The organism is Mesorhizobium sp. WSM4822, from assembly GCF_055811155.1.
On sequence record NZ_JBVVQM010000008.1, the window covers coordinates 224,452 to 313,345 of the forward strand.

At 61.3% G+C, this 88,894-nt stretch carries 108 protein-coding genes, 1 tRNA gene and 1 pseudogene (1 of these 110 cut by a window edge); 64 read left to right on the top strand and 46 right to left on the bottom strand.

Annotation, left to right across the window (positions count from 1 at the left end; all coding sequences use genetic code 11):
- On the top strand, window positions 1–377 hold the 3' portion of the coding sequence (locus AC0L3E_RS20000; protein ID WP_164898616.1) for an alpha/beta fold hydrolase. Its footprint begins 391 nt before the window's first position; only the last 377 of its 768 coding nucleotides appear in the window; the start codon falls outside the window, past its left edge; its stop codon occupies window positions 375–377.
- A gap of 38 nt (window positions 378–415) precedes the next feature.
- Here AC0L3E_RS20000 and speB read toward each other — a convergent pair whose 3' ends face one another.
- The 7 genes from speB to AC0L3E_RS20035 all read right to left on the bottom strand — a co-directional run bounded on the left by speB (window position 416) and on the right by AC0L3E_RS20035 (window position 6,289).
- Window positions 416–1,381 carry an agmatinase gene (speB, locus tag AC0L3E_RS20005; protein WP_473605429.1) on the bottom strand — a complete coding sequence of 322 codons (966 nt, stop codon included), beginning with the start codon at window positions 1,379–1,381 and terminating at the stop codon, window positions 416–418.
- Between the two features lie 12 nt (window positions 1,382–1,393).
- Complete coding sequence (locus AC0L3E_RS20010) at window positions 1,394–2,164, bottom strand: creatininase (protein ID WP_127291462.1); 771 nt, start codon at window positions 2,162–2,164, stop codon at window positions 1,394–1,396.
- Window positions 2,165–2,176: 12 nt separating this feature from the next.
- On the bottom strand, window positions 2,177–2,884 hold the full coding sequence (locus tag AC0L3E_RS20015; RefSeq protein ID WP_473605430.1) for an SDR family NAD(P)-dependent oxidoreductase: 708 nt from the start codon (window positions 2,882–2,884) through the stop codon (window positions 2,177–2,179).
- On the bottom strand, window positions 2,878–3,633 hold the full coding sequence (locus AC0L3E_RS20020; RefSeq protein ID WP_128308271.1) for an SDR family NAD(P)-dependent oxidoreductase: 756 nt from the start codon (window positions 3,631–3,633) through the stop codon (window positions 2,878–2,880). Before AC0L3E_RS20020 ends, AC0L3E_RS20015 begins: the two co-directional genes overlap by 7 nt.
- The gene (locus AC0L3E_RS20025) at window positions 3,630–4,400 is read right to left on the bottom strand and encodes an ABC transporter ATP-binding protein (RefSeq protein ID WP_128308272.1); all 771 of its coding nucleotides are present in this window, start codon (window positions 4,398–4,400) and stop codon (window positions 3,630–3,632) included. Before AC0L3E_RS20025 ends, AC0L3E_RS20020 begins: the two co-directional genes overlap by 4 nt.
- A 10-nt stretch (window positions 4,401–4,410) precedes the next feature.
- On the bottom strand, window positions 4,411–5,193 hold the full coding sequence (locus tag AC0L3E_RS20030; RefSeq protein ID WP_236383447.1) for an ABC transporter permease: 783 nt from the start codon (window positions 5,191–5,193) through the stop codon (window positions 4,411–4,413).
- Window positions 5,194–5,296: 103 nt separating this feature from the next.
- On the bottom strand, window positions 5,297–6,289 hold the full coding sequence (locus AC0L3E_RS20035) for an ABC transporter substrate-binding protein (protein ID WP_128308273.1): 993 nt from the start codon (window positions 6,287–6,289) through the stop codon (window positions 5,297–5,299).
- A 121-nt stretch (window positions 6,290–6,410) separates the two neighbouring features.
- Between AC0L3E_RS20035 and AC0L3E_RS20040 the strand changes: the two genes are divergently transcribed.
- Window positions 6,411–7,316 carry a LysR family transcriptional regulator gene (locus AC0L3E_RS20040; protein ID WP_127268139.1) on the top strand — a complete coding sequence of 302 codons (906 nt, stop codon included), beginning with the start codon at window positions 6,411–6,413 and terminating at the stop codon, window positions 7,314–7,316.
- 30 nt (window positions 7,317–7,346) lie between these two features.
- Here AC0L3E_RS20040 and AC0L3E_RS20045 read toward each other — a convergent pair whose 3' ends face one another.
- On the bottom strand, window positions 7,347–7,952 hold the full coding sequence (locus AC0L3E_RS20045; protein WP_128308274.1) for an HD domain-containing protein: 606 nt from the start codon (window positions 7,950–7,952) through the stop codon (window positions 7,347–7,349).
- 143 nt (window positions 7,953–8,095) lie between these two features.
- Here AC0L3E_RS20045 and cysE point away from each other — a divergent pair, with 143 nt between their 5' ends.
- Both cysE and AC0L3E_RS20055 read left to right on the top strand, forming a co-directional pair.
- Window positions 8,096–8,944: a serine O-acetyltransferase gene (cysE, locus tag AC0L3E_RS20050; protein WP_013531333.1), complete on the top strand. Its 849-nt coding sequence runs from the start codon at window positions 8,096–8,098 to the stop codon at window positions 8,942–8,944.
- A gap of 151 nt (window positions 8,945–9,095) precedes the next feature.
- Window positions 9,096–9,299 (top strand): DUF3126 family protein, encoded by a 204-nt coding sequence (locus AC0L3E_RS20055; protein ID WP_013531334.1) that lies wholly within the window; start codon window positions 9,096–9,098, stop codon window positions 9,297–9,299.
- 63 nt (window positions 9,300–9,362) lie between these two features.
- Here AC0L3E_RS20055 and AC0L3E_RS20060 read toward each other — a convergent pair whose 3' ends face one another.
- Window positions 9,363–10,088 carry a hypothetical protein gene (locus AC0L3E_RS20060; protein ID WP_473605431.1) on the bottom strand — a complete coding sequence of 242 codons (726 nt, stop codon included), beginning with the start codon at window positions 10,086–10,088 and terminating at the stop codon, window positions 9,363–9,365.
- Window positions 10,089–10,213: 125 nt separating this feature from the next.
- Here AC0L3E_RS20060 and AC0L3E_RS20065 point away from each other — a divergent pair, with 125 nt between their 5' ends.
- Complete coding sequence (locus AC0L3E_RS20065) at window positions 10,214–10,555, top strand: DUF6949 family protein (protein ID WP_292336496.1); 342 nt, start codon at window positions 10,214–10,216, stop codon at window positions 10,553–10,555.
- A 19-nt stretch (window positions 10,556–10,574) separates the two neighbouring features.
- Window positions 10,575–11,102, top strand: a complete 528-nt coding sequence (locus tag AC0L3E_RS20070) for a gamma carbonic anhydrase family protein (RefSeq protein ID WP_027160406.1) — start codon at window positions 10,575–10,577, stop codon at window positions 11,100–11,102.
- Window positions 11,103–11,146: 44 nt separating this feature from the next.
- Here AC0L3E_RS20070 and AC0L3E_RS20075 read toward each other — a convergent pair whose 3' ends face one another.
- The 5 genes from AC0L3E_RS20075 to AC0L3E_RS20095 form a co-directional block, all read right to left on the bottom strand.
- Window positions 11,147–11,707, bottom strand: a complete 561-nt coding sequence (locus tag AC0L3E_RS20075; RefSeq protein WP_473605433.1) for an ankyrin repeat domain-containing protein — start codon at window positions 11,705–11,707, stop codon at window positions 11,147–11,149.
- A 128-nt stretch (window positions 11,708–11,835) separates the two neighbouring features.
- Entirely contained in the window at window positions 11,836–13,425 is a 1,590-nt protein-coding gene (locus tag AC0L3E_RS20080; RefSeq protein WP_473605434.1) for a hypothetical protein, read from the bottom strand.
- Window positions 13,426–13,638: 213 nt separating this feature from the next.
- Complete coding sequence (locus AC0L3E_RS20085; protein ID WP_127269622.1) at window positions 13,639–14,247, bottom strand: transglutaminase-like cysteine peptidase; 609 nt, start codon at window positions 14,245–14,247, stop codon at window positions 13,639–13,641.
- Between the two features lie 270 nt (window positions 14,248–14,517).
- Entirely contained in the window at window positions 14,518–15,135 is a 618-nt protein-coding gene (locus AC0L3E_RS20090; protein ID WP_473605436.1) for a PilZ domain-containing protein, read from the bottom strand.
- A 177-nt stretch (window positions 15,136–15,312) separates the two neighbouring features.
- Window positions 15,313–15,945, bottom strand: a complete 633-nt coding sequence (locus AC0L3E_RS20095) for a PAS domain-containing protein (RefSeq protein ID WP_023812148.1) — start codon at window positions 15,943–15,945, stop codon at window positions 15,313–15,315.
- Window positions 15,946–16,333: 388 nt separating this feature from the next.
- On the opposite strand from AC0L3E_RS20095, the gene AC0L3E_RS20100 reads away from it, so the two are divergent.
- Together AC0L3E_RS20100 and AC0L3E_RS20105 are read left to right on the top strand one after the other, a co-directional pair.
- Window positions 16,334–17,092: a rhomboid family intramembrane serine protease gene (locus AC0L3E_RS20100; RefSeq protein ID WP_473605437.1), complete on the top strand. Its 759-nt coding sequence runs from the start codon at window positions 16,334–16,336 to the stop codon at window positions 17,090–17,092.
- An 87-nt stretch (window positions 17,093–17,179) separates the two neighbouring features.
- On the top strand, window positions 17,180–17,611 hold the full coding sequence (locus tag AC0L3E_RS20105) for a CBS domain-containing protein (RefSeq protein ID WP_027039198.1): 432 nt from the start codon (window positions 17,180–17,182) through the stop codon (window positions 17,609–17,611).
- 48 nt (window positions 17,612–17,659) lie between these two features.
- On the opposite strand, the gene AC0L3E_RS20110 is transcribed toward AC0L3E_RS20105, so the two are convergent.
- Entirely contained in the window at window positions 17,660–17,917 is a 258-nt protein-coding gene (locus tag AC0L3E_RS20110; RefSeq protein ID WP_127269620.1) for a YjhX family toxin, read from the bottom strand.
- Between the two features lie 290 nt (window positions 17,918–18,207).
- Between AC0L3E_RS20110 and gatB the strand changes: the two genes are divergently transcribed.
- The 3 genes from gatB (at window position 18,208) to AC0L3E_RS20125 (ending at window position 20,627) form a co-directional block, all read left to right on the top strand.
- A complete protein-coding gene (gatB, locus tag AC0L3E_RS20115) occupies window positions 18,208–19,707 on the top strand; it encodes an Asp-tRNA(Asn)/Glu-tRNA(Gln) amidotransferase subunit GatB (protein WP_473605438.1) in 1,500 nt (499 codons plus the stop codon).
- 4 nt (window positions 19,708–19,711) lie between these two features.
- Window positions 19,712–20,200 carry a GNAT family N-acetyltransferase gene (locus AC0L3E_RS20120; protein ID WP_473605439.1) on the top strand — a complete coding sequence of 163 codons (489 nt, stop codon included), beginning with the start codon at window positions 19,712–19,714 and terminating at the stop codon, window positions 20,198–20,200.
- 82 nt (window positions 20,201–20,282) lie between these two features.
- Entirely contained in the window at window positions 20,283–20,627 is a 345-nt protein-coding gene (locus AC0L3E_RS20125) for a VanZ family protein (RefSeq protein ID WP_473605440.1), read from the top strand.
- A 98-nt stretch (window positions 20,628–20,725) separates the two neighbouring features.
- Here AC0L3E_RS20125 and panC read toward each other — a convergent pair whose 3' ends face one another.
- Both panC and panB read right to left on the bottom strand, forming a co-directional pair.
- Complete coding sequence (panC, locus tag AC0L3E_RS20130) at window positions 20,726–21,577, bottom strand: pantoate--beta-alanine ligase (RefSeq protein WP_473605441.1); 852 nt, start codon at window positions 21,575–21,577, stop codon at window positions 20,726–20,728.
- Window positions 21,574–22,416 (bottom strand): 3-methyl-2-oxobutanoate hydroxymethyltransferase, encoded by an 843-nt coding sequence (gene panB, locus AC0L3E_RS20135; RefSeq protein WP_473605442.1) that lies wholly within the window; start codon window positions 22,414–22,416, stop codon window positions 21,574–21,576. Before panB ends, panC begins: the two co-directional genes overlap by 4 nt.
- Before the next feature lie 228 nt (window positions 22,417–22,644).
- Here panB and AC0L3E_RS20140 point away from each other — a divergent pair, with 228 nt between their 5' ends.
- From AC0L3E_RS20140 to AC0L3E_RS20150, 3 genes are all read left to right on the top strand, one after another.
- Entirely contained in the window at window positions 22,645–23,043 is a 399-nt protein-coding gene (locus AC0L3E_RS20140) for an NADH:ubiquinone oxidoreductase subunit NDUFA12 (protein ID WP_013531353.1), read from the top strand.
- A gap of 124 nt (window positions 23,044–23,167) precedes the next feature.
- Window positions 23,168–23,758 carry a DUF2155 domain-containing protein gene (locus AC0L3E_RS20145; protein ID WP_128309022.1) on the top strand — a complete coding sequence of 197 codons (591 nt, stop codon included), beginning with the start codon at window positions 23,168–23,170 and terminating at the stop codon, window positions 23,756–23,758.
- Between the two features lie 75 nt (window positions 23,759–23,833).
- Window positions 23,834–24,220, top strand: coding sequence for a hypothetical protein (locus AC0L3E_RS20150; RefSeq protein WP_127330800.1), 387 nt, complete (start codon window positions 23,834–23,836; stop codon window positions 24,218–24,220).
- Window positions 24,221–24,229: 9 nt separating this feature from the next.
- On the opposite strand, the gene aat is transcribed toward AC0L3E_RS20150, so the two are convergent.
- From aat to AC0L3E_RS20180, 6 genes are all read right to left on the bottom strand, one after another.
- Window positions 24,230–24,847, bottom strand: a complete 618-nt coding sequence (gene aat / locus AC0L3E_RS20155) for a leucyl/phenylalanyl-tRNA--protein transferase (RefSeq protein WP_473605443.1) — start codon at window positions 24,845–24,847, stop codon at window positions 24,230–24,232.
- Window positions 24,848–24,859: 12 nt separating this feature from the next.
- The gene (gene accC / locus AC0L3E_RS20160) at window positions 24,860–26,203 is read right to left on the bottom strand and encodes an acetyl-CoA carboxylase biotin carboxylase subunit (protein WP_127269233.1); all 1,344 of its coding nucleotides are present in this window, start codon (window positions 26,201–26,203) and stop codon (window positions 24,860–24,862) included.
- A gap of 10 nt (window positions 26,204–26,213) precedes the next feature.
- A complete protein-coding gene (gene accB, locus AC0L3E_RS20165) occupies window positions 26,214–26,672 on the bottom strand; it encodes an acetyl-CoA carboxylase biotin carboxyl carrier protein (protein WP_127269234.1) in 459 nt (152 codons plus the stop codon).
- A 26-nt stretch (window positions 26,673–26,698) separates the two neighbouring features.
- Window positions 26,699–27,133 carry a type II 3-dehydroquinate dehydratase gene (aroQ, locus tag AC0L3E_RS20170; protein ID WP_256746177.1) on the bottom strand — a complete coding sequence of 145 codons (435 nt, stop codon included), beginning with the start codon at window positions 27,131–27,133 and terminating at the stop codon, window positions 26,699–26,701.
- Window positions 27,134–27,281: 148 nt separating this feature from the next.
- On the bottom strand, window positions 27,282–28,085 hold the full coding sequence (locus tag AC0L3E_RS20175; RefSeq protein WP_128309020.1) for a DsbA family protein: 804 nt from the start codon (window positions 28,083–28,085) through the stop codon (window positions 27,282–27,284).
- A gap of 61 nt (window positions 28,086–28,146) precedes the next feature.
- Window positions 28,147–29,541 (bottom strand): M48 family metalloprotease, encoded by a 1,395-nt coding sequence (locus tag AC0L3E_RS20180; protein ID WP_127271627.1) that lies wholly within the window; start codon window positions 29,539–29,541, stop codon window positions 28,147–28,149.
- Window positions 29,542–29,686: 145 nt separating this feature from the next.
- On the opposite strand from AC0L3E_RS20180, the gene AC0L3E_RS20185 reads away from it, so the two are divergent.
- Both AC0L3E_RS20185 and AC0L3E_RS20190 read left to right on the top strand, forming a co-directional pair.
- Window positions 29,687–30,835, top strand: a complete 1,149-nt coding sequence (locus AC0L3E_RS20185) for a pyridoxal phosphate-dependent aminotransferase (RefSeq protein WP_128308230.1) — start codon at window positions 29,687–29,689, stop codon at window positions 30,833–30,835.
- 4 nt (window positions 30,836–30,839) lie between these two features.
- On the top strand, window positions 30,840–31,823 hold the full coding sequence (locus AC0L3E_RS20190; RefSeq protein ID WP_128308231.1) for a glutaminase: 984 nt from the start codon (window positions 30,840–30,842) through the stop codon (window positions 31,821–31,823).
- A gap of 102 nt (window positions 31,824–31,925) precedes the next feature.
- Here the strand turns inward: AC0L3E_RS20190 and AC0L3E_RS20195 are convergent, their stop codons facing one another.
- Window positions 31,926–34,868, bottom strand: a complete 2,943-nt coding sequence (locus tag AC0L3E_RS20195) for a ribonuclease E/G (RefSeq protein ID WP_128308232.1) — start codon at window positions 34,866–34,868, stop codon at window positions 31,926–31,928.
- 653 nt (window positions 34,869–35,521) lie between these two features.
- Between AC0L3E_RS20195 and AC0L3E_RS20200 the strand changes: the two genes are divergently transcribed.
- The 9 genes from AC0L3E_RS20200 (at window position 35,522) to AC0L3E_RS20240 (ending at window position 44,069) form a co-directional block, all read left to right on the top strand.
- Window positions 35,522–36,784 (top strand): N-acetylmuramoyl-L-alanine amidase, encoded by a 1,263-nt coding sequence (locus AC0L3E_RS20200; RefSeq protein ID WP_127330788.1) that lies wholly within the window; start codon window positions 35,522–35,524, stop codon window positions 36,782–36,784.
- A 1-nt stretch (window position 36,785) separates the two neighbouring features.
- Window positions 36,786–36,968 (top strand): hypothetical protein, encoded by a 183-nt coding sequence (locus AC0L3E_RS20205; RefSeq protein ID WP_127323273.1) that lies wholly within the window; start codon window positions 36,786–36,788, stop codon window positions 36,966–36,968.
- Between the two features lie 30 nt (window positions 36,969–36,998).
- Complete coding sequence (locus AC0L3E_RS20210) at window positions 36,999–39,455, top strand: penicillin-binding protein 1A (protein ID WP_027039214.1); 2,457 nt, start codon at window positions 36,999–37,001, stop codon at window positions 39,453–39,455.
- 118 nt (window positions 39,456–39,573) lie between these two features.
- Window positions 39,574–40,705, top strand: a protein-coding gene (gene prfB, locus AC0L3E_RS20215) for a peptide chain release factor 2 (RefSeq protein ID WP_127272597.1) whose coding sequence is annotated in 2 segments (ribosomal slippage) — window positions 39,574–39,639 and window positions 39,641–40,705 — 1,131 coding nt in all. Because the reading frame shifts where the segments join, the coding sequence is not laid out codon by codon here.
- A 79-nt stretch (window positions 40,706–40,784) separates the two neighbouring features.
- Window positions 40,785–41,204 (top strand): GFA family protein, encoded by a 420-nt coding sequence (locus AC0L3E_RS20220; protein ID WP_473605444.1) that lies wholly within the window; start codon window positions 40,785–40,787, stop codon window positions 41,202–41,204.
- Window positions 41,205–41,490: 286 nt separating this feature from the next.
- Window positions 41,491–41,868, top strand: coding sequence for a hypothetical protein (locus AC0L3E_RS20225; protein ID WP_023812122.1), 378 nt, complete (start codon window positions 41,491–41,493; stop codon window positions 41,866–41,868).
- 170 nt (window positions 41,869–42,038) lie between these two features.
- Window positions 42,039–42,407, top strand: coding sequence for a GFA family protein (locus tag AC0L3E_RS20230; protein ID WP_473605445.1), 369 nt, complete (start codon window positions 42,039–42,041; stop codon window positions 42,405–42,407).
- Window positions 42,408–42,583: 176 nt separating this feature from the next.
- Window positions 42,584–43,234 carry a YiaD family glycine zipper/OmpA-like lipoprotein gene (locus AC0L3E_RS20235; RefSeq protein ID WP_013531371.1) on the top strand — a complete coding sequence of 217 codons (651 nt, stop codon included), beginning with the start codon at window positions 42,584–42,586 and terminating at the stop codon, window positions 43,232–43,234.
- Window positions 43,235–43,463: 229 nt separating this feature from the next.
- Window positions 43,464–44,069, top strand: coding sequence for a hypothetical protein (locus AC0L3E_RS20240; RefSeq protein WP_473605446.1), 606 nt, complete (start codon window positions 43,464–43,466; stop codon window positions 44,067–44,069).
- 73 nt (window positions 44,070–44,142) lie between these two features.
- Here the strand turns inward: AC0L3E_RS20240 and AC0L3E_RS20245 are convergent, their stop codons facing one another.
- The 3 genes from AC0L3E_RS20245 to AC0L3E_RS20255 all read right to left on the bottom strand — a co-directional run bounded on the left by AC0L3E_RS20245 (window position 44,143) and on the right by AC0L3E_RS20255 (window position 47,226).
- Window positions 44,143–45,729: a DEAD/DEAH box helicase gene (locus AC0L3E_RS20245; protein ID WP_164748844.1), complete on the bottom strand. Its 1,587-nt coding sequence runs from the start codon at window positions 45,727–45,729 to the stop codon at window positions 44,143–44,145.
- A gap of 202 nt (window positions 45,730–45,931) precedes the next feature.
- Entirely contained in the window at window positions 45,932–46,705 is a 774-nt protein-coding gene (locus AC0L3E_RS20250) for an NAD kinase (RefSeq protein ID WP_023812117.1), read from the bottom strand.
- A 233-nt stretch (window positions 46,706–46,938) separates the two neighbouring features.
- Window positions 46,939–47,226 (bottom strand): hypothetical protein, encoded by a 288-nt coding sequence (locus AC0L3E_RS20255; protein WP_164753741.1) that lies wholly within the window; start codon window positions 47,224–47,226, stop codon window positions 46,939–46,941.
- A 208-nt stretch (window positions 47,227–47,434) separates the two neighbouring features.
- On the opposite strand from AC0L3E_RS20255, the gene AC0L3E_RS20260 reads away from it, so the two are divergent.
- Window positions 47,435–48,406: an NAD-dependent epimerase/dehydratase family protein gene (locus AC0L3E_RS20260; protein ID WP_473605447.1), complete on the top strand. Its 972-nt coding sequence runs from the start codon at window positions 47,435–47,437 to the stop codon at window positions 48,404–48,406.
- A gap of 106 nt (window positions 48,407–48,512) precedes the next feature.
- Here AC0L3E_RS20260 and AC0L3E_RS20265 read toward each other — a convergent pair whose 3' ends face one another.
- Entirely contained in the window at window positions 48,513–48,791 is a 279-nt protein-coding gene (locus AC0L3E_RS20265; protein WP_473605448.1) for a hypothetical protein, read from the bottom strand.
- Here AC0L3E_RS20265 and AC0L3E_RS20270 point away from each other — a divergent pair.
- The 3 genes from AC0L3E_RS20270 to AC0L3E_RS20280 all read left to right on the top strand — a co-directional run bounded on the left by AC0L3E_RS20270 (window position 48,763) and on the right by AC0L3E_RS20280 (window position 52,151).
- Complete coding sequence (locus AC0L3E_RS20270) at window positions 48,763–49,797, top strand: extracellular solute-binding protein (protein ID WP_473605449.1); 1,035 nt, start codon at window positions 48,763–48,765, stop codon at window positions 49,795–49,797. The genes AC0L3E_RS20265 and AC0L3E_RS20270 overlap by 29 nt on opposite strands.
- Before the next feature lie 86 nt (window positions 49,798–49,883).
- The gene (locus tag AC0L3E_RS20275) at window positions 49,884–51,311 is read left to right on the top strand and encodes an amidase (RefSeq protein ID WP_473605450.1); all 1,428 of its coding nucleotides are present in this window, start codon (window positions 49,884–49,886) and stop codon (window positions 51,309–51,311) included.
- A gap of 138 nt (window positions 51,312–51,449) precedes the next feature.
- Window positions 51,450–52,151: a TetR/AcrR family transcriptional regulator gene (locus AC0L3E_RS20280; protein WP_473605451.1), complete on the top strand. Its 702-nt coding sequence runs from the start codon at window positions 51,450–51,452 to the stop codon at window positions 52,149–52,151.
- A 6-nt stretch (window positions 52,152–52,157) separates the two neighbouring features.
- Here the strand turns inward: AC0L3E_RS20280 and AC0L3E_RS20285 are convergent, their stop codons facing one another.
- The 5 genes from AC0L3E_RS20285 to AC0L3E_RS20305 are packed head-to-tail and all read right to left on the bottom strand — an operon-like array spanning window position 52,158 to window position 56,777.
- Window positions 52,158–52,916: an MBL fold metallo-hydrolase gene (locus tag AC0L3E_RS20285; RefSeq protein ID WP_473605452.1), complete on the bottom strand. Its 759-nt coding sequence runs from the start codon at window positions 52,914–52,916 to the stop codon at window positions 52,158–52,160.
- A 20-nt stretch (window positions 52,917–52,936) separates the two neighbouring features.
- Window positions 52,937–54,001, bottom strand: coding sequence for an ABC transporter ATP-binding protein (locus AC0L3E_RS20290; protein WP_473605453.1), 1,065 nt, complete (start codon window positions 53,999–54,001; stop codon window positions 52,937–52,939).
- Window positions 53,998–54,780 carry an ABC transporter permease gene (locus AC0L3E_RS20295; RefSeq protein ID WP_473605454.1) on the bottom strand — a complete coding sequence of 261 codons (783 nt, stop codon included), beginning with the start codon at window positions 54,778–54,780 and terminating at the stop codon, window positions 53,998–54,000. Before AC0L3E_RS20295 ends, AC0L3E_RS20290 begins: the two co-directional genes overlap by 4 nt.
- A gap of 1 nt (window position 54,781) precedes the next feature.
- Complete coding sequence (locus tag AC0L3E_RS20300) at window positions 54,782–55,684, bottom strand: ABC transporter permease (RefSeq protein WP_473605455.1); 903 nt, start codon at window positions 55,682–55,684, stop codon at window positions 54,782–54,784.
- Window positions 55,685–55,697: 13 nt separating this feature from the next.
- Window positions 55,698–56,777: a polyamine ABC transporter substrate-binding protein gene (locus AC0L3E_RS20305; RefSeq protein ID WP_128309584.1), complete on the bottom strand. Its 1,080-nt coding sequence runs from the start codon at window positions 56,775–56,777 to the stop codon at window positions 55,698–55,700.
- Between the two features lie 91 nt (window positions 56,778–56,868).
- Here AC0L3E_RS20305 and AC0L3E_RS20310 point away from each other — a divergent pair, with 91 nt between their 5' ends.
- From AC0L3E_RS20310 to AC0L3E_RS20320, 3 genes are all read left to right on the top strand, one after another.
- Entirely contained in the window at window positions 56,869–57,483 is a 615-nt protein-coding gene (locus tag AC0L3E_RS20310; protein ID WP_473605456.1) for a TetR/AcrR family transcriptional regulator, read from the top strand.
- Window positions 57,484–57,608: 125 nt separating this feature from the next.
- On the top strand, window positions 57,609–58,178 hold the full coding sequence (locus tag AC0L3E_RS20315; RefSeq protein ID WP_127330754.1) for a DUF2569 family protein: 570 nt from the start codon (window positions 57,609–57,611) through the stop codon (window positions 58,176–58,178).
- Window positions 58,179–58,191: 13 nt separating this feature from the next.
- Entirely contained in the window at window positions 58,192–58,422 is a 231-nt protein-coding gene (locus AC0L3E_RS20320; protein ID WP_473605457.1) for a hypothetical protein, read from the top strand.
- 204 nt (window positions 58,423–58,626) lie between these two features.
- Here the strand turns inward: AC0L3E_RS20320 and AC0L3E_RS20325 are convergent, their stop codons facing one another.
- From AC0L3E_RS20325 to AC0L3E_RS20335, 3 genes are all read right to left on the bottom strand, one after another.
- Window positions 58,627–58,926 (bottom strand): DUF1236 domain-containing protein, encoded by a 300-nt coding sequence (locus tag AC0L3E_RS20325; RefSeq protein WP_127330750.1) that lies wholly within the window; start codon window positions 58,924–58,926, stop codon window positions 58,627–58,629.
- Window positions 58,927–60,234: 1,308 nt separating this feature from the next.
- Window positions 60,235–60,939, bottom strand: a complete 705-nt coding sequence (locus tag AC0L3E_RS20330) for a Crp/Fnr family transcriptional regulator (protein WP_473605459.1) — start codon at window positions 60,937–60,939, stop codon at window positions 60,235–60,237.
- A gap of 759 nt (window positions 60,940–61,698) precedes the next feature.
- Window positions 61,699–62,082 (bottom strand): hypothetical protein, encoded by a 384-nt coding sequence (locus AC0L3E_RS20335; RefSeq protein ID WP_473605460.1) that lies wholly within the window; start codon window positions 62,080–62,082, stop codon window positions 61,699–61,701.
- Between the two features lie 203 nt (window positions 62,083–62,285).
- On the opposite strand from AC0L3E_RS20335, the pseudogene AC0L3E_RS20340 reads away from it, so the two are divergent.
- A pseudogene (locus AC0L3E_RS20340) lies at window positions 62,286–62,504 on the top strand (hypothetical protein); the annotation flags it as partial.
- Between the two features lie 95 nt (window positions 62,505–62,599).
- Here AC0L3E_RS20340 and AC0L3E_RS20345 read toward each other — a convergent pair.
- The gene (locus tag AC0L3E_RS20345; RefSeq protein WP_128308710.1) at window positions 62,600–62,860 is read right to left on the bottom strand and encodes a hypothetical protein; all 261 of its coding nucleotides are present in this window, start codon (window positions 62,858–62,860) and stop codon (window positions 62,600–62,602) included.
- A gap of 142 nt (window positions 62,861–63,002) precedes the next feature.
- On the opposite strand from AC0L3E_RS20345, the gene AC0L3E_RS20350 reads away from it, so the two are divergent.
- The 10 genes from AC0L3E_RS20350 to AC0L3E_RS20395 all read left to right on the top strand — a co-directional run bounded on the left by AC0L3E_RS20350 (window position 63,003) and on the right by AC0L3E_RS20395 (window position 69,875).
- Window positions 63,003–63,704: an outer membrane protein gene (locus AC0L3E_RS20350; protein WP_473605461.1), complete on the top strand. Its 702-nt coding sequence runs from the start codon at window positions 63,003–63,005 to the stop codon at window positions 63,702–63,704.
- Window positions 63,705–64,129: 425 nt separating this feature from the next.
- Complete coding sequence (locus tag AC0L3E_RS20355) at window positions 64,130–65,482, top strand: tyrosine-type recombinase/integrase (RefSeq protein ID WP_473605462.1); 1,353 nt, start codon at window positions 64,130–64,132, stop codon at window positions 65,480–65,482.
- Window positions 65,479–66,168, top strand: a complete 690-nt coding sequence (locus tag AC0L3E_RS20360) for a hypothetical protein (protein ID WP_473605463.1) — start codon at window positions 65,479–65,481, stop codon at window positions 66,166–66,168. The genes AC0L3E_RS20355 and AC0L3E_RS20360 overlap by 4 nt, the downstream gene beginning before the upstream one ends.
- A gap of 135 nt (window positions 66,169–66,303) precedes the next feature.
- Window positions 66,304–66,498 (top strand): helix-turn-helix transcriptional regulator, encoded by a 195-nt coding sequence (locus AC0L3E_RS20365; protein WP_473605465.1) that lies wholly within the window; start codon window positions 66,304–66,306, stop codon window positions 66,496–66,498.
- Complete coding sequence (locus AC0L3E_RS20370; RefSeq protein WP_473605466.1) at window positions 66,495–66,836, top strand: hypothetical protein; 342 nt, start codon at window positions 66,495–66,497, stop codon at window positions 66,834–66,836. The genes AC0L3E_RS20365 and AC0L3E_RS20370 overlap by 4 nt, the downstream gene beginning before the upstream one ends.
- Window positions 66,833–67,030 carry a hypothetical protein gene (locus tag AC0L3E_RS20375; protein WP_473605467.1) on the top strand — a complete coding sequence of 66 codons (198 nt, stop codon included), beginning with the start codon at window positions 66,833–66,835 and terminating at the stop codon, window positions 67,028–67,030. Before AC0L3E_RS20370 ends, AC0L3E_RS20375 begins: the two co-directional genes overlap by 4 nt.
- On the top strand, window positions 67,027–67,641 hold the full coding sequence (locus AC0L3E_RS20380; protein WP_473605469.1) for a hypothetical protein: 615 nt from the start codon (window positions 67,027–67,029) through the stop codon (window positions 67,639–67,641). The genes AC0L3E_RS20375 and AC0L3E_RS20380 overlap by 4 nt, the downstream gene beginning before the upstream one ends.
- Complete coding sequence (locus AC0L3E_RS20385; protein ID WP_473605470.1) at window positions 67,631–68,950, top strand: hypothetical protein; 1,320 nt, start codon at window positions 67,631–67,633, stop codon at window positions 68,948–68,950. Before AC0L3E_RS20380 ends, AC0L3E_RS20385 begins: the two co-directional genes overlap by 11 nt.
- The gene (locus tag AC0L3E_RS20390) at window positions 68,947–69,585 is read left to right on the top strand and encodes a hypothetical protein (protein ID WP_473605471.1); all 639 of its coding nucleotides are present in this window, start codon (window positions 68,947–68,949) and stop codon (window positions 69,583–69,585) included. Before AC0L3E_RS20385 ends, AC0L3E_RS20390 begins: the two co-directional genes overlap by 4 nt.
- On the top strand, window positions 69,582–69,875 hold the full coding sequence (locus AC0L3E_RS20395) for a DUF6074 family protein (protein WP_473605472.1): 294 nt from the start codon (window positions 69,582–69,584) through the stop codon (window positions 69,873–69,875). Before AC0L3E_RS20390 ends, AC0L3E_RS20395 begins: the two co-directional genes overlap by 4 nt.
- Window positions 69,876–69,913: 38 nt before the next feature.
- Here the strand turns inward: AC0L3E_RS20395 and AC0L3E_RS20400 are convergent, their stop codons facing one another.
- From AC0L3E_RS20400 to AC0L3E_RS20410, 3 genes are all read right to left on the bottom strand, one after another.
- Window positions 69,914–70,222 (bottom strand): hypothetical protein, encoded by a 309-nt coding sequence (locus AC0L3E_RS20400; protein WP_473605473.1) that lies wholly within the window; start codon window positions 70,220–70,222, stop codon window positions 69,914–69,916.
- A 144-nt stretch (window positions 70,223–70,366) separates the two neighbouring features.
- On the bottom strand, window positions 70,367–70,630 hold the full coding sequence (locus AC0L3E_RS20405; protein WP_473605474.1) for a hypothetical protein: 264 nt from the start codon (window positions 70,628–70,630) through the stop codon (window positions 70,367–70,369).
- Between the two features lie 39 nt (window positions 70,631–70,669).
- Window positions 70,670–70,882: a hypothetical protein gene (locus AC0L3E_RS20410; RefSeq protein WP_473605475.1), complete on the bottom strand. Its 213-nt coding sequence runs from the start codon at window positions 70,880–70,882 to the stop codon at window positions 70,670–70,672.
- A 526-nt stretch (window positions 70,883–71,408) separates the two neighbouring features.
- Between AC0L3E_RS20410 and AC0L3E_RS20415 the strand changes: the two genes are divergently transcribed.
- The 5 genes from AC0L3E_RS20415 (at window position 71,409) to AC0L3E_RS20435 (ending at window position 76,998) form a co-directional block, all read left to right on the top strand.
- Complete coding sequence (locus AC0L3E_RS20415; protein ID WP_473605476.1) at window positions 71,409–72,377, top strand: hypothetical protein; 969 nt, start codon at window positions 71,409–71,411, stop codon at window positions 72,375–72,377.
- 361 nt (window positions 72,378–72,738) lie between these two features.
- The gene (locus tag AC0L3E_RS20420; protein ID WP_473605477.1) at window positions 72,739–73,281 is read left to right on the top strand and encodes a hypothetical protein; all 543 of its coding nucleotides are present in this window, start codon (window positions 72,739–72,741) and stop codon (window positions 73,279–73,281) included.
- A 148-nt stretch (window positions 73,282–73,429) separates the two neighbouring features.
- The gene (locus AC0L3E_RS20425; RefSeq protein ID WP_473605478.1) at window positions 73,430–73,729 is read left to right on the top strand and encodes a hypothetical protein; all 300 of its coding nucleotides are present in this window, start codon (window positions 73,430–73,432) and stop codon (window positions 73,727–73,729) included.
- 18 nt (window positions 73,730–73,747) lie between these two features.
- On the top strand, window positions 73,748–76,645 hold the full coding sequence (locus AC0L3E_RS20430; protein ID WP_473605479.1) for a phage tail tape measure protein: 2,898 nt from the start codon (window positions 73,748–73,750) through the stop codon (window positions 76,643–76,645).
- On the top strand, window positions 76,642–76,998 hold the full coding sequence (locus AC0L3E_RS20435) for a hypothetical protein (RefSeq protein WP_473605480.1): 357 nt from the start codon (window positions 76,642–76,644) through the stop codon (window positions 76,996–76,998). Before AC0L3E_RS20430 ends, AC0L3E_RS20435 begins: the two co-directional genes overlap by 4 nt.
- 887 nt (window positions 76,999–77,885) lie before the next feature.
- Here the strand turns inward: AC0L3E_RS20435 and AC0L3E_RS20440 are convergent.
- On the bottom strand, window positions 77,886–78,275 hold the full coding sequence (locus AC0L3E_RS20440) for a sunset domain-containing protein (RefSeq protein WP_473605481.1): 390 nt from the start codon (window positions 78,273–78,275) through the stop codon (window positions 77,886–77,888).
- A gap of 309 nt (window positions 78,276–78,584) precedes the next feature.
- Here AC0L3E_RS20440 and AC0L3E_RS20445 point away from each other — a divergent pair, with 309 nt between their 5' ends.
- From AC0L3E_RS20445 to AC0L3E_RS20475, 7 genes are all read left to right on the top strand, one after another.
- A complete protein-coding gene (locus AC0L3E_RS20445; protein ID WP_024503198.1) occupies window positions 78,585–79,010 on the top strand; it encodes a hypothetical protein in 426 nt (141 codons plus the stop codon).
- The gene (locus tag AC0L3E_RS20450; protein ID WP_473605482.1) at window positions 79,004–79,459 is read left to right on the top strand and encodes a hypothetical protein; all 456 of its coding nucleotides are present in this window, start codon (window positions 79,004–79,006) and stop codon (window positions 79,457–79,459) included. Before AC0L3E_RS20445 ends, AC0L3E_RS20450 begins: the two co-directional genes overlap by 7 nt.
- 299 nt (window positions 79,460–79,758) lie before the next feature.
- A complete protein-coding gene (locus AC0L3E_RS20455; RefSeq protein ID WP_473605483.1) occupies window positions 79,759–80,139 on the top strand; it encodes a hypothetical protein in 381 nt (126 codons plus the stop codon).
- A gap of 343 nt (window positions 80,140–80,482) precedes the next feature.
- Window positions 80,483–81,346: an ATP-dependent DNA ligase gene (locus AC0L3E_RS20460; RefSeq protein ID WP_473605484.1), complete on the top strand. Its 864-nt coding sequence runs from the start codon at window positions 80,483–80,485 to the stop codon at window positions 81,344–81,346.
- Window positions 81,347–81,425: 79 nt separating this feature from the next.
- Entirely contained in the window at window positions 81,426–81,668 is a 243-nt protein-coding gene (locus AC0L3E_RS20465; RefSeq protein WP_027036490.1) for a hypothetical protein, read from the top strand.
- A gap of 117 nt (window positions 81,669–81,785) precedes the next feature.
- Window positions 81,786–81,971 (top strand): hypothetical protein, encoded by a 186-nt coding sequence (locus AC0L3E_RS20470; RefSeq protein ID WP_027036489.1) that lies wholly within the window; start codon window positions 81,786–81,788, stop codon window positions 81,969–81,971.
- 17 nt (window positions 81,972–81,988) lie between these two features.
- On the top strand, window positions 81,989–82,357 hold the full coding sequence (locus tag AC0L3E_RS20475) for a YybH family protein (protein WP_473605485.1): 369 nt from the start codon (window positions 81,989–81,991) through the stop codon (window positions 82,355–82,357).
- A 109-nt stretch (window positions 82,358–82,466) separates the two neighbouring features.
- On the opposite strand, the gene AC0L3E_RS20480 is transcribed toward AC0L3E_RS20475, so the two are convergent.
- Entirely contained in the window at window positions 82,467–83,075 is a 609-nt protein-coding gene (locus AC0L3E_RS20480; RefSeq protein ID WP_473605486.1) for a hypothetical protein, read from the bottom strand.
- Window positions 83,076–83,159: 84 nt separating this feature from the next.
- A complete protein-coding gene (locus AC0L3E_RS20485) occupies window positions 83,160–83,480 on the bottom strand; it encodes a hypothetical protein (RefSeq protein ID WP_473605487.1) in 321 nt (106 codons plus the stop codon).
- A gap of 136 nt (window positions 83,481–83,616) precedes the next feature.
- Between AC0L3E_RS20485 and AC0L3E_RS20490 the strand changes: the two genes are divergently transcribed.
- The 5 genes from AC0L3E_RS20490 (at window position 83,617) to AC0L3E_RS20510 (ending at window position 85,376) form a co-directional block, all read left to right on the top strand.
- Window positions 83,617–83,883, top strand: coding sequence for a hypothetical protein (locus AC0L3E_RS20490; RefSeq protein WP_473605489.1), 267 nt, complete (start codon window positions 83,617–83,619; stop codon window positions 83,881–83,883).
- Window positions 83,884–84,266: 383 nt separating this feature from the next.
- Window positions 84,267–84,608 carry a hypothetical protein gene (locus AC0L3E_RS20495; RefSeq protein WP_473605490.1) on the top strand — a complete coding sequence of 114 codons (342 nt, stop codon included), beginning with the start codon at window positions 84,267–84,269 and terminating at the stop codon, window positions 84,606–84,608.
- Window positions 84,605–84,844, top strand: a complete 240-nt coding sequence (locus tag AC0L3E_RS20500) for a hypothetical protein (protein ID WP_473605491.1) — start codon at window positions 84,605–84,607, stop codon at window positions 84,842–84,844. The genes AC0L3E_RS20495 and AC0L3E_RS20500 overlap by 4 nt, the downstream gene beginning before the upstream one ends.
- Window positions 84,841–85,176 (top strand): hypothetical protein, encoded by a 336-nt coding sequence (locus tag AC0L3E_RS20505; RefSeq protein WP_473605492.1) that lies wholly within the window; start codon window positions 84,841–84,843, stop codon window positions 85,174–85,176. The genes AC0L3E_RS20500 and AC0L3E_RS20505 overlap by 4 nt, the downstream gene beginning before the upstream one ends.
- Entirely contained in the window at window positions 85,173–85,376 is a 204-nt protein-coding gene (locus tag AC0L3E_RS20510) for a hypothetical protein (RefSeq protein ID WP_473605493.1), read from the top strand. The genes AC0L3E_RS20505 and AC0L3E_RS20510 overlap by 4 nt, the downstream gene beginning before the upstream one ends.
- Before the next feature lie 45 nt (window positions 85,377–85,421).
- On the opposite strand, the gene AC0L3E_RS20515 is transcribed toward AC0L3E_RS20510, so the two are convergent.
- Complete coding sequence (locus tag AC0L3E_RS20515; protein WP_473605494.1) at window positions 85,422–85,715, bottom strand: hypothetical protein; 294 nt, start codon at window positions 85,713–85,715, stop codon at window positions 85,422–85,424.
- A 191-nt stretch (window positions 85,716–85,906) separates the two neighbouring features.
- Window positions 85,907–85,982: transfer RNA gene (locus AC0L3E_RS20520), tRNA-Thr, on the bottom strand.
- A 155-nt stretch (window positions 85,983–86,137) separates the two neighbouring features.
- On the opposite strand from AC0L3E_RS20520, the gene AC0L3E_RS20525 reads away from it, so the two are divergent.
- From AC0L3E_RS20525 to AC0L3E_RS20540, 4 genes are all read left to right on the top strand, one after another.
- Window positions 86,138–86,305, top strand: a complete 168-nt coding sequence (locus AC0L3E_RS20525) for a hypothetical protein (protein ID WP_127268088.1) — start codon at window positions 86,138–86,140, stop codon at window positions 86,303–86,305.
- Window positions 86,306–86,529: 224 nt separating this feature from the next.
- Complete coding sequence (locus AC0L3E_RS20530) at window positions 86,530–86,751, top strand: hypothetical protein (protein WP_127330740.1); 222 nt, start codon at window positions 86,530–86,532, stop codon at window positions 86,749–86,751.
- A 465-nt stretch (window positions 86,752–87,216) separates the two neighbouring features.
- Window positions 87,217–87,522 (top strand): BA14K family protein, encoded by a 306-nt coding sequence (locus tag AC0L3E_RS20535; RefSeq protein WP_127268086.1) that lies wholly within the window; start codon window positions 87,217–87,219, stop codon window positions 87,520–87,522.
- Window positions 87,523–87,704: 182 nt separating this feature from the next.
- Window positions 87,705–88,064, top strand: coding sequence for a hypothetical protein (locus AC0L3E_RS20540; protein WP_127268085.1), 360 nt, complete (start codon window positions 87,705–87,707; stop codon window positions 88,062–88,064).
- Here the strand turns inward: AC0L3E_RS20540 and bhcR are convergent.
- The coding region (gene bhcR / locus AC0L3E_RS20545) for an HTH-type transcriptional regulator BhcR (protein ID WP_473605495.1) at window positions 88,065–88,894 on the bottom strand (830 nt) is incomplete at its 5' end.

The following is an 88,894-nucleotide window of genomic DNA, read 5'->3' on the forward strand; positions in this document are numbered from 1 at the left end:
GCATGGTCGACGGTGTCGGCGATTGGGATCCGATCGCCGCCGCCCTGCTTGCCGATGATCCGGCCGCCACCAGCCATCCGCGCGGCCGGTCGTTTCGCGCCTTCGCCGACCAGACCCGCAGCGATCGCCGTGCCTTGGCCGCTTGCATCGCCAAATCGCGCGAATTGCTGAGCGAGCAGGATATCGCCCGCATCGCCCAGCCGACGCTTGTCGCCGTCGGAACGACCGACGACATTGGCGGCTCGCCCGATGAGCTTGCAGCGTTGATGCCGAACGCCAGCGCCTTTCACATCGATGGCCGGGATCATATGCTGGCCGTCGGGGACAAGACCTTCAAGCAGCGCGTGCTGGAGTTCTATGCCGAGAATCCGCTTTGAGCGGACGGCGATGCATCAGGCGGATTTGATACTTGTGCTCAGTCCGGCGCTCTCGCTGCTTGAACCGACTTCGCCATCACGCACAGCAGCTCGAACATCATCGTCGCGCCGGCGAGCGCCGTCATTCCACCTAGGTCGAAAGGCGGCGCCACCTCCACGACGTCGGCGCCTACAATGGTCAATCCATCGAGCAGGCGGACCATTTCCTGGGCCTCGCGGGTGGTGAAGCCGCCTAACTCGGGCGTACCGGTCCCGGGGGCCATCGATGGGTCGATGCAGTCGATGTCGAAGGTGACATAAACAGGATTGTTTCCAACGATGCCGCGCGCCTCTTCCATGACGCTGGCCGCGCCTCGCCTGACGAACTCCTCCATGTAGATGATACGGATGCCCTGAGCGACCGCCCAGTCATGTTCGCCGGGTTCGTATATCGAGCCGCGGATGCCGATCTGGACGACGCGCTTGGGATCGAGCAGTCTCTCTTCGATGGCGCGGCGGAACGGCGTGCCATGCGTATAGGGATTGTCGCCGAAATAACGGTCATTGGTGTCGGAGTGCGCGTCGAAATGGATCATGCCGACGGGCGCCTTGCGGGCTACGGCGCGCAACACCGGTAACGTCGTCAGATGATCGCCGCCCGCTGCAAGCGGAATGGCGCCCACTGCCACGATCGCCGCGATGCCGTCCTCGATGCGCTTCAGCCCGTCCAGCAGGTTGATCGGATTGACCGAGAGATCGCCGACATCGGCGACATTGGCGATGCTGAACGGCTCGGTCCCCGAGACGTGATGGGCGCGTCGCATCAGGCTCGACTGGTTGCGGATCTCGCGCGGGCCATGCCGCGCACCGGCTCGATTGGTGGTGCCGCCGTCCCACGGTACGCCGACGAGCGCGATGTCGAGCCCTTCCGCGCTTGCCACGGCCGGCAGTCTCATGAAGGTCGAAAGTCCGGCGAAGCGAGGCACGGCGGAGGCGTCGATCGGCTGGAAGAAATTGCTGCTCATGGTGTCGGCACCTCAGAAGAATTCGCGTTTGACGATTTCCGCAATGCGGGTCTCGCAGTCGTCGAGCAGCCACCGGCCTTTTTCGGCCGATGAGCCCTCGGTCAGCGACAGCACGCCGGATGGCGGCACTTCCTCTGCCGGCTTGGGATAGCGATCATATGGCCTGAACTGCGCCGGGCCGTCATGCAGTGCCTTGCCGAGGTCGACGAGCTCGGGACGCAGCGCCAGCATCATCGAGGTTTCGATGACGCTCGCATGTTCCAGCTCGATGCCGGGATAACCGTCGGGGAACACTTTCGCCAGCGTCTCTGTGCGCACCATTTCCCAATGATCGATGCGCAGGATCGTCAGATCCGCCGCACGCTCGCGGCCGATGGCGTCGAGCGCCAGTTCGATGCCTTCGATCGACGGGCCGATGTTCTCGTAGTGGCCGTTGAGGACGACGATGCGCCGGACCTTCTGGCGATAGAGATCGCAGATCACATCCTTGACCAGCAGCGAAAACGTATGCGCCGTGATGTTGATCGTGCCGGGGAAGGCCGGGCCGCCGCCTGTTCTCGGCTGCGAGCGGTTGCCGTAGGCAATGGTCGGCGCGACGAGGCCGCCAACCTGCTTCGCCACCGTCTCGGCGATGGCGGTGGGAAGCACAACATCGACGTTCATCGCCATGTGGTGGCCGTGCTGTTCGGTCGAGCCGAGCGGCAGGAAGATGGGAGCGCCGGCGGCGATCCGCTTCTCGGCTTCGGGCCATGGCAGTTCAGCGAGGAAAACTCGGTCTTTCATGATCATCTCGTTTCAAAGCATCGCCGCGCCACCATTGGCGCCCAGGCATTGTCCAGTGAAGAAGGTGGCGCCGGGGCCGGCAAGGAAGACCACCGCGGAGGCGATTTCATCCGGCCGGCCGATCCGCCCCAACGGGTGTGTCGTCTCAAGTGCGCGCTGGCTCTCGCTCAGCGCCTCGAAACCGAGAAGCGGCGTGTCGGTTGGCCCCGGCGCCACGGCGTTGACCAGTATGCGAGGCGCAAGCTCTCGCGCCCAGGAGCGGGTCAGGCCGAGCAATGCCGCCTTGGTCGCGCAATAGACCGATGCGTTCGACCGGCCGAGATAGGCGAGCTCGGAGGCGATGTTGACGATGCGGCCGCCATCGGGAAGGTGCGGCAGGACTTCCCGTGCCACGATGATGGCGCCGCGCACATTGACGGCGAACATGCGGTCGACATGGTCGAGCGAAATCGCCTCAAGCGCTGCTTCCTGGAGGATGCCGGCATTGTTGACCAGAATGTCGTAGCCGCCGATCCGTTGCGCGCCCTGCTTGACCGCGGCAATGATGTCGGCCTCATTGGCAAGGTCGCAGGCAAGGATCGGGATATCGCCTTCAGATGCCTTGAGATCGAAGCCGAGAACCATGGCTCCGGCGTCCCGTAAGGCGAGCGCGGTCGCGCGGCCGATGCCGCTGGCCGCACCGGTGACCAGCGCGCGTTTTCCGTGCAATGGAGTTACCAAGGCACTTCTCCCCTGTCGACGCCGAGCGACTGCCCGGTGATGTTGGCCGCGAGATCCGACGCCAGGAACAGATAGGTGCCGGCCATGTCGGCCGGCTCCATCAGGCCGGGCAGGGCTTGCGCGCCGACGATGTCTTCGAGCAGTGCTGCTTCACTGACGGCGCCTTGCTCGGCCATCCGGCCAAGCGAGCGCATCGATGCTTCCGTGCGGACCCATCCCGGACAGACCGCATTGACGCGGATGCCCCTCGATCCAAGTTCCTTGGCCCAGGTTTTCGTCAGGCCGATGATGGCGTGCTTGGAGGCGACGTAGGCGCCGAACCGCGCTTCGGCGACGCGGCCCCAGATCGAGGCGGTGTTGATGATCGAAGCGCCCGCCTGCATGCGCGGCAAGGCGCGCGCGGTGACAAGCGCCGTGCCGATGACGTTGATCTCGATGATGCGCCGGAAGGCGGCTTCGGCCTCGTCGCTGCTGTCGGTGATCGGCGTCATCAGCTCGAGGCCGGCATTGTTGATGAGCACGTCGATCCGGGAGATCGGTTCGAGGGCCGCGCCGACCGCCTCGCGGTCGGCGATGTCGGCCTCCGTGCCTGTGGCGCCCAAGTCGTGGGCCCGTTCGTGCACGGCCGCGTCGTTGGCAATGAGGTGCAGGCTGGCGCCGGCCTGGGCGAAGCCCTTGGCGATGCCGAGCCCGATGCCTCGGCTCGCTCCGGTGATCACGACCGTCTTTCCGGAAAAGGAGAGGCTCATACGACCACTCCCGTTTCGTTGCGGATCAGATGCAGGACCTTGTTGCGCAGCTCGAAGAATTTCTGGGTTTCGCGAATCTCCAGCGGCCGGTCCGGGCCAAGCTCTGCCGCCACGTCGATATCGGCGACGATCGAGGCTGGACGGCGCGAGAACAGGATGATCCGGTCGGCGAGAAATACGGCTTCTTCGACGTCGTGGGTGACGAAGATGATGGTCTTTTCCTCGCGGATCTGGATCTGCCGCAGCTCGACCTGAAGCCGCTCGCGCGTCAGCGCGTCGAGCGCGCCGAAGGGCTCGTCCATCAACAGCACGTCCGAACCCGCGGCGAGCGTGCGGGCTATGGCCACGCGCTGGCGCATGCCTCCCGAGATACGGTTTGGATAGGAGTCGGCAAAGTCTGCGAGCCCGAACAGCTTGAGATAATGGCTGATACGCTCGGCCCTTTCGGTTGCGCCCAGGTCCTTCCTGTAACGCATGCCGAAGGCGATGTTGTTTTTGACTGTCAGCCAGGGAAACGACGAATAGGACTGGAAAACCATGCCGCGCCGACGGTCCGGCCTGACCACCTTTTCCCCGCCAAGCAGGATCGAGCCCGAACTCGGTTCGTCGAGGCCACCGACCATGCGCATCAAGGTGGTCTTGCCGCAGCCCGATGGGCCGAGAAAGACGACCAGCGAATTGCGCTCGAGGCCAAGACTGGTGTTTCGCACCACATCGACGGGGCCGAAGGACTTGGCCGTGTCGACGAATTGAACATATCCGGTCATGTCATGCTCCTCACAGATACCGGAACAGCCGGCGGTGAAGCAGGCGCAAAAGCTGGTCGGTGACAAGGCCGATCAGGCCGATGACGACGACGCCGGCCATGACCTCCGGTGTCTTGACGAAGCGCCGGGCCGTCCAGATCACATAGCCGATGCCGGAATCGGCGGCGACGATCTCGGCGATGATCAGATAGGTCCAGCACCAGCCGAGCGTGATGCGCAGATTGTCGAGCAGCGTCGGGCCCATCCAGCGCAGGGCGACGTCGACCATGACTTGCCTCGAATTGGCGCCGACGGTGCGGGCGACCTCGACGAATTCCTGCGGCACGCGCCGCATGTCGTCGGCGACGAGCAACACGAGCTGGAAGAACGTCCCCAGCCAGAGCAGGAAGATCTTGGTCTCCTCGCCGACGCCGAACCAGATGATGGACAGCGGCACGAGTGCGGGGACCGGCAGGTAGCGGATGAAATCGATCATCGGCTCGAGGGCGGCGCCGACGATCCGGTAGCTGCTCATCATGATGCCGATCGGGATCGCCATGACGGCGGCCAGCAGGAAGGCAATCCAGACACGGGTGGTCGAGACCGCTACGTGCCAGAGCAGGTTCTGCTCGGTCAGCATCGTCCACAGGGCAATGACGACGCGGCTCGGCGAGGGCAGGAACTGCGGCGCAATGATGCCCGCGCGCGCCGCCAGCTCCCACAGGGCAACGACGAGCACAGCCGCGGCGACACTGACGGCAAACTCCAGCATCGGCGATGCGCGACCGCGGAAGACAAACAGGCTGCTGAACAAATCATTATCCCCGGATGATCGAAAGAACGGCCGTCACCGGCGCGAGCCGGAATGACATCGCTGCCGACAGCCGAGACAAGCTGCCGGCCCGGCCGCGCGCCCGCTATTTCGCCGGGATCTTGTTGATCGCCGAATTGTCGATCTGGTCGGCCGCCACCAGTCTGTTGTCGGCGGCGCCGTTCTCCAGGTTTAGATCCATCACCGTGTCGAATATCCCGTGCAACGTGCCTTTTTCTCCCGGCTTGCCCATGTAGGCCAGGGATTCTGCAAGCGTCGTGTAGGACAGGCTGGAGTTGACGATGTCGGTCACTTCGGCAGGCGTCAGGCCGAAATGCTTGGACGCCATGTCGGCGAATTTTTCCGGCTCGGCCTTGATGAAATCGACCGCCTCATAGATGCAGCCGAGAAATTTTGCGTATTTGTCGGGGTTCGCCTTGAAGTCGTCGTTGCGGGCGATGATCGCGTCGATGATGATGCCGCGATGATCCTTGGACGAGATCAGCATGCGGGCACCGGTGCGGGTCGAGGCCTTCAGCGCCTGCGACATGAACGGTTCGTAGGTCGCGATCGCCGCGATCGATTCATCGACGAAAACCGCACCCGTATCGGCCGTCGCGATGTCCTTGATCTGCAGATCCTTCAGCGACAGGCCCGCCTGCTTCAGCTCCATCTGCAACAGCAGGCGCGAGGGGATGTTGGGCTCGGCCGCGACAACCTTGCCCTTGAGATCGGCAACCGACTTGATCTTGTCATCGGTGATGACGCCGTCGCCACCGACGGATTCGTCGATCGTGCCGATGATGATGCCGGGCGTCGAGGCGTCGCGCGGGCGGCCCTGATATTCGCCGACCGAGCGCATCTGCATCTCGATGTTGCCGCGCGCCATCGCCGCCATGACGTTGGTCAGGTCATCCTCGAACTTGATGCTGACATCAAGGCCCTTGGCGGTGAAGCAGCCAAGGTCGCTGGCGATATGGACAGGCGCAAATCCCAGCCATGTCGGCGCCAGGATGCGGATCTGGTCGGCGCTGAGGGCGAGCTGCGAACTGGCGAGCAGCAGGGCTGCGGACAAGGCGGTGCCGAGTAACGGTTTCATGATTGTTCCCCAATTTTGTTCCGTACAGGCTCGCGATTTCTGACATTGATGTAAATGAGTTTATTTAGAACGATACATCGAATAACATCGATGTATCGTTCTGTGCATCATGGGGAATGGCATGCGCCGGCTGGACAATATCGATATCCGCCTGCTGCGCGTTTTCGTGGCGCTGGCCGATTCAGGCGGGTTCGCCGCTGCGCAAATCACGCTCAACCTGTCACAGCCGACGCTGAGCACGCATCTGGCGGAGCTGGAGAAACGCATCGGTGCCCAACTCTGCCATCGCGGGCGCAAGCAATTCCGCCTGACCGAGGTTGGACAGGCAACCTACGATGCGGCGCAGAGGCTGTTCCGCGACCTTGACGATTTCGGACATCGCATCAATGCAGCCAGCGGCAGCCTGTCGGGCCGCTTGCGGGTCGGCACGTCGGATGGGGTCTTCACCAGTGGCGAACTGGGTATCCAGCACGCGCTCAGCCGCTTCATGGGGCCCGATTCCGACGTCTTCATCGACCTTTCGGTGGGTACGCCGTCCGAACTCGAGCAACAAGTTGCCGATGGCGGTCGCGACGTTGTCATCGGGCCGCTGTCGCAGAAAGCGCCTGGGGTTGTCTATCGCGACTATTGCGGCGAACCGCATCTTCTCTATTGCGGCCGCCGGCATCCGCTCTTTGCGATGCCCGATTCAAGGATCGATCAAGGCGCCGTCGATGCCGCGCGGTTCTCGGTGCGCAGCTATCGACATTTCGACGACCTCTACCTGGTCGGCCATCCCAAGGCGAGTGCATCGGTCGTGCACATGGAAGCGCAGTTGATGCTGATCCTGTCGGGCAACTTCATCGGCTTTCTGCCGTGCCATTTTGCCGATCCCTGGGTCGCGGCCGGAGACATGCGGGCCATCAAGCCAAGGGCCTATTCGTTCAGTTCCATACACCGCGTCGCCTATCGCAAGACCGACGCCCAGCGCTCGCTTGTTCAGGCGTTTCTCGGTGCATTGTTCGATGCAACGCCCGTGGCCGGATAGGGCGACATGCAAGCGCGCCACCGGCGAAGATCACAAAGGGCTTTGCAGGGCCTGCAATGACCGCGTCATGTTTTCCCTGGCCTGCGGTTCGCAGCGCTGGCGAAACTCTTCAGTGTGGAAGATATGCGGGCGGGCGAGGAAGCTCTTCAAGACCGCACTGCGTCCGGCTCGCCACATCGGCTCCTCCACCCAGTGATACTCGCGCCGCACGGCGCGCTCATAGGCGTCGAAGGCGTCCGGCGCGGCTCCCAGGATCGACAGGTCCATATCCAGGAAAAGACTTGCGTCCCGTGTGGCCGCCGCGTCTTCGAACGGCGGCACCTGGTGCGTGGCGGTGGCGACGATCATTGCCGAGATGCGGTTAAGGCGTGAAGGATTTGCGCGGCCCGCCAGCTTTTTCTCGGCAAGGGCCGCACTTTGCGCCTCATTGTCCTTGGCCTTGCTGTCGTAGATGGCATCGTGGAACCAGATCGCCGCTTCGATCGCCTCGGGGTCGCCGAGCAATTCTCGACAGTCGCCAGCGAGCGCCAGCATTGCCTCGATATGGGAAAGGTTATGATAGTGGCGGCCTGGCGCCCGGTAGAGAGCCGAAAGCTCGCTTTTCAGCGCGTCGTCGATCAAGGGTTCGTTTTCCATGGCTGCTTGAATTCCCGCGAACCAAATCCATTTGACAAAGCACTAAGGAAAATTGAGTTCAATCGTGCTATGATCTGGCTTATATGTGCGGCTTGGCAACAGGCACAACAGGCAAGCCAGGCAGGACGCAGGACGAGACGGCGATGAACAGCATCAGCATTTCCCGACACAGCGCATTGAAGCCGGTCGATCCGATCTGGCGTTCGATCCGCGACGAGGCCATGGAGGCTGTCAACCGCGACCCGCTGCTCGCTGCATTCCTCTATTCGACCATCCTCAACCAGGACAGCCTGGAAGAAGCAGTCATTCACCGGCTGGCCGAGCGGCTGGCGCACCAGGACATCGGCTCCGACCTCATCCGCCAGACCTTCAAGTCCATGCTGGCCGACGACAAGGAGTGGCCGACGACGGTGCGTGTCGACATCCAGGCCTATTACGATCGCGATCCGGCTTGCGATCGCTTCATCATGCCTGTGCTCTATTTCAAGGGTTTCCACGCCATCCAGACCCATCGGCTGGCGCATTGGCTGTGGAATCAGGGGCGCAAGGATTTCGCGCTCTATCTGCAGAGCCGCTCGTCTTCGGTGTTCCAGACCGACATCAACCCGGCCGCCCGCATCGGCAAGGGCATCTTCATCGACCATGCCACCGGCCTCGTGGTCGGCGAGACCGCTGTCATCGAGGATGACGTGTCGATCCTGCATGGCGTGACGCTGGGCGGCACCGGCAAGGCCGGTGGCGACCGCCACCCCAAGATCCGCTACGGCGTGCTGATCGGCGCCGGCGCCAAGATCCTCGGCAACATCGAAATCGGCCATTGCTCGAAGATAGCCGCCGGCTCGGTGGTGCTGTCGCCTGTGCCGCACAACAAGACAGTTGCCGGCGTGCCGGCCCGCGTCGTCGGCGAGACCGGCTGCGATCAGCCGTCGCGCCAGATGGACCAGCTTCTGCCGTCGCAGACGATGGATCAGGTCGTCAGCTTCGACATCTGATTTTCACGGCGCCGTCGTCTGCTGTCGGATTCCGGCCGCGGGCAGGAGCGGGCGGTTGTCTCGCCTTATCAGGCCGCTTGCCTTTACATCGCCATTGTCGACGTGCCAGAAGCGCGTTCGAACGAGCAAGCCCGATGATCGGAGAAGACTGTTGAAGCCGGACGAAATCAGAAAGCTGGACGCCTATTTCAAGCGCGTCTTCCAGAACCCCAAGCTCGAGGTCAAGGCGCGGCCGCGCAAGGACGATTCGGCCGAGGTCTATGTCGGCGACGAATTCCTCGGCATCGTCTTCAAGGACGAGGACGACGGCGACTACAATTTTTCGATGGCAATTCTCGACATCGATTTGGCCTGAGCCAGCAAATCTTGCGGTCGGTCGGCTCCATGCGGCCGGCCAGCCGGTTCCCTTGAAGCGTTCTTAGCGTCCCGCCTTCAGAACGCGCCCCGCTTCGGTGGCGATTGCCGCGTCGAGCGCCTGCCAATCGCCCAGAAACTCCCTTGGGAAGCGATAGGTGAGGCTGAGTTGGTCGCCGACCTGGATGTCGCGCTCGCAAGGCGCCAGTGATTGGTCGGCACTCGGTCCGCTCAGGCAACGGGCCACAAACGGCTCCTTGCCGGGGCGATTGCCGACAACCAGCACCTCGTTCAGATAGCCTGATTTCTCGTTAAAATCATAAATCATCGTGCCGCCAGGCCCGGCAGTGCCGGGTTGGGTGATCAACGCGCTGTAGATCGGCGTGAAGCGGCCACTCATGTCACGCGACATCATCTGCTGTTCGAATGACAGGAAGACGATGTTCTTGACTGTGCCCGTGTGGTTGAAATCGTCACGCGCGGCCTCGCTGTAGCCGTCCATCTGGGGATAGCGCAGATAGAGGTCGAGCCGCGAGGCGATGCCGTCGCGCCGGGCCTGGGCGAAACGGATGGCGTTGGCCGGGACAGCGATGACATTGTTGCCGATCACCACCTGGTGGACCGTTGCCTCGTCGGTGTATCCGGCCATGGCGATCGAGTGGCCGAACCATTTGCCGCCAAGGCTGATCGCCACCGACAACAGGGCGAGCGCCGCGAACCCGTAGAGCACCCGCTTCATCAGCGTGGAATCGACCACGGTAAGTTCGTTGGCGAGCGCTGCCTGCTTCATCTCAGTCCTCGGATCCCGGGCCGCCCGTCCGCCTCCGGTGTCCCTGGGCGGCACACATCGCACGGCACGGCTCTTGCAGCCTGCATGGAACGACTGTGCAATTTCATGGTAAATGGAAAGTTAAGATGGGACCGCTGGAACTCACACTCTTTGCTTTTGCCGTCGGGTTGACGGCCTGTGGGCTGGCCGGATCGGCTATGGAGCTGGCGTCGGGCCGCAAGGTCGCCTTCACCGAACCCTATGTGTCGCCGTCACATGTCTTGCGCTCGCTGCTCGCCACCGCCTGTGCCGGACCCTTCATGCTGGTCAACGATGCCATCGATGCCCGGCGTCAGCGCCGCATTTCAACGTTGGCGCTGATGTCCTGCGGCTGCACGGCAATTGCGTGGACCTTGGCGCTGGGCGTCGTCGTGCTTGCCATTGCCTCGTGGACGGTCCGTCTCCTAGGGTCCGAGCTGCCCGCTTGAGACGATTCGGAGACCAGAAATGCCGCTTTATGCGATCGATGGAACAGAGCCCAGCTTCGCCGATGCGGACTCGAACTGGATCGCACCCGATGCGACGCTGATCGGCGACGTCAGGGTCGGACGCAATGCCGGCTTCTGGTTCGGCGCCGTCATCCGCGGCGACAATGAGCCCATCGTCATCGGTGCCGACACCAATGTGCAGGAACATACGGTCATGCACACCGATCCCGGTTTCCCGCTGACGATCGGGGAAGGCTGCACGATCGGCCACCGCGCCTTGCTGCATGGCTGCACGATCGGCGACAACAGCCTGATCGGCATGGGCGCCATCGTGCTGAACGGCGCGAAAATCGGCAGGAATTGCCTGGTCGGCGCCGGTGCGCTGGTCACCGAAGGCAAGGAATTCCCGGACAATTCGCTGATCGTCGGTTCGCCCGCCAAGGCGATCAGGGTGCTGGACGACGCGGCCGTGGCCAGGTTGCGCGGCTCGGCGGCGCACTATGTCGCCAACGGCAAGCGCTTCAAGGCGGGGTTGAAGAAGGTCTGAGGCCAGCCCGGCATTTGCTGGCGGTGGTTTCGTAGCGCCCCAACTCACTGTCTGTCAGAGCCGCGCCCGGCCATCGCATCGCGCAGCAATGAAGCACCGGCTTCAAAGCCGGCAATCTCGGCTTCCTCGATGGCTGTCCTGTAGTCATCGATGCGGGTTTCGAGCGCCGGGTCGGCGCCCGCCGCCAAAAGCAGACGGATCGCATCGACACTGCCGATTGCCACCGAATAGTGAAGCGGCGTCCAATCGTTCACACCTCGCATGTTGGGGTCAGCACCGCCTTCGATCAATGCCCGCACTATGTCCAGCCTGTCGGCCCGGTCGGTGGACAGCGCCGCAATGATGGACGGAAACCCGCCGTGATCCTGATAATTCGGATCCGAGCCGGCACCCAGCAAGGTCGAGATGAAGCCGACGGGGCTCCAATAGATCGCATATTCCAGCGGATGCCCGAGGCCGAGCTCGAACGGCATGCGCTCGTCGAACCAGCGGGAAGAGCCGCCCAGCGCCATGCCGAGGCCCTCGAAGTCGCCGGCCTTGAAGGCATCGTCGATAGCCTTGAACAGGCGGTGGCGCTCGCATCGATCTTCCGGGACTTCCAACATCGCTGTGATCCAGAAGGCGAAACCATCGGCCTATAGTGCCTCGATCTTCCGGGCGTGGGAAGGCGGTCGGGATGTTCTGATGCGCTCGGTGGGAGCTGCCATCCAAATCGAAGGAATAACGGGCGCAGTTAAGAAGAGGCGGGACTTTCCAATTCAGGAATATCCCCCGAACCAGCATTATCCCCGAACACAATCAAATATTGGGCGCCCACCTGTTTGGCGCAAGCACGGGCATACCTTCCCAAAGTCACACCGCCACCACTCTCTAGAAATCCTTGCGAGGTCGTGACACCCTGCAAGATAGGCTCCCCCGCTTGCTCCCTCGTCATAGTCATCTGTGCGACTGCACAATACATTAATTCGGTGCTGCCCAGACGAAGTGATTGGGCTACAACTCCGATCTTCGGCTCACCAATAAGCTCCTCGTTCTCTTTGGACAGACCTTCAAATGTTGACTCGAACGAGGTGCCGATCTCATCGACAAAGGCGAGGCAACGGGCCACGCTTACATCTGCCAATTCGATATCGGAAATGCTGAATTCGATATCAGACATTCCTACCCTTTCGGTTAGGCTCATCATTCGATCTACCGCGCGCAGCAAAGCGCAGAACCAATCAGCATTGTCGCGGTTGAAATGGTTATTGGCAACAATTTCGGTTCCAAATAGCTTCAACCCACCTTGATCGTGCACGTCGATGTAGAATTTCTCAGAGGCCAATATGATTACCGCCTGAGCTACCTCCTTCCACCATCTCAACGGCTTGGTTTCCGAATTTAAGCTTGCAATGGTAAAGCCGAGGGAACCGGCAAGATTAATGTCGAGAGTGATGGGGGGCGAACTTGCCAGGAATCGTGAGACAGGCTGGATAGGTGGAACTATCAAATTTCCTGCTCTTACTACGGGCGTACCATTGCGCTTTTGCCGGAAGAAAATCTTGCACCCTGGTCCGCCTGTTGGCGTAAAAGACATTATGCCGGGGCTCGAGAATTGCAGTCCAAACGGCCTTTGAAAGCCAAATCTCTCCTCTGTGGCCGAGAACGACGAAACATTCAGGGGGGTCAGGCCAAGAAAGCCGTCAATCACTTCCTTCCCGCTTTTGCCTTGGATGGTGACCGTGATTTTGACAGGGCTATCCGAATAGCCGGCTGTTTCAATTTGTTTGCGCTTGGCCTCGGTGTAGTCGCCGCCCGCCGCGTAGGTTTGGGATAGTTCCTGAACGCGTTCGAAGAACGCATGCGACTCCATGGGTACAGCATGCCAGTCCGTGCTCTCTGTGAAAGTCAGCATCTGTCTGCGTATGAGCTTTCCCTTACTGCTTTCAGCGGTCAATCTCTTCAAAACATGATCTAGGGGCGTACCCCCAAGATGGACCAAAAACGCACTCTCAACTGAGAGACTTGGGCCGAATTTCATGACAAATATGAAAGAAGCTTCAGGTGTTTTGGCCAGACGCTCCATTGACAACAAGCGGGCAGAAAAGCTCCTCTTGTCGGCCCACATCGACTTCACTTGAAAGTTGTAAGCGGGCAAGGCTGGCCTTTTGTCTGGATATTTGTTCCTGTCTAAATACCTGTTGGGGAACTCGACACGGTAGTCCCAGCCGGTTCGATCTCGTACTGATTTATTTACGACGAGGCCAAGTGGAGTGCAGAGCGGCGGAAAAAGCACTTCGCCATGCTCCCCTAACTCATCGGAATTCAGCTGCTGCTTTTTCATCCTGTTTGTATAGCAAAGGTGGGCCGCAAACAGAAACCTAAGCTGTTGAAGTCGTGCTTTTGTCGGAATTCAAAAGGCAACCCAGAAATGGCGGAGCCGGCCCGGGGACGGGGCCGGCTCCTTTCACCCGGTCGTTGGGGACGGGGAGGGTGGGGACTCGACCGGGTTTCTCCTGAAGCGCCTCGCATTCACGCGGCGCGCTTGAGCTCTGTTCTAGCGGACGCTGGCGACCGCGTCGGAGCGGCCGTCATTGATCGTCACCCAAACGCCGGAATTCTGGTCCGACTGGCGCTTGAGATAGGTGTAGTCGGTGTCCGTCCAGGACAGGACCTTGGTCTCGAGATTGTCGAGGATGAATTCTCCCAGGCTCGTGCGCACGGTCAGCACCGCGTGGCCGTCGCCATTCGGCTGGCGCGCCACTGTCATCAGCAAATTGCCGGCCGGCACGCCCGCATCCATCAACTCGCGGCGCTTTTCCAGCGCGTAATCCTCGCAATCGCCATAGCCATTGGCCGGATAGGCCCAATATTCCTCGACACCGTAGTTTTCCATGTCGGTGCGCGGCTTGATGCGAGTGTTGACCGAATTGTTGATGTTGACGATCGTCGCCCACAGTTTGCGGGTCAGTTCGACCGGCGCACCCTTCGGGGTCCGTTCGCTGCATTCGCCAGGACTGCGCTGGCAGAACTCATAATGGCCAACAGGCTGGGTGGTGCGTCCGCCGGTGTGCATATAGGCCGGTCCCGCGGCATATGCTGATCCCCAAGCGGAAAGCTGCATCGCCATTGCCACCAGCAACAGCTTGCCCCTCGTGTTCTTCATTGTTGTAGTCTCCCCGTTCGAAGGAGACATTGCCACATGTGGATTTATTTGACGCAAAAGCTCGAAGTAGATATTGAGTAAAACTCCAGTAGAATAAACGTAAAATTTGAATCATTTGAGTATTAATTCGTTTGGATATTGAGGCGCCAATCTCGGCGCGCGGAGGGCTCCCAAGCCCGCCAAGAGTGGGCTAAGCATGCCGGTCATGGCGTCGAAAACAAAAAACCGGCCACAAGGGCCGGTTTCCTGGAGTGTCGCTGTCGGGCCTGCTCAGGTACGTGGCGTGTTGAATTCGGAATCGAGCGTTTCGGGGCGCTGGATCACAGCGAATTCGATGGCGACGCCGTCCTCGAAATGACGCACGACCTGCCCGCGCATGGTGCCAAGCATAACCTGGATGCCAATCGCCGGCTTGACGTCGATCTCGACCGCGGCGCCGGAGAGCGAAAGGTCGATTATACGGCATTGGTACTGGCGGCCGTCGGTGAGCTGCAGCACGCTGGTCGGATTGCGCGGCGCGACGCGCTCGTGGCGGCGATCTTCCGGCAGGTCGAGTTCATGCTTGTTGGCGAGCCAGGTCAATTGCGCGGCCAGCTTGTCCTTCTTGCGATCCGACGCGATGACGGTCATCGCGAAACCGTCCTGCAAGGTGCGGGTGACGACACCTTCGATGCGGCCGATATGATCGATGTAGGCAATGATTTTTTCGCCGGGCATGCCGATGCGTTCGGTGCGAAACGCGACATTGCCCGGTGACATGTCGACGACCTGGCAGGGGTGTTCGGTGCGGTCTTCCAGCATGAAGCGTCCGTAGATTTTAACCCGGACGCGCTGAAAGTTACGCCTTTCAGCTTGGGACGGCGCATAGTCGACCGCCGCTGACCTCATGACTGCCTACACCCCGTTTGGCATCCCGCGCGCCGATGCGAGGAACTTCATCAGAGAAGTACAACAAAGCGGGTTAACAAAGGGAAAAAGCGGGCGCTCCAGGGGTTTCCTTTTTGCAGGTCGCGGTGCCAAAACAGCCGCGCAGTTTTGGGCGACGTGCATCAGGCCGCAAACGGACTATTCCTCGCGCCCGCCATCGAACACGACGAGATGGCGGATGCGGCGCGCCCGGCCGAGCGCCGAGATCGTCTCGGGTGCTCCAAGTTCATCGGGAACGAGCGAGGGGACATCGATCGCCGGGCGATTGTTGAGAAGCTCCTTCTCCGGATCGATGACGCGTATCGAATCGATCAACGCGTCGGTGATCGGATCGGCACCCAGCCAGAAGGGCTTCTCCACGGCGCTGATGACGCCCAGGCAGCGCGGATTTTCGACGCCGCCGTCCAGCGGCAGGGCAAGCAGTTCGAACTTGTTGGAGCGCCCGTTGCGGCTGAAACCCTCATAGCTGATGAGCACGACCGACTTCTGCTCGAAGACGCCATGGATCAGCCGCGAGACGAGCCGCTGATCCTTCTCGCGCCACAGCGATGGAAAGGAAAACCCCTTGAGTTCGCGGCCGTAGCAGGCGCAAAGCCTGGTGCCGGCCAGCCGGAATACGGCCTGTCCGCGCGTGTCCCGCTCCAGGATAAAGGTGTCGGCCAGCAGCGACTTGATGTCGGCCGGCTCGACCTCCGAACGCTTCGGGGCAGGACGTCCGTCACGCAGGCGGTTCCAATATTGGAACAGCGTGATCGATCCATTCTGGTTCATGCTATGCTGCTCCGCGCATTCTGTCGTCTGATGTCCCATCGGTGAACAGAAGGGCGCCCTCCGATGACCTACATGCGTTGCGGAGCAGGAAGCGTGCCAGCGTCGTTAACACTTGTTCACGGGTCGGGGCCGTTAAGGTTAACAAGTGGTTTACGTTGCATCGAAGCGAGCCCCGTGGCACACAAAAACCACTCCAGAAGCGGTCGTTTCGCGACGATCGGCAGCACTTCAGTCAAGAGTTTTAGGGGAGCAGGGGGCTCGACCAGCCGTTCAAGGGAAACCTTGAACGGCTTCTTTTTTGATTCGCGCCGCGGCGATTCGCGGTTTGCGGTTCGGTCCGTGGTGATCTAGATGCTCGAGCCCCGAATCCCGCAGAGTGCAATTTCAAATGAGTGAACCGGCATCTCCCTCGGAAGTCGACCCGGTCGAGGGCGCACCTGAACCGCGGCGCGAGCCGGTGTTCAACCTGCCGCCCGTCGTGCTGGCGGTGATCGGCATCTGTGTCGTCGTCTACCTGTTGCAGCAATATGTGTTGAGCGAATCCCAGCAGATGACATTGCTGTATGACGGGGCCTTCATCCCCGTTCTCTACACCGGGCAATACGGCTTCGACTGGTTCCTGTTTTCGCGGCCCTTCACTTATGCCTTCATGCATGGCGGCTTTGCCCATATCGCCATCAATATGGTGTGGCTCGCCGCGTTTGGTTCACCATTGGCAAACCGTCTGGGAGCGCTGTGGTTCGCGCTGTTTTTTGCCGCAACCGGGCTGGCTTCGGTCGCGCTTTTCTGGGCGATGCATCCTTATGGTGAGGCGCCGCTGGTCGGGGCTTCCGGTGCGATATCGGGCATGATGGGGGCTGCGGCGCGTTTCGGCTTCCGCACCGACCGTTCGGCCGGCAAGGCCGCCTTCGCCGGCCCTGTGCTGCCGATCGCATTCGTATTGCGCCTGCGCGGTGTCGTGATCTTCCTCGCCATGTGGATGGTCATCAATCTCGCCACCGGCCTGCTCGGGTTTGCCCCAGGGATAGATGGTCAGATCGCCTGGGAGGCTCATATTGGCGGCTTTGTCGCGGGCTTCTTCGGCCTGCGCTGGTTCGACAGGCGATGGCAGGCGCCCGAGTGGGAGACGACTGACCACCGCACTTGAAATGCAACCGATCACGGCGCACGATGTTCACTCTTACGTGAAGGCCGGTCAGGGCAGGAACCGGCAGGCAAAGCAGAGGAGGACGCCATGACGGTGAAGGCAATTCTCGAGAGAAAAGGCCATGACGTGTTGACGCTCGGGCCGAACGAAAAGCTGAGCGAAGCCATCCGCATCCTGGCAGAGCACAAGATCGGTGCGCTGGTCATCACCAATGGCGATCGCAAGATCGTCGGCATCCTGTCAGAGCGCGACATCGTCCGGGTTGTCGCCCGGGAAGGTGGAGCCGCGCTCGATATCGCCGTGCGTTCGGCGATGACGCCGAAGGTGAAGATCTGCAACGAAAATCACACCGTCAACGAGGTGATGGAGATTATGACCCGCGGCCGTTTCCGCCATCTGCCGGTGGAAAAGGACGGCATGCTCGATGGCATCGTGTCCATCGGCGACGTGGTCAAGCGCCGCATCGAGGATGTCGAGCGCGAGGCCGACCAGATCAGGGCCTATATCGCCACTGCCTGAACGGTGAGGCGAACCGCCGGCCGGAGAACCGACCGGCGGAACCGCGGGCTACCTGTTGTCGAGTTCGGAGCGGACGAGTGCGAGCCCGCGCCGGGTGATGCGGTAGGGGCCGCCTCCCGACGAAGAAACCGCCTTCTTCCGCTTCAGCTTTCGAAACATGTCGAGATCGACGTCCGGATAGTGCCAGCCGTCGCGGGTCAGGCATTTGACGGAGGCGATCCGCTTCTTGTCGTTCTTTTCGATTTCAATGCGTCCGCCCTGCGCGAGCAGGTGCAGGATGCGCTGTTCAGTGCGCGAAATATCCATGTGAGAGTTTTCCGGGAAAACAAAAAATGCCGCCGCCGCGAAGCTTCGCGGCACGGGGTTTCAGGTTTTCTGCCCTGCCTCGCCAGGAGGTCAGGGCCTTACCGGGACTGAGCGTAAGTGGACATCCACTCTCCATTGGAATGAGCGTCCTATAGGCGAAAGCGGCTGAAAAGGCCAGTCCGTGGCTTTGCGCTTGTCTCTTTTGGCGGTTTGCACTAGCGAATGATTTCACGTTCGACGTGAAATTCACGTTCAAACGTGAAATCACTCACCGCAATTCGCAGGCCGCCATGTCCCTTGTCGACACCCGTACTCCTGACGCAAAACGCCTGATCCCCGGCGCAACCGGCGACTGGGAGATCATCATCGGCCTCGAGGTCCATGCGCAGGTCACGTCGGAAGCAAAGCTGTTTTCGGGCGCCTCGACGGCCTTCGGCGCGCCGCCCAACGCCAATGTCAGCCTGGTCGATGCGGCGATGCCGGGCATGCTGCCGGTCATCAACGAGGAATGCGTCAAGCAGGCGATCCGCACCGGCCTGGGGCTGAAGGCGCAGATCAACCACAAGTCGGTCTTCGATCGGAAGAACTACTTTTATCCCGACCTGCCGCAGGGCTACCAGATCTCGCAGTTCAAGCAGCCGATCGTCGGCGAAGGCACGGTGATCGTTTCGGTCGGCCCGGACCGCCAGGGCGAATTCGAGGACATCGAGGTCGGCATCGAGCGGCTGCATCTGGAGCAGGATGCCGGCAAGTCGATGCACGACCAGCATGCGACCATGTCCTATGTCGATCTCAACCGCTCCGGCGTGGCGCTGATGGAGATCGTCTCCAAGCCGGACATGCGCTCGGCCGACGAGGCCAAGGCTTATGTCACCAAGCTGCGCACCATCGTGCGCTATCTCGGCACCTGCGACGGCAACATGGACGAAGGTTCGATGCGCGCCGACGTCAACGTTTCGGTGCGCAGGCCGGGCGGCGAGTTCGGCACGCGCTGCGAGATCAAGAACGTCAACTCGATCCGCTTCATCGGCCAGGCCATCGACTATGAGGCGCGCCGGCAGATCGCCATTCTCGAGGATGGCGGCAAGATCGATCAGGAGACGCGGCTGTTCGACGCCGTCAAGGGCGAGACGCGCTCGATGCGCTCCAAGGAAGAGGCGCATGATTACCGCTACTTCCCCGATCCCGATCTTTTGCCGCTGGAATTCGACCAGGCCTATGTCGATGCGCTGGCCAAGGAATTGCCGGAACTGCCGGACGACAAGAAGGCGCGGCTGATCGCGTCGCTCGGCCTGTCCGTCTATGACGCCTCGATCCTGGTGTCGGAAAAGCCGATCGCCGATTATTTCGAGAAGGTGGCCGCCGGCCGCGACGGCAAGCTTGCCGCCAATTGGGTCATCAACGATCTGCTCGGGCAATTGAACAAGGCCGGAAAAGACATTGAAAACGCTCCGGTTTCACCCGAGCAGCTCGGTGCGGTCATCGATCTGATCAAGGATGGCACCATCTCCGGCAAGATCGCCAAGGACCTGTTCGAGATCGTCTGGAATGAGGGCGGCGACCCTCGCCAACTGGTCGAGAGCCGTGGCATGAAGCAGGTCACCGACACCGGCGCCATCGAGAAGGCCGTCGAGGACGTTATTGCCGCCAACCCTGACAAGGTCGAACAGGCGCGCGCCAAGCCGAGCATGGCCGGCTGGTTCGTCGGCCAGGTGATGAAGGCGACCGGCGGCAAGGCCAACCCGCAAGCCGTCAACGACCTCGTCAAGGCCAAGCTGGGCATCGAGTAGCGCCGTGTTCGTCCGCACCGCAGGTGAACGCGACCTTGCCGCTGTGCGGACGCTGCTGGTGGAAACGTGGCATGCGACCTATGACGCCATTTATGGCGCTGCCAAAGTCACCGAGATCACCGACGAATGGCACTCGATTGCTTCGCTCCGCTCGCGGCTGACGCGGCCGAATTCGGAATTCCTGGTGGCCGATGATGGCAAGCGGATCGGCGGCATGGCTTTCGCCGCCGCCACCGCCGATGCGAAAATCATCCTGCTGAACCAGCTCTACGTCCATCCGGACTGCCAAAGGCGCGGGATCGGGCAAGCACTGCTCGACGAGGTCGAGGCCAGTTTCCCGGAAGCGCGAACGCTGCGCGTCGAGGTCGAGGAGGCCAATGGCGGCGCCATCGCCTTCTATCGGTCGAAAGGGTTCTTGCCTGTCAGTGCCGGGGAGGAGTCCAGTGATACCGCAAGGCCGACGACGCTGAGTTTCGAGAAGTCGCTCGGATAGATTGCCACCGGATGAATAGAGCGATCCGGCCATGCGTCATCGCGGCGTTTGCTGTGCCGGCTCACGACGGATATGCAAGGGCATGACCAAACTGTCCCGCATTACAGCGCTGGCGCTGCTCGCCATCATCATTTTCGCGACCTTGTCGCCGATCCAGATGCGGCCGCACCTCGCTGAAGCGAATGTCGAGCGTGCCTTGGCTTATGTCCTGCTGGGCTTCGCCCTGGCGGTCGGCTTCCCCAACCGACTGTACCAGGTCGTGATCTTCGTGGCTGTGACCGCCGGCATGCTGGAACTGCTTCAGCTCATTGATCCCGGTCGCCATGCACGCCTCATCGATGCATTGGTAAAAGCCCTGGCCGGGGTGGTTGGGATCGTCGCGGGACACCTGATCGTCAGGGCCGGCGGACAAAAGAGCGAGAGCTAGGCGCGGCAGCAATCCGCCGCGATACGTCGACCCCAAAGAGTACGGGACCATCGACTGTGGTCGGCCCGTGTCTATCTGGCCGAAGGATCGAGCCTTCGCTAAACAGCGGGAACCCCGACATTGTCGATCAGTCTGGTCTTGCCGAGCCATGCTGCCGCGAGAAGACGCCCTTCGTGGTTTCGATGCCATGGCGCAAGCGTCAGGCTTTCGCGTGCCTGGACATAGTCGACCTTTTGAAAGCCGGCGGCGATGAGGGCGCGGCTGGCCTCTTCGGTTGCGTCGCTCTGGCCGGCGCCTGCCGCCAGCGCCGCAGCCGTATTGCGCAATATGACGTTGAGTTGGCGGGCGATCTTCAGTTCGGCCTCATCGAGATAGGCGTTGCGTGATGACATGGCGAGACCCTGCGCGTCGCGGATCGTCGGTGCGCCGATGATCTCGACAGGCAGGTCGAGGTCGCGGCAGAGTTGCCTCACCACGCAAAGCTGCTGGTAATCCTTCTCGCCGAAGACCGCACAGTCGGGCGTTGCCTGCAGGAGGAGCTTTGCCACCACGGTGGCGACGCCGTCGAAAAAGGTCGGCCGAAAGTCCGATTCGAGCCCGCCGGAGGGGCCGCCGACCGAGATTTTCGTGGCGAAGCCGGCGGGATACATCTCGCCAACCGTCGGTGTGAAGGCAAGGTCGGCCTTTGCCGCACCCAGTTGGTCGAGGTCGCGGGCGAGTTGGCGCGGGTACTTGTCGAGGTCTTCGCTCGGCGCGAACTGCGTCGGATTGACGAAGATCGACACGACGCAGCGCTCGGCTTTTTCGAGCGCGATCCTGACCAGCGAGATGTGCCCGTCATGCAAAGCACCCATGGTCGGCACCATGGCGACACGAAGGCCGTCGCGCCGCCAGTCCCGGATTTGCGCGCGCAGTGCGGCTACGCTGTCGACGACGACGGGTTGGCTCATGCGTCGTCCCTGCTGTTTGTCGCCGAAAAGACATGGCCGGGGCCGGGGAATGTCCGGCCCCGCACCTCGGCTGCATAGGTTTCCGCTGCATGCGAGATCACGCTGCGCAGGTCGGCGTATTCCTTGACGAATTTCGGCACGCGATCGACGGTCAGCCCGACCATGTCGTCGATGACCAGGATCTGGCCGTCACATTCACTGCTGGCACCGATGCCGATGGTTGGAATGGCGAGGCGGCGGCTGATATCGGCGGCGACCCTCTCGACCGTGCCTTCGATGACCACCGAGAAAGCGCCGGCATTCTCGACGGCGAGCGCATCGCGAAGCAATGCCGCAACAGCCTCCTCGGTGCGGCCCTTGATCTTGTAGCCGCCGTCCTTCTCGACCGATTGCGGCTGCAGGCCGATATGTCCCATCACCGGAATGCCGGCGGCGACGATGGCCTCGATCTGGCTGATCATGTCGACGCCGCCTTCGAGTTTCACCGCCTGGCAGCCGGTCTCATTGACGACCCGCCGCGCCGAGGCCACGGCAAGTGCTGCCGAAACCTCATAGCTGCCGGCCGGCAGGTCGACGACGACGCAGGCCCTGGCCGAGCCGCGCATCACGGCCTGCCCATGTGCGATCATCATCTCCAGCGAGGCGCCCAGAGTCGTCTTGTGGCCATGCAGGACCATGGCGACACTGTCGCCGACCAGAAGCAGGTCAACATGGTGATCGAGCAGACGGGCGATGGGATAGGTATAGGCGGTCAGGCAAACGATCGGCGTGCCGCCCTTGCGGTGGCGAATCGCCTCAGCGCTGATGCGAATGTCGGTGGTCGGCAATTCCGTGGCCAATCGTCACCTCCTTGGCCTCAAGCCGGGCTGGATGCAGGCATGGGCGCGCAGAGCTTTAGAAATACCGCAAAGGCTTGGCAAGCGTGCATGCAGCGACCGGGAGGATCACAGGCTTGTGTCGGGCTTCAGGCAAGCCATTTGCGCGCACGCCGTGGCAAAAGCCTTGCCTTCGGCAAGGCCTGACGCCATAAGCAGGAAAACGGGCGCTGCCGGCGCGAGGGTTTTGAAATGAAGACTTTCCTTACGCAGTTTTTCACCTGGTGGAACAGCCAGACGATAGGAACCCGCCTGCACACGTGGCGGTACGGCAAGAAGGTCGGCCAGGACGAGACCGGCAATTTCTATTACGAAGGCGGCATCGATTCGGAAGGCCGCACGCGCCGCTGGGTCATCTACCGCAATTATTCGGAGGCTTCGGCGATACCGCCCGGCTGGCACGGCTGGATGCACCACCGCGTCGACGTCGCGCCGTCCAGCGAGGACTACAAGCCGCGCGATTGGCAAAAGCCGCATCAGCCCAATCTGACCGGCAGCCCGGCGGCCTATCGCCCGAAGGGCTCGGTGCTGACCAATCAGCACCGCCCGCAGGTCACCGGCGACTACGATGCCTGGACACCCGGGTCGTAGGCGACAGGGTGCAAGCCGGTCCTTTATCGCCACAATTGGTGTTTAGCTGCTTGCTGATCAGAAAACGGCGACTAGCCTTGGCGATCGACAGAATCACCCGGGCGCGAACCACCGGTATCTTTGCATGAGCTTTTCTTACTCAATATCGGCCAGTCTGGCGCTAGCCGCCGGTCTTGCCGTCAGCACCGTGGCCTTCGCCGCTTCGCCTGAGCCCGCGGCACCCGCGCCGGCGCTGCCCGCCGGAGCGGACCGGGTCACCAATGCCGTTGCCGAGTTTGCCGGTATCGACAAGATCACCGGCCGCATCATCACCTTCGATGTCTATATCGACGAGACGGTGCAGTTCGGCGCTTTGCAGGTGACGCCGCGCGTCTGCTATTCGCGGCCGCAGGCCGAGGCGCCGAAGACCGATTCCTTCGTCGAGGTCGACGAGATCACGCTCGACCGCAAAATTCGCCGCATCTTCACCGGCTGGATGTTTGCCGAAAGCCCCGGCCTCAATGCCGTCGAGCATGCCGTCTACGACGTCTGGCTGAAGGAATGCAAGCAGAAGTCGGATGTGCCGGCGCCCGACGGCGCCAAGGCTGACGCAACCAAAGCCGAGGCGCCCAAGCCCGCGGCGGCCAAACCGAAAGCCGCGACCGCTCCGGACGTGACAGAGCCTGGCGTGACGGAGCCGGACGCTTCGGACCCCGATACGACCGACACCAACTGATCCTCCGGAACCCTCCTTGCCACCATACGTTGGGGCACGGATGAGCGCGCATCTATGCGCAGGGAGGATCTTCCGATGTCAGACAGCAAGCGGATCACAGCCGGCAAGGCAGAGTTGCTGGAACTCGAAAAGGGATTCTGGACGGGCGACGCGGCCTACTATGCGGCCAATGTCGACACCGAATGCCTGGTGGCGTTTCCGCAGATGGCACAGGCGATGGACAATGCGGATCTCGCCAAGACCGCAACCAAGCCCAACCGCTGGCGCGACCTGAAAATCGACCTCAAGGGTATTATCGAGCCGGGCAGCGACATCATCATGCTGACCTACGAGGCACATGCGACACGCGAGAACGGCGAACCTTACGCCGCGCTGGTCAGCACCGGCTATGTCCATCGCGTCAACGGCTGGAAGATGATGTTCCATTCGCAAACGCCATTGGAAGCCGCCACTGGGAAGTAGGCTCAATCTTCAGGGATAGAATACGGCCTCGCCCTTCAGCGCGTCGGCCAGCAACTTTTCATATTTGCCGCGCGGCACGTCGACGGCGCCGAAGCGCTTGAGGTGCTCGGTGGTGAACTGCGTATCGAGCAGCGCGAAGCCGCGTGCCTTCAAGCGCTCGACGAGATAGAAAAGGCAGGTCTTGGAAGCGTCCGTCTCCCTGGCGAACATGCTCTCGCCAAAAAACACCCGGCCGAGCGACACGCCATAGAGGCCGCCGACCAGCCGGTCCTCGCGCCACGCCTCGACCGAATGACAATGGCCTATCCGATGCAACTTGACATAGGCTTCGCGGATCGGCGCATTGATCCAGGTCGAGCGCCGTTCCACGCGCTTTTCGGCGCAGCCGTCGATGGTCGCTTCGAAATCGAAATCGAAACGGATGTCGAAGGGGTTCTTCCTGATCGTTTTCCTGAGGCTTTTCGGCGCGTGAAAACCATCGAGCGGAATGATGCCGCGCGTCTCCGGCCGCACCCAGAACACCTCCGGGTCGCCGGCACTTTCGGCCATCGGGAAGACGCCCGAGGCGTAGGCCTTGAGCAGAAGGTCGGTGGGGATGCGATAGCCGGGCGCGTAGGGGCGGGTCATCGCGTCTCCGCGCTAGTCTTCCTTGGCCAGGTATTTTTCCAGCCAGTGGATGTCGTAGTCGCCATTGGCGATGTCGGCATTGCCGACGAGATCGCGAAACAGCGGCAGCGTCGTCTTGATACCGTCGACGACGAACTCGTCCAGCGCGCGGCGCAGGCGCATCATGCACTCGACGCGATTACGCCCATGCACGATCAGCTTGCCGATCAGGCTGTCATAGTATGGCGGGATCTTGTAGCCGGAATAAACGCCGGAATCGACGCGGATGCCCAGGCCGCCCGGTGTGTGGAAATGGGTGATCGTGCCGGGCGAGGGGGTGAAGGTGCGCGGGTCCTCGGCGTTGATGCGGCATTCGATGGCGTGGCCGTTGAACTTGATGTCCTCCTGCTTCACCGAGAGGCCGCCACCGGAGGCGACGCGGATCTGCTCATGCACGAGATCGATGCCGGTGATCGCTTCCGTCACCGGATGCTCGACCTGCAGGCGCGTGTTCATCTCGATGAAGTAGAACTCGCCATTCTCGTAGAGGAACTCGATGGTGCCGGCGCCGGAATAGCCGAGATCGGCGATGGCCTTGGCGCAGATGCCGCCGATGCGGGCGCGCTCTTCGGCATTGAGGGCGGGCGAGGGCGCCTCTTCCCAGACCTTCTGGTGGCGGCGCTGCAAGGAACAGTCGCGCTCACCGAAATGCACGCCGCGGCCAAAGCCGTCACCGAACACCTGGACTTCGATATGGCGCGGCTTTTCCAGGTATTTTTCGATATAAACGGCATCGTCGCCGAACGCCGCACCGGCTTCCGTGCTCGCCGTCTGCAGGGCGATCTCCAGGTCAGCCTCGGTGAGGGCGACCTTCATACCGCGACCGCCACCACCGGCCGATGCCTTGATGATCACGGGATAGCCGATCTCGGCGGCAATGCGCCTGGCTTCCTTCTGGTCGGTGACGGCGCCGTCCGAACCGGGCACAACCGGAATGCCGAGGCGCTTGGCGGTTCGCTTGGCCTCGATCTTGTCGCCCATGATGCGGATATGGTCGCCGGACGGACCGATGAAGGTGATGTTGTGCGCGGCCAGTATGTCGGCGAATTTGGCGTTCTCCGACAGGAAGCCGTAGCCCGGATGCACGGCGTCGGCGCCGGTGATTTCGCAGGCCGCAACGATCTGATGGATGTTGAGATAGCTGTCGCGCGATGGCGGCGGACCGATGCAGACGCTCTCGTCGGCGAGCCGCACATGCATGGCGTCGGCATCGGCGGTCGAATGCACCACCACCGTCTGGATGCCGAGTTCCTTGCAGGCGCGCAGCACCCGGAGGGCGATTTCGCCGCGATTGGCGATGAGGATCTTCTGAAACATCAGGCCCGCTCTATTCGATCACGACGAGCGGCATGCCATATTCGACCGGCTGCGAATCCTCGAAAAGGATCGCGGTCACCGTGCCGGCACGTGGCGAGGGGATCTGGTTCATCGTCTTCATCGCTTCGATGATCAGCAGCGTCTGGCCTTCCTTGACCTTCTGGCCGACTTCGATGAATGCCTTGGCGTCCGGCGACGGCGCCAGGTAGGCGGTGCCGACCATCGGCGAGGTGACTGCGTTCTTGGAAATATCTGCCACAACGGGCAGAGCTGCGGAGGCAGCTTGCGCTGCTGCCGGCGCATAGGCCTGCTGCGGCGCTGCGATTGCATGAACAGCCGGCGCCTGCCGCGAGACGCGCACCTTCAGGTCGCCCAGTTCAACCTCGATCTCGGTGAGATTGGTGTCGTTCAGTATGCCCGCCAGATCGCGGATCAGTTGCTGGTCAACACCGGTCTTCTTTATCGACATTTTCGAGCCTTCTGTTTGTTGGCCGGTCATAGGCGTGCGGCCAGCGCCTGTAGCGCCAGCGTATAGCCGAGCGGCCCAAAGCCACAGATCATGCCGACGGCGACCGGCGCGACCATGGAGATGTGGCGGAATGGTTCCCGCGCATGGATGTTGGAAAGATGAACTTCGGCCACCGGCAACGGCGCGACGGCGCGGATGGCGTCGTGGATGGCAATCGAGGTGTGGCTGTAGGCGCCCGGATTGATGACGATGCCGACAGCCTTGTCGCCAGCTTCCTGAATCCAGTCGACAAGGTCGCCCTCATGGTTCGACTGGCGGAAATCGATCTCGAACCCCAGCGCCGTGCCTGCCTGCTTGCAGTCGTCGGCGATCGCGGCAAGCGTCTTGCCGCCATAGATGCCCGGCTCGCGCTTGCCGAGCGCGTTGAGATTGGGACCGTTCAGGACGAAAACCGTTTTCAAAAAGCCGACCTTTCCCGGCGCCGTCATCAAGCCGGCGCGCTGGGCCCTCTATAATGGGCATAGCCGCCCGCGGAAAGAGCGCAAGTGCGTTCTTTCACTGTCCACAACAGGCGGAAATGTGCCCGTGAGAAATAGCTGGCGAGCAAGATCAGAGCGCGGCTTTCGCCGCCTCGATCTTTTCTGCCAGCACCTCCTGCCCGAGTGCTCCGAACACCACCTCGTTGCCGATGACATAGGACGGCGTTCCGGTGATCGCCAGCTTGTTGGCAAGATCGTAGGTCTTGGCGAGGGCCTCGTTGATTGTCGGGTCCCTCATCTTCTCGCGCAGCGCCGCTTCGTCGGCGCCGAGCGACAGAGCGATCTTGATTGCCGACGCCTCGGTGGCGCGTCCCTGGCCGCCGAGCAACGCATTGTGGAACTCGCCGTACTTTTCCGGGTGCATCAGGTGAAAGGCCATCGAGACCACGCTCGCCTTCTGCGATTCCGGTCCAAGGATGGGGAATTCCTTGAGCACGAAACGCAGGTCCGGATCGGTCTTGGTCAGCGCCTGCATGTCGTCCATGGCGCGTTTGCAGAAGCCGCAATTGTAGTCGTAGAACTCGACGATGGTGACCTTGCCGTTCGGATTGCCGACGACACCGTCGAAGGCGGAGTTGAAGATCTGGTCCTTGGCATTCTTGATCACGCCGAGATGAGCGATGCGCTGCTCTTCCTTCTGCTTGGCCTCAAGCGCGTCCTGGACCTCCAGGAGGACTTCCGGGTTTTTCAACAAATAGTCGCGGATGATGCCTTCGACCTCGGTGCGGTCGATCTTGGTATCGGCCGCCGCGGTCTCGACCGGCTGTGCGGTACCGGCCTTGGCGATCTGCGGGTTTCCGGCAACGAATCCGAAAGCCAGCATGGCCAGGGCGACCGCAACCCCCGTGGTGCCCAGCAGCAGTGCCTTTTTCATCGTTCCTGTTCCTTCTACCTGTTTTCCGGTCTGGCTATGTCGTGGCGCGCGGCCGGAAGGTTCACTTGATCTTGGTTGACGGCTTGTAGTTTATGATATCCTGGGCGCGAAGCCAGCGCGGCTCGCCGCGTTTCATCTGCTGCTGCGCCCGCATGGCGAAAATCTTCGCATCCTTGTAGTTGCCGGAATAGAAATGGCTTTCGGCGGTGGCAAGTTCGGCGCCCGGTATGTCACCCAACTCACCGTAGGCCTGTGCCAGATAGCGATACCCGGCTGAATTTTCCTTGTCGCGCCCGAGGCCGTTGTTGATCTGCACGACGGCTTTTTTGAGGGAGTCGGGCGTGCCGACGGCCATCAACGCCTGGCCCATGGACACCGGCAGCAGACCGGACCGCGCCGAATCGAGGCTGACCGCCTTGGCGTAGGCGTCCGCGGCTTCCTTGGGTTTGTTTGCCTTCATCAGGATGTCGCCGCGCAGTTCCTGGAAGTAAGCGTTCTTGGGCTGCGCCTTGATCAGTGCATTGGTCTTGGCGAGCGCGGCGGCGATGTTGCCGAACAGGTAGGTCGACTGGGCGTCGCCATATAGCGCGGCGAGTGTCCCTTGCATCTTTCGCATCAGCCGCGACGCAGCCGCCTGGCCTTCCATGTAGACGGCGATCTTCACCCGCACCATGTCATGGCGCTGCTGCAGCGCGGGCGGGTCCGGCCTGTCGACATTGGGGCTCTGTTTCACCAGCACTTCGAGATTGGAGATACGATCCCGCGGCATCGGATGGCTGATCCGGTAGGGATCGACTTGCGCGCCCGAGAGCGACAGCGCAGTCTGGAAGCGGTGAAACGTCTTCAGCATGCCCATGCCGGACTGGCCGGTGGCGTTGAGATAGGTGATCGCCGAGCGGTCGGCCGTCATCTCCTCGGTGCGCTGGTAGGCGAGGATGCTGCGCTGTGCCATCTCGCCGCCGCCGGCGGCCACGCCCACGCCCGCACCGGCAAGGCCGCGGCTATTGGTTGTCGCGCCGGCGACCATGGCACCGGCACCCAGCAGCGTCGCGATGATGGCCATCGTCTTGGCGCGTTCAAGCTGGTCGCGGAGTTTCTGCTGGTGGCCGCCGGCGATATGACCGGCTTCGTGCGCGATGACGCCGATGATCTCGTTGGGCGTTTCAGCCGTCATCAGCGCGCCGGTGTTGATGAACAGCCGGCGCCCGGTGACGAAGGCGTTGAAACTCTGGTCATTGACCAGAACGATGTCGATGCCGTCATTCGCCAGGCCAGCCGCCCTGAAGATCGGCCGCGCGTAATCGCGAACCAGCGCCTCGATCTCGGCGTCGCGCACCACCGGCACGTTCTGGGCAAAGGCGCTGACCGAACTCGCCATTGCAACGGCAACGCCAAGCGAAAGCGTCGCGAAGACGCGCGCTGCCTGGGCAATCGTCGATCTGGGTCGGCTCAACATGATGGCTCCACTGGTAGACGAGCGGGCGAAAGATGAAAAGTCGGCGCCGGAAACTTCCTCAACTTGTGATCCTCACATCAATCGGGCATTTGTGCGGCACATGCGCCAGTGCCTGGCGCCGTCAGTCATCGGGAATACTGGTCAAATGGTCGTTTCGCTCTCACGTCGTGGCAATGTCGAGCCCTTCCATGCGATGGACATTCTGGCAGAGGCAAACCGGCTGAAGTCCCAGGGCGTGCCGGTTGTTTCGATGGCCGTCGGCCAGCCCTCCGATCCCGCACCGGTTCTGGTTCGCGCCGCAGCCGCCAAGGCGCTGCAGGACGGACGCATCGGCTACACCGACGCGCTGGGACTGGCAGGTTTGCGCAAGGCGATCGCCGGACACTACGCCGATCACTACGGGCTTGATATCGAGCCCGGCCGGATCGCGGTGACCACTGGATCGTCGGCCGCCTTCAACCTCGCCTTCCTGGCGATGTTCGATGGGGGTGACCGCGTCGCCATCGCGGCACCCGGCTATCCCGCCTATCGCAACATCATGGCCGCGCTCGGCATCGAGGTGGTCGAGATCGAGCTCGGCGACGCCGCCTACCTGCATGCCGGCCATCTCGAGACCGCGCATCGTGAAAAGCCGCTGAAAGGCGTTCTCTTCGCCAGTCCCGCCAATCCAACCGGCGCGGTCATACCGGCCGATGAACTGGCGGCCCTGGTGAGGACGGCACAAGACCTCGGCATCGCCGTCATCTCCGACGAAATCTATCACCGGCTGGCCTATGCCGCCCCCGACACCACGGCGCTTGCCTATGGAGGCGACGTGACCGTGATCAACTCCTTCTCCAAATATTACTGCATGACCGGCTGGCGCATCGGCTGGATGGTGCTGCCGCAGGACCTGGTGCGGCCGGTCGAGCGCGTCGCCCAGAGCCTCTACATCTCGCCGCCGGAACTGTCGCAGATCGCGGCGATCGAAGCCTTCAGGGCGACCGAGGAGTTGGAGGCGGTCAAGGGTCGCTATGCCTGGAATCGCGAACTCTTGATGAAACGCCTCCCGGAACTCGGCTTTCCGCTGGCGGCGCCCATGGACGGCGCCTTTTATGCCTTTTGTGACGTCACCAGGCATAGCAATGACAGCATGGCCTTCGCGCGCAAGATGCTGGCCGAGGCGCATGTCGCGGCAACACCCGGCCAAGACTTCGACACTCAGGCCGGGCACCGGACGATGCGTTTCTCCTACGCCGGCAGCCACGACGACATGGTCGAGGCAATGGCGCGCCTCGAACGCTGGTTGAGGTAGCGCCATGCCGGAACTCGAACAGGCCCTCAGCCTTGATCAGGCCCACAAACTTGATCAGGCCTCCAAACTTGATCAGGCATTGGCCGAAGTCGCTGCCGAAATGGCCGATCGCACCGATCGCGGTGACGTCGCTTCTTACATTCCGCAGTTGGGTAAGGTCGATCCGAAGAAATTCGGCATCGCAGCGGTCACCAATGACGGCCGCGTGCTGACGGCGGGGGACGCCGACCAGGCCTTTTCCATCCAGAGCATCTCGAAAGTGTTCACCCTGACACTGGCGCTCGGCAATGTCGGCGACGCGCTGTGGCAGCGGGTCGGCCGCGAACCGTCAGGCAATCCGTTCAACTCGATCGTGCAGCTCGAGCATGAGAACGGCATCCCGCGCAACCCGTTCATCAATGCCGGCGCCATCGTCATTTCCGACATCCTGCTTGCGGGCCACCAGCCGCGCGAGGCGATCGGCGAGATCCTGCGCTTCATCCAGTTCCTCGCCGACGACGAGACCATCATCATCGACCGCGAGGTCGCAGCATCCGAACGGGCCACCGGCTACCGCAACTTCGCACTCGCCAACTATATGAAATCCTTCGGCAATCTCCACCATGCGCCGGAACTGGCGCTGGGCGTCTACTTCCACCATTGCGCCATCGCCATGAGCTGCCGGCAACTGGCGCTCGCCGGCCGCTTCCTCGCCAATGGCGGCAAGAACCCGGCGACCGGGCATTCCGTGGTGTCGGCCGAACGGGCACGCCGCATCGGCGCCATGATGCTGACCTGCGGCCATTATGACGGCTCCGGCGATTTCGCCTTCCGCGTCGGCATCCCCGGCAAGAGCGGTGTCGGCGGAGGCATATTGGGCATCGTGCCGGGCGTGGCGTCGCTTGCCGTCTGGTCGCCAGGTCTCAATGCCAACGGCAACTCCAAGCTGGGGTCGATCGCGCTGGAAAAGCTGGCCAGGATGATGAACTGGTCGATCTTCGCGCCGTAGCCTTTCGCGATCCGCCATAGCGCCAGATAAGAAAATCCCGCACCGTCTTCGAGACGGCGCGGGATTTTTTTGTCAGAGAACTAGCTCAGGTGGCTGAAACGCTTAGAAAAAGCCCTTCCGCTGCCACCAGCCGCCGCGCTTCGGCTTGTCCTCGGTCTTGTCCTCAGCCTTGGCTGCGGGTTCTTCCGCCACGGTGGAAGACACCACCGGCTCGACCGACGCATTCACCGCCGCCGGCTTGCGCCGCGACGAGCGGGCTTTCGGTGCCTCCTCGACAGAAGCGATGGCTGCCTCGTCGGATGCGGTGACCGGCGTGTCGACCGGTGCTTCCACCTCCGCAGCCGGCTCATCGGCGACAATTTCGGCCGCGGCCTTCTTTGGCTTGGCCGCGCGACGTGGCTTCTTCGGCTTCTCCGTGGCCGGCGCGTCGTCATTTGCCGGGGCAAGCGCCACCGGCTCTTCAGCTGGTGCGGCAACGACCGGCTCGCTGGCGATCACCTCGGTTGCCCGGACTTCGCGTTCAGAAGCGTCTGCTGTTTCGCCAGCACTTGCCTCAGCCTCGCCTTCACCGTCTTCGCGACGGTTGCGCTTGCCGCCGCGCTTGCCGCGCCGGCGCTTTTTGCCCTGGCCTTCGTCCGAAGCTTCAGCTGTCTCAGACGTTTCGGCAACACCGACAGGGGCGTTGTCGTCCGCTTCCGTGTCGCCATCGCTGGCGGCCGAGTCCGGGTCCGAAAACTCACCGGCCGGAGCCGAGACGGAAGCACCGTCCGCAGGGGCGCCATGTTCGCGATCGCGATCCTTGCCGCCGCGCCGACGCCGGCGCTTGCGGCGCTTGCGGTCGCGGCCTTCGCCTTCCTCGCCACCGGCGGCAGCAGGTCGGGGTTGTTGCTGCGGCTGCTGGCGCGGCTGTTCGGCCTGCACCGGCGCCTCGTCATCTTCCTCGACGACGACAATCTCGTCCTCGGGCTCTTCCGGCTCGGCATAGGCCGGGAAGCTGCGCGCCTCGACGAAGCCTTCCGGCTTTTCAGCCAGCGCGCCGCGGAAGATCGCATAGTGCTGCGAACCCACCGAATCGTCGGCCTCGACGGTGATCGTCAGCCCGAAGCGGCTTTCGAGTTCCACCAGCGTGCCGCGCTTGTGATTGAGCACGTAGAGTGCGGTCGCCGCCGGCGTCCGCACCGTGATGTGGCTGCGGGAATCCTTGAGCAGGAATTCCTCAATCGCCCGCACCACCATCAGCGCGACCGACGAATCGGAGCGTACGTGGCCGGTGCCGCCGCAATGCGGGCAGGGCTTCATGGTCGATTCCAGCACGCTGGCGCGGATGCGCTGGCGTGACATCTCCATCAGGCCGAAATGCGAGATGCGGCCGACCTGGATGCGCGCACGATCGTTCTTGAGGTGATCCTTCAGCCGCTTCTCGACGGAGCGGTTGTTGCGGTTCTCCTCCATGTCGATGAAGTCGATGACGATCAGGCCGGCGAGATCGCGCAGCCTGAGCTGACGCGCGACTTCCTCGGCCGCTTCCAGATTGGTGTGGAGCGCGGTGTCCTCGATCGAGTGCTCCTTGGTGGAGCGGCCCGAATTCACATCGATGGCAACCAGCGCCTCGGTCTGGTTGATGATGATGTAGCCGCCGCTCTTCAGCGTCACCTGCGGCTGCAGCATGCGGTCAAGCTGTGCCTCGATGCCGTTGCGCACGAAGATCGGCGTCGTGTCGCGGAACGGCTGAACCACCTTGGCGTGGCTCGGCATCAGCATGCGCATGAAGTCCTTGGCCTCGCGATAGCCTTCCTCGCCGGAGACAAGAATCTCGTCGATATCCTTGTTGTAGAGGTCGCGCACCGAGCGCTTGATCAGGCTGCCTTCCTCGTAGACCAGGGCAGGGGCCGTGGACTGTAAGGTGAGATTGCGGACATTTTCCCAAAGCCGCATCAGATATTCGTAATCGCGCTTGATCTCGGCCTTGGTGCGGCTCTCGCCGGCGGTGCGCAGGATCACTCCCATGCCCTGCGGCACTTCGAGATCGGCAACGACCTCCTTCAGCCGCTTGCGGTCGACCGCGCTGGTGATCTTGCGCGAAATGCCGCCGCCACGCGCCGTGTTCGGCATCAGCACCGAATAGCGGCCGGCAAGCGACAGATAGGTGGTCAGTGCCGCACCCTTGTTGCCGCGCTCTTCCTTGACGACCTGCACCAAGAGGATCTGCCGGCGCTTGATCACTTCCTGGATCTTGTACTGGCGGCGCACCGGCTTGCGGCGGTTGCGCACTTCTTCCAGCGCATCCTCTGCGCCGACCGATTCGACCTCGTGATCGTCGGGATGCGAGGACTGCACTTCTTCCAGCATGCCGCGATCATTGTCGCCGGAGGTCGCTTCGCTGCCTTGTTCGGCCTGCGGGACGGCTTCGGAAATCACATCGGCCTCGACCGAGGCGGCGATCGACGTCGGGCCGCCTTCGCGGGTTTCGCCTTCGTCCTGCTCGGCGGAATCCTCGCCATGTTCGGACGCATCGGCATGTTCGGACGAATCGGCCGCATGTTCGATGATCTCGGACGTGTGCGAGATGTCCTCGAAACCAGCGTCGGCGCCTTCTTCCGCCTCGTCGGCAGTGTCGCTTGCCTCGCCGGAATCGGCAGCATCGCGCTTGTGCTCACCCCGGTCGCGGGGCTTGCCGCCGCGCCTGCGGCCGCGCCGTCCGCGATCGCGGCTCTGGCGGTCATCGCCGTCGCCGTCCTCGTTCTCTTCGTCCTCAGCCTCCTGCGCTTCCGCGCGCAGCAGTGCCTGACGATCGGCGACCGGAATCTGGTAGTAGTCGGGGTGAATTTCACTGAAGGCGAGAAAACCGTGACGGTTGCCGCCATATTCGACAAAGGCTGCCTGAAGGGAGGGCTCTACGCGCGTTACGCGGGCTAGGTAGATGTTTCCTTTGAGCTGCTTCTTGTCCTGGGATTCAAAGTCGAATTCTTCAATACGATTACCGCGTACGACGACAACGCGTGTTTCCTCCGGGTGGGAGGCGTCTATCAGCATTTTGTTGGGCATTATTTCGTTTCCCCCCGGCAGCCGTCAGCCGCAGCTTGCGAGGCAAAGCCTGCTGCTGCGTGCCTGGGATGTGGGTGCCGGATATTTGAACGTCCGTCGGCCGCCGCTTGAGCGCCATGGCGGTGCCGCCCGCAGCCATAATGGCGCGGTTTGATGCGGACCTTTCCATGATTGCGCTTGAAGCCATCGTCACCAACAGAACCTTTTGAACCAAAGCCCGGACGAACCGGACCAGCTTGTTTGCTCATACAGAGCCGGCACGGGAACAAACCCGGCCGTTTTCCTCACGCAGGCGATTCCCCCGCCACGGGAGCACGCCTGCGAAATTCGTCGCGATCACCTGAACCCTTTTCGCCTGAAGCGAAAGGAGCCGCCTTTACGTCTGACCCTGTAGCAAGAAGCTGCGGAGGAGGGCGGTTCCAGGATTGCAGTGATCCACCATCGCTTTTATGATTTGGCGGGGTGGAAGGCAACCCCGATTTCCGATGCCGGCAAAAAGCCGTTCCGTAGCGTAAGCCAGGCTTGCGGCCCTTGCGTGAAAAGGCTTGGTTAACCTTCTCTGGATACCAATCGTTAATCGAGTTCGCGGCCTAACCGGCATTTCGACGAAACGACCGGCGCCGGGCGCCAAACCGGGAGCGACTGGAAGAGAGATGGGATTGGCGGACTTCACAGACAAGGGATGTCGTGTCGGCGGCCGGATCCTGGCCGCTTTCGCCCTCTTGCTGCTGCTGGCGGTCTCATCTGCCTTGTCCTCAAAAGCCAATGCCGCCGACGCTCCGCTCGTGGCAAAAGGTTACAAGATGGCCGGCGATGCCACCAAGATGCGCATCGTCATGGACTTCGATCGCGAACCCGATATCAAATGGTTCCTGCTGCGCGGTCCCAACCGTCTTGTCATCGATCTCGCGAATACGAGATTCGCCGTTGATGCCAAGGATTTGAAGGCGCGGGGCCTGGTCAAGGGCGTGCGTCTGGGCGCGCTTAGCGAGGGCGTTTCGCGGCTGATCCTCACCGGCAAGGGTCCCTTTGCCGTCGACAAGCTCGACGTGCTCAAGAACGAGGACGGAACCGGCTACCGCATTGCCATCGACATGTCGGCGGCATCCGAGCGCGAGTTCGATGTGGCGCTGGCCAATCAGGCGCTGACCACCGGATCGACCGTTTCGACCGACAAGGGAGGGCGGGTCGGCACCGGACCGGTTTCCAATCCGGGTCATCGGTTCACCGTCGTCATCGATCCCGGCCATGGCGGCATCGACGGCGGTGCCGAGGGCCTGAACGGCACCATCGAGAAGAATGTCACGCTGGCCTTCGCCACGGAGCTGCGCGACAAACTCGCAGCCGTTGGCAATTATGATGTGTTCATGACGCGCGACACAGACGAATTCCTGCGTCTTGATGACCGCGTGCGCATCGCCCGTCAGCATGAGGCCGACCTGCTTATTTCGATCCATGCCGACACGATCAGCGTCAAGGGCATTCGCGGCGCCACCGTCTACACCGTCTCCGACAAGGCTTCGGACCCCGAGGCGCAGGCGCTTGCCGACCGAGAAAACCTCTCCGATCAGTTCGCCGGCATGGAAATCAAGAACGACAACAAGGAAGTCACCGACATCCTGATCGACCTGATCCGCCGCGAAACGCACAATTTCTCGATGAGTTTCGCCCACACGCTGGTTGGCCAGTTGTCGACCAGCGTCGGCCTCATCAACAATCCGCAGCGTTCGGCGGGCTTCAAGGTGCTCAAGGCACCCGACGTGCCGTCGGTGCTGGTCGAACTCGGTTATCTCTCGAACGCCAAGGACGAGGCGCAGTTGCTCAACGCCGACTGGCGCGGCAAGGCGGCCCAGAGTATAACCAACGCCGTCGCGCTGTTCGCGTCGGCCAAGGCCGGACCGGGAACCGGAGGTTGACATGACCGGCGGCGCCTGCAACCAGAGGCGGCGTTGCGCGACGACAACACCCAATGCTTTTTATTTCCGGCTCGCGACCGCGAAATCAGGCATTGCCGTATTTTGTCCACATGGCGGCGACAAGGGTTTTCGATTACGGATTGGGACCGGCTCGAAAGCTTGCGCGAAAGGCGGCTTCGTTTAGGAAATTCCCGAACCAAGGACTGGAGCGGGTATGATTCGTCTCATTGGCTATTTTTTCGGCATCGGCACGACGCTGGCCCTTTTGGTCGCGGCGGGCGTTGCGATCTACATCGGCCATTTGTCGAAAGATCTGCCCGACTACGAGGTGCTGGCCAAATACGAGCCGCCGGTGACCACCCGCATCCATGCGTCGGACGGCGCGCTGATGGCCGAATACGCGCGCGAACGGCGCCTGTATTTGCCGATCCAGGCCATACCGGACCGCGTCAAGGCGGCCTTCCTGTCGGCCGAAGACAAGAATTTCTACAATCACCCAGGCATCGATGTGACCGGCCTCGGCCGCGCCATCATCGTCAACCTGCAGAATCTCGGCTCGGGCCGGCGTCAGGTCGGCGCCTCGACGATCACCCAGCAGGTGGCGAAGAACTTCCTGTTGTCCTCGGACCAGACCTACGAGCGCAAGATCAAGGAGATGATCCTCGCCTTCCGCATCGAGCAGGCCTATCCCAAGGATCGCATTCTCGAGCTCTACCTCAACGAAATCTTCTTCGGCTTCGGCGCCTATGGCGTCGCCGGTGCGGCGCTGACCTATTTCGACAAGTCGGTCAACGAACTGTCCGTGGCAGAGGCCGCCTACCTAGCTTCCCTGCCCAAGGGGCCGAACAACTACCACCCTTTCAAGCATGCCGATCGCGCGATCGAGCGTCGCAACTGGGTCATCGACCAGATGGTCGAGAACGGCTACGTCACGCGTGAGGAAGGCAACAAGGCCAAGGCCGAGCCGCTGGGCGTGACGCCGCGCCGCAGCGGCACCTATCTGTTCGCCGGCGAGTACTTTACCGAAGAGGTGCGCCGCCAGATCATCGCCCGCTACGGCGAGAACGCGCTTTACGAAGGCGGCCTCTCCGTCCGCACCACGCTCGATCCGAAGATACAGCTCATTGCCCGCAAATCGATGCAGAACGGGTTGATGAAATACGACACGCTGCGCGGTTATCGCGGGCCGGTAACATCGATCGACGTGTCGGGCGATTGGGGCGTGCCGCTTGGCGCCGTCAAGGGGCTGGAGGATGTTCCCGAATGGTCGCTCGCCGTCGTGCTCGACAGTTCGGCGACCGGGCTGTCGATCGGCCTGCAGCCCGCACGGCAGGCGTCGGGCGAGATCGTCAAGGAGCGCGTCGAAGGCACCGTCAGCAAGGAGGACATGGGTTTTGCCATGCGCCATGTGGTTGCCGGCAAGACCGTCAAGGCCAAGTCGCCGGCGGAGGTGCTGAAGCCGGGCGACGTTATCTTCGTGCAGAAAAACGATGGTGCCGATGGCGCCTACAGCCTGCGCCAGGTGCCCGAAGTGGAAGGCGGCCTGATCGCCATGGACCCGCACACCGGCCGCGTGCTGGCCATGGTCGGCGGCTTCTCCTATGCGCAGTCCGAATTCAACCGCGCCACGCAAGCCATGCGCCAGCCGGGCTCCTCGTTCAAGCCGATCGTCTATTCGGCCGCACTCGACAATGGCTATACGCCGGCCTCGGTGATCATGGACGGGCCGATCACGATCCAGAGCGGCAACACGAGCTGGACGCCGAAGAATTACGACGGCACCGTTGCCGGTCCGGCGACCCTGCGCTCCGGCATCGAGAAGTCGCGCAACCTGATGACGGTGCGGCTTGCCAATGACATGGGGATGAAGCTGGTCGTCGAATATGCCGAGCGCTTCGGTGTCTACGACCATCTGGCACCCTATCTACCGATGGCGCTGGGTTCCGGCGAAACCACCGTGATGCGCATGGTGTCGGCCTATTCGATCATGGCCAATGGCGGCAAGTCGATCAAACCGTCGCTCATCGACCGCATCCAGGACCGCTACGGCAAGACGGTGTTCAAGCAGGACGAACGTGGCTGCCAGGGCTGCAATGCGCCCGAATGGCAGAACCAGCCGGAGCCGGAACTCGTCGACAATTCCGAGCAGGTGCTCGATCCGATGACGGCCTACCAGATCACCTCGATGATGGAAGGTGTCGTGCAGCGCGGCACCGGCGCCACCATCAGTGAACTCGGCCGTCACATCGCCGGCAAGACCGGAACGACCAACGACGAAAAGGATGCCTGGTTCATCGGTTACACGCCCAACCTCGTCGTCGGCCTCTACATGGGCTACGACACGCCGCGCGGCCTCGGCCATGGCGCCACCGGTGGTGGCCTCGCGGCCCCGATCTTCAAGGACTTCATGCGGGTGGCGCTGGACGGCACGCCCAATGTCGACTTCAAGGTGCCCGAAGGCATGAACCTTGTCGCCATCAACCGCAAGACCGGCATGCGTGCCGCATCGGGCGATCCGGGCACCATCATCGAAGCCTTCAAGCCGGGTACCGGTCCCGCCGACAGCTATTGGGTCATCGGCATGGGCGCCGACGGCTCCAATGCCACCGGTGGCGCGTTGTCACCGCAGGCCAACCAGGCCATCCAGTCCGGCGGCGGCGGCCTCTACTGACGATTTTCATGAGCGGATGGGCTGGCCTTGGCGCCAGCCCATTTTGCTTTACAGCCGGCGGCGGCCTGCCTATGTATCGCGCCGACCGACTTCAGCAAACAGGACAGAACAGCCAGCCATGCGCGCGGAAACGCAGAATATTGTCGACGAGATCAGGCAGGCGATAACCCTGCTGAGGAGGCATCTTTGACTGGGATCAGGCCATAAAGCGGCTTGAATACCTTAATGTGCGCGCCGAGGACGCCAGCCTCTGGAACGAGCCGCTGGAAGCGCAGAAGCTGATGCGCGAGCGCCAGGGCCTGGAAGAGGGCATCGCCTCGGTGAAAGGTCTGACGCAGGCGCTGGAAGACAATATCGGCCTGATCGAGCTCGGCGAGGAAGAGCGCGACGAGGGGGTCATTGCCGAGGCCGAAGCCGCGATCCGCTCGATGCAAGGCGAAGCGAAGGCCCGCCAGGTCGAGACGCTGCTGTCGGGTGAAGCAGATTCCAACGACACCTATCTCGAAATCCATGCTGGTGCCGGCGGCACCGAAAGCCAGGACTGGGCCTCGATGCTGCTGCGCATGTACACGCGCTGGGCCGAGCGTCGTCGCTTCAAGGTCGAAGTGCTGGAAATGCATGACGGCGAAGAGGCCGGCATCAAGTCGGCCACGTTGATGATCAAAGGCCACAATGCCTATGGCTGGATGAAGACGGAATCGGGCGTTCATCGCCTGGTGCGTATTTCGCCCTATGACAGCAATGCGCGCCGGCATACGTCCTTCGCCAGCGTCTGGGTCTATCCGGTCATCGACGACACGATCGAGATCGACGTCTCGGAATCGGATGTCCGCATCGATACTTATCGCTCGTCCGGCTCGGGCGGCCAGCACGTCAACACCACCGATTCGGCGGTGCGCATCACGCATCTGGCCACCGGCATTGCGGTCGCCTGCCAGGCCGAACGTTCGCAGCACAAGAACAAGGCCAAGGCCTGGGAGATGCTGCGCTCGCGCCTTTACGAGGAAGAGCTGAAGAAGCGCGAGGCAGTTGCAAACGCCACCGAAGCGTCGAAGAGTGATATAGGCTGGGGTCACCAGATACGCTCCTATGTGCTGCAGCCCTACCAGCTGGTGAAGGATCTCCGCACCGGCGTCGAGAGCACCAGCCCGTCGAGCGTGCTCGATGGCGACCTCGACGATTTCATGGAAGCCTCGTTGTCGCAGCGCATCGAAGGCGGTGCGGGCGAAGCCGTAGCAGACCTGGATTAGGATATGTCCATATTCAGGTGAGGCTAGCCTGACCTCAATCTGAACATACCCCTGCGCACCACAGCGACGGAGGAGAGGATTGCCGACCAAGCTCACCGGAAAGTGCTTTTGCGGCGCGGTTCACTACGAGGTCGCCGACGAATTCCTCTATGCCGCGAATTGCCATTGTTCGGACTGCCGGCGCACCACCGGTTCGGCCTTCAAGCCTTTCGCCGGTATCGAGCGTGAAAAGCTTGTCCTCACCGAAGGCGGGGACAAGCTCCTGATCTTCGGCGACGAAAGCGGCCATAACGCGCATTGCGGCCGGTGCGGCTCCTTGCTTTATTCGCTGGTGCGCGACGGCGCCTACGTCCATGTCGCCATGGGAACGCTCGTCGACGACCCGTCCATCCGCCCGACCGAGCACATCTTCGTCGGTTCGAAGGCGGGCTGGTTCACCATCACCGATGACCTGCCGCAGCATCAAGAGCACGTGATTGCCGGCTCTGACCAGCAATAGGCTGGAACCACAGCGGGCCAATTCCGTTTATTCGACGCCCGTTTGCCGGGAATTGACCTTGGCCTCATCTCGTCGGCGGTAGCGGATACCTGACGTTTATAGAACGACGTCGGGAATGCATCTTCTTGCGCCGACCAAGGAATCAGCCCAGCATCCAAACGCTGGGAGAGAAAAAGCATTTATGGCCGGACGCGGCATATCTGCGACCCGACGATCCGGCCACTGGGAAGATACGTTCCGGGAACGGGCAAGCGAAACGCTTGAGCTCGTTTGAAAGGAACGCGTCATGTCTGCTGCCACACTCAGATCGGCCAATGCCGTTCAACCGGCTGGCCGACTTTTGTTTTCCCTGTTCGCGATCGGCGCGATGGCAATGCTGACGGCACCTGCCTTCGCGCATGACGCCACGCCCACGGCGGCAAAGCCACAGGGCTGGAGTTATCCGTTCGCATGCTGCGCCAACTATGATTGTCGCACGACCCATACAGGCGAAGTGCTGGAGAAACCCGAGGGCTATGTCATCGCCGGAACGGGTGAGATCGTTCCAATGACCGACAAGCGTGTCAAGGACAGCCCGGACGGCGAGTTCCATTGGTGCGCGCACCAAGCGGGCCTCGACGCCGGCAAGACAATCTGCCTGTTCGTGCCGCCGCGTTCTTATTGAGAGCAGGAACGCGTTCGGACGGTCGCCTGATCGCTTATCATGGGACGGGCTTGTCGATACGCGCCGGGCCGCGGTAGCGCCGTGGTGGAGCCTGCTGACGGATAGTTGTCAGGAGCGCCTCTTTATGATGCCTTGCCGCACGGGTGGCGGGCGACAGGAGGAGTTCGTTGATGACCATCAAGGCAAGCTGTCATTGCAAGGCGACGACATTCGAGGTTTCGCAGGCACCGCAGACGGTGACGCAATGCACCTGTTCTTTCTGCTCGAAACGCGGCTCGCTCTGGGCCTATTACGTGCCTTCGCAATTCAAGCTCACCAGCCCGATGGGAAACGTTTCTTTCTACCGCTGGGGATCGAAAACCGTAAAGCACGGTTTTTGCGCCGCCTGCGGCTGCGGCACCTTTACCGAAACGCCGGACTGGTCGACCGGCGAGCCGGATTTCGACAATCCCAAGATCAGCGTCAACGCGCGGCTGTTCGACGACTTCGATCTCGACAAGGTCGAAGTGGTGGTCATAGACGGCAAGAACCTCTGGTAGCCTGATCCCAACGATTGCGGCCCGGCGATGCGGCGCTATCACCGTGTATCGGTCCCTCGGGAAAAGCCGTGAGCGGCGCTTTTGCCGTTCCGCTTTTCGCCGCAATTCGTGGTACAAGTCGCGGGAAGGGCTGATTTGGCGCCACCGCAAGGCGTGACTTGGAGAGGGACTATCATATGAAAAAGACTGTGCTCGTCGTCGTGGCGACGGCTGTGCTCGTGAGCGCCTGCACCACCACCGATCCGTATACGGGCGACCAGAAGATTTCCAACACGGCGGCCGGCGCCGGCCTTGGTGCTCTGGCGGGTGCAAGCCTTGGCCTGCTTGCCGGCGGCAACGACCGCCGCAACGCATTGATCGGCGCCGGCATCGGCGCGCTGGCCGGCGGCGCCATCGGCGCCACCATGGACCAGAACGAGGCCGAACTGCGCCGGCAGCTCGAGGGCACCGGTGTCAGCGTCACCCGCAGCGGCGACCAGATCATCCTCAATATGCCGTCCGACATCACCTTCAACTCGGATCAGGATGCGGTGAAGCCCGGCTTCTACCAGGTCCTGAACTCTGTCGCGCTGGTGCTGAAGAAGTTCAAGCAGACCACGGTCGACGTGTTCGGCCACACCGATTCGACCGGTGGCGACCAGCACAATTTCGATCTGTCGCAGCGCCGTGCTTTGGCGGTGGCGAACTATCTGTCCGGTCAGGGCGTGGATCAGCGGCGCTTCGCAGTCACCGGCTTCGGCAAGACACGCCCGGTCGCATCCAATGCCACGGCCGAAGGTCGCGCCCAGAACCGCCGCGTCGAGATCCAGCTTTCGCCGCTCACCTGATTTGTACGGCAAACCAATGCGAAACGGCTCCCATTGGGGGGCCGTTTTTTGTTTGAGCGGATATTGGTGTTATTCAATTAGTTATTGCTAAAATACATCTTTCCCGCAGCTATGGAAAGGAATAGCATCATCGCTGTTCCTGAGGGGATGAGGCGGTGTCACTGGCCGCGCAATCAGCATTTTTCCGCCTCGGTCTTGCACGGCCAGATCAGAAATCTGGGAGGAATGCATGACAAGAACAGCCAGCCTTGGGCGCTGCGGCGTCCTCGTTTTGACAGGTTTGGTAGGCGCGTGGCTGAACGTTGCTTCGGCTCGGGCCGAGGACGCCAACAAGGCCGACATCGATGCCTTGAAGAAATCGCTCGCCAAATATGAGGATTACACCGCTGCCGTCCGCGACCTCTATCTGTCGACGGTCGGCTGCGTCCACTACAGCGGAGAAAAGATACCGGGCGCGATGGACTACCCGAAGGGCGCCATGGGCATCCACTTCGTCAATGTCCCGAGTGTCGGCCAGAAGCTCGATCCGATGAGGCCGAACGTGCTGATCTACGAGCCGACCAAGGAAGGCCTGAAGTTGGTCGGAGTGGAATGGCTGGTGCCGCTGACGCCGGACACCAAGGAGCCGCCCAAGCTGTTTGGCCAAACCTTCATGGGACCTATGGAGGGGCACTACCCTCTCATCCCGAAGGAGTTCGTCCATTACGACCTTCATGCCTGGCTCGGGGACAACCCGAACGGCATGTTCAGTCCGACGAACCCGAACGTGAAATGCAACAAGGCCGAGTTTCCGATGCTGGAAAAACCGACCAAGATGATGCCTGGGCCGATGTAACGGGCGAGCCAGGCTGAAAGAGCTTTGCCGAGAAGGCAGCCGAGTGGCCGGCTCGCCTTCGAAGCGGTCGGGATCAGACCTTGGCGACGATCCGCATGAAGGCCGGCATGTCGTCGCCGAAGCCAACGGTGGAATCATTGTCTTCCTGGTGGCGTTGGCGGGCAGGGCGGCTGTTGTCGCGCTGTGGCCGGGTGTCGCCGCGTTCGGGTGCGCGCTGTTCATTGCGATCGGATGATTTGCGCTCGGTGTTTTCCGAACGGATCGCTTCCTTGCGCGAGCGCCGTTCGCCGATGTCGGCGGCTGCGGCCTCGGCCACCGGCTGATCCTCGCGCACTGTTTCCGGTGCGGCATCTTCGCTGCGCTTGGCGTGGCGTTCGCGCGGTTTGCGCTCGCCGCTCTTTTCCCTGCCGCGGTCGTCGTCCTTGCGTCCGGCACGGCGCGGCGCGCCCTTGCCACGGCGCGGAGCATCGTCCTCGCCTTCGCTGGCAACCACCGTCGACAAGTCGCCGTCATGCCACTCGATCTTGTTGCCGATCAGACGTTCGATGGCATCGATGTATTTGGTGTCGGATTTGGTCGCGATGGTGAAGGATTTTCCGGAGCGTCCGGCGCGTCCGGTGCGGCCGATACGGTGGACATAGTCCTCGGCGTGGATCGGCACGTCATAGTTGAAGACATGGCTGACATCGGGGATGTCGAGGCCGCGGGCGGCAACGTCGGAAGCGACGAGGTAGCGCAGCTTGCCGTCGCGGAAATTGGCCAGCATCTGCATGCGCGCGCGCTGGTCCATGTCGCCATGCAGCGCACCGGCGTCGAAATCATGCTTCAGCAGCGAGCGGAACAGCTCCGACACTTCGACCTTGCGGTTGCAGAAGATGATGGCGTTCTTCAGTTCGGCGTCTTCGGCCTTGATCAAATTGCGCAGCGTCTCGCGCTTGTCCCATGGCTTGGAGCCTGATTTGACCAGCCGCTGGATGATGTTGGTGGCGGCGGATGCTGCCTTCGAAACCTCGACGCGGACCGGCGCGTGCAGGAACTTTTCGGTGAGCTTGGTGATTTCGGGCGGCATCGTCGCCGAAAAGAACAGCGTCTGCCTGGTGAACGGGATCATTTCGCAGATGCGCTCGATGTCGGGAATGAAGCCCATGTCGAGCATGCGGTCCGCTTCGTCGATGACGAGGATCTCGACGCCGTTGAGCAACAGCTTGCCGCGCTCGCGGTGATCGAGCAGACGGCCGGGTGTCGCGATCAGCACGTCGGCGCCACGCTCCAGCTTCTTGTCCTGTTCGTCGAACGACACGCCGCCGATCAGAAGCGCGATGTTGAGCTTGTGGTTCTTGCCGTATTTGACGAAGTTTTCCTCGACCTGAGCGGCGAGCTCGCGCGTCGGCTCCAGAATGAGCGTGCGCGGCATGCGAGCGCGGGCGCGGCCCTTTTCCAGCCTTGTGAGCATCGGCAACACGAAGGAGGCCGTCTTGCCGGTGCCGGTCTGGGCAATGCCCAGCACGTCCTTGCCCAGCAGGGCATGCGGAATGGCGCCCGCCTGGATCGGCGTCGGCTCGGTGTAGCCGGCGTCGGTGACTGCGGAAAGGACCTTCGGCGACAGGCCGAGGTCTGAAAAGGTCAACGCTTCTGGAGCGGTCGTGGTGTCTGAGGACAAGTGTTGTTGTCTTTGGCTGGTTCGGGGAAGCGCAACGGCGTCTAATGGCGTCTGTCGCGGCAAGCGCCACGCGCCTGCAAGATTGGTATTGCAATTAGGAGCAAGCCCTCGATTTGTCAACAGAAACGGGCAGCAATGGCACGATTGTGAAGTTGTAACCTTAATCGGGATGCTTAATCGACCTGTCGGTCGCAGCGCCGGCTCAATAGCGGAACTGTTCGGCGAGAATACGCTCGTTCCAGGAATGATTGGGATCGAACAGCAACGTTGCTGTCGCCGTTGGTGATTCTCGCACCGTCACCGAGGTCACGGCCTTGACCTCGGTATGGTCGGCGGCGGCGTTTACCGGCCGCTTTTCCGGCTCGCGGATGTCGAAGCGGACGGTCGCCTTGTTGGAGAGCAGCGCGCCGCGCCAGCGGCGCGGGCGAAACGGGCTGACCGGGGTCAGCGCCAGCAGCGGCGCGTCGAGCGGCAGGATCGGTCCATGCGCCGAAAGATTGTAGGCGGTGGACCCGGCCGGGGTTGCGATCATGACGCCGTCGCAGTTCAGTTCCTCAAGCCGGACCTGTTCGTCGACGGTGATGCGGATCTTGGCCGTCTGGTACGACTGGCGCCACAGCGCCACCTCGTTGATCGCCAGTGCTGAAATCGTTTCGCCTTCCGAGGTCACGGCCAGCATCTCCAGCGGGCGGATCGTTTCGGCGACGGCGGCCTCGAGACGCTCGGTGAGGCCACCGGAACGATACTCGTTCATCAGGAAGCCGATGGTGCCACGGTTCATGCCGTAGACCTTCTTGCCGGTCCCCATCGTGTCGCGCAGGGTCTGCAGCAGGAAACCGTCACCCCCAAGCGCAACGACGATCCCGGCCTCCTCGACGGAAGACTGGCCATAGCGCGCCGACAGGCTTTCCAGCGCCGTCTTGGCGTCAGCGGTGTCGGACGAGACGAAGGCGATGCGGCTGGCGGCTTTGCTCATGGCTCCCCGATGACGACCGATTGGCAGCGGCCCGTTGCTGGGCCGCGCCAGCGCCGGGGTAGCATGGGCGGGGTACGTCTGCAAAGGGAGGTGCCATCCCGGATGGCAACGCCATCCCGGATGATACGGCCATGCCGGTCGGCCAATGCGGGCATGCCGTTCGCGTATCATGTCAAAGGCTACGCGAATGTGATGGTTAAGACGGGCCTTAAAGTCTCGTAAAGCCGGATCGGTCATGTTAGCCGGCAGTGGATGGGTGGCGTGGGGGCTAGCCAGTCGAGGCCGACATATTGCCGGTAACACGCCTGATCATCGTCTTCCTGATGCTGGGAAGCTTCGCGCTGCTCTTTGCCGAACTGGTGCGCCAGTCCGAAGAGACGAGCTTCCGGCCGCAGCCCACGGCGTCGCGCTGTGGTGATGCAGCCGGGGCGCCATGCCCGCAAAGGGCGCTGTAGCCCTGAAATGTCCTGATCATCCTCGCGATGACGGGCAGCATCGGCGGTCGCTTCGATGCGCGACATCGCGCGGCAGTTTCTCTCCTTAAAAGCAGAGGCCGGTCGGCCGCCGCACGTTCCACTTGTGAAGGCTTGCTGTTTGCACTCGCGGCGCTTGGCGGTGTAGATGGGTGCATCGATTGGCGGAAAGGCTTTTGGGTAGCTCGCATCCGCTGTTGTTGGGAAACAAGCCCTGGGCTCGTTGACTGGCCGGTGTCTGGAGCGGGGGTTTTCCATGTCACGCAGCGTGTTGATCTCTGGCGGCTGCGGTTTCCTGGGCTCGCATCTGGTCGACCGTCTGTTGCGGCGAAGCGATCTGGAAAAGCTGGTCGTCGTCGACAATCTTTGGACCGGGACGCGAGACAACATCGCGCATGTCGCCGATCCGCGTTTCGATCTGCAGATTGCCGACGCCGAAAGCTTTTCATCCCTTCAGGGCTTCGATGAGATCATCCATCTCGCGTCGCCGGCGTCGCCGCTTTGGTACATGCGCGAGCCGGTACGCACGATCAAGGCCAATATCGGCGGCGCGCTCAATCTCCTGACGCTGCTAAAGCCCGGCGGTCGCTTCTGCTTCGCCTCGACCTCGGAAGTCTACGGCGACCCCCTGGTTTCACCGCAACCCGAGAGTTACAGGGGATCGGTGGACTGCACCGGTCCCAGGGCCTCTTATGATGAAAGCAAGCGCTGCACCGAGGCATTGCTGTTCGAGCAGCAGCGGGTTGGCGGGCTCGACATTCGCGTCGTCAGGATCTTCAACACATATGGGCCGCGAACCCGCATCGACGATGGACGCGCCGTCTCGAATTTTGCCATCCAGGCTCTGACAACCGGGGTTCTGACGGTTTATGGCGACGGCTCCCAATCGCGCAGTTGGGGTTATGTCGACGACATCGTCGAAGGGCTGGAACGCTACTTCTGGCGCGACGGCATCTCGCATCGCGGCCCTCTGAACATCGGCAACGACCACGAGGTTTCGGTCCTGCGCATCGCTGAGTTCGTCAGCTCGCTTGTCCCCGGCAGCCGCATCGAGCACCACCCTCCGGCTCCCCAGGATCCGACAAATAGGCGTCCGGACTTGACTTCGGCGAGGCACGTCCTTCCTGGCTGGGAAGCCAGGACGAGCTATCAGGAAGGCATCGGGCGCACCTTCGATTGGTTCCGCCAGCGAATTGCGGCTGGAGCCATTGCGGCCTCAACGGCCTGACGCGCCCTACGCCGCGGCCAAGCTTCTTCCTGCTGCCCACTCACCGCATCGGGCGCATCAATCGGCGAGCCATGGCCGTATCCTTGAAAAGATATTGACTGTATGTTTAGTCATAGTTACTCCTGAGGTCGAGAATTGAGTTGGACAGCCGGCGCCAGCCGGTGAATGGCCACCATGAAGAGGGGACTATCTCGACTAAGATGCGGCTTGCCGTTGCCGGCGCGCCGCATGCCGCGAGTGCGATGTCGACCGCCGTTCTCGCGGCGTCGATCGGCATTGTCGCGGCCATCTTTTCGTCAGCAGGAAACGGACCTGAGGCCGTAACGCCGCCGGTCCCAACAATGGGAGCATGCAGCATGAACTGGAAACTGACCGCGACGGCCATCGGCCTGTCGCTGCTGACTGTCACGGGCGTGGCCCGTGCCGACGGCGAGCTCAACATCTACAATTGGGGCAACTACACCAGCCCCGACCTGATCAAGAAGTTCGAGGAGACCTACAAGGTCAAGGTCACCGTCACCGACTATGATTCCAACGATACCGCCCTGGCCAAGGTCCGGCAGGGCGCCTCCGGCTATGACATCGTCGTGCCCTCGGCGAGCGTCGTGCCGGTCTGGATTAGCGAAGGTCTGCTCTTGGAGACCGATCCCAACAAGATGGAAAACTTCAAAAACGTCGATCCCAGGTGGGTCGATGTTCCATTCGATCCGGGCCGTAAATACACCGTTCCATGGCAGTGGGGCACGACCGGCATTTCGGTGAACAAGTCGGTTTATGCCGGCGACCCGAACACATCGGCGATCTTCCTCGACCCACCCCCCGAACTCGTCGGCAAGATCAATGTCGTTCCCGAAATGGGTGACATCATGTTCCTCGCCATCGCTTACGAGGGTGGCAAATATTGCAGCAGCGACATGCAGATGCTGAAGAAGGTGCATGACAAGCTGGTGGAGGCGAAGGCGAAATGGCTTTCGCTCGACTATGCGGCCGTCGATGGCCTGGGCAGGGGCGACATCGCCGCGGGCGTCAACTGGAACGGCATATCGCTGCGCGAGCGGCTTGAGAACGACAAGATCGTCTATGGCTATCCCAAGGAAGGCTATCCGATCTGGATGGACAATGTCGCAGTCCTCAAGGACGCCAAGAATGTCGACAACGCCAAGCTGTTCCAGAACTTCATCATGGATCCGCAGAATGCGGCACTGATCTCAGCCTTTGCGCGTTATTCGAACGGCATCAAGGGCTCGGAAGCCTTCATGCCCGACGACATGAAGACCGCGCCGGAAGTCAACATCCCCGCCGATTTCGCTGCCAAGGGCCAGTTCATGCTGGCCTGCCCGCCCGACGTGCAGGCGCTCTACACGAGGATCTGGACCGACCTGCAGAAATGACCTGACCAGGCTTCCCGCGCCGCTGCACGCGGCGCGGTCATCTTCCGTCCATGCCAAACGCGATGCGCAGATCGCTGGAGACTTTCATGACCGATCTCGACCTTTGCTACATGCCGGCCGGCGAGGCGCTGCGGCTGTTCAAGGCCAAGAAGCTTTCGCCTGTCGAACTGATGCAGGCCACCATCCGCCGCGCCGAGGCCACCAAGGCGACGATCAACTGCTTCACCTTCACGCATTTCGACGAGGCGATGGACCTGGCCAGGAAGGCCGAGGCGAAATACGCCAGGGGCGCCCGGACCGGGGCGCTCGAGGGGCTGCCGATCGGCATCAAGGACGAGAGCTACATCAAGGGCAAGCCGACCTCGCACGGCTCGCTGCTGTCGAAGGATGCGATAGGCGGCCATACCTCGACGATGAACGAGCGCATCATCAAGGCCGGCGGCATTGTCCATGCCCGCACGGCGACGCCTGAATTCAGCTGCGCCGGCTACACCTGGTCGAAACGCTGGGGTGTGACGCGCAATCCGTGGAACCCGGATTTCACGCCCGGCGGTTCGTCGGGTGGTTCCGCGGCGACGCTGGCATCCGGCACGTCGTCGATCGCCACCGGTTCGGACATTGCCGGATCGATCCGCATTCCCGCGTCGGCCTGCGGTCTTGTCGGCTTCAAGCCGCCTTACGGGCGCAATCCGGACGAGCCGCCGTTCAATCTCGATTTCTACTGCCACACCGGACCGCTAGCGCGAAACGTTGGGGATGCGATCCTGCTGCAGAACGTCATGTCCGGACCGAGCCCGCTCGACATCGCCACGCTGCGCCCAAAACTGCGGCTGCCCAGCGACTACAAGCCGATCAAGGGCTGGAAGATTGCTTTCTCGATGGACCTTGGTTCTTTCGAAGTCGACCCCGATGTGCGCAAGAACACGCTTGCCGCCTGCGATGTGTTCCGCTCGCTCGGCGCCACGGTCGAGGAAGTCGATCTGGGCTGGGGAGACGAAGTGCTCAGGGCGGGCATGGCTTATCTCGAGCATCTCTTTGGCGCTTCGCTGTCGCAGCTGCTCAAGGAGCACGGCAAGGACATGACGAGCTACGCCAGGCAGTTCGCCGAGGATGGGCAGAAGTCGAAGGCGACGGACTTTGTCGGAACACTGGAGGTGGCGGCCAGGATGTACCAGACGCTGGGGCCGTTGTTGGAGACTTATAATGTGCTGATCTGCCCGACCAACGCGCTTCCCTCCGTGCCGGCGGAGTTCGATCAGACCACGGGCACGGTCGAGATCAACGGCAAGCAGGTGAACCCGTCGCTTGGCTGGGTGATGACGACGCCGTTCAACATGATGAGCCGCTGTCCGGTTCTGTCCGTGCCATCGGGCCGGGCGGCAAGCGGCGTGCCGACGGGCATCCAGATCGTCGGCCGCACCTATTGCGATGCCGATGTTTTCCGAGCGGCCATGGCCTATGAGACGGCCAACGGGCGATGGTACACAAACGCCGAAACGCGTCCGTCGCTATAACAGGGCGATGCGGCCCTTGCCGCGATGGTGGTTGATCTGCGGTCTCGGTTGGAGAGCCGACGCCGGACACCTCGAATACACGGATCTGTGGTGGCGCCGGCGATCGCCGCCAGAAGGTCCGAAAGGAGCTGGACGAAGATGGCGCAACAAAAGGCTGCGGCGGCAAAACGCACAGGCGCAACGGCGAAGAATGGAAGTGCGGCAAACGATGCCGCGCCGCCCAAGGACCGTCGGCGCGAGCGCGGCGAAGCCAGCGTGCAGCGGATCATCGACGCCACCATCGAACTCATCGCGGAGGAGGGGCTGGCAAGCGTCACCATGCAGCGCATCGCCGAACATGTCGGCTCGTCCAATGCCCTGGTCGTCTTCCATTTCCGCAGCAAGGAGAACCTGTTTCGCGCCGTCCTGCAGTATCTCAGCGATCGATATGATGAGCTGTGGGTGACGTTGGTGCGGGCGCCCGGCCTGTCCCCGGTTGAGCGGGCTCTGGGCGCGGTCGATTGCGCGCAACGTTTCGCCCGCCAGCATCCGAAATGGGTTTCAGTTTTTGTCGTGTTTTCCAGCGACCGCAAGAGCATGCAGATCTACAACGAAATCGGCCTGCCGAGCGACCTTGCCTACACCGCCGAGGCGCGCGAGCTGCTGATCGAGATTTCGCGCAGTGGCGGTTATACCGGCGTCGACATCGATACGCTGTCGGAGAGCCTGAATTATCTGGTTCATGGCGCCTGGTATTGGGATCATCTCAATCCGTCCAGCCGTGACACCAACGTGCTGCGCAAGACCATGCTGCTCCTGCTGCATCAGGCGTTCCCGCGGCATTTCGAACTGATGCGCTAACCGCTTTCAGGGCTGCCGCAGATGGCAGCCGGCTTGCCGCTTCTGTTCCAGATACTCGTCGACAAGCTGGCGGTAGCGTACCTTGCCGAAGCTTGGGAAATGCCCGCCATGCACGACCGAGACATGGAGGTCGCGCAGGCGCATCAGCGTCGCCATGTAGTCGGGAATGTCTGAGTGGTAGACGTCGTCGATCAGCGGGCCGTCATAGATGATGTCGCCGGATAACAGGATGCCCGTCCTGTTTTCGTAGAGCGCGATGCCGCCGGGCGAATGGCCGGGCGTGTGGATCACCTCGAAGGCACGGTCGCCGAGATCGACGACATCGCCCTGGCCGAGCAAACGGCCGGCGGGCGCAGGCAAAATGCCGTAGCGCGCCGTGTCCCAGCCTTGCGGCATGCGATCGAACATCTCGTCGGTCGCATAGGTGCCGGCTGCCGTCCATTCATTGCGCGGATCGGCGAGGATGCCGGCCTCGGCGGCGTGCACGCAGCGCTCGGGAAATTCGTGGTGGCAACCGATATGGTCGAAATGCGTGTGGCTGGCGACGCAAATCAGCTTGCGCTCGCTCACCAGCGGTACATGGCGCCGGAGGCTGAAATGGCCGAGGCCGGTGTCGAAGAGGAGATCGCGATCGCGACCGCGCACATGCCACATATTGCAGCGGAAGAACGGTTTTATCCACGGCTCGTGGATCAAGGTCACGCCATCGCTCATGCGGATGGTTTCGTACCAGTCGGGTGCCTCGACGAGCGGAAGTGTTGCCATGTTCAATCCGTCAGAAAAGCTCAGTCCGTCAGCAGAATAATCTGGTCGGTATTGCAGGAAATCGCGACCGTGTCGCCCGGCTGGACGGCCGCCGTCGCGGGCAATTTGGCGATGAAGTGAAGCGAGGGGTCCTCGATGGAAACCGCAAGCACGCGCTTGAAGCTGCCCTGGAAGACGACATCGCTCACCTCAGCCGTGCCGAGCCTGACACCGCCGCTGGCCTCGCCGAGGACAAGATGCTCCGGCCGTATGGCCAGCGCAACGGCGGAGCCCACCGGCAGCGCACCGGGCAGCGAGACCGGCCCGACGGGCGTGGCGACGGTGCTTGTCCTCTCCTTCGCCTCCGTGACCGTGCCGGCAAGGATCGAGCTTTCGCCCATGAAGGTGGCGGAAAAGCGCGTCGCCGGCCTTGCATAGACGCGCTCGGGCGGACCTTCGTCCTCGATGCGCCCGTCATTCATCACCACGCAATGGTCGGCCAGCGCCATTGCTTCTTCCTGGTCGTGGGTGACGTGGATGAAGGCGGTGCCGACGCGCTTCTGGATCGCCTTCAACTCGTCCTGCATCTGCCGGCGTAGTTTGAGATCGAGCGCGCCGAGCGGCTCGTCGAGCAGAAGCACCGCCGGCTCGATCACCAGCGCACGCGCCAGCGCCACGCGCTGCCGCTGGCCGCCGGAGAGCTGATGCGGCTTCTTGTCGAAGGCGGAGGCGAGGCCGACCAGCGCCAGCGCTTCACGGGCCTTTGCCGCCCGGGTAGCGCCGTCGACACCCTGCATGCGCAGGCCGAAACCGACATTGCTGCCGACGCTCATATGCGGGAACAGCGCATAGTCCTGGAACACCGTCGTCGTCGGCCGCTTGGCCGGCGGCACCGAGGTGCAGTCCTCGCCACGGATGAACACCTTGCCTTCGCTGGGGGTGACGAAGCCGCCCAGAATGGACAAGAGCGTCGTCTTGCCAGACCCCGAGGGCCCAAGCAGGATGGTGTAGCTGCCCGGCTCGATCTGCAGCGAGACATCCTTCAGCACGGTGTGCTGGCCGAAGCGATGCGAGACGGCACGAATATCGACCAAAGGCGCGGTCATGCCTTTCTCCTGCGCAGCAACGTCAACTCGAACAGCACGACCAGCACGATGGAGACGGCGAAGACCAGCGAGCCGATGGCGTTGGTCTTGGGGTTGAGGCCGGAGCGCAGCAGGTTCCAGATTTCGACAGGCAGCGTGGTGTCGAAGCGGGTGAGCAGGAAGGAGATCACGAACTCGTCCCAGGAGAAGGTCATCGACAGGAAGCAGCCGGCGAAGATGGCGGGCGCCATGACCGGCACGGTGATCAAGAGCAGCACCTTCCATTCCGGCGCGCCGAGGTCGCGCGCGGCGCGCTCGATGTTGATCTGGTGGTCGCCCATCTGGCTGTAGATGATGGCAAAGCACAGCGGCAGGTTGATCACGACGTGGCCGATGCCGGCGGCAAGCAGCGATTTCGGCACGCCGGCCCAGTTGAACAGCACCAGCAGCCCCATGCCGATGATGAGATAGCTGACCGTCAGCGGCAGCGTGATCAGTCCGCGCAGCAGGCCGGAGCCGGGCAGGACGAAACGCGCAAAACCCCAGGCGGAGAGGAAACCGAGCGTGACGGCGGCAAGCGACGAGATGGACGCCACCAGCAGCGAATTGACCAGCGCCGAGGTCAGCCTGACATCGGAGAGAACCGCGTCGTACCAGCGCAGCGACGGGCCGGTGAAGGGCGGGATCGGAAACGACGTCGCCTGCAGCGAAAACAGCACCAGCACGACCACCGGCAGGAAGATGAAGCCGTAGACCATGATGGCGTAGAGCCAGGAGGCGATGCGGACAATCCTGCGCATCTCAGGCCCGCTCGATCTTCAGCCAGCGGGCGCAGGCGAGGTAGGCAATGGTAACCACCGCCATCAGGATGATCGACAGCGCCGAGGCCAGCGGAAAGTCGCCGCGCCGGCCGATCTGCATCATCACCAGCTGCGGCATCAGAAGCTCGTTGTTGCCGCCCAGGATCTGCGGCGTGATGTAATCGCCGATGCAGAGCACGAAGGTGAGGAAGGCGCCGACCATGATGCCGGGCAAGGTCAGCGGCAGCACGACATGCAGGAAGGTTCGCACCGGCCCGGCGCCGAGATCGGCGGCGGCCTTGCGATAGCTCGGGCTGAGCTGCTTGAGGTTGGCAAAGATGGTCAGCGTCAACAGCATGACGAAGAAGTGCACGAAGCCGGTGACGGTGGCGAAACGCGTGTTGGCGAGTTGCAGCGGCTCGCTGAACAGGCCAGAGCCGGTCAGCGCCCGGTTGACGACGCCGTTCTGCGCCAGCACCAGCAGCCAGGAATAGGAGCGCACGACATAGGAGGTCCAGAACGGCAGCACGGCCAGCATCAGCGCCAGCCGCTGCCAGCGCTCCGGCACCTGTTCGGCGAGGATCCAGGCAAAGGGATAGGCGAGCAGCACCGAAATCACGGTGACGATTGCGGTCACCTGCAGCGAGTTCACCATCGCCTGCCAGTAGGACGGGTTGGTGAAGAACTGGCTGTAGTTGGACGCCGTGAAGCCGCCGCCCTCATGCGCCGTCAGGCTGGAAAACCCCATGGCGATGAAGGGCAGCACGAAGAACAGCAGCGTCCAGCCGAGCGCCGGCGTGACCAGCGCCCAGGGCAGGGCAGAGCCCGCCCGGGGCAGGGCCGCCCGGGGCAGAGCAGAGCCCGCCCGGGGCAGGGCACGTCCGTTGTTTGCCGAGCTGCTCATGAGCGCTATCGGCTCATTTCGCCTGCAGCATTTCGGTCCACATGTCCTGCATCTTCTTGTCGAGATCGGCGTTCGGCGCCGGATAGGCCTGGGCGCGGGCGAGGAAGCCCGGCTGTTCGTCGAAGCGCAACACCTTCTTCTGGTCGTCGGTGAGTGCTGCCTTGGTGTTGGCCGGCATGCCCCAGTAGCAGGACGAGGTGGCAAGGCGCGCCTGGCCTTCCGGGCTCATAATGTACTGGATGAACTTCAGCGCCATGTCCTTGTTCTTGGAATCCTTGAACATGGCCAGCGACTGCGACCAGAGAATCGCACCCTCCTTGGGGACCGAGAAGTCCAGCGCCGGGTTTTCCTTGGCCAGGCCCGCCGTCACCCATTCGCCGCCGCCGACCAATATGTCGACCTCGCCGGTCGCCAGCGCCGTCTGGCTGGCGGTCACTTCGCCGACCAGCTTGGCATTGGCCTTCATCTTCAAGAGCTCGTCCTTGAGGGCGGGCAGGTCGGCTTCGGTGAGATCGGCCGTCTTCTTGCCGATCGCCAGTGCGGCCATGCCGATGACCGGCAGGTAGTAGTCGTAAATGGCGACCTTACCCTTGTACTTGTCGCCGGTGAGTGCCGCCATCGACTGCATGTCGGCCGGGTCGACCTTGGTCTTGTTGTAGCCGATCGTGTTGTAACCGAACTTTTCGGTGATGCCGTAGCGCTTGCCGCCGACCACGGTGGAGCCGTCCATCTTCACCTGCGGGAACAGGTCGGCCAGCGGCAGTTTGTCTTCCGGCAACTGCTCGAACAGGCCCTTCTCAACGCCGCGCGGCACGTCGATGCTGTCGATCACCATCACATCCCAGTCGCCGGGCTGCGACTGCTCGACGATGGCGAGGCCGGCGCCGGTGCCCTCGAATTCCTTGACGTTGACCTTGACGCCATTGGCCTCCTCGAAAGGCTGCAGCAAGGCCGGATCGGCATGATCGCACCAGATCAGCGCGTTGAGATCGGCGGCCTGCGCGCTCGTCGAAAGCAGCAGCGCCGCGGCTGCGGCAGCTGTGCGCAAACGGGTCTTCAGGATGGAAAGCGGATTGCTGGCTGTGTGTGACATCGAGTGTTCTCCCTTGCCTTTGTGGCTTCTTGCAAAAAATTGAACCAATTCTAAAATTGAGTCAATTCTGTTTTGTGGCAAGAGGCTGGGAATGAGCGGATTGCGGGCTAGGCAAAAGGCGGACCGGCACCGGCGTATCATCGAGGCGGCGGCCGAACTGTTTCGCGAGGCCGGCTACGAAGGCGCCAAGATCGAGGCGATCGCCGCGCAGGCCGAGGTCTCTGTCGGGACGATCTACAACTACTACGAGAACAAGGGCGACATCCTCGGCGCCATCGTCTCGCTGGAGGTCAACGAGGTGCTGAATGCCGGGCAAGGCGTCGTCGCCAAGCCGCCGGCCAATGTCGGCGACGCGCTGGACACGCTGGTCGGCATCTATATCGAGCACTCGCTGCACTATCTCAGCAAGGAGATGTGGCGGCAAGCGATGGCGATCTCGACGCAACTGCCCGACAGCCCGTTCGGCCAGGCCTACACCGCACTCGACCGCGCCCTGACCGAACAGATCCGCGCCCTGATCGCCCGGCTGCAGGAGATTGGCCTGGTGCGCCAGGACATCGACGGTGCAGCGCTCGGCGAACTGATCTTCAACAACATGAACATGATGTTCATCGAATTCGTGAAGCGTGACGCGGCCAAGATACCGGAACTGCGCGCGGCGATACGGAGGCAGAATAGGATATTGGTGGCGGCGATTGTGGTGTGAGACGTCAGGAGCAGGCAGGAGAAAGCGTCGCTTCCGCATAGACCTGGTTTCAGACGCGGGTCGCCTCTTGAGTTGCGTTTGAAATCTGGTACAACCTAGGAGGGCATAAATAGGGGGAGGGGTAAATGGGGACGTTTTCAGTCTGGCATTGGGCGATCTTGCTGCTGTTGATCGGCGTGCCTGTTTTCCTTGCCGTTCGATCAGCCGCGAAGCCGTCACAGAATCCTGAGGCTCTTGTGGGCTTCGGCGGCTGGCTGATGCTGCTGGCTATCGGTCAGGCAGTGTCACCATTGCGGACGCTTGCCGACTTCGCCAATTCGACCGACGGCTACCAGCAACTCATGACCCTCTCAAATGGGCCGCTGGCGGTGTATGGCGAGGTTGCCCTTAATCTGGCGTTTCTGGCGCTTCAGCTGGTTGTGCTCGTTTCGATGCTGCGGCGTAGCCGCCGCTTTCCGCAATTGTTTCTGCTCCAGTGGCTGGCGATTCCCGTCGTGTTTATCCTGGACACGATCTGGGTTGCCTCAGTTCTGGGCGTTCCGGTGAGCCTGGTGCTCGCAGGCGATGCGCTGGTGGCCCCCATAGTCTCGTTTGTGGTGACAGGGCTCTGGGTCGCCTACGTCTACAAGTCTGTCAGGGTGCGGAACACGTTCACCAGGATTGGGGCATCCGCCCAGGTTGCGAGCGCGTCATAGAAGGCAGCCCAATTTGGGATATTTTGGAGCATCGGGGCTCGACGAACTGATCTTCAATGACATGATGTTCATCGAGTTCGTGAAGCGCGACGCGGCGAAGATACCCGGAGCTGCGCGCGGCGATCCGCAGGCAGAACTGGATTTTGGCGGCGGCGATCAGGGTGTGACCTCGTGCACCACTATGTCGTCATCGAACCTGGAATGGCCAAATCCCGAGCCGATTGACCGCAACTGTCGTCCGTGACGGCTGCGAGCTTTTGGAAGGTCTTCATTTCGACTTCGTTTATAGGTGCTGCCCGCGCTTTCGCCTGGAGATCAGCCAGGCGCGCCACGAGGGCTTGCGACGTCTCGACTTCAGGGCTCATCATTTTCATTGTCCGATTCACTGGCGATTTGACGAGCACAACCCGCCGCCATCCCTGCCGGCGGGCGTGGCCGGTTTGAAGTTTCAGTCGTAGACTTTCACAATCTTGCGTGTGCTCGGGTCCACCAGAACCGTTCGGTTGTCGACCACAGTATAGCGGTATTTGACGTTGGGGACCTCGTGGAGCTCGACCGTGTCTGGCAGAGCCGTGCCGACGTTCAGCTCCACCCCCGGAAGCTTCACAGAAGCCAAGGGTTGCTTCTTCACGTATTCGCGCACGACGGTGTCCTGTTCCTGTGTGATAACCACATCCTGTGCCGCAACCGCGCCGACGCTGGCCAGCAGCAAGAGCGCCGCAGCGGCGCTGCTTAGGTGCATCCCCATTGTTTTCCTCCTCTTTTAATGTGGCGGCAGCACGATCGGCTGCGCGCGAACTACCCGAACACGTCGCCAGGCCAAACGTTCCTCATACGGGCTTCTGTCGGAATCTCCGTAGGACCAAAGTCTGATTGGGAAACGCAATGGTCTTACCCGCTGGGAGTAGGCGGAACGGCTTAGGCCTGAAGGTTGTTGTCTCTGCAAACGCGGAGAGAAACAGTGGAAAAAAGTGTCGGTCAGGCGCGATGGTTGCTCGCACCGATTTTGGCAACAGCCATCACTTTCCTGGTGATGGGGATGGTCCTTGGCTGACATGACGTGGATCGGCGCGGCTACGTCCCTTCCTGCGCTGATAGGACCCGTGAGCCGCTTTCGGCGGCTGGCGGGTCCTGTATTTCACCGTGCGCTGGGCTGCTCATTCGGCAGCGAGCGCTTTCTAGCTCATGCACCTTGGGAGGTTTATTATGGATCGGCGATCCTTCTTGACCGCAATGTTTGGTGTTGCCGGGGCAGCGGCCCTTGCAAGCGCTGTCCGCCCAATCGAGGCAATGGCGGGTGTTCCAGGAGCCGGACACGGCATCCTCGACGAACTTGAGACGCCACAAACAGAGGCCTTTGACGAAGATTCACAGGCAGAAGTGCAGCAGGTCTACCATCGGGACTGGCACCACCGTCCTCACCGCCGCCGCCGGCGAGGCTGGAGACGGGTTTGCCGCAGTTACTGGCGGCATGGTCGCCGTCGCGTCCGGTGCTACCGCCGGCGTGGTCCTTCGGTCGTCCTTCGATTTTAACTAGTTTTCCGCCTTGGCCCGTTCCGGCTCACGCGCCGAGAACGGGCCGGTTGGGATCTTTTTGGTGAACGGTAACAATGACATTGGTCCAGAGATTGAATGCGAGTGGCAGCGCAAACCAACCGGGAAATGACAACGACCATGCCGCGGGGTTTGCGGACGCCGTCTCGTTGCCGGACGAGGAAAACATTGCCGACCTTGTCAGGCGAACGGAGCGCATGGCCATTTTGGTGGTTCTAGGAATGGGCGGCTGGTTGATGTTAGTGCCCGCTATTTACCTTGTACTGACCCACGGGATATGAACGACTTTCGGTGTCGCGGTAGCTGACTGCAGCATGTCAGCGGAAGCTAACGCAACATCCATGCGCGTCCAAAGTTGGATTGCGGGAGCATCGCATCGCGGCTTCCGCACCCCGTTTCCTGTATCGGCAATATGGGGACGGGCTGTTTTGCTGGCGCGAGGCACAAGTGTCTGGAACCACCTATTATAGTGGTCCACGTCCGGCATGCTGGGAAGGCGCTCTCATCCAACCAGCCGCGCATACTCGGCCTCCGGTTTGCCGTAGGTGCCGTTTGCGCAAGCCGCAAGGCCGCTGCGGTCCCTGATATGCACTTCGCCTCGTCGAGAATAGATGAAACCGCGCCCTTCCAGCACTTGCAGTCCAACGGTAACCCCTGGGCGTCTTGCTCCAAGCATGACGGCGAGAAACTCGTGGGTGATCGCAAGGCGTTCGCCGTGGACCCGATCGTCACACATTAGAAGCCAGCGCGCCAACCGCTCTTCAAGGTTTGATTTTGCGTTGATCAGGGCCGTATAGCTGGTCTGGATGTGGAAGTAGTGGACATAGCGCAACAGGAACAGGCGCAACGTTGGGCTGTTCGCAAGAGCCTCCTTGAAGGGCTCGGCTCCGATCCTGAAAGCGCTGCCGGGCGACTGAATGTAACATTGATGCGCCGCATAGTCAGCGCCCATCACGAGCGCGGCACCGGTCATTCCCTCAAAGCCGACAAGACCTACCTCGGCCTCCTTACCTGAAGCCGCCGCGACCACGGAGGCAATGCCGTCTTCCAGGAAGTAAACCGTCTCGATCTCCGAATCGGCTTTCTCTAACGTCATTCTCAGCTCGAGGTCACACAGTTCAAGGTGTGGCTGCAAAAGCCCCAGGTCACCAGGGTTAAGCCGACGCAACAATTGGTTTTTATAGGAAGCGTTCTTTGGATTGGTCATAGCTCAATCCCGCTTGGGGCAAGAGCTTTCCAATCTCCCTGCCGTCCGCGCCCGTAAACACGTGCAGACGATTTAGAGAAGATACGCCCTCTGGCGCGCGATTGACAGTGAAATGCGACCTGATGCACGGCGTCCCCCAGCCGCCGAATTACAAAACAGGGGTGTGCAAAGTTAAAGGGTTGGAATCGTACAGAACTCTGCTTCGTACGAATCCGACAATTGGTGATCGCTGCCAACGTCGAGGTAGAGCGAGGAGAGGGCGGCCGTAAGCTTGGGCTCCCCTAGGAACAGCGAAGAGTGAATTGGCTGGTTTCCACGACCACTACCAGCAGATGCGCCTCCTGCATGAGGTGCTGTTAAGGCGGTGCGGGAAGTCACCGGGTATGAAGTCGCGTTCATCCGGTGGAACACATTACTGGGCCGGTGCCTCCTACGGCGGGGTAGACCGACTGCAAGGCGACGGCTGTGCCCCATAACGGGTCAAAAAGTTTGGCATCTAAATTGCTCTGACAGGCATGGGGTGGGCGAGAGCCCGTCGCTTCGCAAATGGAGCGGCGGGTCTACTCTACCTGCGGCTGTCGAATGGCACAGCAGCAGGATGTACCCGCTTTTCAGCAGAGGCTAACGGAACATCCGTGCGCGTCCAAAGTTGGATTGCAGGAAGCGCCGCATGCCGGCTTCCGCAGCCCGTTTCGTGTCACCGGCAATGTGGGCGGGACGGGCTGTTTTGCGTCGGTACGCGATTTATCCAAGCGGTGACTACTTATGGGTAATCCAGTCCAACAAGCCTGCGTCAACCTGCTTGCACCCGACATATTCGCGGACCAAGCTTTCAGCCAGGTGGCGCCATTCACACTCAGGAACGCCTGTTTCCCGGACCAGGTTTCGAAATGCAGAGCGGAGAATGTCGGCATCGAAGGCCGAGACGGCAACAGGACCTGGGTCCGGATCTTCCCAACCTCGGGCCAGGTCATCGCGGTGACGTTGGCGAAGGCGCTTGAGCAGTTCGCGCGAGGCCTCGATTGCGCGTCGGGAGTGGTCCATGCCGTGGCGGAATGAGGCAGTTCCGGCCAGGGAATGGTGCCGCAACCGAAAGCTGGTTTCTATAGCCGCGCGTGCGACTTCTATATGCGTTTCAACCATCGCGGCCTCCCTTCCTGCGAAAGGATCTATTTACTCTCTTCTCACGCGTGACCCAAGAAGGATTCAACGTACGGTTTGGTACGCAAGGGCGCGCACGTGGGATCGAATCGCGGCGGCGCGTTGGGGCGTGGACCGTGCTTTACATGCCGTGGGGAATATAGGAATATTATCCTCTGGTGGGGCGACTCTTAAAAGGTGTCGCAATGGCTCGGTCAAAACCTTCAAAGCGATTATCGCAGGCTGAAATCGAGCGCTTTCTCGTGGCGGCGGAAGCGCTGCACCTGAGCATCATCAAGCCGTTCATATCGCCGCATTGCGACCACTACAGACAGACGCGCGTCTTGCATGAGGTGCTGTTAAGGGCGGTGCGGGAAGTCACCGGGAAGGATGCTACGTTCATCCGGTGGAATTTGACCGGGCCGGCACAACAAGGGCCGGAGCCCCCGGCAGAAGAGCCCATAGCATGGTCCGGAACGGACGAAGGGCCTGAGCCGCGAACTATTTGCGATCCAGGCCCCTAGCCGTCGGGTTCGTGGCGACATTGCGCCCGCGCAAGACCGTTCGCAAGCTGGACCTTGGTTTTGCCATTCCTGCGGAGGGCGTCAACCATCAGCGATGGGCTGAACAGTTGGAACTTCATCGCGATGCCGACGCGGAAATCGTGCGTCTGAAGCGGGTGTTCGAGCGTGCATCCGCCGCCGCAATATTCAAGCGACTTCTGCCCGCCACTGCCGTGAATGGAGCGGCGGGCTTTATTTGGATTTGTGGTATCGTTCAAAATTGCGTCGCTACGCGCCTTGGAGCCGCAGTTTCCGTCCCGGTTACTGTCGCACGGCAAGGTAGCTGTGTGGTATTTTTACACTAGCCGGATGTCGGTGCGGTAACTACCCAAGAGTCTGCTCAAGCACTGGGGGTGCGCTTTGAAATTTTATCTCGCGACGTTGGTTTCTATCCTTGCACTGACCGCAGGCGCTAATGCTGCCGATGCGGTTGTGGAAGAAGTCCCTGCAGCTGTCGAGGTGAATGCATTCACCTGGAGCGGATTCTACGCCGGTGTCCACGGTGGTTACGGTTGGGCAGACAGCGACATTAACGTTCTTTCCGGCGGATTGAACCATACCTCGGAGGCTGATCTTGACGGGTTTCTGGTCGGCGTGCACGCCGGCGCCCAGCATCAGTTCGGCAACAATATTGTTCTGGGTGTTGAGTTTGACGTCGACTACCGAGATGGCGATGGCACCGGAGAGACATTTGCCGGCGCATTCGCCTTTCCTGGATTTTCCTCGCAGGTCGAATACAACTGGACTGGTTCGGCGAGGCTTCGCGCCGGCTATGCAATGGACCGGTGGCTCCCTTACGTGACCGGCGGTTTGGCTTTTGCCGGCTTCGACGCGGCTAGTCTTTTCAACGGCGCAGAGATCAGATCCTACAGTGATACCTCGGTCGGCTGGACAGCTGGTTTGGGTACTGAATATGCCTTTACCGATAATCTGATTTTCAGGGCCGAGTATCGCTACAGCGATTTCGGCAACTCAGATGGTTTCCTGCTGCTTCTACCAACCGCAGGGGATCTCGATCTCACGAGCCATGACATAAATCTCGGTGTTAGCTACAAGTTCTGACCGGCATTTCCGGTCCACTTAACCCCGGCCTTCGTGCCGGGGTTTTTGTTCCCCCCGCGTCCGGACAGCCTCGTCACGGCTATCAAACATTCAATTTGTCTAAAATGGTCCGGAACCTAAGGGGCGGGTATTCCGGCTGGTAAGCCAAAATTTTAAGGTGGACTAAGCGATGGACGGAACTTCACGTTCATCAATCAAGGAATTGAAATAGTTATCTGGTGCCCCCGGACGGAATCGAACCGCCGACCTTCGGTTTACAAAACCTGTAACCACCCCTAACGAGCCGCCACAAAACCGAACATCTTCCAGCCTGAAACCCTTGCGCAGCCTTTATTTCCGCGCGGTGTTGGCATATGTTGCCATCACTGGGTAACGGCACCTAACACGCTGCATCCGTTACCCCACCGTTACCCCAGAGGGGAAAGATGGCAAAAGCGCTCACCGCAACGTCGCTCCTAAAACTCAAAGCCGACCCAGCGAAGCGGCGGGAAATACCTGATGGCATACTGGCCGGGCTGTACTTCGTCATTCAGCCCACCGGCAGGAAGGCTTGGGCGGTTCGGTATCGTTCATCTGGCACGCCGAAAAAGGTGACGCTCGGCAACTCGCTTTTCGGCGACGATGCCGACGCAGCCGGCGCGGAACTCACCCGCATGCGCCAAGAGGCGTCAAGCATCTTGGAGCGGGTTAGAAGGGGCGAGGATCCTGGCGCCGAAAAGCAAGCCGCCAAGCACGCGCCGAAGGCTGATGCCGACCGTGATCTGTTTCTGACCGTCGTCACCAGATACCTCAAAGAGTACGCTTCCAAGCGCCGAAACTATCGGGAGAAGGCGCGGCTTCTCGGCATGCGCCAGGACGGCGAGGAGTGGAAGGCCAACGACGATCGCGCAGCCGGCCTATGGGGCGCGCAGCGCATTCAAGACATCACCCGCCGCGACATTCGCGAGCATTTGGAAAAGCTCGCGTCCAAAGCACCAATCGGCGCCAACAGGACGTTCGCGGAGCTTCGCAAGTTTTTCAACTGGAGCGTCGGCAAGGATATTCTCGACGTTTCGCCGATGGCCGACCTTCAGGCGCCATCCGAGGAAAACGACAGCCGCAACCGCGTGCTGATCCGGCGCAAGGAAGTGCCGGGATCGAGCGACGACGAGTTGCGCTGGCTATGGCAGGCGAGCAAGGCCTACGATGAGACCGGGCGAGGGCCGTTCGGCTCTTTCCTGCAGATGCTTGTCCTGACCGGCCAGCGACGCTCAGAAGTCGCCGATATGACGTGGCCAGAGGTCGACCTCGATGCCCGCGAATGGGTCATCCCGGCCGCGCGCTCTAAGAACGGCGAGCCCCATGTCGTTCCGCTGTCCAAGCAGGCGCTGGCGGTTCTCAAAGCCGTTCCCAAGGTCAAGGGAAAGGCCGGCTACGTCTTCACTACGGATGGCGAGCACCCTGTCAGCGGTTTTTCAAGGATGAAGCAGCGTATCGATAAACTCATGACCGGGTACGCTACCGAGGCGGATGCCGAGGCCAAGATACCTTCTTGGACGCTGCACGACATCCGCCGCACCGTGGCTGCCGGCATGCAGCGCATCGGCATCAAAATGGAAGTCACCGAGAAGGTTCTAAACCACAAGTCCGGATCGTTCCGCGGCATCGCCGGCATCTATCAGGTCCACGACTACGCCGACGAGAAACGGGCCGCGCTGGATGCTTGGGCGAGCTTCCTAATGACCCTGGTCGACACCAAGAAGGCCAGCAACGTCGTCCGGATGAGGGCATCGAAATGATGAGGTTCACCGATGAGGACATGGCCATGCTTCTCCGCATGCTTAAAGAGCGCGGATTTGTTGAGCCCGGCCCAAACTGGCTTATGACCAAGCTTCACGCCATCGACTGGGATTATGAGCAGGCGGTTAGGCGTAGAGACGTTTCGACCTTGGAGGCAGTCAAGGATCAAGCGCACGAAGACTTTTATGGCATCCGCACGACGATTCATTTTCTGAACCACTGGGAATACGATCTGACCGCGGTCGGTCTCCGAGATGATGCTCCATTCTTCGATGATGCCTGGGATCCGTCAAAATACGACGTCACGATGGAAGACTTGGAAAAGTGGTCAGTACCGCCGGAATTTAGCGACGAAGAAATCCAGGCCACCCGTCGCGTGTTGCGCGCGCTCGTAGAAAGATCCGGCGCCTTACTCAAATATCACGTGGAGAATCACGCTGCCCGACCTGTCAAGAATGAGCAGCCGGAAATCAGGGTCGTCGTTGGTGGACTTGTCCGGCTGTGGTGCCAAGCGATGAAAATCGCCGAGCACGACATCAAACTGTCGGCCAGCTCTGGCAGCCCAGCGATGAACTTCATCGAAGCCGGCACGGCCATCTTCCTGGATAATCCGCTTACACGCGAGAACATTGAGCGACACGTCATTGACTACAGGAAAGAGAAGCGTCGAGCGCTCCAGTCCTAAGGTTTAGGCGGCAGTTTCATGTCTAAACCGTGGTGCGTGTTTAGGCCGGAATAAATCTCGCAAAGCGGTGTATTATCGCGAACTGAAATGCCCATAATTGGAGGCCTTCGTTGCTAACAGAAGGCCTCACACATCATGTCAACCTCCGAAGTATATCTCACCGCGCCGCAGGTGCTGGCGCGATACGGGATTAGCGACATGAGCCTGCATCGCTGGCTCAACAATCCCGATCTCACTTTCCCCAAGCCGATGGTCATCAATCGGCGCCGCTACTTCCTCGAATCTGATCTCGTCGCATGGGAGCGCGCTCGTGCCGCGAAAGCCGCATGAACAAGGGCACTCAGCACCGCATGCTGGTCGACGGCATTCTCAACACGCCAGCCAATCTCCGAGGCAAGGGCGTCGAGCCCATGATGCGCTACCTGGCCCGAATCGCTCCGAACGCAAACGGGGATGATCTCGGCAGGGCGATGGAAGATGCCGCCGGGATTATGGAGGATCGGGCCCGAGACTATCAGGCCGAGACCGACCTCATTTCCACGCGATACCTGCCCCTCTTTGAAGGGATGCCAGCCGGCACCCCGCTGATCGAGGCGGCTCGTCACAAGGCACTCTGTGGCGATCCACTTGGCATCGAAGTTCTCAAAGAACTGGGTGAATCGGTATGAGCGCTCACGACCTCTTCGCGACCGAGCACGAACACAGCGCTATCGTCGACCAGGCTGTCGAATGGTACTCGGCGAATTACGGCACCTGCGAGAGGCCGATCGTACCGACTCTGCAGAAGCGGTTTGGACTCACGGTTCACCAAGCGATTGTCTGCATCCGTGAGACGACATTGCGCAGGGCGCGCGCCGCATGAGCGAGCCGATAAATCTGGATTTAGTCCAGGCGGACCCAGATCTTCAGATGCGCACCGCCGGGCTCGATGTAGGCGTGGTAACGGACTATGCCGAAGCCATGACGGGCGGCGCCGAGTTCCCGCCCGTCGTCTTGTTCTTCGATGGCGAGACCTATTGGCCTGGCGATGGCTTTCACCGCATTGAGGCGGCGAAGCGTACCGATCGCAACGCGATATCGGCCGACGTCCGGCAAGGCAGCAAGCGCGATGCAATCCTATTTGCTGTTGGTGCTAATGCATCGCATGGCCTTCGGCGCACGACGGCGGACAAGCGGCGGTCTGTGCTGGCGATGCTCCGCGACCCGGATTGGTCGAGGCAGTCAGACCGGGAAATCGGCAAGCGCTGCGCGGTCGACCACAAGACGGTTGGCAACATACGCCGAGAAATTACAGGTGGGGAAATTCCCCATCGCTCCGCCTCCAAAGAGGTCATCTCATCTGCAGGTGGGGAAATCCCCACTGCCGCTCTTGGGGCCGGATCGATGGTCGAGCGCATGCTTTCCAAGGCAAGTGATGACGCGCTGATCTCCGAGTGCCGCCGGCGCGGGCTGGAGGTGAACCTTGCGGCCTGATTATGATTTCATCAAAGGGCTGGCTTCGGAGATCGGATGTAACGTCACCGACCTGATCGCGCTCGCGGCCAGCAACGACCCGTTCTATGCCGGCGTGGCGAGCAGGCGGGAAGCGGCCGAATGGTTTTCTGGCCTCTGGGTATCATGCGGCTGGGTTGTAGGGAGCCATCCACGACGCTTGCACTACAACCTTGTCTCTCGCGACCCGCCGGTCTTGCGGCCGAATGGCGAGCCTTACCAGAACACGGAAAACGACTGGAAATATTTCGCTTCTGCATCCCTATCGGCGCGCTATTTGCGCCTGATCCCGGATGGCGCTCTGTCCGATGCTCGCAACGATCCGCCCATTATCCACGCTGGGCCCGCGGCTGCCGGCTTGCCATCGTTGCAAGTCTACGGCCGGCATGGCGCAGGTCTTGAGTTCGGGATGGAGAGGTCTTCAATTTATCCGCCATTTGCGTCGCTGGACCACTTCGATGCATGTCAGGAATATCTGGTTGAGGTGTGGATCGAAAAGTCGACGATGAACGATGTCCTTGTGCCCTTGGCACAGACCGTCGGCTTCAATCTGGTCCCTGGCACTGGCGAGACATCAGAGGTGCTTGCGCGCCTTGCCGTGGAGCGAGCCGTTCAGGACCGGCGACCGATGCGGATTCTATATGTCAGCGACTTTGATCCTGGCGGCAGATCGATGCCGGTCGCGCTGGCCCGTAAGATCGAATATTGGGTTCGTGACACCGAGCTTGACCTCGACATCACCCTCCAACCGATCGTCCTTTCGCCCGAGCAGTGCGAGACCTATCGTTTGCCGCGCACCCCTCTCAAGCAGACAGAGCGGCGAGCTGCCAAGTTTGAGGAGCGGTTCGGAAGTGGCGCGACCGAGCTTGATGCGCTGGAAGCGCTACACCCAGGGACGCTCGCCACAATCGTTCGAAGCGAAGTTGAGCGGTATCTCGACCCCACGCTTCCTGCTCGTGTGCGCGAAGCTAAATGGAGTATCGAGCGCGGCTTTCGCAACTTTCGGTCCGAGGTGTTAAGCAATTACGATATCGCCTCAATCGAAAACCGCTACAACGCCGCGTTCGATGGCTTCAAGGCCCAGGTCTTGGAAATAGAGGCTGAGACGGAGTCGCTCTGGCCCGAGATTGCCGAGGAGATCGAGGAACAAATTCCGGCGATCGAACCAAACGACCTTCCAAAGGCACGCACAGCCACACCGCCAGACGAACCTCTGTTCGATAGCCGTCGCGACTACGTCGACCAGATCGACCACTACCGTCGCTGGCAAGGGCGCGGAGGCGCAGCGTGAGCAAACAGCCCAAGCCCTGGTTCCGAAAGGAGCTGTCCGAAATGACGAAATATGATTGGCGTGATGCGGTGAACGCAGCGCCTAAATGGAAGCGCGAAACCATCCTTGGACGCGTGGCGACCAAGATCGCCGACTTCTACAACGCCGAGCTCGGCTTCGCTTTTCCGTCGCTCGATCGCTTGGCGGCGGAGCTCAACCTGACACCGGAAAAAGTCAGTCCGGCCATCTCGAAAATGAAGCGAGATGGTGCCTTGGAGAAGGTCCACCGGAAGGACGTGCCGGCCACAGTGGCACCGAAGAAAGGCGACCGCGGCCTATTCATCAAGCTCAATTTTAGCTGGGCTGCGGACATGGCTGAGAGGGTTTCGAAGCCCCAATTTGCCAAGGGGGAGGAAGGGGCCGCGCTCCGCGACGGCAGGCTTCGCAAGCAGGCTCGAAAAATACCGGTGACCGGTAACGACAAGCTTACGGTGACCGGTAACGAAGTTCCTTACGGTGACCGTAAAGTAGATACCTTAGAGGGAAACCTTAGGGATACCAAAGACCGCTCTGACGGGACAGAACTTGGCGTCTACGCGCGCGAGGGAGAGGCGCAGCCCAACAGCTATGCACAAGCGAAGGGGAGGGCGGCATGAATTCGCAGATGGAATTGCTCGACTGGACCCCCTGCCATGTGATCGTCTTCCCGCTTGTTCGTCGGATCGGCAAGGTGCGCGACGTCGCCCGGAAGATGCTCGACAAGTCGACCGACCGGCATGCCGAAAGCTATCGCGACCAGGTGACGACCGGTCTGCTCGGCCATATGACCCGCATCGGCATTCCCGAACACGAGCAGGATGAGCAGCTTGGTGCTTTCTGGTCGGCGGTGCAGGCTGAGATCATTCGGCAGACATACCAGCAGCGGCCTGGGGGAAGCGCCGCGTGACCCGGCTCCCCTCTGAGAGCCGGGTCTGCAGTCGGAGATCAGTAGTCGTTGTTCTCGATGACGACGTGGCGGTGACGACGATGCATCGGGCGGTCGTCCGAACGCTTGATGACGACAACGTCGGGACGATGATGCCTGCGCCAATGATGGCGATTGCCGTTGTCGTAAAACGCCTCGGTGCCATGACGGCGATGATGGAGGCGAGCTCCGTCCTCATTTATGACGACAGCGTCCGAACGATGATGATGGCGGTGCTGGTTCGTGGTGAGGACGATCGCATCGGCCGACGCAATCGAAGGCGCGGCCAAGCAAAGCGCCAGCGCGCCCAGAATCAGGGTGGTTTTCATTTTCAAATCTCCAAGGAAGTAAGATGCCCTTCGGTCAATAAACACCCTTTGCAGACTTTGGTTCCTGCCTGGAGTGTTAGCCCGCTCGACCAGGCGAATAGCCGCGCCGCTTCCCTGATGGTCTCTGCCAATGAGCGGCAGATTTCACAGCCCAATAGTTTGGCCGGCTTCAACCTGAAGAAAATCTGCGGACGAATTCCGGAACACAGCGCCCTGAAATGCGTCGACAGCAGAGCCGTGGGTGACATCGACCAGCACCGCCGCCGCGGCTTCAACCTTGTCGGCCGCTTCGTCGACTTTGTCGAATCTCATCAGCGTCCGATCGTGGAGCATCGACAAACGCGCCGCGTGGTAAAGCACGCTTCGCTTGTGATACTCGGAATCCAGCGGCTCAAACAGCATCGTCATGGCGTCAAATCCTCGCTGTTTCTTATCAATAGGTGGGGGTCATTTCGAGGACTCCGGCGGGTCGATACTGGTCTGGCGCTCCCTGGCCTCCATCACACGCTGTTGCGCTGCCCGGATTCTGCAGCACAGGGCGATATTGACTGCGACGCCATTTTTCCTGTCCATTTCTTCCTTCGCGCGCATCAGCGATTTCTCGGCTCGTTTGACGCGCAACCTCGCACTGCCAAGTTCGAAATCAAGGATTTCAACCATTGTTCCGCTTCCTATGCGGTTGCGGTCCCTTCGTGCTCGAAACATCGCTGCGGGGCTTTTGTTCCTGTGTCTAGAAGCGATGGTCCGCAACTGGCAGCGGAAGCTCCATGACCGAGCAGGTGGACCCTAAGCTTGAGGCATATGTCGCAGCGGCAGAAGCCGCGATAGCCGAGCTACGACGGTATGTGGGGCAACGCCACCAGGCGGGTCACCATCCGCCAGCGGCAACAATAGCCGAGCCTGAAAGGCGGACCGACCTGCTCGGCAAGGAGTGGATTGAATCCGGCGCGGCCGCAAGTCGGTTTGGAGTTTCGAAGGACACCATATGGCGTTGGTGCAAAAACGATCCTGAATGGGGATGGAGGCGGGGGGGGCGATGGTTCGTCTCCATCTCGAGAGTGCGGGCAAAGCTCAACATTAGGTAGCTTGTCGGCTTTCGCGGTTTTCGCGGTTTTCGAGTGCTTCGCTTGTCGGTTTTCGTTCGGCATCTTCGGTGTATGTCCACAGCCCGAAAGTTCGAACGCAGATGAACATCCAAACCATCGTCAAGTCGTTGCGAGGAGGCCAGACGAACACGGCCGACCAGCTTCGCCAGACGCTTGCCCAGATCGACATCGAAGGCCTGGAGGCCGCTGCCGAAAAGCTTGAAGCCGAACGGCGCCGCGTTCTCCTAGACGGCAGCGACAAGGAACTGGAGGCGATCGAGACTAAGATCGCTGCGGCAAACCGTGACATCGAGCGCGCCTATGCGGCCAAGGCCGAACTCGAGAAGCGCCTGGAGGCAGCTATTGCCGCGGCGACTGAGGCTGAACTCGCCGGCGTCTACAACAATGCCAAGGCCAAGGCTGACGCCGCCGCCAAGCTCCTCCGAAAAGAATACCCGGACTTGGCTCGCCGCTTTGTCGAACTGATCAGGGCCGTTGCCGAGGCGGACGTCGCGATCGAGGAAGCCAATAGGCGCTTGCCCGCCGATGCTGCCCCGCTATGGCCTGTCGAGGTGACGGTGCGCCGGCGCCCAGGATCGGAAGAGAAGACCATCGACGAGAAAGAGGTGCAGATTTGGTGTCACGCCGGTTCTTGGGAGATCTTGCCCGACAATAGGCAGGGCGAGGCCGAGAAACGCGCCAATGAGCTTGAGACCGAAGGGCGGCTGCCTCCTGATGGTGTTATCCACCTTCACGGCGGCATCCGAGCGGCCAAGCGCCGCTTCATCCGCCGAACCTATCTGCCCCGGACCAGCCCCATCCATTACTCACCGCTAGCCAGTGTCGTGCTGCCTGGTCTCGTCGCAGGCGACCCTCCCATCTGGGAGCACAGGAACAACAGCACAGACATGCCAAGGCTTGTCCTGGCGAGGATGAGTGATCTCGCGATCATGCGGCCGATGCCGCCTGATGCCGATCAGGAACCGGTCACTCAGCTGATCGCAGTTGCCGATACGCCTGCCAAGGCCAAGGAAGAGCCTGCCACCATCGACATGGCCGAGGAGCCGTGATGATGACGAGTGTTAGCCAAACGCTCGAATTGAATACGCCGGAAACCTGCGAGGTGGCCGGCGTTGCCCTCGGGATGGTCGAGCGGGTCAGCCACCCGAGGGCGTTACCCAACCCCCACATAAGGTTCCCCAGTCGCGCCCAAAATAGGATGCGGGCGGGCGAAGCCCGCGTTTCGCCTGTTTTTGAGATTCTGAAAAACTCGTTTTCCTATCCATTTGCCCAGCCGTTCCTGTCAGTCCGGTTGGTGCAAAGAGCCGGCCCGTTCTCCTTCAATCAACAGCGGCGGGTCGGCTCATCCAATTTCCCAGATGGCGCGGTCACGGTCCTTTCAACGTTGCCCGCGTCTGGCGGCCGGGGCGGGTGTTCGCTGTCCTGGCCGCATCGATCACAGGAAGCACTGATATGATCCCCTCAACGTTCACCCCAGTGTGGCGAGCCGCAATCGAGCGCGGCGACGCCTCGGGCTTCACCAGTTCGGAAGATGCCGTCGCGTTCTTCGATGCGACATCGAATGCCGGATGTTTCTTCAGCCTCTCGATGGATCAACGGGGAACGGGTGGCGACCTTCGCAGTCATCCCGACCTGGCGAACCTGTTCACGGCCAGTGCATCGGCCCGACATGCCCGAGGGCGTGAGGCTGAGCGTAGCCAGGCAGCTGCCGTCGCACCGCGGTTCATCCTCGGGCGCACCAGCCCTGATCGCATACCGACATTGCCTGAGCTGAAGCCAGAGCTCGACGCGATCGACACTGAGCTCGCCAAGGTCAGCAGCGCAAGGCCCGGCAAGCGCTCACAGGCAGAGATCGACGCGATGTGGACGAAGGCCACCGAGAAGGTGAACCGGGAACTCGGTTTCAATCGTCCCGCTAGAGAGATCTATGGCCGCCGCAATGCGAGGGCCTGACTCGATGGCCGACGCGACCAGATCAACGGGTCCTTGGAAACCGTCAAACAGGATGAGGGGCGGCTGAGCGCATGCCGCTTGCAGAGATAGGCCGCGCATTGGGGGCTTCCGCCGCCAAGACCACTGCAAAATTGATCGGAGGCGCATGATGGACGGCAACATTGAACTTCACGGACGGGCCGCGGCATTGGCGCGGGGTGAAGGCTTTGCCGAAGGCATGAAGCTCGGTGCAGCCGCAGAACGCGAACGCTTCAAGGCGATCGTCGGCGCCTGCAAGAGCGACGGCAAGCTCCTATTGGTGGCTCTCGATCTAGCGGTCGAGATCCCAGACATGACAGCGGTGCGCACGGTCGAAGTCGCTCGCCGTTTTGTCCAAGCTAATTCGCCAGCCCATCGCGACACGCTGCCGGATTCGTTGGCTTCGGCCAAAGCGCAGTTGCGCGTCTGAGATAGGAGATTTGACCCCATGGCCGCAACGATCAAACAGCGAATTGCCCTCGACGGCGGGAAGGAAATCGAGGCCGAACTGAAGGCTCTCGGCCGAGTCGGCGAACAGGCGTTCAAAGCACTCCAGAAAGCAGCGAACGAGACCAAAGGGCTATCGCCCGGGTTTTTCAATTCGCTCAAGCAGGCCCAGGTCCAGCTTCAGAGCCTCAGCAAGCAGTTCAACGACGTCGGCACGAGCGTGCAGAAACTCGGCAAGACCTTTGCCACGCACCTGACCCTTCCCCTCGTCGGTGCTGGTGTGGGCATCCTGAAACAGGCGGCCGACTTCGAGAAGGCTGGCAACAGTTTCGCGGTCAATGCTGGAGTGGTGGGCTCGGCCTTCGAGGACGCTACCAAAAAAGCGCAGGAACTCGGCCAGGCATCTGTTTTCTCGTCCACGGAAGCGCTGCAGGGCATGACCGAGCTGGCGAAAGTCGGTCTGGACTTCAAGACGATCATGGGCGGTGCGGCCAAAGCAATGGTCGATCTCGCCGCTGCCAATGACACGCAATTGGCGCCGGCCGCGACTGCCATAGGCGACCTCATCAACCACTTTGGCCTGAAGGTCTCACAGCTTCCGGCGATCGTTAATTCCGTCACCGGAGCGACCATCGAGTCCAAGCTGTCCTTTGAGGGTTATGCTCTGGCTCTGGGCCAGGCCGGCGGCGCCGCTGGCGCCCTGGGTGTGAACTTCGAAGAATTCAATGCCGTGCTGGCGGCGACCGCGACCAGCTTCAGTTCAGGCTCGGACGCTGGCACATCATTCAAGACTTTCCTCACCAGACTGGTTCCGCAGTCGAAACAAGCCGCGGCGATGATGGAAAAGCTGGGGATCCGCTTCTTCGACGCCTCCGGCAAAATGAAATCCATGTCGGAGATCGCCCAGATCCTGCAGGACAAGCTTTCGAATCTCTCCCAGGAAGATCGAAACGACGCTGTCTCGACCATCTTTGGCACCGACGCCCTTCGTACTGCCTTGGCCCTGATGAAGCTTGGCGGCAAGGGCATCGACGAGATGATGGCGAAGTTGCTGGCGACAAATGCCGCCGAGATCGCCGCCACCAGGGTAAAGGGCCTTGCCGGCGAACTCAATCAGTTCAACAGCGCCGTGGAAAACCTGTCGATCGCCATCGGCAAGTCAGGTTTCCTTGACTTCGTCACTCAGCTTGTGAAGCAGGCCACAGACCTTACCAAGTCGATCGGCAACCTCGATCCGGCTGTGCTGCGACTTGGGACGGAGATCGGCGCCGTCGCGGCTGCCATCGGTCCTGTGCTTATAGCGCTCGGGTTGTTCGGTCGCGGCATCGGCTTCGTTTTCGGCGGCATTGGGCAGTTGATCGGAGCGATTGTTTTCTTGCGAAACGCCTTCCTGACGCTGACGCCGCTTGGCCGATTGATCCTGTTGATCGCCGCCGGCATCAAGGGCGCCGGGATTGTCCTCGACCTCATCAAAAACAAGCAATACGATTCGGCCGCGGCGGCCGATGCTCACCGCAAAGCGCTGGGCGAGCTCGACCAGGCGATCGCCAACGTAAAGGCAAACGTGCCGGGCGCACAGGAGGCCCTTAAGCGCCTTGCTCAGTCCCATCTCGACGCCGCTAAAGCTGCCATCGCGGACGCCGAGGCCCAAGCGAAGGGCGCGCGCGAAGCCTTCGAAGCGGCCAAGCTGAGCCAGGAGCAGAGCGCTCTCGGGCCAATGGAAAAACGCCTTGGCCTCGACGTCGACCCGGCGTTGGAACAGCTCATCATCCGAGAAAAGGCAGTCGCACAAGCCAAGCGCGAGCTTGAGGAAATCCAGGCCAAGATCGACGGCAAGGTCGTCTCGAACATCATCGATCTCCGCAACAACGCCGCTGCCACAGAAAGCAGCATCAAGGGCGTTGGCGCGGCGGTTAGCGAGACGGCCGCGCAAGTCGGCAACCTCGACCATCAGATCCACGTGTTTCGTGGCGGCGGAGCCGACGGCAAGCTGACTTCCGAAACCTTCAACGTCATCGACGGCGTTGCGCATCGTGCCGAGGAAGGCAAGAAGGCCCTCGACGATCTCAAGAGCAGCGTAGACAGCACCAGCGGCGCTGTTGGCGGCGTATCAGATGAAATCACCAACAGCATCGGCACCATCGCGCCGGCCGCACAGGAGGCAGCCAGCGGGTTCAACAGTTCGCTCGGCAGTCTAGACGCTGGCGCCGCACAGGCAGCGGCAGAGGCCATCGTGGCGCCGTTCACGACGCTGCCCGGCAAGTTCTCGGCCATCCTCAACGGCATTCGCGCGCTACTGCAAGGCGGCTTTACGGGCTTGCAGGGCATCGTTACCAGTCTCGCCAGCCAGATCGAGTCCTCAATTGCTCGTATCCTGGCATCGCTGCGGGCGGCAGCGGCGGCGGCGTCATCGTTGCGAGCACAGGCAGCCGGCTCCTCGTCAGCTTCGCAGTCTGGCGGCTCGCATGGCGGTTTTGCCGGTGGCGGCTTCGTACGTGGCGCCGGCGGGCCGAGAACAGATTCTATTTTGGCACGGCTGAGCAACGGCGAATTTGTCGTCCAGGCGCGCGCGGTGCAGCGGCTCGGCCTCGACTTCCTGCACGCCATCAACAACGGCTTTGTCCCGTCGTTGGACGGTCTGCGCGGCTTCTCGATCGGCGGCTTCGTCGATGGCTTCAACAGATCGATGCAGATCCCAAGGTTTGCCGGTGGCGGCTTTGTCGGCAACCTGGCGCCGGCTGGGTCGACTGGTAACACCCGAACGCCACTTGTCCTGCAACTGCCTGGCGGCGAGCGCATCGACGATCTCACGATCGGGGACATCGCGCTCAACCGGCTGCAGCAGTTTCTAATACAAGAGGCTTATACGAGCAACGGCAGGAGGCCCGGACGCAGATGACCTTTCCCCATCCCGAGCTTGGCGCGTTCGAAGGCGAAAACGGCAAGTGGTGCAACCACTACACCCAAGAGTTCATGAACCGGGTGACCATGCCCGAGATGGCGGCGCAAGGATGTGATGCGCACAAGGTTTTTGCGCATCTCATGGGGGCGCTCATCTGCGCCGTTGGCGACGCCGGCGGCCGGCATGAGCACGTCATTTCAGACGAGATGATTGACCTCTTCCGCGATGCGCTGCGTCGTGCCGAGCGAGGCGAGTTCACCCTGTCTTTCCCAACAGGTCCCCGCCGGCCGCGCCTGACGCCGTTGACCGGAGGCAAGAAAGGCGACTCAGATCCTGACGACGCGGCATGATGCCGTTCCTCGCCTTCACCTTGTCCGCTGGCTTCGTCCTGGCGTTGGCTTGGCCGTTTTAAATCGGCTTGTCGACCAGCGGTGTCTTTCGCTTCGGCGGCACGTAGGCGGTCACCAGCCTCACCGTGTCGGCTTTAACAGTAACGGGGACGCCGCCCAAGTTGATGGTGACAGTTCGGGCCTCCGCGTCAATGTGGGGTGACTTCGCCGGTTAGCTCGATCTTCTGCCCGCTGCTCACGTTTAGTGACGTGTCCACAATCGAATGCGGTTGGTGATATGACGGGATCAGCACGCTGACCCTGTCTTCCGTCACGCGCTTCCTTATCGTCGCGGTGATCGCGACCTCATCGCCAACTTTGAAATTACCCCGAGCCATGCTTGGGATTCTGGCGCGGCCAAACGCTTCGTCAAGGGGTTGCTAATATATGCGCGACAACGAACTCACCGAACGTCCCGGCAAGGGCTGGACTCCTTGGACAGAAGGCGCGGGGCGAGAGATGGCAGTCCCACGCTCCCCTTCAGGACGCTAGGTTTCACCCATTGGTCCTAATTCTCATCAGCCCTTTTATCTTCGTACCATCAGGCCCAAACATCGAATATGCCCAGCGGCAAACATCGTCCGGTAGTTGCGACGTTTCGGGACGGCCGCCGAACGGCACGACGTTCGACAGCATGGACTGTGCGCCTTCGTTTGCCGCAACTATGATTGAACTTGGAGTATCCGGAAGCCCGACGGAGACAGCTACCGCCATGGCAATATCGGGGTCGAGCTCATAGGCCGGGCACTTGGCCGAATACCAAAGAGCGTTATTGAAATCACCACGCCGCGTGTCAGCGTGCGACTGAATAACACTAGCCAGCAATGCGGCAATCGCTATTTGGCATCTCATCGCCGTGCTCTACGCCAGCCGGCCGCGCGCGCCTCTGCTTCGCTGCAGAACCACCGCTCGCCGAACTCGGGCCGGATGATCGTTCGCGAATAATATTTCTGGCCGGGCACGTGGAAGATATGTTCCCCCGTGTCGATACTGACGTTGCCCTTGATGTTGCATCCAGCGCCTGTGGACAAGAGAGAGGCGCTTGGAGATGCATCGAGCTGCATGAGGCTGGGAGCCGCGCCGATGATGTCGGGGTTCTGCGAGAGGAACACGGCCAAAGGCACAAAGATCAGCGCGAGCAGATACGCTGGTCGCAATATGCGGCGGCGTCGCTTCCTGGCGCTGCGCCAGCGGTCAGCCTGGTCGGCCCCGATATGCTGCTTCTGGAATTTGCCCACTGTCTCACTTCCCCGGCGGGGAAGATGCGGCCGTTCTAATAAATAGTCCAGAGAGCGTCGTGAGGCGCCTTAGAATACCGTCGTCATTTTAGAATGAAGTAGAGCGGAACGAGCAACGCGAATGCAGCGACACCCGTGAGAAACAGGTTTGTGGTCATGTCGTGTGGCCCCCCGGCCAATTTTCATCGGCCATACAGCCACGCAATTTAGCTCAAATGCAAGTGTGACCTCACTCCAGGCCAACCTCGATCTCTTGCGCATAAGCCGCGACTTATGCAATATCCCCGCGTTCTCACAGCGAGGCGCGGCATGCTGGCACGGACGGTCCACCCTTGCGATATCCACGCCATAGCCCGCATGTGCGGCGTCAAGCTCCACAATAGCGCTGACAACCGGTCGAGCGGCCGCAAGCCCGGCCATTGCTACTGCAAGCCGACGGTGCGCGCGATCGGGCGCCGGCATGGCGAGCAACACCTGGCCATGGTGCTGAAGCTGATCAACTCGACTGACAACGGCCATGACCTTCATGCTGCGACGCTGCAGGCGGTCTCAGCGGTGCTCCTGACTGGTGAGGTGGTGCTCAATGCTGCTCTGTTCCTGGCCATGGATGAAATAGACCTGGGCAAGCTCAGGACGGCCGCCAAGGCGCTGCCAGGCTCAACGGCTGATGTCATGGCCGGCGCACTGCTGGCGCTGCTCACAGGCCCTGCAATCGCGAGGCGCATCGCATGTTAGCCAGGACCCCTTTCACCGAAATTGAGATCGAAGGCGTCGGCACCTATCGTCTTCCGAACCAATGGCAAGGCCAGCGACTTAGGCGCCTTCGTGGTGAGGAACGTCACACCGCGGTCCTGGCCATCGGTTGCGGGATGACGGTGCACCAATTCAACAAGCTGCCAGCAGACAAGCAGCATGAGGTGCACAAGGCCTATCTGGCACTGATGTCGCCGAGCAATGTCGCGCCGCTGGCAGATCCTGAGCCGGCCGATACCCGAGCGATTCCCCGCGGGCACCTTTCCGACGAGCAGAAGCTGGCGATCGGCCGCTGGCTGTTCCACCACAAGGCATCATTGCCGCACGGTCATTTCGGGCCATGGGTCGAGAAGCAGGAAGGCCTTTCCCGTTCGATGGCGCTGCAATGCATGGCGATGGTCAAGGATCGTCAAGTGGGCGGCGAGGGATAATCCGTACAGCTTATTTGCCTGTTAGCGGAACCTGATATGCCAAGGCAGGTTGGGAAAGCGGCAGCGTCCCCCGCTGCCGGTCGAGGCCCCCAAGCCCCGGCCGGGTCCGCCCCTGCCCGCCAGTGGGGGCGGACCCACTGAAGCTCAATTTTTGGAGATTGAGGGAACCTGTCTGCGAAACCGAAGTTCGATCATAGCTTGGTTTACAGCCGAGCGGTCTCGAGGCAGGGGCCCGTCATTGCTGATCGGTGGCGGGCCTTCGCGTTGGTGCTAAAGGGCTTGGGTCCGACCAAAGCCCAATGCCGAAGCGCAAAGGTCTGACCCGTGAAACATTGGAGTTCTTTACACGTTTGATGCAGCCGACGATCAACAGTCCCCTCATCGTCGGTTGGTTGATTACCCGCCACGGCTCGCTTGGCGTGGCGGGTATTCATCACGGAGAGCGAATGCAGCCTGGTGAGATCATTGCAACCCGTTCGCAACAGGGTTTGCCGGCTTGGCGCCATCGTCAAGAATTAGGGCAACCTAATTTTCTGCCGCCCATGAACGATAATCAGCCGCCCAACAGGCTGGGACACGAGCCGCCGCAGGGATGGCAGAGCCCAGGGGTGCTTCTCGCAGCCGCCGCTCTGGTCTCATCCTTATGCGCCCTACTACTGGCATCTTGGATGTCAGGTTGAGCGCTCGGCGCGCCTACCTTCCAACGTTGGCTAAGCTTTAATGCTGGGCGCCGGCGGAATCCTCGTCGAACTCAATGTCAGCTTGTCGACGGTCTTGACAATGGCGGTGGCCAAAGCGGCGGCTTCATGCATGAGCTCCGGCCCATAAAGACCATTTACCGCTTCCTCGCTCGGAAGAACGCCAGGCGGACAATGATCCTCGATTGTTCGCCGGATCAGCGTTAGCGCCGCTCTGCACTCTTCTGTGTCTATCGTCGGCATGCACTGAAACATGCAGGATGGCTAAAATGTTCCGGAACCATTTTAGCGCGCGCTAATTGAATCGCACTATGCGAGTCAGCGCATGCCTCTGAAGTTCATCAAGCCCATGGAACCCGAGCTGGTCGACACGCCACCGCAAGGCGACGAATGGCTCCATGAAATCAAATTCGACGGGTATCGCACCCAAATTATCAAGGATGAAAACGGTATACGGCTGTTCACCAAGAATGGTTACGACTGGACCGGCCGCTACATCGAACTTGCCGGAGAGGCGGAGGCGATCGAGGCGGAAAGTTTCATCATCGATGGCGAGACAATCACGGTCAACGAGGCCGGCCTCTCCGACTTCCACGCCCTGCAATCAGCCGTTACCCGCCGTAAGCCGTCGCGCGACCTGTATTTGGTGGCGTTCGATCTCCTGCACCTGAACGGGCACGACCTGCGCAACATGCCGGTGGAAGACCGCCGCGAGATCCTGCAGGCATTGATACCAGCCGTCGGCCGCATTCAGGTCAGCAAAGCTATGCCCGGCACTGGCGATGCGGTTTATCACCTCGTCGACAGGGCAGGGCTGGAGGGCATGGTCTCGAAGCGCAAGGACAGCGTCTACCGCAGCGGGCCGACGATGAACTGGCGCAAGATCAAGTGCTATGCCGAAAAGGAAATGGACATCATTGGCGTGCAGCGCGAGGCGGGAAAGCCCGCGATGGTGCTGATGGCCGACAAAGGTCGCTATGCCGGCGGCGCTTTCGTTGCCTTTAAAGCCGACAAGCGCCAGCGCCTGTGGGATCGCGTGCAAGGGAAAGTCGGCGGACCAGTGCCCATCGGTCTAAAGAAAGAAAAGGCCGAATGGCTTAAGCCCGGTCTTGTCGGTCGCGTGCGGTTCCTGAAGGGCGAGGAGAGGCTCCGCCATGCCAAGCTGCTCGATTTCCGGGATAAGCAATAGACAGCGCTTGCCAGCCCAAAGCAGATGAGGAATATAATCCTCCCGTTGCGGCGATCACCCTCTAACGGAGTTCGCTACCATGGCTAGGTCAAAACCCTCAAAGCAGTTATCGCAGGCTGAAATCGAGCGCTTTCTCGTGGCGGCAGAAGCGCTGCACCTGAGCATCATCAAGCCTTTCATATCGCCGCATTGCGACCACTACAGGCAGACGCGCGTCCTGCATGAGGTGCTGTTAAAGGCGGTGCGGGAAGTCACCGGGAAGGAAGTTGAGTTCATCCGGTGGAACACTACTGGGCCAGTTCGATCGCCTACGGCTGAATAGCGCCCACTTCCGTACGACCATTCCAGCAGATCGGCGTCAACGCCGCTTCGTCTCATTGTGTGACTTTCCGTCCCAACCGGCATACCATGTCTGGCTGCCGCGAAAGGACGAGCGAATATGGCCTTTACTGTCATCTGGTATGGACGACAGGGCATCGTCGACAAGGAAATGTTCGACGCCGAGAAAACGGCAAAGGATCATGCAATCTCCATGTTTCAGACCCGGAAGGGCGACGATGGAATCGTGTCCGTTGAAATTCGCAAGGATAACGGCACTGTCGTTTTTAGCCATGCGGAGAACTAGACAAAAGGAGCAGGCTTATGTCGATCAGCGATGAACTGCAGGAGCTTTGGGACATCTACGTGGCGGCATACCGCGCCGGGGATGCTGCCGGTTGCGCGTCCATATTTACCGATAACGCGGAAATGCATTCTCCGTATGCCCCCCCAGCTCGCGGCCGAGCGGCGATAGAGGCGCTGCACGGTGTCTGGACCCAACACGCCACCCCCGACAAGACACTTGCAGTGATCGAGGCAGGAGGCTCCGGAGATCTGGCATGGTCTCTCGCGGCCTACTCGGAAGGGGAGGCGACCGGAAACGGAACTTCGCTTAGCGTCTTTGAGCACCAGGCTGGCGGAGGTTGGTTGATCCGCATGTGCAGCTTGAACAGCAGCGACCAGGCAGAATGACCGACAAGCCTGCCACAACCTACATCGTCTCAGTTTTCGACAAAGCCGCATTGGCGCACGATCCTGAGCACCAAGGACAGGGCTGAAGCGAGCCAGATCACGCCGAAGGCTAAGAAGTGCTGAGGGCCTGATAGGCTGCGTAGCCTGCATCCGTGAGGATCAGCGACCCGACGCTGTCAGGATACTTATGGTGGGGCTTCGTTTCCAAGTAGCCGCGCGCTTGCAGGCGCTCCTCGGTATCTGAACCACAGTTCTTAATCTGTGCGGTGTCAACCGGCACATTTGGACCATGCGCCGCCAATTGTTGAAGCGCCTGCTTCTCTCGCTTTTGAAGCGGTGTGCCGGGAATTGAAGCCTTCCATTTTTCTTCGGCGACCTTCTGTAACTGCCTCATCTCGGATTCGCCCATCGTTCGAGGATCGAAGCCGAGCTTGTCGTACCAGTCTTGAATCGGATCACCCTTGCGGCCTGACCCGATCGGATAGCCGCCTGGCCCGGTTGCTTCGTTGTCTTGGCGACGATGATAGTCGTCCCACCCCTCCAGTTCGTCGTCCAGTTCATTGGGGACTGTTGCCCTAGTGGGCTTCGCCGCTTGTGCCTCTGGTACCAGCCGAACCACCATGCCGTTGACTATGATCTCGGCGACACAGCCTGCTTTCGCAGCGCCTTTGCAGATCGCCGTTATTTGCCTGGCAGAGAGGGCGAGGGATCGGGTCATAACCTGGGCTCTACACCTATCGGCATTGTGGCCGGCTCAATCCCAGGCTTCTGGCGATTCCAAACCGCTTCTTCTCCCTCTCCCTCAATTGCCGAGTCGCTCGTAGGCCTCATGCTGATTTTTGTAGCAAAATTCCACCATGGTCCAATCCGAACCGGTAGCGGTTTTCCAGTCCTCTAAGCATTTGACCAGCATACCCTTCTCCTCGCCATTCTGGCCGCTGTTGTTGATCTGGACGAGATGATTGTAGGACTTCACCTGATTGTTGATGCAGAATTCCTGCATTGAGTAATCGCCCGGCCAATCCGCTGTGCAAGCCGCCTTGATGCCAACCATAGTGTCGGCATCAGCAGAAGCGATAGATGTCGTGGCAATGACGGTGGCAACGGCAACAAAAATACGCATAGCCCCTCCCTCGGATCCCCAAGGAACAGCATCGCGCCAGTCGAACGCCAATGCAAGCCGGCTCCGCTCCCACCACCTCGCTGGCGGGCTTACCTGTGGCGCGTTAAAGTAGCCCTTTACCGGTGGGGGAATTCAGATGACACGTGCACTGTCGGATATGCTCGCCACGCTCAATGCCGTGGCAGCCTTCATAATTACCCTGGGAGGCGGCGCCCTCGGATGGGAGAGATACCATCAGCAGAGCGTCGGCAATGCGACCATGGGTGTGATATTCGGCCTGCTTATCGGTTTCGCCGCGGCGGCGATCTTCTGCGGCACACTGGCGACGCTGATCCTGATCGAAAACCATCTTCGCCATCTGGTGGCAGAGGCCGCCGAACAGCGGCGCATCCGCAAGCCTTGAACCAACGCAAGCCGGCTCCCTTTCGGGAGTGCTTGACGAAATCGGCAAATCAGCGGCTTATCGTCCGTGGGCTTCAGAACCCGGACCGTGATATCTCCGAATTGACCCTTGGCGGGGTCGCGCCTCCTCGACAGGAGGCTTCGGATGAATGTTTGACGAGCTTGTCAAACAATGGACGCGCTTGGCGGCGCGGCTCCAGACCCGACCTTTATGGCCGGGGGGCGCCGTTCTGTCCAGAGCCTTCGGGCTTAAAAGCGTCGCGCCAGTCTCACGGCTGGTTCTGAACCCCCGGCTTCGGCCCGTCGCCGATGATGGCATAATGTGTCCTGGGACACACATTGCCGCCGGCCTTCAGAAGCCGGTTCTGACCGTGGGGACTATCAATGAACACGAAGGCAACAACGATCGACCGGCGGCGCCTGCTGCTGGGCACAGGGGCAACTGCGGCTGGCCTGGGAGCGCTGTCCGTGCTTCCCGCCAGCAAAACCGGTGCCGCGCCGGAACCGGTATCCCTCACACCGGACGAGCGGATCACCGCCGCTATCGAGGAGATCAAGGCGGCATTCTGGGAGAAGTGGCCCGATGCACCGCTTCGAATTATCGACATGGACAACGTCAAGGACGGGATGGTCATCATCCTTTCTCATGTCGCGGGCGATAAACCCGGTGACGTTTCTTATGAACGGAAAGGACTGGCAAGGCTCTCGAAAGGCGTTGCATCATGAGCGCCCCGGAACATCTCAGCGATGGGCCTGTGGTCATCGCCAACGTCGGTGCCGTGATAAATACCGCGTCTGACATCATCCACGAGATCAATCGGGCCGACGTGTCGCCGCAGACGTGGGCGATTTTGAGAAGGGCGCAAGCGCTTCTCAGCGTTGTCTGCATGGTCTGCGATGCCAGCGTCGAGGGGATCGAGAACGGGCCTGATTATCAGATGAAGGCGGAGGCGCTGTCATGAACGCCCACACGCCCATTCTGAGGCCCTACGGCTGCCCGCAAGGTGTCGACCCTCGCACATGGCGGCAATCGGTCGAGACGCGCCTGAACGAGCTCCTGGACCGCGCCATGGCCCTGATCACCGCGCTCGACCTGATGGAGGTGGATTGCGACCTCGAGGACACGGCCGATGATGAGCCATCGCTGCTCTGCCTTGACGATCTGGAGCAGGACAACTGCGACGACGAGGATGGCGGCGATCGGGAATGCTACTGTGCCGATGACTACGGCGAAGTCATTATGTGGCCGGATGATCTCGAATCGCAGGAAGTGCTTGTGAGGTCAGGGCTATGACCGCGCAGGCTAAACCCTTCCAAGTTGGAAGAGTTTCCGCGGCGGTAGAGCCGAGCAACGACATGATCGTCCTGCCGTTCCACGCTTACCAACGGTACCACTACGGCATGATTGCGGTCCGCACCGACGATGACTTCATGCTCGTCTCGCCGTCGTGCTACGACCCCAAGCACTACCCGCCGGGCTCTTGCATTCAATAGGTTTGACGCCCCGACTGGCCCGCTGCCTCACGGCGGCGGGCCTTTCTATTCTTTGTGTTGAACGATGTAGCTATTGCTGATGGCTTTGCTCCCAACACCGCGCGTGACAACAACGGTGGTGTACCCGGCGGGCAGTGAACCGGTGACAGTCTCGTCGACAGGATGGCATCGTCCGACGATTTCACCGTTTGGCGCAACTGCGAGCCTGTCTTTCATAGATGCCCGACACGCGTCGAACGACGCATATGTGGTCGGCGCGGCCTCAATGGGCTTGCAGACGGCAGCCTGGCCTGGGCTGCAAGAGAGTAAAAGCAATACTGCTGCGGTTGCCGGGTCCATTGTCGAAGCTCCCATGAGACGAGCCTCAACGCGGATCGACTTCCTTTGTTGCACAGGCGCCCGGCAGCGGGCCTGCCGAGAGGTGGCGGGCTTTTTCGGTGGATCACGTCTCTGTTACCCCAAACGTTACCCAGACTACGGCAGGCGCCCGATTGACGCTGCGGTAATTCTACCTAACTGGTTGATTTTGCTGGTGCCCCCGGACGGAATCGAACCGCCGACCTTCGGTTTACAAAACCGCTGCTCTACCAGCTGAGCTACAAGGGCACGGCGCTCCGGTTAGCATATTTGTTGCGCCAGTAAAGACAAAACTCCGTTTTTCCCCGGCATGCCACATGGCCCGTCGACTAGGGCATCCTGAAAAGCGCTAGATCGCTTCCTACATCTAGGGGAGGTGCAATCGCTTTGCGCAGGGGTGTGGCATGATCAGATTAGTCATCATTCTCCCGATCATCTTCGTGGCCTGGATGCTGCTGGTGAAGATCATCAGCGATGTGAAGAAGGCCAATGTCGACTGGACCGGCGTCACCACCATAATCGGCTTCATCGCGCTGGCGTTCTGGCTGCGCCATGTCACGGGGATGGGGTGAGAGAGAGCGAATAGTGAGTAGCGAATAGCGAATAGGCAACGGCAACGTAGCGATTGGTAAGTGGCGTTCCTGCCTTTTCCTACTCGCTATTCGCTATTCACTATTCGCTCGGGCCAAAGGCCCCACAAAAAATCTCTTCGACCTATCGAACCTTTTGCCGCGCCGCGCCGACTGATGGTTAGAGGCGAATGGGTCGCCTCGATCAAAAGATCCAGGAGATCATCATGTTCAAGCGCACTCTTACCTCAGGCCTCGTCGCCATCTTCGTCGCCACCGGCGCGCTCGCCGGCACTGTCGGCACGTCGTCAGCCCACGGCATGCACGGCCATCATCACCACCACAACCACAAACATCACAAGAAGCACTTCAAGAAGTTCTGGTGGAAGCACTACAACCACCACCACAACCATCACCACAGGCACGGCAGGGTGATCATTTTCCTTTGATGGAGGGACCCAATTCCCCAAAAGGGCGGCTTTCGGCCGCCCTTTTTGCGTTCGGCGATCACTTTGTGAAGTGGGGGCGGCAAAGCTGCCGATCTCCCCCCTTGCGGACCCTTTGCGGGGAGATGTCCGGCAGGACAGAGGGGGTGTGACAGATCACCGGCTTCCCCATGAACTTTCTCTATTTTGTCCGTGCGGTTGCCTCGCCCTGATTGGTTGACAAGCTGGCGGGACAGCACCCCCTCTGCCCTGCCGGGCATCTCCCCGCAAGGGGACCGCAAGGGGGGAGATCAGCCGCATCAACGTCTTCGCCAAGCTCTCGCAAGGTCGCCGTCAGCATGGCCTCGATCCATCCGATTTCCCGGATCCCAGAAGATCGACAAAAGATTCGAACCTTTTTCCTGGCTGCAACGACAGATGATCAAGAGGCGGATGGATCGCCTCGGTCAACGAAGCAAGGAGATCGTCATGTTCAAGAACACACTCGTTTCCGGCCTTATCGCCACCGCCGTCGCCGCCGCCACGCTGGCCGGCACCGTGCAGCCTTCGGCCGCTCACAGCCATCACCACAATCACGGTCTCGGTATCGGCATTGCCGCCGGCGTCGGCGGCTTTGTCCTCGGCAGCCTGCTCGCCCAGCCGCGCACCGTCTATGTCGACGAAGGCGGCGGCTCGTGGCATGTCCGCCGCTGCTACGATCGTTACGCCAGCTACGACGCGGACTCCGATACCTATCTCGGCCGCGACGGATACCGCCACTACTGCCGTCTTTAGAGGGGAGGACCGTTTCAGCAACAGAGGGGCCCATGCGAGCCCCTCTTCTGCTGTCTGGATGGTAGCGGTGCGTGCTCCACCGGCCGATACAGCGCAGAAAGGATTGGCCTGGGCGGCAGACCGGGCGGTGTACAGAGATTTGCCGAGCGTCTATTCTGACCGCGAAACGCGGGGAGAGACCTTTGGACGAGCAGGACCCCAGAGAAGACCTGGTCGAAACGGTTTTCCGCAACGGCACCGTCACCGCCGTCGGCATCCTGCTGGCGTTTTCGCTGGGCTTCATCACGCATTGGGCCGCCAACCCGATCCCGTGGCAGACCTACCATCTTGTCGCCGTCCTGCCGATCCTGGCCGGCATTGCCTTGCAGATGCGGGCGCTCTCGCTGCTGCTCGACACGAAATGCCTGCAGCGGCGCATCTATGAACGTGCCAACCGCATCTTCATGGCCGGCCTGATATTCACCGCCTGCGGCGTCGGCATGGCCATCCTTCTCGATTTCTTTGATATCGCGACCAGGAGCGCGCTGCCCGGGACGGGCTGATCAGCTGGCTCGCACGCCGCCGATCATCCTGGTCACCTCGGCGGCGGCATCGCGCACCAGCGGGCCGATCTCGGCCAACCGCTCCGGCGTCACCCGCACCGTTGGTCCCGACACCGAAACGCCGCCGATCGGCTCGCCGAATTCGTTGAAGATGGCGGCTGCCACGCAGCGCATGCCGGGGTGCCGCTCCTCGTCGTCGACCGACCAGCCGCGCAGCTTGATCCGCGCCAGATCGTGGGCAAGCGCCGAAATGTCTGAAAGTGTCCTGTCGGTGAAGCGCTGCAGGCCTGCCTTGCGCAGGATGGTTCCGACGCGCTCCGGCTCGAGATGGGCCAGCACCGCCTTGCCGATGCCGGACGCATGGAAGGGACTGCGTGTGCCCGGACGGAAGAAGGCGCGGATCGCCTGATGCGTCTCGACCTGGCTGACGAAGACCACGCAATCGTCCTCGGCGACGCCGAGATTGGCGGTCTCGCCGGTTCTTTCCATCAGCTCTTGCATGACGACACGCGCGCGGTCGACCAGCTTGCGGCGGCGCAGGAAGGCCGCGCCCATGCGGTAGGTCTCGACGCCGATCGACCACAGTTGGTCTGATGTGTCGAATTCGACCATGCCGTGGTTTTGCAGCGTCGTCAGCATGCGGTAGGCGGTGGAGGCGGCAAGGCCGCTTTGTGCCGATATCTCGCTCAGCGACAGGCCGCTGCCTTCCGCGACAATGGCCAGGATGCGCAGTGCCCTGTCGAGCGACTGCACCGAACTGGCCTCCGAGGGCCCGTTGAAAGCGCGCGGCCCGCCCCGCGGGCGGGTTTTGGGGGGTTTCCTGACGCCCA

Coding starts and splice junctions, on each gene's coding strand:
- AC0L3E_RS20265 (WP_473605448.1), bottom strand. CDS start 48,791: ATGGCCGTCGCGGTCAGTTTCCAGTTCATGCTGCATGCTCCCATTGTT.
- AC0L3E_RS20530 (WP_127330740.1), top strand. CDS start 86,530: ATGTTCAAGCGCACTCTTACCTCAGGCCTCGTCGCCATCTTCGTCGCC.
- AC0L3E_RS20180 (WP_127271627.1), bottom strand. CDS start 29,541: ATGTTGAGCCGACCCAGATCGACGATTGCCCAGGCAGCGCGCGTCTTC.
- AC0L3E_RS20140 (WP_013531353.1), top strand. CDS start 22,645: ATGAAGACTTTCCTTACGCAGTTTTTCACCTGGTGGAACAGCCAGACG.
- AC0L3E_RS20415 (WP_473605476.1), top strand. CDS start 71,409: ATGAACATCCAAACCATCGTCAAGTCGTTGCGAGGAGGCCAGACGAAC.
- AC0L3E_RS20025 (WP_128308272.1), bottom strand. CDS start 4,400: ATGACCGGATATGTTCAATTCGTCGACACGGCCAAGTCCTTCGGCCCC.
- AC0L3E_RS20045 (WP_128308274.1), bottom strand. CDS start 7,952: ATGGAAAACGAACCCTTGATCGACGACGCGCTGAAAAGCGAGCTTTCG.
- AC0L3E_RS20125 (WP_473605440.1), top strand. CDS start 20,283: ATGACCAAACTGTCCCGCATTACAGCGCTGGCGCTGCTCGCCATCATC.
- AC0L3E_RS20075 (WP_473605433.1), bottom strand. CDS start 11,707: ATGTTGGAAGTCCCGGAAGATCGATGCGAGCGCCACCGCCTGTTCAAG.
- AC0L3E_RS20270 (WP_473605449.1), top strand. CDS start 48,763: ATGAACTGGAAACTGACCGCGACGGCCATCGGCCTGTCGCTGCTGACT.
- AC0L3E_RS20355 (WP_473605462.1), top strand. CDS start 64,130: ATGGCAAAAGCGCTCACCGCAACGTCGCTCCTAAAACTCAAAGCCGAC.
- AC0L3E_RS20435 (WP_473605480.1), top strand. CDS start 76,642: ATGACCTTTCCCCATCCCGAGCTTGGCGCGTTCGAAGGCGAAAACGGC.
- AC0L3E_RS20375 (WP_473605467.1), top strand. CDS start 66,833: ATGAGCGCTCACGACCTCTTCGCGACCGAGCACGAACACAGCGCTATC.
- AC0L3E_RS20360 (WP_473605463.1), top strand. CDS start 65,479: ATGATGAGGTTCACCGATGAGGACATGGCCATGCTTCTCCGCATGCTT.
- AC0L3E_RS20465 (WP_027036490.1), top strand. CDS start 81,426: ATGGCTAGGTCAAAACCCTCAAAGCAGTTATCGCAGGCTGAAATCGAG.
- AC0L3E_RS20365 (WP_473605465.1), top strand. CDS start 66,304: ATGTCAACCTCCGAAGTATATCTCACCGCGCCGCAGGTGCTGGCGCGA.
- AC0L3E_RS20525 (WP_127268088.1), top strand. CDS start 86,138: ATGATCAGATTAGTCATCATTCTCCCGATCATCTTCGTGGCCTGGATG.
- AC0L3E_RS20020 (WP_128308271.1), bottom strand. CDS start 3,633: ATGAGCCTCTCCTTTTCCGGAAAGACGGTCGTGATCACCGGAGCGAGC.
- AC0L3E_RS20110 (WP_127269620.1), bottom strand. CDS start 17,917: ATGGATATTTCGCGCACTGAACAGCGCATCCTGCACCTGCTCGCGCAG.
- AC0L3E_RS20400 (WP_473605473.1), bottom strand. CDS start 70,222: ATGAAAACCACCCTGATTCTGGGCGCGCTGGCGCTTTGCTTGGCCGCG.
- AC0L3E_RS20500 (WP_473605491.1), top strand. CDS start 84,605: ATGAGCGCCCCGGAACATCTCAGCGATGGGCCTGTGGTCATCGCCAAC.
- AC0L3E_RS20060 (WP_473605431.1), bottom strand. CDS start 10,088: ATGAAGCAGGCAGCGCTCGCCAACGAACTTACCGTGGTCGATTCCACG.
- AC0L3E_RS20515 (WP_473605494.1), bottom strand. CDS start 85,715: ATGGACCCGGCAACCGCAGCAGTATTGCTTTTACTCTCTTGCAGCCCA.
- AC0L3E_RS20305 (WP_128309584.1), bottom strand. CDS start 56,777: ATGTCACACACAGCCAGCAATCCGCTTTCCATCCTGAAGACCCGTTTG.
- AC0L3E_RS20200 (WP_127330788.1), top strand. CDS start 35,522: ATGGGATTGGCGGACTTCACAGACAAGGGATGTCGTGTCGGCGGCCGG.
- AC0L3E_RS20185 (WP_128308230.1), top strand. CDS start 29,687: ATGGTCGTTTCGCTCTCACGTCGTGGCAATGTCGAGCCCTTCCATGCG.
- AC0L3E_RS20510 (WP_473605493.1), top strand. CDS start 85,173: ATGACCGCGCAGGCTAAACCCTTCCAAGTTGGAAGAGTTTCCGCGGCG.
- AC0L3E_RS20040 (WP_127268139.1), top strand. CDS start 6,411: ATGCGCCGGCTGGACAATATCGATATCCGCCTGCTGCGCGTTTTCGTG.
- AC0L3E_RS20190 (WP_128308231.1), top strand. CDS start 30,840: ATGCCGGAACTCGAACAGGCCCTCAGCCTTGATCAGGCCCACAAACTT.
- AC0L3E_RS20290 (WP_473605453.1), bottom strand. CDS start 54,001: ATGACCGCGCCTTTGGTCGATATTCGTGCCGTCTCGCATCGCTTCGGC.
- cysE (WP_013531333.1), top strand. CDS start 8,096: ATGAACAGCATCAGCATTTCCCGACACAGCGCATTGAAGCCGGTCGAT.
- AC0L3E_RS20430 (WP_473605479.1), top strand. CDS start 73,748: ATGGCCGCAACGATCAAACAGCGAATTGCCCTCGACGGCGGGAAGGAA.
- AC0L3E_RS20275 (WP_473605450.1), top strand. CDS start 49,884: ATGACCGATCTCGACCTTTGCTACATGCCGGCCGGCGAGGCGCTGCGG.
- AC0L3E_RS20280 (WP_473605451.1), top strand. CDS start 51,450: ATGGCGCAACAAAAGGCTGCGGCGGCAAAACGCACAGGCGCAACGGCG.
- AC0L3E_RS20145 (WP_128309022.1), top strand. CDS start 23,168: ATGAGCTTTTCTTACTCAATATCGGCCAGTCTGGCGCTAGCCGCCGGT.
- AC0L3E_RS20010 (WP_127291462.1), bottom strand. CDS start 2,164: ATGAAAGACCGAGTTTTCCTCGCTGAACTGCCATGGCCCGAAGCCGAG.
- AC0L3E_RS20495 (WP_473605490.1), top strand. CDS start 84,267: ATGAACACGAAGGCAACAACGATCGACCGGCGGCGCCTGCTGCTGGGC.
- AC0L3E_RS20070 (WP_027160406.1), top strand. CDS start 10,575: ATGCCGCTTTATGCGATCGATGGAACAGAGCCCAGCTTCGCCGATGCG.
- AC0L3E_RS20065 (WP_292336496.1), top strand. CDS start 10,214: ATGGGACCGCTGGAACTCACACTCTTTGCTTTTGCCGTCGGGTTGACG.
- AC0L3E_RS20235 (WP_013531371.1), top strand. CDS start 42,584: ATGAAAAAGACTGTGCTCGTCGTCGTGGCGACGGCTGTGCTCGTGAGC.
- AC0L3E_RS20425 (WP_473605478.1), top strand. CDS start 73,430: ATGGACGGCAACATTGAACTTCACGGACGGGCCGCGGCATTGGCGCGG.
- AC0L3E_RS20100 (WP_473605437.1), top strand. CDS start 16,334: ATGAGTGAACCGGCATCTCCCTCGGAAGTCGACCCGGTCGAGGGCGCA.
- AC0L3E_RS20205 (WP_127323273.1), top strand. CDS start 36,786: ATGACCGGCGGCGCCTGCAACCAGAGGCGGCGTTGCGCGACGACAACA.
- AC0L3E_RS20330 (WP_473605459.1), bottom strand. CDS start 60,939: ATGACCAATCCAAAGAACGCTTCCTATAAAAACCAATTGTTGCGTCGG.
- AC0L3E_RS20080 (WP_473605434.1), bottom strand. CDS start 13,425: ATGAAAAAGCAGCAGCTGAATTCCGATGAGTTAGGGGAGCATGGCGAA.
- AC0L3E_RS20195 (WP_128308232.1), bottom strand. CDS start 34,868: ATGCCCAACAAAATGCTGATAGACGCCTCCCACCCGGAGGAAACACGC.
- AC0L3E_RS20285 (WP_473605452.1), bottom strand. CDS start 52,916: ATGGCAACACTTCCGCTCGTCGAGGCACCCGACTGGTACGAAACCATC.
- AC0L3E_RS20295 (WP_473605454.1), bottom strand. CDS start 54,780: ATGCGCAGGATTGTCCGCATCGCCTCCTGGCTCTACGCCATCATGGTC.
- AC0L3E_RS20490 (WP_473605489.1), top strand. CDS start 83,617: ATGACACGTGCACTGTCGGATATGCTCGCCACGCTCAATGCCGTGGCA.
- AC0L3E_RS20475 (WP_473605485.1), top strand. CDS start 81,989: ATGTCGATCAGCGATGAACTGCAGGAGCTTTGGGACATCTACGTGGCG.
- AC0L3E_RS20380 (WP_473605469.1), top strand. CDS start 67,027: ATGAGCGAGCCGATAAATCTGGATTTAGTCCAGGCGGACCCAGATCTT.
- aat (WP_473605443.1), bottom strand. CDS start 24,847: ATGACCCGCCCCTACGCGCCCGGCTATCGCATCCCCACCGACCTTCTG.
- AC0L3E_RS20450 (WP_473605482.1), top strand. CDS start 79,004: ATGTTAGCCAGGACCCCTTTCACCGAAATTGAGATCGAAGGCGTCGGC.
- AC0L3E_RS20470 (WP_027036489.1), top strand. CDS start 81,786: ATGGCCTTTACTGTCATCTGGTATGGACGACAGGGCATCGTCGACAAG.
- AC0L3E_RS20405 (WP_473605474.1), bottom strand. CDS start 70,630: ATGACGATGCTGTTTGAGCCGCTGGATTCCGAGTATCACAAGCGAAGC.
- AC0L3E_RS20085 (WP_127269622.1), bottom strand. CDS start 14,247: ATGAAGAACACGAGGGGCAAGCTGTTGCTGGTGGCAATGGCGATGCAG.
- AC0L3E_RS20460 (WP_473605484.1), top strand. CDS start 80,483: ATGCCTCTGAAGTTCATCAAGCCCATGGAACCCGAGCTGGTCGACACG.
- AC0L3E_RS20095 (WP_023812148.1), bottom strand. CDS start 15,945: ATGAACCAGAATGGATCGATCACGCTGTTCCAATATTGGAACCGCCTG.
- panC (WP_473605441.1), bottom strand. CDS start 21,577: ATGAGCCAACCCGTCGTCGTCGACAGCGTAGCCGCACTGCGCGCGCAA.
- AC0L3E_RS20250 (WP_023812117.1), bottom strand. CDS start 46,705: ATGAGCAAAGCCGCCAGCCGCATCGCCTTCGTCTCGTCCGACACCGCT.
- AC0L3E_RS20035 (WP_128308273.1), bottom strand. CDS start 6,289: ATGAAACCGTTACTCGGCACCGCCTTGTCCGCAGCCCTGCTGCTCGCC.
- AC0L3E_RS20445 (WP_024503198.1), top strand. CDS start 78,585: ATGCTGGCACGGACGGTCCACCCTTGCGATATCCACGCCATAGCCCGC.
- AC0L3E_RS20395 (WP_473605472.1), top strand. CDS start 69,582: ATGAATTCGCAGATGGAATTGCTCGACTGGACCCCCTGCCATGTGATC.
- AC0L3E_RS20335 (WP_473605460.1), bottom strand. CDS start 62,082: ATGGTTGAAACGCATATAGAAGTCGCACGCGCGGCTATAGAAACCAGC.
- gatB (WP_473605438.1), top strand. CDS start 18,208: ATGTCCCTTGTCGACACCCGTACTCCTGACGCAAAACGCCTGATCCCC.
- AC0L3E_RS20240 (WP_473605446.1), top strand. CDS start 43,464: ATGACAAGAACAGCCAGCCTTGGGCGCTGCGGCGTCCTCGTTTTGACA.
- AC0L3E_RS20480 (WP_473605486.1), bottom strand. CDS start 83,075: ATGACCCGATCCCTCGCCCTCTCTGCCAGGCAAATAACGGCGATCTGC.
- AC0L3E_RS20090 (WP_473605436.1), bottom strand. CDS start 15,135: ATGAGGTCAGCGGCGGTCGACTATGCGCCGTCCCAAGCTGAAAGGCGT.
- AC0L3E_RS20370 (WP_473605466.1), top strand. CDS start 66,495: ATGAACAAGGGCACTCAGCACCGCATGCTGGTCGACGGCATTCTCAAC.
- accC (WP_127269233.1), bottom strand. CDS start 26,203: ATGTTTCAGAAGATCCTCATCGCCAATCGCGGCGAAATCGCCCTCCGG.
- AC0L3E_RS20315 (WP_127330754.1), top strand. CDS start 57,609: ATGGGGACGTTTTCAGTCTGGCATTGGGCGATCTTGCTGCTGTTGATC.
- speB (WP_473605429.1), bottom strand. CDS start 1,381: ATGAGCAGCAATTTCTTCCAGCCGATCGACGCCTCCGCCGTGCCTCGC.
- AC0L3E_RS20410 (WP_473605475.1), bottom strand. CDS start 70,882: ATGGTTGAAATCCTTGATTTCGAACTTGGCAGTGCGAGGTTGCGCGTC.
- AC0L3E_RS20505 (WP_473605492.1), top strand. CDS start 84,841: ATGAACGCCCACACGCCCATTCTGAGGCCCTACGGCTGCCCGCAAGGT.
- accB (WP_127269234.1), bottom strand. CDS start 26,672: ATGTCGATAAAGAAGACCGGTGTTGACCAGCAACTGATCCGCGATCTG.
- AC0L3E_RS20255 (WP_164753741.1), bottom strand. CDS start 47,226: ATGTCGCGCATCGAAGCGACCGCCGATGCTGCCCGTCATCGCGAGGAT.
- AC0L3E_RS20175 (WP_128309020.1), bottom strand. CDS start 28,085: ATGAAAAAGGCACTGCTGCTGGGCACCACGGGGGTTGCGGTCGCCCTG.
- AC0L3E_RS20210 (WP_027039214.1), top strand. CDS start 36,999: ATGATTCGTCTCATTGGCTATTTTTTCGGCATCGGCACGACGCTGGCC.
- AC0L3E_RS20260 (WP_473605447.1), top strand. CDS start 47,435: ATGTCACGCAGCGTGTTGATCTCTGGCGGCTGCGGTTTCCTGGGCTCG.
- AC0L3E_RS20150 (WP_127330800.1), top strand. CDS start 23,834: ATGTCAGACAGCAAGCGGATCACAGCCGGCAAGGCAGAGTTGCTGGAA.
- AC0L3E_RS20230 (WP_473605445.1), top strand. CDS start 42,039: ATGACCATCAAGGCAAGCTGTCATTGCAAGGCGACGACATTCGAGGTT.
- AC0L3E_RS20325 (WP_127330750.1), bottom strand. CDS start 58,926: ATGGGGATGCACCTAAGCAGCGCCGCTGCGGCGCTCTTGCTGCTGGCC.
- AC0L3E_RS20105 (WP_027039198.1), top strand. CDS start 17,180: ATGACGGTGAAGGCAATTCTCGAGAGAAAAGGCCATGACGTGTTGACG.
- AC0L3E_RS20225 (WP_023812122.1), top strand. CDS start 41,491: ATGTCTGCTGCCACACTCAGATCGGCCAATGCCGTTCAACCGGCTGGC.
- AC0L3E_RS20455 (WP_473605483.1), top strand. CDS start 79,759: ATGCCGAAGCGCAAAGGTCTGACCCGTGAAACATTGGAGTTCTTTACA.
- AC0L3E_RS20535 (WP_127268086.1), top strand. CDS start 87,217: ATGTTCAAGAACACACTCGTTTCCGGCCTTATCGCCACCGCCGTCGCC.
- AC0L3E_RS20310 (WP_473605456.1), top strand. CDS start 56,869: ATGAGCGGATTGCGGGCTAGGCAAAAGGCGGACCGGCACCGGCGTATC.
- AC0L3E_RS20485 (WP_473605487.1), bottom strand. CDS start 83,480: ATGCGTATTTTTGTTGCCGTTGCCACCGTCATTGCCACGACATCTATC.
- AC0L3E_RS20300 (WP_473605455.1), bottom strand. CDS start 55,684: ATGAGCAGCTCGGCAAACAACGGACGTGCCCTGCCCCGGGCGGGCTCT.